Annotated in this window: 98 protein-coding genes, 3 tRNA genes and 1 pseudogene (2 of these 102 running past the window's edge); 51 read left to right on the forward strand and 51 right to left on the reverse strand. The window is 65.3% G+C overall.

Annotated elements, in window-relative coordinates; all coding sequences use genetic code 11:
• From pcaR to pcaC, 9 genes are all read left to right on the forward strand, one after another.
• Positions 1-627: the 3' portion of a pca regulon transcriptional regulator PcaR gene (gene pcaR, locus ACODS9_RS07070; protein WP_367856974.1), read on the forward strand. Its footprint begins 243 nt before the window's first position; only the last 627 of its 870 coding nucleotides appear in the window; its start codon lies beyond the left edge, outside the window; its stop codon occupies positions 625-627.
• Positions 628-1,015: 388 nt separating this feature from the next.
• Positions 1,016-2,362: a 4-hydroxybenzoate transporter PcaK gene (pcaK, locus tag ACODS9_RS07075; RefSeq protein ID WP_046856926.1), complete on the forward strand. Its 1,347-nt coding sequence runs from the start codon at positions 1,016-1,018 to the stop codon at positions 2,360-2,362.
• Positions 2,363-2,544: 182 nt separating this feature from the next.
• Positions 2,545-3,405, forward strand: a complete 861-nt coding sequence (locus ACODS9_RS07080; protein ID WP_489093581.1) for a CoA transferase subunit A — start codon at positions 2,545-2,547, stop codon at positions 3,403-3,405.
• Positions 3,402-4,181 carry a CoA-transferase subunit beta gene (locus ACODS9_RS07085; RefSeq protein WP_489093582.1) on the forward strand — a complete coding sequence of 260 codons (780 nt, stop codon included), beginning with the start codon at positions 3,402-3,404 and terminating at the stop codon, positions 4,179-4,181. Before ACODS9_RS07080 ends, ACODS9_RS07085 begins: the two co-directional genes overlap by 4 nt.
• Positions 4,178-5,383, forward strand: a complete 1,206-nt coding sequence (gene pcaF / locus ACODS9_RS07090; RefSeq protein WP_401105008.1) for a 3-oxoadipyl-CoA thiolase — start codon at positions 4,178-4,180, stop codon at positions 5,381-5,383. The genes ACODS9_RS07085 and pcaF overlap by 4 nt, the downstream gene beginning before the upstream one ends.
• Before the next feature lie 120 nt (positions 5,384-5,503).
• Complete coding sequence (locus ACODS9_RS07095) at positions 5,504-6,793, forward strand: MFS family transporter (RefSeq protein ID WP_023632037.1); 1,290 nt, start codon at positions 5,504-5,506, stop codon at positions 6,791-6,793.
• A gap of 9 nt (positions 6,794-6,802) precedes the next feature.
• Positions 6,803-8,155 (forward strand): 3-carboxy-cis,cis-muconate cycloisomerase, encoded by a 1,353-nt coding sequence (locus tag ACODS9_RS07100; protein ID WP_401104583.1) that lies wholly within the window; start codon positions 6,803-6,805, stop codon positions 8,153-8,155.
• Between the two features lie 12 nt (positions 8,156-8,167).
• Positions 8,168-8,959 carry a 3-oxoadipate enol-lactonase gene (gene pcaD / locus ACODS9_RS07105; RefSeq protein WP_313047651.1) on the forward strand — a complete coding sequence of 264 codons (792 nt, stop codon included), beginning with the start codon at positions 8,168-8,170 and terminating at the stop codon, positions 8,957-8,959.
• Between the two features lie 10 nt (positions 8,960-8,969).
• The gene (gene pcaC, locus ACODS9_RS07110; RefSeq protein WP_046856920.1) at positions 8,970-9,362 is read left to right on the forward strand and encodes a 4-carboxymuconolactone decarboxylase; all 393 of its coding nucleotides are present in this window, start codon (positions 8,970-8,972) and stop codon (positions 9,360-9,362) included.
• Positions 9,363-9,419: 57 nt separating this feature from the next.
• Here pcaC and ACODS9_RS07115 read toward each other — a convergent pair whose 3' ends face one another.
• A complete protein-coding gene (locus ACODS9_RS07115; RefSeq protein WP_489093583.1) occupies positions 9,420-9,944 on the reverse strand; it encodes an Mpo1 family 2-hydroxy fatty acid dioxygenase in 525 nt (174 codons plus the stop codon).
• A gap of 92 nt (positions 9,945-10,036) precedes the next feature.
• On the opposite strand from ACODS9_RS07115, the gene ACODS9_RS07120 reads away from it, so the two are divergent.
• Positions 10,037-10,723 carry a Crp/Fnr family transcriptional regulator gene (locus ACODS9_RS07120; RefSeq protein ID WP_489093584.1) on the forward strand — a complete coding sequence of 229 codons (687 nt, stop codon included), beginning with the start codon at positions 10,037-10,039 and terminating at the stop codon, positions 10,721-10,723.
• Here the strand turns inward: ACODS9_RS07120 and ACODS9_RS07125 are convergent.
• From ACODS9_RS07125 to ttgA, 5 genes are all read right to left on the reverse strand, one after another.
• Positions 10,623-11,606 (reverse strand): LysR family transcriptional regulator, encoded by a 984-nt coding sequence (locus ACODS9_RS07125; protein ID WP_489093585.1) that lies wholly within the window; start codon positions 11,604-11,606, stop codon positions 10,623-10,625. The genes ACODS9_RS07120 and ACODS9_RS07125 overlap by 101 nt on opposite strands.
• 191 nt (positions 11,607-11,797) lie before the next feature.
• On the reverse strand, positions 11,798-13,051 hold the full coding sequence (locus ACODS9_RS07130; RefSeq protein WP_401104575.1) for an OprD family porin: 1,254 nt from the start codon (positions 13,049-13,051) through the stop codon (positions 11,798-11,800).
• A gap of 228 nt (positions 13,052-13,279) precedes the next feature.
• On the reverse strand, positions 13,280-14,725 hold the full coding sequence (locus ACODS9_RS07135; protein WP_489093586.1) for an AdeC/AdeK/OprM family multidrug efflux complex outer membrane factor: 1,446 nt from the start codon (positions 14,723-14,725) through the stop codon (positions 13,280-13,282).
• Positions 14,722-17,874, reverse strand: coding sequence for a multidrug efflux RND transporter permease subunit TtgB (ttgB, locus tag ACODS9_RS07140; RefSeq protein ID WP_046856914.1), 3,153 nt, complete (start codon positions 17,872-17,874; stop codon positions 14,722-14,724). Before ttgB ends, ACODS9_RS07135 begins: the two co-directional genes overlap by 4 nt.
• A 3-nt stretch (positions 17,875-17,877) precedes the next feature.
• On the reverse strand, positions 17,878-19,032 hold the full coding sequence (ttgA, locus tag ACODS9_RS07145; protein ID WP_046856913.1) for a toluene efflux RND transporter periplasmic adaptor subunit TtgA: 1,155 nt from the start codon (positions 19,030-19,032) through the stop codon (positions 17,878-17,880).
• Between the two features lie 258 nt (positions 19,033-19,290).
• Here ttgA and ttgR point away from each other — a divergent pair, with 258 nt between their 5' ends.
• Entirely contained in the window at positions 19,291-19,923 is a 633-nt protein-coding gene (ttgR, locus tag ACODS9_RS07150; RefSeq protein WP_023630222.1) for an efflux transport transcriptional regulator TtgR, read from the forward strand.
• A 150-nt stretch (positions 19,924-20,073) separates the two neighbouring features.
• Here the strand turns inward: ttgR and ACODS9_RS07155 are convergent, their stop codons facing one another.
• Complete coding sequence (locus ACODS9_RS07155) at positions 20,074-21,525, reverse strand: MDR family MFS transporter (RefSeq protein ID WP_489093587.1); 1,452 nt, start codon at positions 21,523-21,525, stop codon at positions 20,074-20,076.
• 403 nt (positions 21,526-21,928) lie between these two features.
• Between ACODS9_RS07155 and ACODS9_RS07160 the strand changes: the two genes are divergently transcribed.
• The gene (locus ACODS9_RS07160) at positions 21,929-22,798 is read left to right on the forward strand and encodes an isocitrate lyase/PEP mutase family protein (protein WP_023630223.1); all 870 of its coding nucleotides are present in this window, start codon (positions 21,929-21,931) and stop codon (positions 22,796-22,798) included.
• Between the two features lie 6 nt (positions 22,799-22,804).
• On the opposite strand, the gene ACODS9_RS07165 is transcribed toward ACODS9_RS07160, so the two are convergent.
• Positions 22,805-22,978 carry a hypothetical protein gene (locus ACODS9_RS07165; protein WP_023630224.1) on the reverse strand — a complete coding sequence of 58 codons (174 nt, stop codon included), beginning with the start codon at positions 22,976-22,978 and terminating at the stop codon, positions 22,805-22,807.
• 76 nt (positions 22,979-23,054) lie between these two features.
• Positions 23,055-23,963: a LysR family transcriptional regulator gene (locus ACODS9_RS07170; RefSeq protein WP_046856912.1), complete on the reverse strand. Its 909-nt coding sequence runs from the start codon at positions 23,961-23,963 to the stop codon at positions 23,055-23,057.
• 103 nt (positions 23,964-24,066) lie between these two features.
• Between ACODS9_RS07170 and ACODS9_RS07175 the strand changes: the two genes are divergently transcribed.
• Together ACODS9_RS07175 and ACODS9_RS07180 are read left to right on the forward strand one after the other, a co-directional pair.
• Positions 24,067-24,942 carry an MBL fold metallo-hydrolase gene (locus tag ACODS9_RS07175; RefSeq protein ID WP_401104564.1) on the forward strand — a complete coding sequence of 292 codons (876 nt, stop codon included), beginning with the start codon at positions 24,067-24,069 and terminating at the stop codon, positions 24,940-24,942.
• Between the two features lie 28 nt (positions 24,943-24,970).
• Entirely contained in the window at positions 24,971-25,585 is a 615-nt protein-coding gene (locus ACODS9_RS07180; protein WP_401104561.1) for an NAD(P)-dependent oxidoreductase, read from the forward strand.
• 39 nt (positions 25,586-25,624) lie between these two features.
• On the opposite strand, the gene ACODS9_RS07185 is transcribed toward ACODS9_RS07180, so the two are convergent.
• Positions 25,625-26,491, reverse strand: a complete 867-nt coding sequence (locus ACODS9_RS07185; RefSeq protein ID WP_489093588.1) for a LysR substrate-binding domain-containing protein — start codon at positions 26,489-26,491, stop codon at positions 25,625-25,627.
• A gap of 112 nt (positions 26,492-26,603) precedes the next feature.
• On the opposite strand from ACODS9_RS07185, the gene ACODS9_RS07190 reads away from it, so the two are divergent.
• Complete coding sequence (locus ACODS9_RS07190) at positions 26,604-28,241, forward strand: 5-guanidino-2-oxopentanoate decarboxylase (RefSeq protein ID WP_401105005.1); 1,638 nt, start codon at positions 26,604-26,606, stop codon at positions 28,239-28,241.
• Between the two features lie 47 nt (positions 28,242-28,288).
• On the opposite strand, the gene ACODS9_RS07195 is transcribed toward ACODS9_RS07190, so the two are convergent.
• Positions 28,289-29,209: an AraC family transcriptional regulator gene (locus ACODS9_RS07195; RefSeq protein ID WP_489093589.1), complete on the reverse strand. Its 921-nt coding sequence runs from the start codon at positions 29,207-29,209 to the stop codon at positions 28,289-28,291.
• A gap of 201 nt (positions 29,210-29,410) precedes the next feature.
• Here ACODS9_RS07195 and ACODS9_RS07200 point away from each other — a divergent pair, with 201 nt between their 5' ends.
• A complete protein-coding gene (locus ACODS9_RS07200) occupies positions 29,411-29,704 on the forward strand; it encodes a putative quinol monooxygenase (protein WP_023630181.1) in 294 nt (97 codons plus the stop codon).
• Positions 29,705-29,746: 42 nt separating this feature from the next.
• The gene (locus ACODS9_RS07205; protein WP_046856908.1) at positions 29,747-29,980 is read left to right on the forward strand and encodes a hypothetical protein; all 234 of its coding nucleotides are present in this window, start codon (positions 29,747-29,749) and stop codon (positions 29,978-29,980) included.
• Here the strand turns inward: ACODS9_RS07205 and ACODS9_RS07210 are convergent, their stop codons facing one another.
• From ACODS9_RS07210 to bglX, 7 genes are all read right to left on the reverse strand, one after another.
• Positions 29,981-30,586, reverse strand: coding sequence for a flavin reductase family protein (locus tag ACODS9_RS07210; protein WP_023630179.1), 606 nt, complete (start codon positions 30,584-30,586; stop codon positions 29,981-29,983). It abuts the gene before it with no gap.
• A gap of 117 nt (positions 30,587-30,703) precedes the next feature.
• Positions 30,704-30,991: a hypothetical protein gene (locus ACODS9_RS07215; RefSeq protein WP_489093590.1), complete on the reverse strand. Its 288-nt coding sequence runs from the start codon at positions 30,989-30,991 to the stop codon at positions 30,704-30,706.
• 335 nt (positions 30,992-31,326) lie between these two features.
• The gene (locus tag ACODS9_RS07220; protein WP_489093591.1) at positions 31,327-32,478 is read right to left on the reverse strand and encodes a Fic family protein; all 1,152 of its coding nucleotides are present in this window, start codon (positions 32,476-32,478) and stop codon (positions 31,327-31,329) included.
• 123 nt (positions 32,479-32,601) lie between these two features.
• Positions 32,602-33,921, reverse strand: coding sequence for an MFS transporter (locus tag ACODS9_RS07225; protein WP_367856957.1), 1,320 nt, complete (start codon positions 33,919-33,921; stop codon positions 32,602-32,604).
• Between the two features lie 269 nt (positions 33,922-34,190).
• A complete protein-coding gene (locus tag ACODS9_RS07230; protein WP_367856956.1) occupies positions 34,191-35,525 on the reverse strand; it encodes a sigma-54-dependent transcriptional regulator in 1,335 nt (444 codons plus the stop codon).
• Positions 35,519-37,276, reverse strand: coding sequence for an ATP-binding protein (locus ACODS9_RS07235; RefSeq protein WP_401104547.1), 1,758 nt, complete (start codon positions 37,274-37,276; stop codon positions 35,519-35,521). Before ACODS9_RS07235 ends, ACODS9_RS07230 begins: the two co-directional genes overlap by 7 nt.
• A 111-nt stretch (positions 37,277-37,387) precedes the next feature.
• On the reverse strand, positions 37,388-39,679 hold the full coding sequence (bglX, locus tag ACODS9_RS07240; RefSeq protein ID WP_401104544.1) for a beta-glucosidase BglX: 2,292 nt from the start codon (positions 39,677-39,679) through the stop codon (positions 37,388-37,390).
• A 202-nt stretch (positions 39,680-39,881) separates the two neighbouring features.
• Between bglX and ACODS9_RS07245 the strand changes: the two genes are divergently transcribed.
• From ACODS9_RS07245 to ACODS9_RS07260, 4 genes are all read left to right on the forward strand, one after another.
• A complete protein-coding gene (locus ACODS9_RS07245; protein ID WP_046856900.1) occupies positions 39,882-40,490 on the forward strand; it encodes a TPM domain-containing protein in 609 nt (202 codons plus the stop codon).
• A gap of 98 nt (positions 40,491-40,588) precedes the next feature.
• Positions 40,589-41,809 (forward strand): class I SAM-dependent methyltransferase, encoded by a 1,221-nt coding sequence (locus tag ACODS9_RS07250; protein ID WP_489093592.1) that lies wholly within the window; start codon positions 40,589-40,591, stop codon positions 41,807-41,809.
• Positions 41,810-41,974: 165 nt separating this feature from the next.
• Entirely contained in the window at positions 41,975-42,247 is a 273-nt protein-coding gene (locus tag ACODS9_RS07255; RefSeq protein WP_367856951.1) for a hypothetical protein, read from the forward strand.
• The gene (locus ACODS9_RS07260; protein WP_401104535.1) at positions 42,247-42,741 is read left to right on the forward strand and encodes a helix-turn-helix transcriptional regulator; all 495 of its coding nucleotides are present in this window, start codon (positions 42,247-42,249) and stop codon (positions 42,739-42,741) included. The genes ACODS9_RS07255 and ACODS9_RS07260 overlap by 1 nt, the downstream gene beginning before the upstream one ends.
• Positions 42,742-42,774: 33 nt before the next feature.
• Here ACODS9_RS07260 and ACODS9_RS07265 read toward each other — a convergent pair whose 3' ends face one another.
• The 4 genes from ACODS9_RS07265 to ACODS9_RS07280 all read right to left on the reverse strand — a co-directional run bounded on the left by ACODS9_RS07265 (position 42,775) and on the right by ACODS9_RS07280 (position 48,006).
• Positions 42,775-45,327: a TonB-dependent receptor gene (locus ACODS9_RS07265; RefSeq protein WP_489093593.1), complete on the reverse strand. Its 2,553-nt coding sequence runs from the start codon at positions 45,325-45,327 to the stop codon at positions 42,775-42,777.
• Positions 45,328-45,446: 119 nt separating this feature from the next.
• Positions 45,447-46,394 (reverse strand): FecR family protein, encoded by a 948-nt coding sequence (locus ACODS9_RS07270; RefSeq protein WP_489093594.1) that lies wholly within the window; start codon positions 46,392-46,394, stop codon positions 45,447-45,449.
• On the reverse strand, positions 46,391-46,912 hold the full coding sequence (locus tag ACODS9_RS07275) for an RNA polymerase sigma factor (protein ID WP_046856895.1): 522 nt from the start codon (positions 46,910-46,912) through the stop codon (positions 46,391-46,393). Before ACODS9_RS07275 ends, ACODS9_RS07270 begins: the two co-directional genes overlap by 4 nt.
• Positions 46,913-46,989: 77 nt before the next feature.
• Positions 46,990-48,006 carry a DUF4917 family protein gene (locus ACODS9_RS07280; RefSeq protein WP_489093595.1) on the reverse strand — a complete coding sequence of 339 codons (1,017 nt, stop codon included), beginning with the start codon at positions 48,004-48,006 and terminating at the stop codon, positions 46,990-46,992.
• A gap of 142 nt (positions 48,007-48,148) precedes the next feature.
• On the opposite strand from ACODS9_RS07280, the gene ACODS9_RS07285 reads away from it, so the two are divergent.
• The 5 genes from ACODS9_RS07285 to ACODS9_RS07305 all read left to right on the forward strand — a co-directional run bounded on the left by ACODS9_RS07285 (position 48,149) and on the right by ACODS9_RS07305 (position 54,824).
• Positions 48,149-49,207, forward strand: coding sequence for a glycerophosphodiester phosphodiesterase family protein (locus ACODS9_RS07285; protein WP_489093596.1), 1,059 nt, complete (start codon positions 48,149-48,151; stop codon positions 49,205-49,207).
• 83 nt (positions 49,208-49,290) lie between these two features.
• On the forward strand, positions 49,291-49,824 hold the full coding sequence (locus tag ACODS9_RS07290; protein WP_401104520.1) for an RNA polymerase sigma factor: 534 nt from the start codon (positions 49,291-49,293) through the stop codon (positions 49,822-49,824).
• On the forward strand, positions 49,817-50,779 hold the full coding sequence (locus ACODS9_RS07295) for a FecR family protein (RefSeq protein ID WP_489093597.1): 963 nt from the start codon (positions 49,817-49,819) through the stop codon (positions 50,777-50,779). Before ACODS9_RS07290 ends, ACODS9_RS07295 begins: the two co-directional genes overlap by 8 nt.
• A gap of 78 nt (positions 50,780-50,857) precedes the next feature.
• Entirely contained in the window at positions 50,858-53,221 is a 2,364-nt protein-coding gene (locus ACODS9_RS07300; RefSeq protein WP_489093598.1) for a TonB-dependent siderophore receptor, read from the forward strand.
• Positions 53,222-53,228: 7 nt separating this feature from the next.
• Positions 53,229-54,824, forward strand: coding sequence for an alpha/beta hydrolase (locus ACODS9_RS07305; protein WP_489093599.1), 1,596 nt, complete (start codon positions 53,229-53,231; stop codon positions 54,822-54,824).
• Positions 54,825-54,863: 39 nt separating this feature from the next.
• Here the strand turns inward: ACODS9_RS07305 and nadS are convergent, their stop codons facing one another.
• The 7 genes from nadS to ACODS9_RS07340 all read right to left on the reverse strand — a co-directional run bounded on the left by nadS (position 54,864) and on the right by ACODS9_RS07340 (position 61,030).
• On the reverse strand, positions 54,864-55,151 hold the full coding sequence (gene nadS, locus ACODS9_RS07310) for a NadS family protein (RefSeq protein WP_489093600.1): 288 nt from the start codon (positions 55,149-55,151) through the stop codon (positions 54,864-54,866).
• Positions 55,152-55,258: 107 nt separating this feature from the next.
• Positions 55,259-56,959 carry a SulP family inorganic anion transporter gene (locus ACODS9_RS07315; protein ID WP_489093601.1) on the reverse strand — a complete coding sequence of 567 codons (1,701 nt, stop codon included), beginning with the start codon at positions 56,957-56,959 and terminating at the stop codon, positions 55,259-55,261.
• A 188-nt stretch (positions 56,960-57,147) separates the two neighbouring features.
• Positions 57,148-57,221 (reverse strand) — tRNA-Gly (locus ACODS9_RS07320).
• A 116-nt stretch (positions 57,222-57,337) separates the two neighbouring features.
• Positions 57,338-58,222, reverse strand: coding sequence for an alpha/beta fold hydrolase (locus ACODS9_RS07325; RefSeq protein WP_489093602.1), 885 nt, complete (start codon positions 58,220-58,222; stop codon positions 57,338-57,340).
• A 378-nt stretch (positions 58,223-58,600) separates the two neighbouring features.
• On the reverse strand, positions 58,601-59,293 hold the full coding sequence (locus tag ACODS9_RS07330; RefSeq protein ID WP_401104505.1) for a pseudouridine synthase: 693 nt from the start codon (positions 59,291-59,293) through the stop codon (positions 58,601-58,603).
• 32 nt (positions 59,294-59,325) lie between these two features.
• A complete protein-coding gene (locus ACODS9_RS07335) occupies positions 59,326-59,547 on the reverse strand; it encodes a cysteine-rich CWC family protein (RefSeq protein ID WP_489093603.1) in 222 nt (73 codons plus the stop codon).
• A complete protein-coding gene (locus tag ACODS9_RS07340; protein WP_489093604.1) occupies positions 59,540-61,030 on the reverse strand; it encodes a sensor domain-containing diguanylate cyclase in 1,491 nt (496 codons plus the stop codon). Before ACODS9_RS07340 ends, ACODS9_RS07335 begins: the two co-directional genes overlap by 8 nt.
• Before the next feature lie 212 nt (positions 61,031-61,242).
• Here ACODS9_RS07340 and ACODS9_RS07345 point away from each other — a divergent pair, with 212 nt between their 5' ends.
• The gene (locus ACODS9_RS07345) at positions 61,243-61,680 is read left to right on the forward strand and encodes a hypothetical protein (protein WP_038705534.1); all 438 of its coding nucleotides are present in this window, start codon (positions 61,243-61,245) and stop codon (positions 61,678-61,680) included.
• 27 nt (positions 61,681-61,707) lie between these two features.
• On the opposite strand, the gene ACODS9_RS07350 is transcribed toward ACODS9_RS07345, so the two are convergent.
• On the reverse strand, positions 61,708-62,814 hold the full coding sequence (locus tag ACODS9_RS07350) for an enoyl-CoA hydratase/isomerase family protein (protein WP_401104496.1): 1,107 nt from the start codon (positions 62,812-62,814) through the stop codon (positions 61,708-61,710).
• Positions 62,815-62,942: 128 nt separating this feature from the next.
• On the opposite strand from ACODS9_RS07350, the gene ung reads away from it, so the two are divergent.
• A complete protein-coding gene (ung, locus tag ACODS9_RS07355; RefSeq protein WP_401104494.1) occupies positions 62,943-63,635 on the forward strand; it encodes a uracil-DNA glycosylase in 693 nt (230 codons plus the stop codon).
• Between the two features lie 34 nt (positions 63,636-63,669).
• Here the strand turns inward: ung and ACODS9_RS07360 are convergent, their stop codons facing one another.
• The 5 genes from ACODS9_RS07360 to ACODS9_RS07380 all read right to left on the reverse strand — a co-directional run bounded on the left by ACODS9_RS07360 (position 63,670) and on the right by ACODS9_RS07380 (position 69,088).
• The gene (locus ACODS9_RS07360; RefSeq protein WP_313047668.1) at positions 63,670-64,695 is read right to left on the reverse strand and encodes an AbrB family transcriptional regulator; all 1,026 of its coding nucleotides are present in this window, start codon (positions 64,693-64,695) and stop codon (positions 63,670-63,672) included.
• Positions 64,688-66,202, reverse strand: coding sequence for a tripartite tricarboxylate transporter permease (locus tag ACODS9_RS07365; RefSeq protein WP_046856877.1), 1,515 nt, complete (start codon positions 66,200-66,202; stop codon positions 64,688-64,690). Before ACODS9_RS07365 ends, ACODS9_RS07360 begins: the two co-directional genes overlap by 8 nt.
• A gap of 3 nt (positions 66,203-66,205) precedes the next feature.
• Entirely contained in the window at positions 66,206-66,664 is a 459-nt protein-coding gene (locus ACODS9_RS07370; protein WP_046856876.1) for a tripartite tricarboxylate transporter TctB family protein, read from the reverse strand.
• A gap of 122 nt (positions 66,665-66,786) precedes the next feature.
• A complete protein-coding gene (locus tag ACODS9_RS07375) occupies positions 66,787-67,767 on the reverse strand; it encodes a Bug family tripartite tricarboxylate transporter substrate binding protein (RefSeq protein WP_046856875.1) in 981 nt (326 codons plus the stop codon).
• A 31-nt stretch (positions 67,768-67,798) separates the two neighbouring features.
• Entirely contained in the window at positions 67,799-69,088 is a 1,290-nt protein-coding gene (locus ACODS9_RS07380) for an OprD family porin (RefSeq protein WP_489093605.1), read from the reverse strand.
• A 200-nt stretch (positions 69,089-69,288) separates the two neighbouring features.
• Here ACODS9_RS07380 and ACODS9_RS07385 point away from each other — a divergent pair, with 200 nt between their 5' ends.
• Complete coding sequence (locus ACODS9_RS07385; protein WP_038705540.1) at positions 69,289-69,960, forward strand: response regulator; 672 nt, start codon at positions 69,289-69,291, stop codon at positions 69,958-69,960.
• Entirely contained in the window at positions 69,953-71,332 is a 1,380-nt protein-coding gene (locus tag ACODS9_RS07390; protein ID WP_046856872.1) for a sensor histidine kinase, read from the forward strand. Before ACODS9_RS07385 ends, ACODS9_RS07390 begins: the two co-directional genes overlap by 8 nt.
• A 43-nt stretch (positions 71,333-71,375) precedes the next feature.
• Here ACODS9_RS07390 and ACODS9_RS07395 read toward each other — a convergent pair whose 3' ends face one another.
• Entirely contained in the window at positions 71,376-72,182 is an 807-nt protein-coding gene (locus ACODS9_RS07395; RefSeq protein ID WP_023632685.1) for an HDOD domain-containing protein, read from the reverse strand.
• A 55-nt stretch (positions 72,183-72,237) separates the two neighbouring features.
• Complete coding sequence (gene ygfZ, locus ACODS9_RS07400) at positions 72,238-73,179, reverse strand: CAF17-like 4Fe-4S cluster assembly/insertion protein YgfZ (RefSeq protein ID WP_489093606.1); 942 nt, start codon at positions 73,177-73,179, stop codon at positions 72,238-72,240.
• A 134-nt stretch (positions 73,180-73,313) separates the two neighbouring features.
• Here ygfZ and ACODS9_RS07405 point away from each other — a divergent pair, with 134 nt between their 5' ends.
• Positions 73,314-73,568, forward strand: coding sequence for an FAD assembly factor SdhE (locus ACODS9_RS07405; protein ID WP_023631750.1), 255 nt, complete (start codon positions 73,314-73,316; stop codon positions 73,566-73,568).
• A complete protein-coding gene (locus ACODS9_RS07410; protein ID WP_489093607.1) occupies positions 73,552-74,004 on the forward strand; it encodes a protein YgfX in 453 nt (150 codons plus the stop codon). The genes ACODS9_RS07405 and ACODS9_RS07410 overlap by 17 nt, the downstream gene beginning before the upstream one ends.
• A gap of 4 nt (positions 74,005-74,008) precedes the next feature.
• Here ACODS9_RS07410 and rdgC read toward each other — a convergent pair whose 3' ends face one another.
• Positions 74,009-74,929 (reverse strand): recombination-associated protein RdgC, encoded by a 921-nt coding sequence (gene rdgC / locus ACODS9_RS07415; RefSeq protein ID WP_023631647.1) that lies wholly within the window; start codon positions 74,927-74,929, stop codon positions 74,009-74,011.
• Positions 74,930-75,145: 216 nt separating this feature from the next.
• Here rdgC and ACODS9_RS07420 point away from each other — a divergent pair.
• The 3 genes from ACODS9_RS07420 (at position 75,146) to ACODS9_RS07430 (ending at position 77,175) form a co-directional block, all read left to right on the forward strand.
• Positions 75,146-75,221, forward strand: a tRNA-Val gene (locus ACODS9_RS07420).
• 13 nt (positions 75,222-75,234) lie between these two features.
• A tRNA-Asp gene (locus ACODS9_RS07425) sits at positions 75,235-75,311 on the forward strand.
• Between the two features lie 157 nt (positions 75,312-75,468).
• Positions 75,469-77,175 (forward strand): molecular chaperone HscC, encoded by a 1,707-nt coding sequence (locus tag ACODS9_RS07430; RefSeq protein WP_489093608.1) that lies wholly within the window; start codon positions 75,469-75,471, stop codon positions 77,173-77,175.
• On the opposite strand, the gene ACODS9_RS07435 is transcribed toward ACODS9_RS07430, so the two are convergent.
• The 6 genes from ACODS9_RS07435 to ACODS9_RS07460 form a co-directional block, all read right to left on the reverse strand.
• On the reverse strand, positions 77,169-79,814 hold the full coding sequence (locus ACODS9_RS07435; protein ID WP_489093609.1) for a molecular chaperone DnaJ: 2,646 nt from the start codon (positions 79,812-79,814) through the stop codon (positions 77,169-77,171). The two genes, ACODS9_RS07430 and ACODS9_RS07435, sit on opposite strands and share 7 nt — an antisense overlap.
• Positions 79,811-80,503, reverse strand: coding sequence for a DUF1266 domain-containing protein (locus ACODS9_RS07440; RefSeq protein WP_038705546.1), 693 nt, complete (start codon positions 80,501-80,503; stop codon positions 79,811-79,813). The genes ACODS9_RS07435 and ACODS9_RS07440 overlap by 4 nt, the downstream gene beginning before the upstream one ends.
• Before the next feature lie 63 nt (positions 80,504-80,566).
• The gene (gene pcaQ / locus ACODS9_RS07445; protein WP_401104469.1) at positions 80,567-81,499 is read right to left on the reverse strand and encodes a pca operon transcription factor PcaQ; all 933 of its coding nucleotides are present in this window, start codon (positions 81,497-81,499) and stop codon (positions 80,567-80,569) included.
• 58 nt (positions 81,500-81,557) lie between these two features.
• Positions 81,558-81,920: a nitrite reductase small subunit NirD gene (nirD, locus tag ACODS9_RS07450; RefSeq protein ID WP_489093610.1), complete on the reverse strand. Its 363-nt coding sequence runs from the start codon at positions 81,918-81,920 to the stop codon at positions 81,558-81,560.
• Complete coding sequence (gene nirB, locus ACODS9_RS07455; RefSeq protein WP_489093611.1) at positions 81,920-84,472, reverse strand: nitrite reductase large subunit NirB; 2,553 nt, start codon at positions 84,470-84,472, stop codon at positions 81,920-81,922. Before nirB ends, nirD begins: the two co-directional genes overlap by 1 nt.
• A gap of 273 nt (positions 84,473-84,745) precedes the next feature.
• Positions 84,746-88,720: a bifunctional nitrate reductase/sulfite reductase flavoprotein subunit alpha gene (locus tag ACODS9_RS07460; RefSeq protein ID WP_489093612.1), complete on the reverse strand. Its 3,975-nt coding sequence runs from the start codon at positions 88,718-88,720 to the stop codon at positions 84,746-84,748.
• A 290-nt stretch (positions 88,721-89,010) separates the two neighbouring features.
• On the opposite strand from ACODS9_RS07460, the gene ACODS9_RS07465 reads away from it, so the two are divergent.
• The 3 genes from ACODS9_RS07465 (at position 89,011) to ACODS9_RS07475 (ending at position 91,209) form a co-directional block, all read left to right on the forward strand.
• Entirely contained in the window at positions 89,011-89,214 is a 204-nt protein-coding gene (locus tag ACODS9_RS07465) for a ParD-like family protein (protein ID WP_046856862.1), read from the forward strand.
• A complete protein-coding gene (map, locus tag ACODS9_RS07470; protein ID WP_489093613.1) occupies positions 89,211-90,023 on the forward strand; it encodes a type I methionyl aminopeptidase in 813 nt (270 codons plus the stop codon). Before ACODS9_RS07465 ends, map begins: the two co-directional genes overlap by 4 nt.
• Before the next feature lie 79 nt (positions 90,024-90,102).
• Entirely contained in the window at positions 90,103-91,209 is a 1,107-nt protein-coding gene (locus tag ACODS9_RS07475; RefSeq protein ID WP_401104460.1) for an NADH:flavin oxidoreductase/NADH oxidase, read from the forward strand.
• Positions 91,210-91,293: 84 nt separating this feature from the next.
• Here the strand turns inward: ACODS9_RS07475 and ACODS9_RS07480 are convergent, their stop codons facing one another.
• From ACODS9_RS07480 to ydcS, 5 genes and pseudogenes are all read right to left on the reverse strand, one after another.
• Positions 91,294-92,718, reverse strand: a complete 1,425-nt coding sequence (locus ACODS9_RS07480; RefSeq protein ID WP_489093614.1) for a gamma-aminobutyraldehyde dehydrogenase — start codon at positions 92,716-92,718, stop codon at positions 91,294-91,296.
• Positions 92,719-92,735: 17 nt separating this feature from the next.
• Positions 92,736-93,542, reverse strand: a complete 807-nt coding sequence (locus ACODS9_RS07485; protein WP_046856858.1) for an ABC transporter permease — start codon at positions 93,540-93,542, stop codon at positions 92,736-92,738.
• The gene (locus tag ACODS9_RS07490; protein ID WP_489093615.1) at positions 93,532-94,473 is read right to left on the reverse strand and encodes an ABC transporter permease; all 942 of its coding nucleotides are present in this window, start codon (positions 94,471-94,473) and stop codon (positions 93,532-93,534) included. Before ACODS9_RS07490 ends, ACODS9_RS07485 begins: the two co-directional genes overlap by 11 nt.
• Positions 94,470-95,501: an ABC transporter ATP-binding protein gene (locus ACODS9_RS07495; protein ID WP_489093616.1), complete on the reverse strand. Its 1,032-nt coding sequence runs from the start codon at positions 95,499-95,501 to the stop codon at positions 94,470-94,472. The genes ACODS9_RS07490 and ACODS9_RS07495 overlap by 4 nt, the downstream gene beginning before the upstream one ends.
• A gap of 26 nt (positions 95,502-95,527) precedes the next feature.
• A pseudogene (ydcS, locus tag ACODS9_RS07500) lies at positions 95,528-96,652 on the reverse strand (putative ABC transporter substrate-binding protein YdcS); the annotation flags it as partial.
• A 241-nt stretch (positions 96,653-96,893) separates the two neighbouring features.
• Here ydcS and ACODS9_RS07505 point away from each other — a divergent pair.
• The 12 genes from ACODS9_RS07505 to ACODS9_RS07560 all read left to right on the forward strand — a co-directional run bounded on the left by ACODS9_RS07505 (position 96,894) and on the right by ACODS9_RS07560 (position 108,659).
• Positions 96,894-97,583 (forward strand): tellurite resistance TerB family protein, encoded by a 690-nt coding sequence (locus ACODS9_RS07505; RefSeq protein ID WP_046857895.1) that lies wholly within the window; start codon positions 96,894-96,896, stop codon positions 97,581-97,583.
• A gap of 128 nt (positions 97,584-97,711) precedes the next feature.
• On the forward strand, positions 97,712-99,334 hold the full coding sequence (locus ACODS9_RS07510) for a methyl-accepting chemotaxis protein (RefSeq protein ID WP_489093617.1): 1,623 nt from the start codon (positions 97,712-97,714) through the stop codon (positions 99,332-99,334).
• 5 nt (positions 99,335-99,339) lie between these two features.
• The gene (locus ACODS9_RS07515; protein WP_489093618.1) at positions 99,340-99,861 is read left to right on the forward strand and encodes a chemotaxis protein CheW; all 522 of its coding nucleotides are present in this window, start codon (positions 99,340-99,342) and stop codon (positions 99,859-99,861) included.
• A complete protein-coding gene (locus tag ACODS9_RS07520) occupies positions 99,858-101,105 on the forward strand; it encodes a CheR family methyltransferase (RefSeq protein WP_489093619.1) in 1,248 nt (415 codons plus the stop codon). Before ACODS9_RS07515 ends, ACODS9_RS07520 begins: the two co-directional genes overlap by 4 nt.
• Positions 101,102-101,767, forward strand: a complete 666-nt coding sequence (locus ACODS9_RS07525; RefSeq protein WP_401104441.1) for a chemotaxis protein CheW — start codon at positions 101,102-101,104, stop codon at positions 101,765-101,767. The genes ACODS9_RS07520 and ACODS9_RS07525 overlap by 4 nt, the downstream gene beginning before the upstream one ends.
• Positions 101,764-104,064 carry a hybrid sensor histidine kinase/response regulator gene (locus tag ACODS9_RS07530; protein WP_489093620.1) on the forward strand — a complete coding sequence of 767 codons (2,301 nt, stop codon included), beginning with the start codon at positions 101,764-101,766 and terminating at the stop codon, positions 104,062-104,064. Before ACODS9_RS07525 ends, ACODS9_RS07530 begins: the two co-directional genes overlap by 4 nt.
• A complete protein-coding gene (locus ACODS9_RS07535) occupies positions 104,061-105,074 on the forward strand; it encodes a chemotaxis response regulator protein-glutamate methylesterase (RefSeq protein WP_038705558.1) in 1,014 nt (337 codons plus the stop codon). Before ACODS9_RS07530 ends, ACODS9_RS07535 begins: the two co-directional genes overlap by 4 nt.
• A 51-nt stretch (positions 105,075-105,125) precedes the next feature.
• Positions 105,126-106,130: a response regulator gene (locus tag ACODS9_RS07540; RefSeq protein ID WP_046856850.1), complete on the forward strand. Its 1,005-nt coding sequence runs from the start codon at positions 105,126-105,128 to the stop codon at positions 106,128-106,130.
• A 284-nt stretch (positions 106,131-106,414) separates the two neighbouring features.
• Positions 106,415-107,137 carry a BamJ family beta-barrel-assembly machinery protein gene (bamJ, locus tag ACODS9_RS07545; protein ID WP_038705560.1) on the forward strand — a complete coding sequence of 241 codons (723 nt, stop codon included), beginning with the start codon at positions 106,415-106,417 and terminating at the stop codon, positions 107,135-107,137.
• Between the two features lie 281 nt (positions 107,138-107,418).
• Positions 107,419-107,859, forward strand: coding sequence for a YkvA family protein (locus tag ACODS9_RS07550; RefSeq protein WP_023632316.1), 441 nt, complete (start codon positions 107,419-107,421; stop codon positions 107,857-107,859).
• Between the two features lie 90 nt (positions 107,860-107,949).
• Positions 107,950-108,294: a helix-turn-helix domain-containing protein gene (locus tag ACODS9_RS07555; RefSeq protein WP_489093621.1), complete on the forward strand. Its 345-nt coding sequence runs from the start codon at positions 107,950-107,952 to the stop codon at positions 108,292-108,294.
• Positions 108,291-108,659, forward strand: a complete 369-nt coding sequence (locus ACODS9_RS07560) for a hypothetical protein (RefSeq protein WP_023629774.1) — start codon at positions 108,291-108,293, stop codon at positions 108,657-108,659. Before ACODS9_RS07555 ends, ACODS9_RS07560 begins: the two co-directional genes overlap by 4 nt.
• A 52-nt stretch (positions 108,660-108,711) precedes the next feature.
• Here the strand turns inward: ACODS9_RS07560 and ACODS9_RS07565 are convergent, their stop codons facing one another.
• A complete protein-coding gene (locus ACODS9_RS07565; protein WP_489093622.1) occupies positions 108,712-110,469 on the reverse strand; it encodes a bifunctional diguanylate cyclase/phosphodiesterase in 1,758 nt (585 codons plus the stop codon).
• Positions 110,470-110,577: 108 nt separating this feature from the next.
• Positions 110,578-112,659 carry a carboxy terminal-processing peptidase gene (locus tag ACODS9_RS07570; protein WP_031314804.1) on the reverse strand — a complete coding sequence of 694 codons (2,082 nt, stop codon included), beginning with the start codon at positions 112,657-112,659 and terminating at the stop codon, positions 110,578-110,580.
• 144 nt (positions 112,660-112,803) lie between these two features.
• On the opposite strand from ACODS9_RS07570, the gene ACODS9_RS07575 reads away from it, so the two are divergent.
• Positions 112,804-113,328: the 5' portion of an NAD(P)H-quinone oxidoreductase gene (locus ACODS9_RS07575; RefSeq protein ID WP_401104429.1), read on the forward strand. Its footprint extends 438 nt past the window's final position; only the first 525 of its 963 coding nucleotides appear in the window; the start codon lies at positions 112,804-112,806; the stop codon falls past the right edge of the window.

Consider the following 113,328-nt stretch of genomic DNA (forward strand, 5'->3'; position numbering starts at 1 on the left):
TGCCTGCATACCCTGATGAAGCTGGGTTACGCGACCACTGACGGGCGTACCTATTCGCTGTTGCCCAAAGTGTTGACCCTTGGTCATGCCTACCTGTCATCCACGCCATTGGCGGTGTCGGCCCAGCCTTACCTGGATCGCATCAGCGACCAGCTCCATGAAGCGGCCAACATGGCCACATTGGAAGGCGATGACATCCTTTATATTGCGCGCTCCGCCACCGTCGAACGGCTGATCTCGGTGGACCTTTCGGTCGGCGGACGGTTGCCGGCCTATTGCACTTCGATGGGCCGCATCCTCCTGGCAGCGCTGGACGATGCCAGCCTGCACGAATACCTGGAGCGTGCCGACCTCAAGGCCCGTACCAGCCGTACCCTGCACGACCCGGCCTCATTGTTCGCGTGTATCCAGCAGGTGCGTGAGCAGGGCTGGTGCGTGGTCGACCAGGAGCTGGAGCAGGGCTTGCGATCGATTGCGGTACCGATCTATGACGCCTCCGGCCAGGTGCTGGCGGCGCTGAATGTCAGCACCCATGTCGGCCGCGTCAGCCGTGGGGAGTTGGAGCAACGGTTCCTGCCGATCCTGCTGGCGGCCAGCAGGGACCTGTGCCATCAGCTGTTTGGCTGAGGCCCGGCGGGGGCGCGCTGCGCCCCATCGCCGGCACTGATCTCAAGCCAAGCGTCATCCCTGTGGGAGCTGGCTTGCCAGCGATGAGGCCCCGTTGAGCATGCCTTCGCCGTTTCCTGTTCGATAAACGCACAGTGTCGCTCTCGACGAATTGCGCCGCCCACGCCCGCTGATTAATGTCTGTCGCACGTGTCGGCTGCGCCGACCGGATAATAACAACAGGCCCGAGGGCATCCCCATGACCACTGTCCCTTCGCTGTCGCGGCTACGCCCGCGCACGGTGCTACTGCACTCCGGCTGAGCCTCGGCCGTCATATCCGCTGTTTCCTGTTCCAGTGCATCCGCCCTGCGCGGTAGCCTGCCTGCGCCCAACTCCCGGATAACAATAATGAACAAACCGCAATCCGCTGTCGGCAACTGCCTCGACGTCCAGTCCTTCATCAACGCCCAGCCGCTGTCCCGTTATCAGTGGCGGGTGGTGATCCTGTGCTTCCTGATCGTCTTTCTCGATGGCCTGGACACCGCCGCCATGGGCTTCATCGCCCCGGCGCTGTCCCAGGAGTGGGGCATCGACCGGGCCAGTCTCGGCCCGGTGATGAGCGCCGCGCTGATCGGCATGGTGTTCGGCGCCCTCGGCTCCGGCCCGCTGGCTGACCGCTTCGGACGCAAGGGCGTGCTGGTGGGCGCGGTACTGGTGTTCGGTGGCTTCAGCCTGGCCTCGGCCTACGCGAGCAATGTCGACCAATTGCTGGTGTTGCGCTTTCTGACCGGCCTGGGCCTGGGGGCTGGCATGCCCAACGCCACCACCTTGTTGTCGGAATACACCCCGGAGCGCCTCAAGTCGTTGCTGGTGACCAGCATGTTCTGTGGTTTCAACCTGGGCATGGCCGGCGGTGGCTTCATCTCGGCCAAGCTGATTCCGGCCTACGGCTGGCACAGCCTGCTGGTGATCGGTGGCGTGCTGCCGCTGCTGCTGGCAGTGGTGCTGTTGGCCTGGTTGCCGGAGTCGGCGCGCTTTCTGGTGGTGCGCAATCGCGGCGCCGACAAGGTGCGCAAGACCCTGGCGCCGATCAATCCTGAACAGGTGGCCCAGGCATCGAGCTTCAGCGTGCCGGAACAGAAGGCGGTGGCGGCGCGCAACGTGTTTGCGGTGATCTTCTCGGGTACCTATGGCCTGGGCACCGTATTGTTGTGGCTGACCTATTTCATGGGCCTGGTGATCGTCTACCTGCTGACCAGCTGGCTGCCGACACTGATGCGCGACAGCGGCGCAAGCATGGAGCAGGCCGCCTTCATCGGCGCATTGTTCCAGTTTGGCGGAGTGCTGAGCGCGGTGGCAGTGGGTTGGGCAATGGACCGCTTCAACCCGCACAAGGTGATTGGCATCTTCTACTTGCTGGCAGGTGTGTTCGCCTACGCCGTTGGACAGAGCCTGGGCAACATCACCTTGCTGGCGACCCTGGTGCTGGTTGCCGGCATGTGCGTGAACGGCGCGCAATCGGCCATGCCCTCGCTGGCGGCGCGCTTCTATCCGACCCAAGGCCGTGCCACAGGCGTTTCCTGGATGCTCGGGATCGGTCGCTTCGGCGCGATTCTCGGCGCCTGGAGCGGGGCTACGCTGCTGGGGTTGGGGTGGAATTTCGAGCAGGTGCTGACGGCACTGCTGGTGCCAGCGGCATTGGCCGCGGTGGCTGTAGTGGTGAAAGGGTTGGTCAGCCACGCGGATGCGACCTGAGGTCTGGGTGGCTCGCTCCTGCAGGAGCGTATATTTAGCAGGGTAACAAATGGTTCGATAATCGCACAAAAGTGCGATTATCGGATTGAGATAACCCCCTCAGTCTCCTTAATCTGGGCCCATCGCAGCGATGCATCGGTCCGCTGCTCACTGACCCGACTCGACCTGACCAGGAGTCTCCAATGGCAGCAACCCTCTCGCTTCACGAGGCCGTGAAGCAGTTCATCCAGGATGGCGACAGTGTCGCCCTCGAAGGTTTCACCCACCTGATCCCGACCGCCGCCGGCCACGAGATCATCCGCCAGGGCAAGCGCGACCTGACCCTGGTGCGCATGACCCCGGACCTGATCTACGACCAACTGATTGGCGCCGGCTGCGCGCGCAAATTGATCTTCTCCTGGGGTGGCAACCCCGGTGTCGGTTCGCTGCACCGCCTGCGCGACGCGGTGGAGAAACAGTGGCCCCACGCCATCGAGATCGAGGAGCACAGCCACGCCGACCTGGCCAACGCCTATGTCGCCGGCGCCTCCGGCCTGCCGTTCGCGGTGCTGCGCGCCTACGCCGGCTCCGACCTGCCGAAGGTCAACCCGCTGATCAAGTCCGTCACTTGCCCGTTCACCGGCGAAGTGCTCGCCGCCGTGCCGTCGGTGCGCCCGGACGTCACCGTGATCCATGCGCAGAAGGCCGACCGCAAGGGCAACGTGCTGCTGTGGGGCATCCTCGGCGTGCAGAAGGAAGCGGCGCTGGCAGCCAAGCGCTGCATTGTTACCGTCGAGGAGATCGTCGATGACCTGCAGGCACCGATGAATGCCTGTGTGCTGCCGACCTGGGCCCTCAGCGCGGTGTGCCTGGTGCCCGGCGGCGCCCACCCGTCCTACGCCCATGGCTACTACGAGCGCGACAACCGTTTCTACCAGGCCTGGGACCCGATTGCCCGCAACCGTGAGTCGTTCACTGCCTGGATCGACACCTATATCCGTGGCACCGATGACTTCACCGAATTCCAGGCCAGGCTGGCCAGCACCGCGGAGGCCGCGCAATGAGCTACTCCACTTCCGAAATGATGACCGTCGCCGCCGCCCGTCGCCTGCGCAACGGCGCTGTCTGCTTCGTTGGTATCGGCCTGCCGTCCAAGGCCGCCAACCTGGCGCGCCTGACCTCGTCGCCTGACGTGGTGCTGATCTACGAGTCCGGCCCGATCGGTGCCAAACCCAGCGTGCTGCCGCTGTCCATCGGGGACGGCGAGCTGGCCGAGACCGCCGACACCGTGGTGCCGACCGGCGAGATCTTCCGCTACTGGCTGCAAGGCGGGCGCATCGACGTCGGCTTTCTCGGCGCCGCCCAGGTTGACCGCTTCGGCAACATCAACACCACCGTGGTCGGTGACTACCACGCACCGAAGACCCGTCTGCCGGGGGCAGGCGGCGCGCCGGAGATCGCCGGCTCCGCCAAGCAGGTGCTGATCATCCTCAAGCAGTCGCCGCGTGCCTTCGTCGACAAGCTCGACTTCATCACCTCGGTCGGCCATGGCGAAGGCGGCGATTCGCGCCAGCGCCTGGGCCTGCCGGGTGAGGGGCCGGTCGGCATCATTACCGACCTGTGCATCATGGAGCCGGAGGCAGGTACCCACGAGTTCGTGGTCACCTCGATCCACCCAGGCGTGACCCGTGAGCAGATCATCAAAGCCACTGGCTGGGCGATCCGCTTTGCCGAGAACGTACAGCAAACCGCGGCACCAAGCGAGGTAGAGCTGTCCGCTTTGCGCGACCTCGAGGCGCGTACCGCCGCCGCCCATGGCCAGACGGCAGGAGAAGCCTGATGCGTGACGTCTTCATCTGCGACGCTGTTCGTACCCCTATTGGCCGTTTCGGCGGGGCCCTGGCCGGCGTGCGCGCCGATGACCTGGCGGCAGTGCCGCTCAAGGCATTGATCGAGCGTAACCCGGGTGTGCAATGGGACCGGCTCGACGAAGTGTTCTTCGGCTGCGCCAACCAGGCTGGCGAGGACAACCGTAACGTGGCGCGCATGGCGCTGTTGCTGGCCGGCTTGCCACACAGCATCCCAGGCGTGACCCTCAACCGCCTGTGCGCCTCGGGCATGGATGCCGTCGGCAGCGCCTTCCGGGCCATCGCCAGCGGCGAGATGGAGCTGGCGATTGCCGGTGGCGTCGAGTCGATGTCCCGCGCACCGTTCGTGATGGGCAAGGCCGAGAGCGGCTACTCGCGCAACATGAAGCTCGAGGACACCACCATCGGCTGGCGTTTCGTCAATCCGTTGATGAATGCCCAGTTCGGTGTGGACTCGATGCCCGAGACCGCCGACAACGTCGCCGATGATTATCAGGTATCGCGTGCCGACCAGGATGCCTTCGCCCTGCGCAGCCAGCAGAAGGCTGCCGCCGCGCAGGCCGCCGGCTTTTTCGCCGAGGAAATCGTGCCGGTGTGTATCCAGCACCGCAAGGGTGAGACGGTGGTCGAGCACGACGAACATCTGCGCCCGCAGACCACGCTGGAGGCGCTGGCCAAGCTCAAGCCGGTCAACGGCCCGGCGAAGACCGTTACCGCTGGCAACGCCTCGGGTGTCAACGACGGTGCCGCCGCGCTGATTCTGGCGTCGGCCGAGGCGGTGAAAACGCACGGTCTGACCCCACGTGCCCGGGTACTGGGCATGGCCAGCGCCGGTGTGGCGCCACGGGTGATGGGCATCGGCCCGGTACCCGCGGTGCGCAAGCTGACCGAGCGCCTTGGCATTGCCGTGGCCGACTTCGATGTCATCGAACTCAATGAAGCCTTTGCCAGCCAGGGCCTGGCGGTGTTGCGCGAGCTGGGTGTGGCAGACGACGCACCGCAGGTGAACCCCAACGGTGGCGCCATCGCCCTGGGGCATCCGCTGGGCATGAGCGGGGCACGTCTGGTGCTGACGGCGTTGCATCAGCTGGAGAAGAGCGGCGGGCGCAAGGGGTTGGCGACCATGTGTGTGGGCGTTGGGCAGGGCTTGGCGTTGGCTATTGAAAGGATCTGATCCTTTGGAACCCATCGCTCCCGCGATGAGGCCGGTAGCCATGACACACGGGCAAGGCGGAACGAGTGTGTAACCAGGTATGTCTAGAATTACCTGTGACCCTCCAGGAGCAAACGCACCATGACCTCAACCTATTACACCGGCGAAGAGCGCAGTAAACGCATCTTCGCCATCGTCGGCGCCTCGTCGGGCAACCTGGTGGAATGGTTCGACTTTTATGTCTACGCCTTCTGCGCCATCTACTTTGCCCCGGCCTTCTTCCCCTCCGACGACCCCACGGTGCAGTTGCTCAACACCGCCGGCGTGTTCGCCGCGGGCTTCCTGATGCGCCCTATCGGCGGCTGGATCTTCGGCCGCCTGGCCGACCGTCACGGGCGCAAGAACTCGCTGATGATCTCGGTGCTGATGATGTGTGGCGGCTCGCTGATCATCGCCTGCCTGCCCACCTACGCCAGCATCGGCACCTGGGCGCCGGCGCTGCTGTTGCTGGCGCGGTTGATCCAGGGGCTGTCGGTGGGTGGTGAGTACGGCACCACCGCCACCTACATGAGCGAAGTGGCGCTGCGTGGCCAACGCGGTTTCTTTGCCTCGTTCCAGTACGTCACCCTGATCGGCGGCCAGTTGCTGGCGGTGCTGGTGGTGGTGATCCTGCAGCAACTGCTCACCGAGGACGAACTGCGCGCCTATGGCTGGCGCATCCCGTTCGTGGTCGGTGCCATTGCCGCGTTGATCTCGCTGATGCTGCGCCGTTCGCTGAAGGAGACCAGCAGCGCCGAGACCCGCCAGGACAAGGATGCCGGCAGTATCAGCGGGCTGTTCCGCAACCACGCCGCCGCATTCATCACCGTGCTGGGCTATACCGCCGGTGGTTCGCTGATCTTCTATACCTTCACCACCTACATGCAGAAGTACCTGGTCAACACCGCCGGCATGAACGCCAAGAGCGCCAGTTTCGTCATGACCGGCGCGCTGTTCCTGTTCATGATCCTGCAGCCGCTGTTCGGCATGCTCTCCGACCGCATCGGTCGGCGTAATTCGATGCTGCTGTTCGGCGCCCTGGGGACGCTCTTCACCGTCCCCTTGCTGATGGCGCTGAAGACCGTGACCAGCCCGTTCATGGCCTTCGTGCTGGTGACCCTGGCCTTGTGCATCGTCAGCTTCTACACCTCCATCAGCGGTCTGGTGAAGGCCGAGATGTTCCCGCCACAGGTTCGCGCATTGGGCGTGGGGCTGGCCTACGCCGTGGCCAACGCGGTGTTCGGCGGCTCGGCCGAATACGTGGCACTGGGCTTGAAAACCTTGGGGATGGAGAACACCTTCTACTGGTACGTGACCGCCATGATGGCGGTGGCTTTCCTGTTCAGCCTGCGCCTGCCGAAGCAGGCGGCGTACCTGCACCACGATCACTAAGGACGTTGCATGAGCAACCAACTGTTCGACGCCTACTTCACCGCCCCGGCCATGCGCGAGGTTTTCTCCGACCGGGGCCGGCTGCAGGGCATGCTCGACTTCGAGGCGGCCCTGGCCCGCGCCGAAGCGGCCGCCGGGCTGGTGCCGCACACGGCGGTGACTGCCATCGAGGCGGCCTGCAAGGCCGAGCGCTACGATGCCCGGGCGCTGGCCGACGCCATCGCGGTGGCCGGCAATTCGGCGATCCCGCTGGTCAAGGCCCTGGGCAAGGTGGTTGCCAGTGGCGTACCCGAGGCCGAGCGCTACGTGCACCTGGGCGCCACCAGCCAGGATGCGATGGACAGCGGCCTGGTGCTGCAACTGCGCGAGGCCCTGGGATTGCTCGAAAACGATCTCGGCAAGCTGGCCGATACTCTGGCGCATCAGGCATTGCAGCATGCCGACACGCCGCTGGTGGGGCGGACCTGGCTGCAGCATGCCACGCCGGTGACGCTGGGCATGAAGCTGGCCGGTGTGCTTGGCGCCCTGACTCGCCATCGGCAACGCCTCAAGGAACTGCGCCCGCGCCTGCTGGTGCTGCAGTTCGGTGGCGCTTCCGGCAGCCTGGCGGCGCTGGGCAGCAAAGCGCTGCCGGTGGCCGAGGCCCTGGCCGCGCAACTGAAGCTGGCCTTGCCTGAACAGCCATGGCACACCCAGCGTGACCGCCTGGTGGAGTTCGCTTCGGTGCTGGGCCTGGTCGCTGGTAGCCTGGGCAAGTTCGGTCGTGACGTCAGCCTGCTGATGCAGACCGAGGCGGGTGAGCTGTTCGAACCCGCCGCACCGGGCAAGGGCGGTTCCTCGACAATGCCGCACAAGCGCAATCCGGTCGGGGCGGCGGTGCTGATCGGCGCCGCTACCCGTGTGCCCGGGCTGCTCTCGACCTTGTTCAGCGCGATGCCCCAGGAGCACGAACGCAGCCTCGGTCTGTGGCATGCCGAGTGGGAAACCCTGCCGGAGATCTGCTGCCTGGTCTCCGGTGCCTTGCGCCAGGCCCAGCTAATCGCCGAAGGCATGGAGGTGGACGCCGAACGCATGCGCCGCAACCTCGACCTCACCCAGGGCCTGGTGCTGGCCGAGGCGGTCAGTATCGTCCTCGCCCAACGCCTGGGCCGCGACCGTGCCCATCACCTGCTGGAGCAGTGCTGCCAGCGCGCCGTGGCCGAAGGGCGCCATCTGCGTGCAGTGCTCGGTGATGAGCCGCAGGTCAACGCCGAGTTGTCCGGCGAAGAGCTCGACCGCCTGCTCGACCCCACCCATTACCTGGGCCAGGCCCGCGTCTGGGTGGCGCGCGCCGTGGCCGAACATCAACGTTTCACTGCCTGATAGGAGACCGCTGTGGCGCATTTGCAACTGGCCGATGGCGTACTGAACTACCAACTCGATGGTCCGGCCGATGCGCAGGTGCTGGTGCTGTCCAACTCCCTGGGCACCGACCTGGGCATGTGGGATGAGCAGATTCCCGCCTGGAGCGAACACTTTCGCGTGCTGCGCTACGACACCCGTGGCCATGGCGGCTCGCTGGTCACTCAAGGCCCCTACAGCATCGAACAGCTGGGGGGCGACGTGCTGGCCCTGCTCGATGCGCTGGACATCGAGCATGCGCACTTCGTCGGCCTGTCCATGGGCGGTCTGATCGGCCAGTGGCTGGGCATCAACGCCGGCCACCGCCTGCACAGCCTGACCCTGTGCAACACCGCGGCAAAGATCGCCAACGACGAGGTCTGGAACTCTCGCATCGACACGGTGCTCAAGGGGGGGCAGCAAGCCATGGCGGACCTGCGCGACGGCTCCATCGCCCGTTGGTTCACCCCGGCCTTCGCCCAGGCGCAGCCGGCCGAGGCCCAGCGCATCTGCCAGATGCTCGCGCACACCAGCCCAGAAGGCTATGCGGCCAACTGCGCGGCGGTACGTGATGCCGATTACCGTGAACAGCTGGGGCGCATCCAGGTGCCGACGCTGGTGGTGGCGGGCACAGCGGACGTGGTCACCACGCCTGAGCATGGCCGCTTCATGCACAGCCGCATCGTCAACGCGACCTATGCCGAGTTCCCGGCGGCGCACCTGTCCAACGTCGAGATCGGCGCGGCCTTCACCGCCCGTGTGCTCGATTTCCTGCTGGCCCGCTGAGGAACCTGCCATGGATGAGAAACAACGTTACGAAGCCGGCATGCAGGTGCGTCGCGCGGTGCTCGGCGATGCCCACGTGGACCGCAGCCTGGAAAAGCTCAATGATTTCAACGGCGAGTTCCAGGAGATGATCACCCGGCACGCCTGGGGCGATATCTGGACCCGCCCCGGCCTGCCCCGGCACACCCGCAGCCTGATCACCATCGCCATGCTGATCGGCATGAACCGCAACGACGAACTCAAGCTGCACCTGCGCGCGGCCGCCAACAATGGTGTGACGCGGGAGGAAATCAAGGAAGTGATCATGCAGAGCGCGATCTACTGCGGGATCCCGGCGGCCAATGCCACGTTCCACCTGGCCGAGTCGGTGTGGGATGAACTTGGGGTGGAGTCCAGGCAGTAACGCATCGGGGGCAAGTCGCATAGGCGCACCGCCGATGCGACTTGCCCCGCGACTACTTCAGATGACTGCTTTCTTCTGGCGAACGGCGACAGGCCCGGCATTGGCCTCCACGGCCTTTTTCAGCTCGCCGCACAGCCCAGCCATGAACGCCAGCTCCGCCACCACGAACAGCGGCCCGACGATCAGCCCGCTGAGGTCATCGACGAATGCCGGCTTGCGCCCTTCGTAGGCATGTCCGACGAACTGGATGATCCAGCCCACCACGAACGCACCCAGCCCGGCACTCAACCACAGCCCGGTACTCTGCACGGCCAGCGCCTGGCCGGCCCACAGGCACAAGCCCAGCAGCAGGCCCATCACCAGGCCGAAACGCAGGTCCAGGCGCAGGTAGAACCACACCGACCAGATCGCCAGCAGCAGTGCCGGCGACAGCCAGAGGCCCGCCACGTCCCAGCCCGGGCGTGACAGCAGCACGGCCACGGCCAGCACGATCAGCGGAATGCCGATGAAGTGGGTGGCGATGTTGCGTGGGTCGCGGTGGTAGGCCGCGTATTGACTCAGGTGCTCGATGAGTTTTTTCATTGTTGTTCCTCCATCAGGGGTGAGCACAGCTTGCCCCTGTTCATTCATTGTCGTCTGTCGCCTGGCCGACAGAGTTCGCTTTGCGAGGTGCCATGCACGATCCGCGTACTCAACTGCTGCATGGCCAATGGTTCCGGCAGTTGCCCGTTACCGTTCAGGATAGTCTGCTGGCCCTGGGCCGTCCGCGTGAGCTGGCAGCAGGGCAGCGTCTGTTCCAGCGCGGCGATGCGCCGTGTGGCCTGTATGCGGTACTCGAAGGGGCGATGCGGGTCGGGGCGGTCAGCAGCGCAGGCAAGGAGGCGTTGCTGACGCTGGTCGAGTCACCCCACTGGTTCGGCGAGATCAGCCTGTTCGATGGCCAGCCGCGCACCCATGACGCCTATGCCGAGGGGCCGACACGCCTACTGTGGATTCCCCAGGCGCCGTTGCTGGAGTGGTTGGCCTGCCAGCCAGAGCACTGGCGCGACCTGGCCCTGCTGATGAGCCACAAGTTGCGCTGGGTGTTCGTCGCCCTCGAGCAGCAGAGCCTGCTGGCCGCCGCGCCGCGGGTGGCACAACGGTTGGTGCAGATGGCCGAGGGCTACGGTGAGCGCGATATAGCCCAATGGCGGTTGCAGGTGTCCCAGGAACAGCTGGCCTTGATGCTGTCGCTGTCGCGCCAGACCATCAACCAGATCCTCAGGAGCCTCGAACAGGCCGGCGTGGTGCGCCTGGGCTATGGCGAGGTGGAGATTGTCGATGCGCCACGTCTGCGGGCGATGGGGCAGCATCCAGGCTGACCAGGGTGTCGATCATTGCCCGCGCCGCCGGTGACAGGCGCTGGCCGCTGCGACTGATCACTCCACAGCGCACGCTGAGTACTTCCAGACCTGGCGGCAGGTTGCGCCAGTGCAGACGCACCAGATGGCCGGCGGCCAGGTCCTCGGCCACCGCTTCTTCGCTGGCCGTGCCGATGGCGTCGCTGGCCAGCACCACGCTGCGCAGCACCGCCAGGTGCTCGGTCTGCAGGTGCGGGGTGAAGTCGGTGCGTCCGCTGAGATTGGCCAGGCGTTTGCGCACGCCGGGGGCCAGCAGGGCGCTGGCCAGCGGGTAGGCGAACAGGTCGTTGGTCGACAGGCTGTCCTTGGCCAGCAATGGGTGCCCGGGGCGGCAGAAGAACAGGCCTGGGCGTGGGGACAGTGCCTCGGTATGGAAGTTGGGATCGGCCTCGAAGGGCCGCACGTCATCGACGAAAAACTCGATCTGCTCGCGACGCAGGGCCTGGCCCAGGCGCTCGGCATTGTCCACCAGCAGGTCGGTGCGGATACCGGGATGAGTGCTGATGAAATGTTGCAGGGCCTGGGGCACCAGGCGCACGGCCAGGGCCGGGCCGCTGCCGAAGTGCAGCTCTCCGGCATCGAGCTTGGTCATCTGCAGGACGTCGTTGTTCAGTTGCGCGGCGCCCTGGACCAGGCGACGGGCATGTTGCAACACCACTTGGCCCTCGGGGGTGGGGGGCAATGCCTTGCTGGCGCGATCGACCAGGGAGCAGCCAAAGGTATGTTCGAGGTTCTGGATTGCGCGGCTGAAGGCGGGTTGGGTGATGCCCATGGCGTCGGCGGCGCGGACGAAACTGCGGTATTCGGTGAGGGCGATGAAATAGCGCAGTTGGCGGAGGTCCATGCTCGGGCTCTGGTGCGGGGATCGGAGCTTGGTTTTAGCGGCTTGTTACATATAACGTCAAAGAATGTTATTTGATTTGAATATGTTTTTTAGTTATTTACCTTGCGACATGTCCAATTGCGGGCAACCCACTCACTCGCCGCTCCTGCATTGTGCGGACGGCTTGGGAGTGGGCTTGCCCCGCGATGGCCTCAAAGGAGATTGAACGGGTAGCTGACAATCAAGCGGTTCTCATCGAACGCGTTGCTGCTGAAATCCCTGCGCATGGTCGAATTACGCCACTTCACCGACAGGTCCTTGAATGTCCCGGCTTGCACCACATAGGCCAACTCGGTCTCCCGGGCCCATTCCTTGCCATCGTCCACCCCTCCGGCATGCACGTTGTCGCCTTTGATGTAGCGGTTCATCAAGGTCAGGCCGGGGATGCCGACGGTGACGAAATTGAAGTCGTGACGCAGTTGCCAGGAGCGCTCCTTGGCGTTGTCGAAGCTGGCGTTGTAACTGTCGTTGGCCAGCGTGCCGCCACTGGTGCCGTTGACCCGCATCCAGGCGTCGTCGCCACTGACCTTCTGCAGGCCGATATAGAAGGTGTGGCCCTGGTAGCGCGCCGAGAGCATGGCCGAGGCGGTGCGGTTGTCCAGGTCGCCGGCGCGGGCGCTGCCATCCTCCTTGCCGAGGAAGTAGCCCAGGTTGGCGCCCAAGGTCCAGTCGCCCAACGGCTGGCTGTGCACCAGGTTCAGATACTGCTGGCGATAGATGTCTTTTAGTCGGGCATCCCACAGGCCGAGCATCGTGCGTTTGTCGTTGAAGCTGTATTCGCCGCCGGCGAAGTTGAAGCGGTCGGAGGTGATACCGGTGCGCCCCTGCATGAACATGTCTTCCATGCTCGCATCGTTGCGCGGGCTGTTGCCGCGGAACTGGCCGGCGTACAGGGTCAGGCCGTCGATCTCCTTCGAGGTGAGCTGGCCGCCGCGGAACGTCTGCGGCAGCGAGCGGCCATCGTCCGAACGCAGGATCGGCAGCACCGGCATCCATTCGCCGACTTTGAGTTCGGTCTGCGACAGGCGCGTCTTGAACGCTACCCCCAGTCGGCCGAAATCGTCCGCCGGGCGGCCGTCGTCATGTACCGGCAGCAGGTGGGTGCCGGCTGTGCCCTTGCCTCCATCGAGCTTGACCGAGTACAGCCCCAGCACATCGATGCCGAAACCGACGGTGCCCTGGGTGAAGCCGGAGCGGGCATCGAGAATGAAGCTCTGGGTCCATTCCTCGGCCTTGCCCTGGGGGTTGGCCGGGTCGACGAAGTTGCGGTTGATGTAGAAGTTGCGCAGGTTGAGGCTGGCCTTGGCGTCTTCCAGGAAGCCACCTTCGGCGGCCACGCCGGGCAGGGCGCAGGACAGGGCCAACAGGCCGGGCAGCAGCTGGCGTGCGGGTTGCAAAGTGCTCATCTGTCGTGGATCTCTTGTTTTTATTGGGCGAGCCGGGTCGCTGCGGGTGCGGCCGCAGGGATGGGCATCTTTAGAGAGAACTTGTGCAACGTTGCGGGGGCGATGGTGCGGGGGAGGGTGGGGGCTAGGCAATTCGTTGCAAGCGGAACGGGGCGGTTATCGAACGCAATGTGACTGCGCAACAAAAAGCCCACCGCAAGGGTGGGCTTGATGCTGTCAGCGGGCCAGTCAGCCTTTCGGTGTCTGGATCGAAGCCTGCTGCTGGGTCTGCTCGTACCAGCCGCCGCCGAGGGCCTTGTACAGGTTGACCTCGCTGACCAACTGCGACAGGCGATCACCGATCAGCGACTGCTGGGCGCTGAACAGGTTGCGCTGGGCATCGAGGAAGGTCAGGTTGCTGTCGATACCGATGCGGTAGCGGCGCTCGGCCAGGCGGTAGTAGTCCTGGTTGGCCGCGACCAGGTCGCGTTGCGCCTGCAGCTGCTCTTCGAACGTCTTGCGTGCGGCCAGGCCATCGGCGACTTCCTGGAAGGCAGTCTGGATGGTCTTTTCGTACTTGGCGACGTTGATGTCCTTCTGGATCTTCGAGTAGTCCAGGCTGGCGCGCAGGCTGCCGGCGTTGAAAATCGGCAGGTTGATCTGCGGCTGGAACAGCCAGGTGCCCGAACCGCCCTTGAACAGCCCGCCCATGTCCGGGCTCAGGGTACCGGCGTTGGCGGTCAGGCTGATGCTCGGGAAGAACGCGGCCCGCGCCGCGCCGATGTTGGCGTTGGCGGCCTTGAGCAGGTGCTCGGCCTCCTGGATGTCGGGGCGGCGCTGCAGGATGTCGGACGGCAGGCCGGCCGGCACTTCGGCCAGCTGGTCGGCATTGAGCTCCAGCGGCTTGGGCAGGTTGGCCGGCACGCCGGTACCTACCAGCACTGTGAGGTTGTTCAGGTCCTGGGCGACCAGGCGCTGGTACTGCGACAGCTTGACGCGAGCGCCTTCGACGGCAGTGCGCGCCTGGCTCAGGTCCAGGGCCGAGGCCACGCCCACCTCATTGCTGCGGCGGGTCAGGTTGTAGCTCTCTTCGTACGTCTTGAGCGTTTCTTCGGTCAGCTTCAGCAGCGCCTGGTCGGCCTGCCAGGTGTAGTAGGCGTTGGCCACGCTGGCCACCAGGCTGATCTGCGTGGAGCGGCGCGCCTGTTCGCTGGACAGGTAGGTTTCCAGGGCCTGCTGGGTCAGGCTGCGCACCCGGCCGAACAGGTCCAGCTCATAGGCGCTGACACCCAGGGTGGCCGAGTACTGGCTGCTGATGGTGGATTCGCCGGTCTGCGACATGTTCGCCGGCATCCGCTGGCGGCTGCCGCTGCCATTGGCGGAAACCGCCGGCAGCAGGTCGGCGCGCTGGATGCGGTACTGCGCGCGGTAGGCGTCGATGTTCAACGCCGCGACCCGCAGGTCGCGGTTGTTTTCCAGCGACGTCTGGATCAGTTGCTGCAGCGCCGGGTCGTGGAAGAACTGGCGCCAGCCCTGTTCGGCCGCGGCGACGTCGGCCGATTGGGTCGGCGAGTACGCAGGGCCTTGCGGCCACTGCGCGGCCACCGGCGCCTCTGGCGTCTGGTAGTCGGGGATCAGCGAGCAACCGCCGAGGATGAAGGCGGTTACCGCCAGGGACAACAAAGACTTGGTCATTGCCCAGCCTCATAACGTGGAGTTTCAGGGGTGGCGTGTTCTTTCGGCTCTTTGCTGCCGAACAGCGACGACACTGCGACGAAGAATAGCGGTACCCAGAAGATGGCCAGCACGGTGGCGCTGATCATGCCGCCGATCACACCGGTGCCGATGGCGTGCTGGCTGCCGGCGCCAGCGCCGCTGGCGATGGTCAACGGTACCACGCCGAGGATGAACGCCAGCGAGGTCATGATGATCGGGCGCAGACGCATGCGGCAGGCCTCGATGGCTGCGTCGTACAGGCTTTTGCCCTGTTCGTGCAGCTCCTTGGCGAACTCGACGATCAGGATGGCGTTCTTCGCCGCCAGGCCGATGGTGGTCAGCAGGCCGACCAGGAAGTACACGTCGTTGGACAAGCCGCGCAGGCTGGTGGCGAGCAGGGCACCGATGATACCCAGTGGCACTACCAGCACGACCGCGATCGGGATCGACCAGCTTTCGTACAGCGCCGCCAGGCAGAGGAACACGAACAGCACCGAGAGGGCGAACAGCGCCGGCATCTGCGAGCCGGAGAGTTTTTCCTCGTAGGACATGCCGGTCCAGGAGTAGCCGATGCCGGTTGGCAGTTCGCCGGCGATACGCTCGACTTCGGCCATGGCCTCACCGGTACTGTAGCCCGGGGCCGGGGTACCGAGGATCTCGACCGCTTCCACGCCGTTGTAGCGCGACAGTTTCGGCGAGCCATAGCTCCACTCGCCCTTGGCGAAGGAGGAGAACGGCACCATCTCGCCCTTGCCGTTGCGCACGTACCACTTCTGCAGGTCTTCCGGGCTCATCCGGGCGTTTGGCGCACCCTGGATGTAGACCTTCTTGACCCGGCCACGGTCGATGAAGTCGTTGACGTAGCTACCGCCGAGGGCGATCGACAGGGTGTTGTTGATATCGGCGATGGTCACGCCCAGGGCACTGGCGCGTTCGTCGTCGATGGTCAGCTGGTACTGCGGCTCGTCGTTCAGGCCGTTCGGACGCACGGCGCTGAGGATCTTGCTCTGCGCGGCCTTGGCCAGGAACTGGTTGCGCGCTTCCATCAGCTTCTCGTGGCCGACCCCGGCGCGGTCCTGGAGGAACACGTCGAAGCCGGTGGCGTTACCCAGTTCGAGTACCGCCGGCGGGGCGAAGGCGAACACCATCGCGTCGCGGAAGCTGAAGAAGTGCATCTGCGCGCGCTGGGCGAGGGCGAACACACTGTTCTCCTTCGAGCGCTCGCCCCAAGGCTTGAGCATGATGAATGCCATGCCCGAGCTCTGGCCGCGGCCGGCGAAGTTGAAGCCGTTGACGGTGAACACGGACGCCACTGTGTCGGCTTCCTTGTCGAGCAGGTACTCACGCATCTGGTCGACCACCACCTGGGTGCGCTCGGCACTGGAGCCGGCCGGGGTCTGTACCTGGGCGAACAGCACGCCCTGGTCTTCTTCCGGCAGGAATGCGGTCGGGATGCGTGCGAACAGCCAGATCATGCCGACCACGATCAGGGCGTAGGCCAGCAGGAACGGGATCTTGTTGCGCAGGATGGTGCCAACGCTACGCTCATAGCCGACGACGCTGCGGTCGAAGTTGCGGTTGAACCAGCCGAAGAAGCCGCGCTTGGCCACATGGTGCTCGCCCTTCTTCAGCGGCTTGAGCATGGTGGCGCACAAGGCCGGGGTGAAGATCAGCGCCACCAGCACCGAAAGGCCCATGGCCGAGACGATGGTGATGGAGAACTGGCGATAGATCACACCGGTGGAGCCGCCGAAGAAGGCCATCGGCAGCAGTACCGCCGACAGTACCAGGGCGATACCCACGAGGGCTCCCTGGATCTGCTCCATGGAGCGCTTGGTTGCCTCCTTGGGCGGCAACCCTTCCTCGGACATCACCCGCTCGACGTTCTCCACCACGACGATGGCATCGTCCACCAGCAGGCCGATGGCCAGGACCATGGCGAACATGGTCAGGGTGTTGATGCTGAAGCCGGCGGCGGCGAGGATGCCGAAGGTACCCAGCAATACCACCGGCACGGTCATGGTGGTGATGATGGTGGCGCGGAAGTTCTGCAGGAACAGGTACATCACCAGGAACACCAGGACCACGGCTTCGATCAGGGTGTGGATCACCCCGCTGATCGATTCGGTGACCACCGGGGTGGTGTCATACGGGAATACGGCCTTCACCCCCGGCGGGAAGAACGGCTCCAGGTCGCTGATAGTCGTGCGCAGCGCCTTGGCGGTATCCAGGGCGTTGGCGCCGGTGGCCAGCTTGACCGCCAGGCCCGAGGCCGGCTTGCCGTTGTACTGGGCGCTGATGGCGTAGTTTTCGCCGCCCAGGCCAACCTGGGCCACGTCGCCCAGGCGTACCTGGGAGCCGTCGGCATTGACCTTGAGCAGGATCTTCTCGAACTGCTCGGCGGTCTGCAGACGGGTCTTGCCGATGATGGTGGCGTTGAGCTGGGTACCTGGCAGTGCTGGCAGGCCGCCGAGCTGGCCGGAGGATACCTGCACGTTCTGCGCGGCGACCGCGGTGCGCACGTCGACCGGGGTCAGCTGGAACTTGTTCAGCTTGGCCGGATCCAGCCAGATACGCATGGCGTACTGCGCACCGAACACCTGGAAGTCGCCCACGCCTGCGGTCCGCGAGATCGGGTCCTGCATGTTGGAGACGATGTAGTTGGCCAGGTCGTCCTTGGTCATGGTGCCGTCTTCGGACACCAGGCCGATCACCAGCAGGAAGTTCTTCACTGCCTTGGTGACGCGGATACCTTGCTGCTGCACTTCCTGCGGCAACAGCGGGGTGGCCAGGTTCAGCTTGTTCTGTACCTGAACCTGCGCGGTGTCCGAGTTGGTGCCCTGCTCGAAGGTGGCAGTGATGGTCATGCTGCCGTCGGAGTTACTTTCCGACGACACATAACGCAGGTTGTCGATACCGTTGAGCTGCTGCTCGATCACCTGTACCACGGTGTCCTGCACCGTCTGCGCCGAGGCGCCCGGGTAGGTCACGGAGATGGCGATGGCCGGTGGGGCGATGCTCGGGTACTGGTTGATCGGCAGCTTCAGGATCGACAGGGCGCCGACCAGCATGATCACCAGGGCGATCACCCAGGCGAAGATCGGGCGATCGATAAAGAACTTCGACATGGTTTACTCCGCTTTGGCGTCAGCTTTGGCCGTGTTGGCCTGAGCAGGGCCGGCCGGCTTCTTGACGTTGGTGGCTTCGCTGACCTTGACCTCGACGCCGGGTCGCACGAACTGCAGCCCTTCGGTGATCAGGCGGTCGCCCGGGTTCAGGCCTTCCTCGATCAGCCAGTCGCTGCCCAGGGTACGGCTGGCCTTGAGCTGGCGCAGTTCGACCTTGTTTTCCTGGTTGACCACCAGCGCGGTCGGTGCACCCTTGAGGTCACGGGTCACGCCTTGTTGCGGGGCCAGGATGGCGTTGGCGTTGACCCCGGCCTTGAGCCGCGCATGCACGAACATGCCGGGCAGCAGGGTGTGGTCGGGGTTGGGGAAGATCGCGCGCAGGGTGACGGAGCCGGTGGTTTCGTCGACCGCGACTTCGGAGAACTCCAGGCGGCCCTGTTGCTTGAACAGGCTGCCGTCTTCCAGCACCAGCTGAACCTGGGCGGCATTGTCGCCGGCCTTCTGCAGTTGGCCACTTTCCAGGTCACGGCGCAGCTTGAGCAGCTCGGCGGTGGACTGGGTGACGTCGACGTAGATCGGGTCGAGCTGCTGGATGGTGGCCATGGCGTTGGTCTGGCCGTTGTTCACCAGGGCGCCTTCGGTGACCGAGGAGCGGCCGACGCGGCCACTGATCGGGGCCAGCACCTTGGTGTAGCGCAGGTCGATCTGGGCGCTCTTGAGCGACGCCTCGGCCTGCAATCGTTTGGCATTGGCGTCATCGTATTCCTGCTTGGAGACGGCCTGCTCGTCGATCAGTTGCTTGTAACGCTCGGCCAGCGAGCGGGTAGCCTGCAGGTTGGCCTGGGCGTTGGCCAGGTTCGCCTCGTAGACGGCTGGGTCGATCTGGTAGAGCTGTTGCCCTTCCTTGACGTCGCTGCCTTCCTTGAACAGGCGCTTGAGAATGATGCCGTTCACCTGTGGGCGGACCTCGGCCACACGGTAGGCGCTGGTGCGCCCCGGCAGTTCCGAGGTCAGGGTGAAGGCTTGCGGTTGTACGGTCACGACGCCGACCTGAGGAGCCTGCGGCGCAGGCGCTGCTTCCTCTTTCTTACAGCCACTGAGCAGGGTTGCCAGGGCCACGGCGGAAACCAGGGCGGTTACGGCTGGCTTGAATTGCATGAGGATCCTCGGGTCGCAGGAGCAGGGGAGCTCAAGAATATAGTGGAAGTGCTTTGTCAGAAAAACGCTATCCGGTGGATAAATAGCTTGCTAAGGAATATACTTACATTCATGGTTGTTTGTAAATAGTGCCGGTGCGTCGTGAGTGACCACCGCTGATCGCCCAAATCCACCCGGGAGCGGCCCTGAAAGAGTCTGCCCCGGCCTGATTCCCGCTCGCCAGATCGAGCGCGCGGGGCCTGATGAGGTTGTACTGCCATGGTCCGTCGAACCAAAGAAGAAGCCCAGGAAACCCGTGCCCAGATCATCGAGGCGGCGGAGAAGGCCTTCTACAAGCGCGGGGTAGCGCGTACCACCCTGGCCGACATCGCTGAGCTCGCCGGCGTCACTCGCGGGGCGATCTACTGGCACTTCAGTAACAAGGCCGAGTTGGTGCAGGCGCTGCTCGACAGCCTGCACGAGACCCATGACCACCTGGCCCGCGCCAGTGAAAGCGAGGATGAGCTCGACCCGCTCGGCTGCATGCGCAAGCTGTTGCTGCAAGTGTTCAACGAGTTGGTGCTCGATGCCCGAACCCGGCGTATCAATGAAATCCTGCATCACAAGTGCGAGTTCACCGACGACATGTGTGAGATTCGCCAGCAGCGTCAGGGCGCGGTGCTGGACTGCCATCAAAGCATTGCCCTGGCCTTGGGCAATGCAGTACGTCGTGGCCAGTTGCCTGCCGAGCTCGAGATCGACCGGGCTGCGGTGGCCATGTTTGCCTATGTGGATGGCCTGATTGGCCGCTGGCTGCTGCTCCCGGAGAGCTTCGACCTGTTGGGCGATGTCGAGAAATGGGTCGACACCGGGCTGGATATGCTGCGCTTGAGCCCTGGCTTGCGCAAATGACACTTTGTTAACGATTGTGAGGAAGTGTTATCCCTTTTCGGTTAACGCAGGATTAATAGCGCGGGAGCGGGCTTGCCCGGCGATGACAACCTTCAGGCCGTGATGTCGCCTGGGCGGACGCATCGAGGGGCAAGCCCGCTCCCACGACTTTCAGTGCCCGCGCAACTGTCTGTCCGGCAAGGCCAGCGCCGCCAACAGGCCGATCAGCGAAGCCCCGGCACTGACCAGCAACAGGTCGCGGAAGGTTTCCAGCAAACGCGCCTGGGTGTGCGGATCCGTCTCGCCCGCCTTGAGGCTGCCCAGCAGCGGGTTGCCCAGCACTTCGAAGCCACCCTGGTGCAACCACGCCAGCAACAGGCTGGACATGCACGCCACCCCCATTGCCCCACCCAGCGAGCGGAACAGGTTGGTGGTGCTGGTCGCCACGCCGATGTCCTGGCTGTCCACCGCGCTTTGCGTGCCCACCAGCGAGGTGGGAAATTGCAGGCCGCAGGCAATGCCTGTCAGCAGCATGAACAGCGCGCTCTGTAACCAGGCTTGCGGCGGCGTCAGCGCCATGGCTGCGATGGCCATTGGCATCAACAGCGCGCCTGTGAGGATCTGTGGCTTGAAGCGCCCGGTGCGGCTGGTCATGCGCCCACCGGTGAAGGCGCCGATGGGCAACCCCATGGCCAGTGGCAGCAGGTGCAGCGCCGCGCTGTCGGCGCCGGCGCCGGTGATGCCCTGATAGCGCAGGGGCATCAGCATGGTCAGCGAAATGGACTGGAAACTGGCGAAGAAGATCACGCACCAGCACAGCACCGCGACCCGGTTGCCGAACAGGCCCAGAGGCAACAATGGCTCGCGGCAGCGCCGCTCGTGGGCTACGAACGCCGCCAGCCCCAGCAGCGCGCAGGCCAGCAACGCCAGGACTTCGGACGACTGCCAGGCATGTCCCTGGCCGACCAGGGTGATGCCCAGCAGCAGGCTGCCCAGGCCGAGGATCATCAGCACCGCGCCGAGGTAGTCGACCTGGGCCTGGCGATGCTTGACCGGCAACCCGTCCAGCGCCCGGTGGATCACCCACAGCGCGGTCAGCCCCAGCGGCAGGTTGATCCAGAACACCCAGCGCCAGGACAGGTACTCGGTCAGCCAGCCGCCCAGCACTGGCCCGGCGACACTGGCCAGTGCGTACATGCTGCTGAAGTAGCCCTGGTAGCGGCCGCGTTCACGAGGCGGCACGAAGTCGCCGATGATTGCCTGGCTGACCGATACCATGCCGCCTGCGCCGATACCCTGAAGCACTCGGGCCAGCACCAGCTGCGGCATGTCCTGGGCCAGGCCGCAGGCCACCGAGGCCAGGGTGAACAGGGCGGTGCCGGTGAGGATCATGCGCCGCCGCCCGTACAGGTCACCGAGCTTGCCGTAGATCGGCACGGCGATGGTCATGGCGACCATGTAGCCGGAGATGACCCAGGCGAGCAGGCCGACATCGTTGAATTGCGCGGAAATCGCCGGCATGGACACGGCGACGATGGTCTGGTCGAGGGCACCAAGGAATATCGCCAGCATCAGGGCGGTGAGGACGCTGCGCAGAACGGTGGGGGGCAGGGCGGCGGTCACGGTGGGTACCTTGTGGTCAGAGCTGGCGCGATCGCGAGGCATCGTGGGAGCGGGCGTGCCCCGCGATGGACTCATTCATGGTGAGGCATTGTACGCTGAGTTACATAGCTACCTATGTACTCCGTGCATCCCCTATGCAAGATCGGCATTGGCGCATTCATCCAGTGCTGCATGGCCGCGTGATATCGTGGCTTGGCCGCAGAGGCTGAAATCCGGGGGCTGCACCAGCTTGGTGCAAGTATTTTCCAGAGGATTTCGCGTTGCTGTATGTCCACACCTTCTATTCCTCTGCCTGCATGTCGAGCATGACCGCCCTGATGGCGACGGTTGGAACAGTCAGGTAGACCCGATACAGGGGTCGGTTGTCAGCCGTTCACAATTTCTCATTACAAGCGGAGTGATCATGCCCAAGGCTTCCCACCACGATCTGCGTTTTGCCTTCCGCGAACTGCTTGCTTCAGGTTCGTGCTATCACACCGCGTCGGTCTTCGACCCGATGTCAGCCCGTATTGCCGCCGACCTTGGTTTTGAAGTCGGCATTCTCGGCGGTTCGGTCGCCTCGCTGCAGGTCCTGGCCGCGCCGGATTTCGCCCTGATCACCCTGAGCGAGTTCGTCGAGCAGGCTACCCGCATCGGCCGTGTCGCCCAGTTGCCGGTGCTTGCCGACGCCGACCATGGCTACGGCAATGCGCTCAACGTGATGCGCACGGTGATCGAACTGGAACGCGCCGGCGTTGCCGCGCTGACCATCGAGGATACCCTGCTGCCGGCCCAGTTCGGTCGCAAGTCCACCGACCTGATCTCGGTGGAGGAGGGCGTGGGCAAGATCCGCGCGGCGCTGGAGGCGCGGGTCGATTCGGCCCTGGCGATCATTGCCCGCACCAATGCCGGCGTGCTGACCACCGAGGAAATCATCGTGCGCACCCAGAGCTACCAGAAGGCCGGCGCCGATGGCATCTGCATGGTGGGGGTCAAGGACTTCGAGCAGCTCGAGCAGATCGCCGAGCACCTGAGCGTGCCGTTGATGCTGGTGACCTACGCCAACCCCAACCTGCGCGACGACGAGCGCCTGGCGCGCCTGGGCGTGCGTATCGTGGTCGACGGCCATGCCGCCTACTTCGCCGCGATCAAGGCCACCTACGATTGCCTGCGCCAGCAGCGTGGCCTGCAGCACAAGTCGGACAGCCTCGGTGCCACCGAGCTTTCGCACACCTACACCCAGCCCGAGGACTATATCCGCTGGGCGAAAGAGTACATGAGCGTCGAGGAGTGACCCGAGCTACCTGACGGCGCTCAGCGTGGCGCTGTGGGGAACGCAATGCTCATGTACGCAACTGTTGGCCGTGTTGGGCTGGCTGCGCAGCAGCTCCACCCGCCAGCAGGCCGAGCCGTAGAGCCCGGCCACTGCGACCAGGGCGAAGACGAGGGCGCAACGCCTGGATTTGATACTCATGGTGCGGACCTCCTGTTGATGCAACAGGTGATACCTTCAAGCATAGGCCCAATGCGCGTAACTGCACCGTCTTGACTCAACTCAATCCTTTGTCCCACTCCGGTTCGTCGCCAAACCGCTGCGCGAGAAAGTCGAGCATGCTGCGCAACGTCGCCGGCATGTGCTTGCGCGAGGTGTACACCGCATTCAGGGTCAGTTCCCGTGGCTTGGCTTGCGGCAGCAATCGCACCAGCTCGCCACTGCGCAGCGCGGCGGCCGCCTGGTAGGTGGGCAGCATGGCGATGCCGGCATTGGCCAGGGCGGCTTTCTGCAGGGTCATGGCCTCGTTGGCGCTGATGTTGCCCTGCACCGGCACGGCGACGTTCTGCCCGTCCACCTCGAAGTGCCACAGGCTGTGACCGAAGTAGGCGTGGGTCAGGCAGTTGTGCTGGCTCAACGCTTCGACCCGGTCCGGCGTACCGTGCTCGCGCAGGTAGGCGGGGCTGGCGCAGACCACCGAGCGGCACACGCTCAGGCGCCGGGCAATGAGGTTGGGGTCGACATCGTTGCTGGTGCGGATCGCCAGGTCGATGCGCTCGTCCACCAGGTTGACGGTGCGGTCGAGCATCTGCAGCTCAACCTTCACCCCGGGGTAACGTTTGACGTAGGCCGCCAGCGCCTCCACCAGTTGGGCCTGGCCGAACGAGGTGCTAACGCTGATGCGCAGTTCGCCACGGGGCGCGTCGTCCGGCTGGCGCACGGCGCTTTGCAGGTCGCCGGCCAGCTCCAGCATCTGCCGACAGCGTGGCAGGGTCTCGAGGCCTGCGGCCGTCAGGCTGAGCTTGCGGGTGGTGCGTTGCATCAGGCGTGCCCCGACCCAGTCCTCCAGCTCCGCCAGGTAGCGGGAAACCACGGGCCTGGAGAGTTCCAGGTGGTCCGCGGCGGCCGACTGGCTGCCCAGGTCGACGACGGTGACGAATACGCGCATGGCGTTGAGCCGATCCATGATCTGTCCGATTTCAGAAACAAACTATGTCGAAGCATCGCATTTTTTGTATTGGATCGGGCAACTAAGCTTGCACCCATCGTCCCACTCACAGGATCTTGCAATGTCTCTCTTCACGCCCCTTCGCGGCCTGCTGCTGGCCTGCCTTACCTTCGGCGGCCAGGCCATGGCTGCCGAACCGCTCAAACTGGACGCCTACAACCCCGGTCACGCGGCGATCTTTCCGGTCAGCTCGGTGATCGTCAGTGGTGCCCACGACGCCATCCTGGTCGACGCCCAGTTCGGCAAGGCCCAGGCCGAGCAGGTGGTCGAGCGCTTGCGTGCCAGCGGCAAGCAGCTGACCACCATCTACGTCAGCCATGGCGACCCGGACTACTACTTCGGCCTGGACACCATCACCCACGCGTTCCCCAAGGCCCGCGTAGTCGCCTCGGCCGCCACGGTCGAGCACATCCGCAAGACCATGGACGCCAAGCTGGCCTACTGGGGTCCGCAGATGGGCGCGGACAAGCCGGCACGCCTGGTGGTGCCCCAGGTACTGCAGGGTGATCGCCTGGAACTGGAAGGCCAGGCACTGCAGGTCGTCGGCCTGGACGGTCCGCAGCCGGACCGCAGCTTCGTGTGGATTCCCTCGATCAAGGCAGTGGTCGGTGGCGTGGTGGTTTCCGAAGGCATCCATGTGTGGATGGCCGACACCCAGACCGCGCAATCCCACGCCGACTGGCTGAAGACCCTGGCGAAGATCGAACAGCTCGCCCCGCGCACGGTGATCCCGGGGCACTACCTGGGCGACAGCAGCCGTTCGCTGGACGCGGTGCGCTTCACCGCCGGCTACATTCGTGACTTCGATACCGAGGCCGCCAAGGCTGCCAATGCCGCCGCGCTGATCGCGGCGATGAAGCAGCGCTACCCGAACCTGGGTGACGAGAGCTCCCTTGAATTGGGTGCCAAGGTCGCCAAGGGCGAGATGAAGTGGTAATCCCTTTCAACCTGTTGGAGTGTTTCCCATGAGCAAGATCGCAATCATCGGCGCCACCGGGCGCGCCGGCAGCCAGTTGCTGGAAGAGGCCCTGCGTCGGGGTCACAGTGTGGTGGCCATCGCCCGCAATCCGAGTGCGCTGCAAGGCCGTGACGGCGTGACGGTCAAGGCGCTGGATGCCATGGACAGTGCCGCCCTGCAGGCGGCCGTGACAGGCTGTGATGCGGTGCTGAGCGCGGCGCATTTCTCGACCATCGAGCCTGAAGCGATCATCGAGCCGGTCAAGCGTGCCGGGGTCAAGCGCCTGCTGGTGGTGGGCGGGGCCGGTAGCCTGCTGCTACCGTCCGGGCACCGGGTGATCGACAGCCCGGATTTCCCGGAAGCCTACAAGGCCGAGGCCAATGCCGGTGTGCGCTTCCTCGATACGCTGCGCCAGGAGCCGACCCTGGACTGGACCTTCCTGTCGCCGTCGGCGGAGTTCGTCGAAGGTCAGCGCAGCGGGCACTACACCCTGGGCAAGGATCACCTGCTGATCGGTGCCGATGGCAAAAGCTGGATCACCTTTGCCGACTATGCCATCGCCATGCTCGACGAACTGGAAAAGCCGGCGCATTCACGGGCACGGTTCACGGTCGGCTACTGAGTCGTCTGCACCACGGGGCAAGTCGGGTCGCGATTGATGTCATGTGCGGGCACGCGTCTGCAGCCACTCCATCAGCTCGACCAACCCCGTGGGCATGCTCTTCGACGGGCTGACCAGGTAATACCCCTTCCCGGTCGTCACCTTCAGCTCGAACGGCATGCACAAACGCCCGGCGCGCAGGTCATCACCAATCAGCGAAAAGTCGCCGATGGCGATCCCGGTCCCCTGGGAGGCCATGGCCATCGCCATGTCCAGTGTCTCGAAGTGCTGCTTCGGCCCCTGGGGTTCGACGCCGGCATTGGCTGCCTGCAACCACAACCGCCAGTCGTGCTCGTCCCGAGAGGGGTGTAGCAGCATCTGCCGCGCCAGGTCCTGCAACTGCAAGGGGACGCTAGATAGCGATGGTGCGCAGACCGGTGTCAGTTGCTCATCGAACAGCTTGCGTACCTGCAGCCCATGGTTTGGCACCGCGCCATACACGACGGCAGCATCGAAGCCCTCGCGGCGAAAATCCACGCCATGCTGCACCGTGGTGGTCAATTCCACCGGCACGTCCGGGCGCAGTGCCTGCCACTCTAGCAAGCGTGGCAGCAGCCAACGCATCACACAGGTCGGCGCCTTGAGTTGCAGCGTCGTGCTGCGTCCGCCGACTTCGCGCACGCCTTGCTCGATCACTGCGAAGACCTGCTGCACCCGAGGCAGCCAGTCCTGTCCTTCGCGGGTCAGGGCCAGGCCACGGGCCTGGCGCTGGAACAGCGCATAGCCCAGATGTTCCTCGAGCCCGGCGATCTGTCGGCTGACCGCGCCCTGGGTGATATGCAACTGTTGCGCGGCACGGGTGAAGTTGCAGTGCTGCGCGGTCACCAGGAAGGTGTGCAGGGCGGGGAGGGGCGGCAGGCGTTTCATTGTGACAAGCCATGATGTGAGGTCATGGCTAGTATGTGTTTTTTTGCATTGTGGCGGTAGTCGGCCCTTGGTTCCATGAGCACATGTCTCAACAAGAATCGGGTACTCGATGATGGCAACCTGTGGTGAAGTGCTGGTCAAACTCCTCGAAGGCTATGGTGTCGATCATGTCTTCGGCATTCCCGGCGTGCATACCGTGGAACTCTACCGCGGCCTGGCTGCCTCCTCGATCCGCCACATCACCCCGCGCCACGAGCAGGGCGCCGGGTTCATGGCCGATGGCTACTCGCGTACCCGGGGCAAGCCTGGGGTGTGCTTCATCATCACCGGCCCGGGCATGACCAACATCACCACCGCCATGGGCCAGGCCTACGCCGACTCGATCCCGATGCTGGTGATTTCCAGCGTGCAGTCGCGCAGCCAGCTGGGTGGCGGGCGCGGCAAGTTGCACGAACTGCCCAACCAGGCCGGGCTGGTGGCGGGGGTGGCGGCGTTTTCGCATACCTTGATGAGTGCCGATGACTTGCCAGAGGTATTGGCCCGTGCCTTTGCCGTGTTCGACGGTGGCCGCCCGCGCCCGGTGCATATCGAGATCCCGCTGGATGTGCTGGTGGAGCCCGCCGATCACCTGCTGCCGGGCCGCCCGGTGCGCACCGCGCGCGCGGGTGCGGCGCCGCAGACCGTGCAGCAGATGGCCATGCGCCTGGCCAAGGCGCGCCGACCGTTGATCCTCGCCGGCGGTGGTGCCCTGGAAGCCGGCGCGGGGTTGGCCAGGTTGGCCGAGCACCTGCAGGCGCCGGTGGCGCTGACCATCAATGCAAAGGGGCTGCTGCCGGCCAACCATCCGCTGCAGATCGGCTCGACCCAGACTTTGCCGGCCACCCGTGCGTTGGTCGCCGAGGCCGATGTGGTGCTGGCCATCGGTACCGAACTGGCCGAGACCGACTATGACGTGACGTTCAAGGGCGGTTTCGAAATCCCTGGCAGCCTGCTGCGGATCGATATCGACCCGGACCAGACTGTGCGCAACTACCTGCCCGAGCTGGCCCTGGTGGCCGATGCCGCACAGGCGACCGAGGCCCTGCTGGTGGCCCTGCACATGCAGGCGCAACCACCGCGTGATGATCACTGGGGCGCTGCTCGGGCCGCCCGGCTGCGCCAGGACAATGCCGCCACCTGGGACCAGCCGACCTTGAGCCAGACCCGTTTGCTGAACAGCATCCTGGAAACCCTGCCGGACGCTGTGCTGGTGGGCGATTCGACCCAGCCGGTCTACACCGGCAACCTGACCCTGGACATGACCCGACCACGCCGCTGGTTCAATGCCTCGACCGGCTACGGCACGCTGGGCTATGCGTTGCCGGCGGCCATGGGGGCCTGGCTCGGCAGTGCCGAAGCGCGCGCCGCACGTGCGCCCACGGTATGCCTGATCGGTGATGGCGGGCTGCAGTTCACCCTGCCCGAGCTGGCCAGCGCCGTCGAGGCGCAGGTGCCGCTGATCGTGCTGCTGTGGAACAACCAGGGGTACGAGGAAATCAAGAAATACATGGTCAATCGGGCGATCGAGCCGGTCGGTGTGGACATCCACACCCCGGACTTCATCGGCGTGGCACGGGCGCTGGGGGCCGATGCCGAGTCGGTGGCTGACGTGGCGCAGTTGCAGGCGGCGCTGGGCCGAGCGGTGGAGCGCCCGGGGCCGACGTTGATCCAGGTGGATCAGGGGCAATGGCAGTTGGCTGTGCAAGGCTGACTGCGCCACGAGGACTGTGCCCTCGATTCGCCAAAAACACCATGGGTTCAGCTGGCGCTGGCGCGCAACCTTGCCACGTCACGGATCGGCGGCGCGCCGTACAGCCGGCTGTATTCGCGGCTGAACTGGGATGGGCTCTCGTAGCCCACCCGGTAGCCGGCCACGGCAGCCTCCAAACCCTCGTTGAACATCAGGCGTCGGGCCTCCTGCAGGCGCAGTTGCTTCTGGTACTGCAAGGGGCTCATCGACGTCACCGACTTGAAGCGGTGATGCAAGGTGGAGACGCTGAGGTTCACTTCCCGGGCGAGGTCTTCGATACGCAATGGCTTGTGGTAATGGTTGTTGAGCCAGGTAATCGCCTGGCAGACCCGATGGGTCTGGCTGTTGGCCAGGGCGATTTCGTACAGCCGGTAACCCTGTGGGCCGCGCAACAGGCGGTAGAAGATTTCCCGGCGGATCATCGGCGCGAGGATGGCAATGTCGCGTGGCGAGTCCAGCAGTTTGATCAGGCGGATCAACGCATCCAGAAGCTGCGGATCGCTTTTCTCCACGTACAGGCCCAGACCTGATGGCCGGTTGGGCACCACCATCGGGCTACTTTCGGCGATCAGCTGGCTCAGTTGCGCCGGGTCGATGTCCAGGCGCAAGCCCAATGCGGGATGCTCGGGGCTGGCCTTGAGCAGGGCGCCGCTGATCGGCAAGGTGACCGACACCACCATGTAGTGCAGTGGATCATAGGCGTAATGTTCGTCGCCGAGGATCAGGGTCTTGCTGCCTTGGGCAAGAATGCATAACGCCGGCTGGGCCAGCGCGGGCATGCCGCGGATTTCCTCTTGGTAGCATGTGAGGTAAAGGTCTTCGATGGCCGACGCCGGGCCATGGGGCTGGCCGGCGTGGCGCTGGATCAGCGCGGCCAGTTCCTGGCGCTGCAGCTCAAGGGTCGAGTCGGGTGGCGGGAGCGTGGTCATGGCATGGTTCCTCTACTGACCGGGCCAGCATAGGTATGGGCAATGTCGGGCGCTAGTCGAATGCTGTCGTTCGATTGCCTGATCCTGTCGCGCGGCAGGATCAGGCAATCGCTCGGCAGTAATGGCCTAACGTCGCGCGAGGGCGGGGCCCTAATCTTGGCAGCCTGTTTTCCCGTCCGTAGCGCTTCAAGGAGATCGTTCATGACCCAGCCTCAACCGGTCACTCACCTGGCTTTCATCCGCGCCAGCAACGGTCGTTCGGCGGAACTCGGCATGCGCCTGCGCGACCTGCTGGAGCCGTCGCTGCGGGCGCCCGGCTGCCTGAGCTTCAGTGTGCAGCGTTCGCAGGTCGATGCCGATCTGTGGCTGCTCAGCGGCAGCTGGAGCGACCAGCAGGCGATGAGCGGCTATTTCGCCTCGCCCACCCTGGAGGTGTTTGGCGAGCTGGTCCAGGCGCAGGTGGTCAGCAGCCTGGACCTGCATACCTTCGCCTGATGTGTAGAATGCCGCCCCTACATCATTCAGGCGGAGTGCAGCATGGCACGTAGAGAATTCCCCCACTTCGAAGCGGTCTCGGCGATGGTCCCGGTGCAAGGCGGCGGCTACCACGCGGCGATCGCCGTGAAGGCCCTGGGCATGGGCGGTGCGCCGCGCTTTCACAAAGTGCTCGATGGGCAGGTGTTCCAGTCGGCGATCGCGGCCGACGCGGCCGCTTGTGCTGAACTCGAACGCCTGCAGGGCGTGGACGAGGAAGGCGAACTGGTCTTCTGATCAGACCTGTGGACGGGCCATCTTGAACAGCTCGCCCAGCGCAAAGTAGTCGGCCGGGCCGCCGCCACGCAGGATCGGCTCGGCGGCGGCGGTGTCGTAGATACCGTCCTTGAGCAGGTGCTCGGCAATGTGCACCGCCACTACCTCTCCCAGGATCAGCCAGCTGGGCACAAGTTCCTGGTCGGCGCGTTTGAGCTGGACGATCTGGCTGACCTTGCATTCGAAGCTCACCGGGCTCTCGCCCACGCGCGGCACCTTGACCACGTTGGACATGGCCGGGGTCAGGCCACTGAGCGCGAACTCGTCGATATCTGCCGCCACCGCGGCACAGCTCTGGTTCATCTGCTCGGCCAGCGGCCGCGTAGCCAGGTTCCAGACGAACTCGCCGGTCTGCTCGATGTTGTTCAGGCTGTCTTTGCGCCCGACGCTGCAGAAACCGATGATCGGTGGGATGTAGTTGAAAGCGTTGAAGAAGCTGTAGGGCGCCAGGTTCAGGCGGCCTTCGCGATCGTGGCTGGAGATCCAGCCGATGGGCCGTGGGCCGACGATGGCGTTGAACGGGTCGTGGGGCAGGCCGTGGCCTTTGGCGGGTTCGTAGTAGTACATCTGCGCAAGGCCGTGAGGCCCTTCCTGGTGGGGGACGAGGCGCCTAGTGTGCCAAGGCTTGGCTCAACTGCAAATGATCAAGCCCGGCCAAAGCCGGGCTGGTAGCGCGCATCGGGGTCAGCTGATGCGGTGGCCGTTGGTGCGGTCGAAACCATCCTCTGCGAAGCGCTGGCCGCCAGTACGGTCGAAGCCGTCTTCAGCGAAGCGCTGGCCGCCGGTGCGGTCGAAGCCGTCTTCAGCGAAACGCTGGCCGCCAGTACGATCAAAGCCATCTTCTGCGCAGTTGGCCGACTGGCTCTGTGCAGCTGCAAAGGTGTGGGCGTTGGTGCGATCGAAACCGTCTTCAGCAAAGGCGCCAGTAGCCAGTACCGACAGGGCGAGGGAAAGGATCAGTTTGTTTTTCATGGTCGTTGCTCCGATGAGTGCCAGGGGTTGTTGTTTCTATGGGTTAAATGCTACGCCTATTAATTTGATTAAAAAGCGCAAAAAATGATGAATAAAAATCTATTAATTAGATTTGTTGTGGCGTGGATACCCTTCTACGCAGTCTCCTGGCGCCCTGCTCGCCGATCAGCCCTACAACTCAAGAATGAAAAGCGCAGACCGACGACAGGGCCATACCAGCATGTGCCCAGACAATTAATGGGAAATTAAGACGTAGCGGCAACGGCTCCCGGGGAGGCATGTACAGACCGCAAGGCGGCTTGCAGCTGTTCCAGGGGCGTCTTTTCGTACAAGCGTCAGGTCGCTTGGGTATTCACCGTATAGCGGGTACTTCGCCCACCACCGGGCAGACGCATCAGGCAATTTTTTTCCAGCAAGTCGGCCAGGTGCCGGGTGGCCGTGGCCTTGGAGACCTTGGCCACGGCCTGATATTGGCTGGCGCTGATGCCGTCCGCGAAGCCGCGAGGCCCACCATCGAGCAGTCGATTGAGCACCTTGACCTGTTCGGGCAACAAACCATCGCCCCGATGGATCAGCCAGAAGCGTGACTTGGCCAGCACCCGGTCAATGCGCACCAGCGCTTGCTGGAGGCTGCGCAGCAAGGTGGCAAGGAACCAGGCCAGCCAGTGGGTGATGTCCAGGTCGCCGCGCTGGCTGCTTTCAAGGGCTGCGTAGTAGCCGGAGCGATCTTCCAGGATGCTGCTGGACATGGCGTAGAAACGCACCGCTCGCTGCTCGCCCTGGGCCAATGCCAGGTCTGTGATGGCGCGGGTCAGGCGGCCATTGCCGTCGGCGAAGGGGTGCAGGGTGACGAACCAGAAATGGGCCAGGCCGGCACGCAGCAGGGGATCGAGTTGCCGATCATGGCGGCTGCTCTCGAACCAGTCGAGAAACTGCTGCACCTGCTGCTCGAGGCCAGTACGTGGCGGTGCTTCGAAATGCACCCTGGGTTTGTCGATACGCCCCGATATCACCTGCATGGGTGCACTGTCGCGCCATTGGCCAATGGGCATGGCCGGTGCGAGCGAGTCGCTATTTTCCGGGAACAGCCAGCGGTGCCAGAGAAACAGGCGCGGTTGATCCAGCGGGCGAACATAGCCCATGGTCGCGTCCACCATCAGCTCGGCCAGGCCCTCGCTGCGCGTCGTGGTTGTCCCCGGCTCGGCAATGCCAAGCCGTCGGGCCAGGGAAGAGCGAACGGACTCCACATTGAGTTGTTCACCCTCGATGGCCGAGGACGTGACGATGTTCTGCAGCAGGGTATCGAGCGTGTCCAGGTTGGCATTGGCCTCGGTCACCGCTCCCGCTCTGCCCAGCAGGCAGCCCTGCGCCTGGACACAGTCTCTGAGCAAGGGTGCGAGTTGCGACTCGTCCCAGCGAAAGCCGGGCCAGTCGGCCTGCTGCCACACCCAGAAGGCGTCCGCAGCGGTGTGCTCTTTTGGCTTCATGAGCCGAATAATAGCGCTATTCAGCTCATTATGTGAGCCGAATAGTACTGTTATTCGGCTCGCGCTTATTAAAAAGGGGCGCTCCGTTATCCGCAGCGCCCCTTTTTTCATCGCGAGCAGGGATCAGTCAGTGGTGATCCGCGAATGTTGCTTGGTGTCCTTCATGGTCGCGTACACCAGCAGCGAGCAGGCGATGCAGCCGGTGACGTACCAGTAGAAGCCGGTTTCCATGCCGTTGCTCTTGAACCACAGGGCCACGTATTCGGCGGTGCCGCCGAAGATCGACACGGTCAGCGCGTACGGCAGGCCGACGCCCAGGGCACGGATCTCGGTGGGGAACAGCTCGGCCTTGACCACGGCGTTGATCGAGGTGTAGCCACTGACGATGATCAATGCGGCCATGATCAGGAAGAACGCGCCCCACCAGGTCTGGATGGTGTGCAGGGTGCTGAGGATCGGCACGGTGAACAGGGTGCCGAGCACACCGAAGGCGATCAGGATCGGGCGTCGGCCGATCTTGTCGGACAGGCCGCCGATCACCGGCTGCAGGCACATGAACAGGAACAGCGTGGCCGCCGAGATGGTGGTCGAGTCGCTGATGCTCATGCCCACGGTGTTGACCAGGTACTTCTGCATGTAGGTGGTGTAGGTGTAGAAGGCCAGGGTACCGCCCATGGTCAGGCCGACCACGGTCATCAGTTCCTTGGGATGACGCATCAGGGTGCGCATCAGGTTCTCTTTGGACTTTTCCTTCTTGGTGAAAGAGGCGGTCTCTTCCATGCCGCGGCGCAGGTACAGGGCGACCACCGCGCACAGCGCGCCGATCACGAACGGCACACGCCAGCCCCAGGCGTACAGCTCCTCGGTGGTCAGCGTGTTCTGCAGGACGATCAACACCGCCAGGGCGATGAGCTGGCCGGAGATCAGGGTGACGTACTGGAAACTGGAGAAGAAGCCACGGCGCTCCTTGCTGGCCATCTCGCTCAGGTAGGTGGCCGAGGTGCCGTATTCACCACCTACCGAGAGGCCCTGCATCAGGCGGGCGATGACCAGCAGGACCGGTGCTGCGACGCCGATGGTCTCGTAACCTGGCGTCAGCGCGATGACCAGCGAGCCTGCGCACATCAGCAGCACCGAGGCCATCAGCGCCGCCTTGCGGCCCTTGCGGTCGGCGTACAGGCCCATCAGCCAGCCACCGATCGGGCGCATGAGGAAGCCCACGGCAAAGATTGCGGCGGTGTTGAGCAGTTGGGCGGTGGTGTCGCCGGCGGGGAAGAAAGCCTTGGCGAAGTACAGCGAGAATGCGGCGTAGACGTACCAGTCGTACCATTCGACCATGTTGCCGATGGAACCACTGAAGATCGATTTGAGGCGGCTGGCGGTGGACTTTTCCGCGGCGGGCGCAACGGCCGCCCCGGTGGGCAGAGTGCTGGCGTTATCCATCAGGGATACCTTCTCGTTGTTTTTGTGGAGCGCGCTCGGGGCGCAGCTTGAGAAGGGTTTTGCAGGAGGTGTGCCAAATGAGTGCTTCGCGGTCCATTTGGGGGCGTCTTGCGCCCTGTCGCTGGCAAGCCAGCTCCCACCGGATCTGGCTTGCATGGTGCTTTGTGGGAGCAGGCCTGCCAGCGATGGGCTGCCAGGCAGCCCCGGCGATTCAGCATGCAGTGAGCGAACTTCCGCTCATTTGCCTGAATCGATAAGCGGAAATCCGCCTACTCGTTGTCGAGAAAGTCCTCACGCACCAGGCCATGCCGCTGCATCTTTTCGTTCAGCGTACGCCGTGGCAGTTGCAGCGCCTCCATCACACCCTTGATCTCGCCCTTGTGCTGGCGCAGCGCCGCACGCAGACATTGGGCTTCGAACGCTTCCATCTGTTCGCCCAGCGACTGCCCGCCTGGCAGGCTCTCAAGGTTCGGCGAGTCCAGCCCCAAGGCATGACGTTCGGCAGCATTGGCCAGCTCACGCACATTGCCCGGCCATTCGTGGGCCAGCAGCTGCGCCAATCGTCCTCCAGTGACCGCTGGGGCATGGCGGCCCAGGCGTTCGGCGGCAGTGCGAGCGAAGTGTTCGAACAGCAGCGGGATGTCTTCACGGCGCTCGCGCAGCGGTGCCAGGCGCAGCTCGGCAACGTTGAGGCGGTACGCCAGGTCCTCGCGGAAGCGCCCTGCACGGGCCTCTTCGAGCAGGTCCGGTTTGGTCGCGGCGATGATGCGCAGGTCGACGGCGATGCTCTGGTTGGCCCCCAGGCGTTCGAGCTTCTGCTCCTGGATCACCCGCAGCAGCTTGGCTTGCTGGGCCAGGGGCATGCTCTCGATCTCGTCGAGGAATACCGTACCGCCATTGGCGTACTCCAGCTTGCCGATGCGCTTGCCCTGGGCGCCAGTGAAGGCGCCGCTCTCATGGCCGAACAGCTCGGCCTCGAACAGTGTTTCTGGAATGGCCGCGCAGTTGAGCGCGACGAAGGGTTTGTCGGCGCGCGGACCGAAGTCGTGCAGGCAGCGCGCCACGCGCTCCTTGCCACTGCCGGTTTCACCCCGGATCAGCACGTTGACCGGAAGGCTGGCCAGCTCGAGTACCTGGCGACGCAACTGCTGCAGCCCCTGGGACATGCCCAGCAAGGTGTTCTCCAGCTGTGCCTTGAGGTCGGCCTGCTCATGCAGGCGGCGGTTTTCCAGGACCAGCTGGCGTTTTTCCAGGGCCCGGCGCAGGCTGCCCATCAGGTGCTGCGGGGTGAAGGGTTTTTCCAGGAAATCGTAGGCACCGTTGCGCATCGCCTCCACCGCCATGGGTACATCGCCATGGCCGGTGAGCAGGATCACCGGTAGATCAGGGTCGGCCTGCTGCAACCGGTCGAGCAACTGCAGGCCGGACATGCCAGGCATGCGCACGTCACTGAGGATCACGCCGGGAAAGTGCGCGGGAAGTTGCGCCAGGCACTCCTCGGCACGCTCGAACAGTTGCACGTTGAAGCCCGACAGACTCAGCCATTGTTCCACCGCCGCGCGGATGCTGGCTTCGTCATCGACGACGATCACTGAATTCAACATACCGTCTCCAGGTCGCGGGGCAGGGTGAGGCTGAAGCGCGCGCCCCCCGGCAGGTTCTCGACCTGCAGGTGGCCGCCGGCATCGATGACGATGCCGTAGGAAATGGCCAGGCCCAGGCCTAGCCCCTCGCCGACCGGCTTGGTGGTGAAGAACGGGTCGAAGACCCGGCAAAGGTCGGTGTCGAGGATGCCGCCACCGGAGTCGAGTACGCTCAGGCGCCACTGTGCATCATCCGCCTCGATACGGATCTCCAGGCGTTTGTAGCGCTTGTCGGCCATGGCGTCGAGGGCGTTGCGCAGCAGGTTGATCAGTACCTGCTCCAGGCGGATCGCATCGCCACGGACCCAGGCCGGGCGGGCGAGGTACAGCGCCACCTCGACGCTTTCGGCGCGGATACGGGTGTCCAGCAGGTGCAGTGCCTGGTCGACCACGGTGGCCAGGTCCAGGCGTTCGCGCAGGCCTCCGGGGCTGTTGCGGGCGAAGGTCTTCAGGTGGCCGGTGAGCGCGGCCATGCGGCTGAGCATCTGCTCGAGCGGTTCCAGGGCCTGGCGGGCTTCGTCATGACGGCCATGATCAAGCAGCAGGCGCAAGGTTTCCAGTTGCATGCGCTGGGTGGTCAGCGGCTGGTTGATCTCGTGGGCCAGCGCGGCCGACATCTGCCCCAGCGCCGCCAGCTTGGCAGATTGCACCAGGCCTTCCTGGGCCGTGCGTAGCTCGCGGGTACGTTCCTCGACCTGGCGCTTGAGCTCTTCGCGGCTGCGCTGACGCAGCCGGGCCAGGCGCAGGCGCTGGCTGACGAACAGCGCGGCGAACACCAGGCTCAGCCAGATTGCCGCTGCGGCGAGGGCGGCGTTGCGCCCATCCTCGGCGACCTGCGGCTTGCGCAGCAGGTGCAGGGTCCAGCCTTCGGCCTCCAGGGGCAGGCGCTCCCACAGGTACTCGGCAGTGCCATCCGGGCCTTGCACGCGGGTCAGGTGGCTGGTGTCGGTGAAGCGGGTCAGGGCCTGGTGCTGCAGGGGCACCAGCGGCTGCTTGTCGTACTGGCGCGTCTCGGCCAGCTCGGCGCGGTCGGCACCGGACAGCGGTTGCAGCTCGCGGTAACGCCAGCCGTCCTGGTTGGCGATGAAGGTGATGCCGCGGGCATCGCTGACCAGCAGGATGTCACTGCCCTGGCGCCACTCGCGTTCGAGCTCCGGGAACTCCAGCTTGACCACCATGGCGCCGAGGAAGCGGCCATGTTCATCGTTCACCGCGCTCGCCAGGAAGTAGCCTGGCACGCCGCTGGTCACGCCGACGGCGTAGAAGCGGCCACTGCCCTGGCTGCGGGTCTGTTTGAAATAGGGGCGAAAGCCGTAGTTGGAACCCACATAGGTGGTCGGCAGGCGCCAGTTGCTGGCGGCGATGGCCAGGCCAGTGCGGTCCAGCAGCTCCAAGGTGGAGGAGTTGGCGGCGCCATTGATGCGTTCGAGCTTGCGGTTCAGGGCGTCCTGCACCTGTTCGGTCACCGGGCCGTGCAGGGCGGCGATCAGCTCCGGGTCCAGCGCCAGTACCGCAGGCAATGCACGGTAGCGCTCGATCAGGGTATGCAGGGCGTTGGCATACAGGCCCAGTTGCTGGCTGGCCCGGCGGGCGTCGGTTGCCATTGCCTCGCGCTTGGCCTGGTGCATGGCCCAGCCAGCGCTGAGGGTGGTGCCGACCAGGATCAGCAGGATGATCAAACCCAGGCGCAGGGCGCGGAAGGATGAGGGCATGGGGCGGATCCGGGGTTGCGGTTGTCTGTGCCGACCTCATCGCGGAGCAAGCCCGCTTCCACAGCGTGATGCGTGGGAACGGGCTGGCCCAGCGATGGGGGCGGGTCTGGCTTACAGCAGCTCGAAGCTCTGCTGCTGCACCGCCTCGGAATCGAGGCCGACCTGCACGTTGAACTGGCCAGCTTCGGCAACGTGCTGCAGTTGGCCATTGTAGAACTTCAGGTCCTGCTCGCTGATGTCGAAGGTCAAGGTTCGCGACTCGCCGGCCTTGAGCATCAGCTTCTGGAAGTTCTTCAGCTCCTTCACCGGGCGGCTCATTGATGCGCTCTGGTCCTGGATATACAGCTGCACCACGGTCTCGCCGTCACGCTTGCCGATATTCTTCACGACGACCTTGGCCTTGAGGGTCGCGCCACGCTTCAGCTCTGTCTGCGACAAGGTCAGGTCCGACAGCTCGAAGTTGGTGTAGCTCAGGCCGTAGCCGAACGGATACAGCGGGCCGTTGGGCTCCTCGAAGTATTGCGAGGTGTAGTTGCCCGGCTTGCCTGGGGTGAACGGCCGGCCGATGCGCATATGGTTGTAGTACATCGGGATCTGCCCGACCGAGCGCGGGAAGGTGATGGCCAGGCGCCCGGACGGGTTGTAGTCGCCGAACAGCACGTCGGCGATGGCGTTGCCGCCCTCGGTGCCGCTGAACCAGGTTTCGAGGATGGCGTCGGCCTGCTCGCGCTCCCAGGCGATCGACAGCGGACGGCCGTTCATCAGCACCAGCACCAGGGGCTTGCCGGTGGCTTTCAGCGCCTTGATCAGGTCGCGTTGCACCGCCGGGATTTCCAGTGTGGTGCGGCTCGAGGATTCGTGGGACATGCCACGGGATTCGCCGACCACGGCCACGACCACGTCCGACTGCCTGGCGGCCTTGACCGCTTCGTCGATCAGCACCGCGGCCGGGCGCGGATCGTCGACGATTTCCGGGGCGTCGAAGTTGAGGAAGTTCAGGTAGTCGAACATCGCCTTGTCGCCGGTGACGTTCGAGCCTTTGGCGTACACCAGCTTGGCCTTGCCTTCCACGGCGCGGCGCAGGCCTTCGCGCACGGTGACCGAGTGCTGCGGTTTGCCGTCGGCGGCCCAGCTGCCCATCATGTCGATCGGCGCATCGGCCAGTGGGCCGACCAGGGCGATGGTGCCGGTCTTTTTCAGGGGCAGGGTCTGCTCGCGGTTTTCCAGCAGCACCAGGCCGCGACGTGCCACATCACGCGCGGCTTCGCGGTGCAGGCGGTTCTCGGCGTAGTAGTCCTTCAGGTCGGTTTCAGGCTTGGGAATGCGCACGTAGGGGTCTTTGAACAGACCCATGTCGTACTTGGCTCCCAGCACTTCACGCACCGCCTGGTCCAGTTCGGCCTGGCTGACTTCGCCGGACTTCAACAAACCGGGCAGTTCTTCGCCGTAGAGGGTGTCGTTCATGCTCATGTCGATGCCGGCCTTGATCGCCAGCTTGGCGGCTTCGCGGCCGTCACGGGCCACGCCATGGCGGATCAGTTCCTGGATGGCGCCGTGGTCGCTGATGGTCACGCCCTTGAAGCCCCATTCCTTGCGCAGCAGGTCGTTCATCAGCCAGGTGTTGGAGGTGGCCGGCACGCCGTTGATCGAGTTCAGCGCCACCATCACCCCGCCGGCACCGGCGTCGAGCGCGGCGCGGTAGGGCGGAAGGTAATCGTTGTACATCTTCGGCAGGCTCATATCGACCGTGTTGTAGTCGCGCCCGCCTTCCACCGCACCGTACAGGGCGAAATGTTTGACGATGGCCATGATGCTGTCGGCATTGGCCGGGCTCGAACCCTGGAACGACTTGACCATCACCTGGCCGATCTTCGATGTCAGGTAGGTGTCCTCGCCGAAGCCTTCGCTGGTGCGCCCCCAGCGCGGGTCACGGGCAATGTCGACCATCGGTGCGAAGGTCATGTCCAGCGAGTCGGCGGCGGCCTCGATGGCCGAGGTGCGGCCGACCTTGGCGATGGCGTCCATGTCCCACGACGAGGCCAGGCCCAGGCCGATCGGGAAGATGGTGCGCTCGCCGTGGATGGTGTCGTAGGCGAAGAACATCGGGATCTTCAGGCGGCTGCGCATGGCCGCGTCCTGCATCGGACGGTTCTCGGGGGCGGTGCGCGAGTTGAAGGTGCCGCCGATGCGTCCGGCGGCGATTTCCTCGCGGATCTTCGCGTGCGGCATTTCGGGACCGATGCTGATCAGGCGTAGCTGGCCGATCTTCTCGGCCTCGGTCATCTGGCTGATCAGATGGTCGACGAACGCCTGCTTGTCCTGCAGGGGCGGGGCGATAGGGGCGGCAAGGGCCGCCTGACTGGCAAGGCCCATGGCCAGGCCCAGCAAAGACAGTTTCATCATCAATTCCGTTGTCGAGTGATAGCGGTGGGCCGAGACGTTTCGTACGCCTGTTGTTGTCGTGTCCGCTGGCCGTTTTGTGGATCATTCATCCATGATCCGACGCAGTCGCGGATTATGCCTTATATGAAGCACTTGTTGAGATACACTCTCGCCCACCCGATTGCCGGGATAACAACGATAAGAACGCTCGAGAGACGATGGCATGACCGAATACGAACAGCGCCAGATCGCCGAGGCGATAGCCCGCGCCGAGCGGCGCACCGATGCGGAGCTTGTGACCGTGCTGGCCCGCCGCGCCGATGACTTCCCCTATCTGCCATTGCTCTGGGCCGCCCTGCTGGCGTTGCTGGTACCTGGCGTGTTGCACCTGTGGTTGGGTGGTATCGGCGTCAATGGCCTGTTGCTGGCGCAGATGCTGACCTTCATCAGCCTGTGCCTGGTGTTGCGCCACCCGCGCCTGGCCGCCTGGGTGGTGCCGTCGATGTTGCGCCGTCGGCGCGCTTCGGGCCTGGCCCGCCAGCAGTTTCTCGAACTCAACCTGCAGCGTACCGCCGGGGCCACGGGCGTGCTGATCTTCGTCAGCGAAGCCGAACGCCATGTCGAGATCCTGGTCGATGAGGGCATCGCCCGGCACCTGCCCGAGCAGGCGCGTGAGGCGATCGTCGCCCGTTTCACCGACCAGGTGCGCCAGGGCCATACCTTGCAGGGCTTCGTCGAATGCATCGAGGCCTGCGGCGAGCTGCTCAGCGAACATGTCCCCCCGACCCATGCGCGCAACGAACTGCCCAACCGCCTGGTGATTCTCGACTGACCGTTGGCGAGCAAGGGTATGTTTCGCCTGGGGCATCATCGACGTAGAATGCCCGGCATTGCGCATCGCGCTCCCCGCATTTCGAGGCACCCGTTCCCATGTCTTCCCCTTCCTCCGCCCCTGGCGCGCCGGACGCGCGCGCCCAGTTCCTGAGCCTGCTCGCCGATGCCCTGGGCGACGGCAGCCTGAGCAAGCTGGTGCTGGCGCGCCATGTCGGCGCCGACCAGACCCTGCAGCGGATCATCGCCAAGCCGGTGCAGATCAAGGGCCAGGTCTGCCTGTCGTTGGTCTACCGCCACCAGACTCGCGATATCACCCGAAACCTGGGGTTGGACGAGGCGCAGACGCTGGTGGCCGAACTGCTGCCCGAGGGTTTTCGCAACGCGCACCTGTTCACCGCTGCCGGCGAGGTGCAACTGGAGTTCAGCAAGAAGGGCAAGCCGATGCTGCGCCGGCACTTGGCCCAGCAGGCGCCCCGCGAGGGGGGCACGGCTGGCCATGATCGGCAGAAGAAGCGTTATCTGGAGCTGTCGCGGCCGTTCCTGCGCGACCTGGGGGTGACCGATGCGCAGGGCGCGCTGATTCCGTCCATGTCGCGCAAATGGAAGCAGATCAACAAGTTCATCGAGGTCTTCGACCATGCCTTGAGCGACGCGCCCGTGGACGCCCAACAGAGCCTGAAGGTTGCCGACTTCGGTTCGGGCAAGGGCTACCTGACCTTTGCCATGCACGACTACCTGCGCAACACCCTCGCCCGTGAGGCGCAGGTCACTGGTGTCGAGCTACGCCCGGACATGGTCGAGTTGTGCAATGTCGCCGCCGCGCGCCTGGAGCATCCGGGCCTGGTGTTCGAATGCGGCGATGTGCGCAGCGTTGTGCCTGAGGCCATCGATGTGATGATCGCCTTGCATGCCTGCGATATCGCCACCGACTACGCCATCCACACCGGCATTCGCTGCAACGCCGCGATCATCATGTGCTCGCCGTGCTGCCACAAGCAGATCCGCCCGCAGTTGCACAGCCCGGGGTTGTTGCAACCGATGCTGCAGTACGGGTTGCACCTGGGCCAGCAGGCCGAGATGCTCACCGACAGCCTGCGCGCCCTTTACCTGGAAGCTTGCGGTTACGAGACCAAGGTGTTCGAGTTCATCTCGCTCGAGCACACCAACAAGAACAAGATGATCCTTGCGGTCAAGCGCCGTCAGCCCCAGGACAATGCGGGTCTGCTGGAGAAAATCGCCGAGCTCAAGGCGTTTTATGGGGTGCGCGAGCATTGCCTGGAGACGTTGCTGCAGGCGGATGGCCTGATCGCTGGGTGATCGACCTACAGCACTTTTACAAATTCGGTTAGGTCGTTTCCTAAGCGACCTGTTGAGCCCGTTGCATCCCTCTTGGCACCTAGTCTGGCTTGTGATCACGCCTGTCGGCGTTGCGTGGTTGTCACTTGACAACCGTGTTCTCATGTCCATACTGGAGCTCAACCGATGGTCCGTCCCCTCCATCCAAACAAGGAAGTCGAACAGTCCCTGACGCACGCCGAGGCGCGGGGCTGGAAAGTCACGGTGCGAGGAGGCCATTGCTGGGGTCGGATCTATTGCCCTAACAATGACCGCGAATGCCGCTGCGGCGAGTTCTGCATCACCAGCGTGTGGAGCACGCCCAGAAACCCGGGCACCTTCGCCCGCCAGTTACGCCGGATCGTGGACAACTGTACGTCGACAAGCGCGATAGCCAATCAGTCAGTGGAGCGAAAGTGATGGAGTACGAGTTCACCCTCAAATACCAATTGACCGACGACATGGACGTCGATGCGCTGATCGAGCGCCTGGGGAAGGCCGGTTGCGATGATGCAGTGGTCGGTAGCGGCCAACCGGGCCGTCTGGCCCTTGCTTTCGTCCGCGAGGGCGGCACGGCGCGAGAGGCACTGCACAGCGCCCTGGCTGATGTGCGGCAAGTGTTGCCGGATGCCCGGCTGATCGAGGCCAGCCCCGACCTGGTCGGCCTGACCGATGTGGCGGAGCTGGTGGGGGTTTCCCGGCAGAACATGCGCAAGCTCATGCTCACCCATCACCGCAGCTTCCCGGCCCCGGTACATGACGGCACGCTCTCGCTCTGGCACCTCGCCCACATCCTGTCGTGGATGCAGGCGCGCGGCACGCATGCCGTTGCCCAGGCAGTCCATGAGCTGGCCATCGTGGCGATGCAGGTGAATGTCGCCAGGGCCCAGGAGCGGGTGGCGAACGGCAGGTGATGCACTCCGTTGCATCATTGCCTGCCAGCGGGCTCAGAAGAACCGGGTCACGCTGATCTTGGCATTGCGTCCCTGGGTAAAGGCATTCTCGCCCGACAGCTCCGGCCGGATGGCCTTGTTGAACAGGTTGTCCACGGTCAGGTTGACCTCGGTGCCCTTGAGGTAGGGTTGCTGCGGTTTCCAGTTGGCGAACAGGCCGTGGATCTGGTACTTCTCGTTGCCGAAGTTGTCGTAGTAACGGTCACCGAGCGCACTCGCGGGGCCCTCGAAGTACTTGTCGCTGGGCAGGTGGTGGGTGGCGCCGACGAACTGCGCGGTCCAGCCGACCCGGGCGTCCCAGGCCGGGATCTTCACGCCAAGGGTGGTGATCCATTTCGGTGCCGGTACATCCTTGGCCCAGACATCCGGCCCCCAGGGGTTGGTGTACGCGCCCTCGTGGCGACCTTCCATCCACGAGTACGACAGTGCGCCGAACAGATAGGTGGAATCGTAGAAGGTTTCGATCTCGAAGCCTTTGTAGACCACCTCGCCGATGTTTCGGTAGTTGCCCATCAGCCCGCCACCGCAGGTATCGGCGATGTTGCCGCCGGTGACCAACTGCTCCTGGCAGCCAACGCCGGTGGCCTTGAAGATTTCATCGGTGACCTTGTTGCGAAACAGCGTGGTGCGCACCTGCGCGCTGTCGCCCTGGGCGAAAACATCGGAGAAGCTGCTGATGCTGCCTGCGCGCAAGCCGGTGATACGTTCGGGGTCGAGGTTGCGGCTGGTGGCGGTGCGGCTGCCGATTCCCTGCACTTCGAACTGCTCGTCCAGAACCGGCGCGCGCCAGGTCTTGCTGTAGTCGGCGTACAGTGCGGTCTGTTCGGTCATCTTCCAGTACAGCGACAGGCGTGGCGACCAGCCGGTGTAGGTCTTGGCGCTGTAGTCGTGGCCGGCTGCCGGGTTGTTGTAGTAGGGCGCCTGGTTGGGCTTGCCTTCGTTGGTGACGTGGTCATAGCGCAACGACGGCGTGATGGTCAGATCGCCCAGGGTGATGGCGTCCTGCAGGTAGTAGCCCTGGCTGTCGACCTGGCCGCTGGGCATGAAGTACGGCTGGTAGTGGCCATAGTTGTAGCGAGGAATCTCGTAGCTCTTGCCGGGCATCCACATCTGGGTGTCGCGGTCATGGCGACGGATCTGCACGCCGGCAGTGAGTGCGTGCTCCAGCGGGCCGGTGAGGAAGGTGCTGATGTTGCGTACGTCGAGCATGCGGTCCTGGTATTCGGTATCCATCTGCCGCCCGCCGGTGGAAGGCTGGGTCACCGCGTTGGCATTGCGCTTGTCGGTCTGTTTGGTGTCAGACTCGGAATATTTGACCTGCAGATCGACCCACGGGTTTTCGATGGGCTGGTACTTGTAGGTGGTCGACCACGTGGTGTCGATAGTCGTGCGGTGGGCCAGGAAGCGCTTGAGGGCGTCGGCATAACCATACTTCTTGATGTCCGCCGCCGAGGGTGGCGACGAGAAGGCCGTGGCGGCGAAGGTGGCCCAACGCTCGCTTTCCGAGCGCGACCAGGAAAACCCCAGGCTGTGCTCGTCGGTGAAATGGATATTGGTCTTGAGCAGCGTGCCTTCCAGGTCCAGAGCACTATTGGGCAGGCGCTGTGGATTGATTGGCCACTGGTTGGTCGGGTCGGGCAAGCGGTCGGCCATCTTCAGGTCGCCGCCATCGCGCTTGGTGAAGTACGCCAGGCCATCGATGCGGCCGTCATCGGTGCGGCCAAACACGGCCGAGCTGTAGACTTGCTGATGGTCGTTGCTGCCGTAGCCGTACTTGAGCATGGCACCGCTGTTGCGGCCCTCCTGCAGCAGGTCGGTGGCATCCTTGGTTTCCATGTGCACGCTGCCGCCCAGGCCGCCGTTACCGGTCTTGACCGAGTGCGGGCCTTTCTCGACCTCGATGTACTTGATCAGCTCGGGTTCGATGAAGATAGTGCCTTGCTGGTAGCGTTCGAAACCGCTCTTGGGCGCGCCGTCGACGGTCATCGGCACGTCCTCGGCATCGCCCATGCCCCAGATGTTGATGGTCTGGCCGCCTGGCTTGGAGGAACCGCCCATGTTCACGCCAGGCAGGGTGGCCAGCACGCTGGGGATGTTGCTGGGCTGGTAGCGGTCGATCTGCTCCTGGTTGAGGGTCGAGCGGCCGACGTTGCTGGCATCGACCTGCTGCCCGTCACCAACGATGCTCACGGCACCGAGTTGCAGGCTGTTGTCGGCAGTCGGGTCGTCCTCGCGCAGGCGTACCACATAGGTGTTGCCCATGCGCACCACGCTGAAGCGGCTGCCCACCAGCAGGCGGCTGATGGCCGCTTCGGCTTCGAAGTCGCCCTTGAGCGCCGGAGCCTGGGCACTGCCGAGCAGGGCCTCGTCGAACAGCAGCTGGACCTTGGCCTGCTGGGCCAGTTGGCTCAGCGAGCGCGCCAGCGGTTGCGCCGGCAGGTCGAACGGTACCGGTGCGGCTTCGGCGGCCAGGCTCATGGCCAGGCACAGGGCCAGCAATGTGGGTCGGACAGGCAGGCAGTGCAATGGACGCAACGCGGACAACATGGTTTCCCCCAAACGGCAAAAGGCCGGAAAAAGCCCGCCATCACGCGGCAGGCGGGGAGGAAGACGCGATGTTGCGACAAAACCTCACCTGCGAATGATAAAAATTCTCAAATTATTTTTTAGCGTCGTTCGATGCGCAGGCGGCCGTCGGCCAGCAAGGTAGTCTTGACCGGCAGCAGGGCGGGCAGGGCATTGAGCAGGGCGTCCGGGTCGTGGACGTCGAGGTTGCCGGACACCTTGTAGCGGCCAAGCGTCGGGTCGGCCAGCACCACCGGCTGCTGGCGATACAGGCCGAGCTCGTCGATCAGGCTGGCCAGTTCGCGGTTGCGAAAGCTCACCTGGCCCTCGCGCCAGTCGGCCACCTGTTGTTCGCCCAGTTCACGGCGGGTCAGGGTGCCGCGTGCCAGGTCGTAGGTGGCGCCTTGGCGGGCACCGAGCAACAACGGCGGTTGTCGTTCACCGGGCGTGTCGAACGCTACCTGGCCGTGGGCGACCGCCACCACCAGTTCGCGGTCGCCCCGGCGCACATCGAAGCCGGTGCCGACCACGCGCACGCGGCCGCTGCCCGCATCGACGAACAGCGGTCGCTCCTTGTCGGGTGCCACCTCGATATACAGCTGGCCATGTTCGAGCTGGATCAGTCGCTGTTCGGCGCTGAAGTCCAGGCGCAGGCGGGTCTGGGCGTTGACATGCAGCTGGCTGCCATCGGGCAGTTGCAGCACCTGCACGGCCTGGCTGGCGCTGATGCGTTGGCTGAAGGCTTCGCTGCCCGCGCCCAGGTTGCCGGCCAGCACCGCGCAGAGCAGGGCCGCCGCCGTTGCCAGGGCCGGGCGCCAGCGTGGCGCGCGGCGTACCGGCAAGGGCACGGGGCGATTGGCTTGCTTGAGTGCAGCCAGGTCATCCCACAGCTGTTCGAACTGGCGATAGGCGCGGGTGTGCTCGGGCGTCTGCATCCACCGGGCGAACGCCTTGCGGTCTTGCCGTGAAGGCTGGTTGCGGTTGCGGCTGAACCAGCTCGCCGCCTGGGCGTCGATCGGGCGCGGGTCGAGCTCGTCGGTGGGGGTCATGGGAACTGCTCCGTGCCGTTGTCACTGTCCAGGCGTTGCTTGCATTGCAGCAGGGCGGCGGCGATGTGCTTTTCGACCATGCTGACGGAAATGTTCATGCGTTCGGCGATCTGGGCCTGGGTCAGGCCTTCGAAACGGTGCAGCATAAGGGCTTCGCGGCGTCGCGGCGAGAGTTCTGCAAGCACTTGGCGCAATTGATTCAGCCGTTGCTGCTGCTGGGCGTGGTCCAGCGGGTCGTTGGCCGGCGCGCTCTGCTGCTCGGGCAGGGTGTCGTCGGCCAGCGCCGCATGGCGCACTTTCTGCCTGCGCCAATGGTCGCTCAGCAGGTTGCGCGCCACCTGGAACAGGAACGCGCGCGGCTGCTCCACCTTGGCCCGATCCCGGTAACCCAGCCATTGGGCGAAGACATCCTGGGTCATGTCCGCGGCGTCACTGGCATTGTCCATGCGCTTGCGCAGGAAATGCAGGATGTCGGCATAGAAACCGTGGGCGACGGGGTCGGGTTTGGGGCGCTGCATGCACGCTTTCCGGGGCTGGCGGAGAGGAAAGGGTGCGGATCTTATCGAGAATTATTTACATTTGCAAAGTGTGCGGCTCAGCGCCGTCGATCCTGTGCGGCTGGAACGGGGATGGCCAGTTCAGCCAAGCCCAGGGGGTGGCTGGAAGCATCGAAAAAGTGCAGCGGAACCTGCGAAAGATCGCCAAAGCGATCAATGAAGTGCTGCTTCTGATTGATGACCGATGCCTCGCTCAGTGGCCGGATCGCAATGGCCAGGTGCCTGGGCCGCGCCTGGCGAATGGCGTCGAGCAGGTGCTGGTCGCTGGCGTCCAGGTGCTGGCCGAACAAGCATAATCCGTCGTGTTCGCGGGCCAGCTGTCCCAGGCTCCAGGACAGGTAGTCGGAGTTGCGGATGGCGCGCAGCTTGTCTTCGCTGCGGCTTTCGTTGACGAACAACGGTACTTCGCCGGGAATGTTCACGGCGAAGCCTTCGAGCAGTTCGGCCTGTTCCGCGCTGCGTCGGCGGGTACTGCCGTCGGGCAACTTGAGCAGGTGCATGCCGCCGTGCAGGTGGAGGATGCGGATACCGTCGGCCTGGCTGCGGCGTACGTCGAAGAAACCCTGTTCGTCGAACAGGTTGGCGAAACCTTGCGTATCTTCGGCCACGGCCCAGGGCAGGATCAGGTCGTAGTTGCTGGTGTAGATGTTGCGGTACTGGCGCAGTGCCTGGTTGATGGCCGTGCGCGTCGAGCCGGGGAAGCGCGGCCAGGGCAGATGCACGGCACGCACCGCGTGGATCAGCGCTTCCTTGATCGAGTAGTAGCGGTTCAGCGGCGCGGTGGAGTTGATCGCCAGCGCGGCGTTGGCCCGCACCGTGGTGTTCAGGGTGCTGAGCAGCGGCTCGAACAGTTCGCTGCCCAAGGCCTTGAACAGTGCCTGGTCGCTTACCCCCAATGCCTTGTGCCGCACCCGCTGGGCTTCCTCGAACAGCGAGAAGTAGCCGAACGGTTTCCACAGCGCGCGGCTGGCACCATTGCCCAGCAGCAGGGCGGTGCTGGGGTGGCGCTGGTTGAGGTCGGCCCAGGTGGGCAAGTGGGCGTCGAGTGCGGGCATGGGCGGTCCATTGGGTGGGGCGGAAAACGCCGGGGACTTTAGCATGTCATGCAGAGTGTGCGAGGCTTGCGCCTTCAAGGACTGCACCGTTGACCTTGCCGGCGTCTTCCAGAGGCCGGCCCCGATCTGCAAAGGACTACCCATGTACAAGACCCTTCTCCTGGCCACCTTGCTGGCGAGTACCGCGGCCCATGCCACCGACGGCAAGGCCCTCGCCAAGGTCCAGGACATCCCGCATCCGGCCGTGATCGCCCACCGTGGCGCCTCGTTCGACGCTCCCGAGTCCACCACTCCCGCCTACCTGCTGGCCCGCGAACTCGGCGCCGACTACCTGGAAATGGACTTGCAACGCACCCGCGATGGCGTGCTGGTGGTGGTCCATGACGACGTGCTGGCACGCACCAGCGACGTCGCCGAACGTTACCCCGAGCGCAAGGCGAGCCCGATCAGTGCCTTCACCCTGGCCGAACTCAAGGCGCTGGACGCCGGCAGCTGGTTCAACAAGGCCTATCCAGAGCGTGCCCGCGAAGCGTTCAAGGGCCAGCGTATCCTGACCCTGGACGAAGTGATCGATATCGCCGAAGGCAACCCCGAGCGTCACCCGGGCCTGTACATCGAGACCAAGGAGCCGGCGCAGTTTCCCGGTATCGAGCAGGACCTGAAAAAGCGTCTCGAGGCCCGTGGCTGGCTCGACAAGCCGGGCAAGGTGATCTTGCAGACCTTCGATCGCAACAGCCTCAAGCTGCTGCACGAGGCCATGCCGCAGGTGCCGAAGATCCTCTTGCTGTGGGTGGCCAAGGGCAGCATCGAGCCGGCCTCGGGGCAGGACTTCGCCGAGTCCGGTGAGCAGGACAAGTCGGCCTTCTACGCCCGTCAGCAACCCAAGGACCGTGCCGAGTTCCAGCGCTGGCTCGACTATGCCAAGGCCGGCGGTGCCATTGGTACCGGCCCTTCGGCAATCCGCACTCACCTCGGCGAGCAGAGCTACTCCGACCTGATCCAGCCGTGGATGAACCAGGCCAGCCACGACAAGGGGCTGCTGGTGCACGTGTACACCCTCGACGAGGCGGTGGACTTCGACAAGGCGATGAAAGCCGGCGTCGACGGCATCTTCACCAACCGTGCCGGCGAGCTGATGCGATTCTATAAACGACCGATGCCACAGAACGAAGGCCAGTTGCTGCGCAAGCTGGGTTACTGATCGGCAACATGATGCTGGCGATGGCCGAATGACATGTGTGAGAATGATAGGAATTCCTATTAGCGGCCCTCGCCACATCCGCAATGACCTCCCTTTCCAGTTGGCAGGCCCGGCCAGCCCTCCAGGCAGCCGTCGACGACCTGCTTGTCCATTACAGTGATCTGCGCCGCTACCTCTGCGGGCGGCTGCGCAACCCTGACGACGCCGCTGATATCGCCCAATCCAGCTTCGCCCAGGCCTACGCCCATGCGCTCAACGCACCGGTAATCAATGCCCGGGCCTTGCTGTTCCAGGCGGCGCGCAACCTGTGCATCGATCAGTACCGGCGGCGCAGCACCGAACTGGCGGCGCTTGAAGACTGGCTGGCACGGGCTGACTGGCTCAGCCCCAGCGTTGAAGAAATCATGATCGCGCGCGAACAGTTGCAGCACCTGATCGCACGCATTGAACGCATGCCCAAACTGCGCCGCGAGGTGTTTGTGCGCGTGCGTCTGCACGGCCACAGTCACCGTGAAGTGTGTGAGGCCCTGGGGCTGTCGGCCAAGTCGGTCGAGTTGCATATCGCCCGGGCGGTCTTCGACCTGTCCGAGCTGCGCCTGGCGAGCCGTCATGACTGAGCCGGCCGCGCCACGCAAGGTGCAGCAGGCGCTGGTCTACCTGGCGGCGCTGCAAGGGGATGATCCCGAACGCGTGCGCAAGACCCATGGCCTGGCGCAGCGCTGGCGCGGTCGCAGCGCCGAGCATGAACGCGCCTGGCTGGAGGCCGAACAGCGCTGGCAACTGGTTCACCGCCTCGCTCCGCAACTGCGTGGCGCCTTGCAACCGCAGGCTTGTGATGTGGGGCGTCGGCGGGTGCTGCGCCAGGGCGGCGCGCTGGCCTTGCTGGTGGCCGCAGGTGGTTGGCTGGGCTGGATGTACAAGCGTACCGCAGCGTTCGGCCAGGACCTGCAGACGGCCCACGCGCAAGCGCCGCAGGCCTTGGCATTGCCCGATGGCAGCCAGTTGCTGGTGGCGGCCGAAAGCAACCTGCGGGTGCGCTTCGATCACGGCCAGCGTCAGGTCCTGCTGCTGCACGGCAATGTCTTCTTCGATGTGGCTCATGAGCTGTGGCGGCCATTCCTGATCAGTACCCGTCTCGGCGTGGTACAGGTGCTGGGCACTGCGTTCACGGTCAGCGACCGTGGTGGCCAGGTCCAGGTGGCTGTAGCCAGGGGGCGGGTGCAGGTACGCGACCTGCAGGGGGGCGAACAGGTGCTGCAGGCTGGCGAGCGCATCTGCCTGGAGGGCGAAGGGCGGTTGGGCAGCTTGCGCGCCGGTGGCCAGTACGGGCCGGACCAGGCGCACTTGCAGCGCGGTTGGTGGTCGTTCACCGACCAGCCGCTGGTCGAGGTGATTGGCGAACTGAACGCCTATGTCGCGCAGGCCGTGAAGGTCGATCCCGGGCTGGTCAACCTGCGATTGACCGGGAGTTTCCCCAGTGACCGGCCTGAGGTATTGCTCGATGCCTTGCCGGGCATCCTGCCGGTCAGCGTGCAGGCGTTGGGTGGGCAACGTCTGATCGTGCCGCGCTGATCCTCTGAAAAACGTTTGAGGGGTAAACCGTCGCTGCCGCGTCATCAGCTGTGAACCCACCTCCTGCAAGGACTGATCATGTCGCTTTTCACCTCCCGCTTCCCCGGCACACTGCGGCGCCTGGCACTGGCCTGCGCCCTGGGTGGCAGCGGCCTGGCCCTGGCCGATAGCCAGCCGCTGAACCTCGACTTGCCGGGCCAGTCGCTGGAGGCTACGGTACATGCCCTGGCCCATGCCTCGGGAGTGGCGATCGCCGCCGACAGCCGTGTATTGGTCGGGCGCAGCACGCCTGCCTTGCAGGGGCGCTACACCGTGCTGCAGGCGCTGCGCCAGCTGCTGGCCGGCAGCGACCTGGTGGCGGTGGAGGAAAACGGCGTGATCATCCTGCGCGGTCCGGCCGACCAAGGTGCCCTGACCTTGGGGGCGACCACGGTCAACGCCTCTGGCTTCAACAGTGACCTGCCGGAAAGCTACAGTGGCGGCCAGGTGGCCCGCGGCGCGCGCATCGGCATGCTGGGCAATCGCGACCTGATGGACACCCCCTTCAGCGTCACCGCCTACACCGCCAAGACTATCGAGAACCAGCAAAGCGGCACGGTCGGCGCAGTACTGCGCAACGACCCGTCGATCCGCTTCAGCACCGGCGAAGGGCATGCCTACGAGAACTTCATGATCCGCGGCTATGCGCTGGACTCCACCGAGCTGGCGCTGGGTGGCCTGTACGGCCTGGCGCCCGATGGCCATGTGCCGACCGAATTCCTCGAGCGCGTCGAAGTGCTCAAGGGGCCGGGCGCGCTGCTCAATGGCATGGCGCCCAACGGTGGCGTGGGCGGGGTGGTCAACCTGGTGCCCAAGCGCGCCGGCGATACGCCGCTGACCCGGCTGACCAGCAGCTACGTATCCGATGGCTATGTCGCCGAGCATGTCGATGTCGGCCGGCGCTTTGCCGAGGGGCGCTTCGGCATCCGCTTCAATGGGGTCTACGGCAGTGGCGACACCGGTGTCGACGAGCAGTCCAAGGACCGCACCTTGGCGGCGTTGGCGCTGGATTACCGAGGGGACGACTTCAAGCTCGAGCTGGATGCCTACGAAAGCCACGAGAAACTGGAGAACGGCAGCCCGATGATGGCCGGTTTCAGCGGCCTCAATCACGTAACCCGCGCACCCAAGCCAGACACCAACATCCTCGAAGGCATCCACGCCCGGCAGATCAGCAAGGCCGTGGTGGTGCGTGGTGAGTACCAGCTCGATGACAGCTGGACCGCCTACGCCAGCGTCGGTGGTGCCCGCACCCGCTACGATGGCTTCCTCAACGGCACCCGGGTGGTGGTGAACAAGGCCGACGGCACGGCCACGGGGGAAACCTACAACCAGGCCGGCTACACCCACAGTCTTTCCACCGAGGCCGGCCTGCGCGGCAACTTCATGACCGGTCCGGTCAGCCACCAACTGGTGCTCAGCACCACCTTGCTGCACCAGGACATCGGCCGTGCGCCGACGGTCACCGGCGCCAAGTACCCCACCAATATCTACCACCCGGGCAAGGCGATCATTGCGGGTGACCACGGCAGCAGCGACAAGACCGGCGACAACACCCTGTCGAGCTTTGCCGTGGCAGATACCCTGGGCTTCATGGACGAGCGTGTGCTGCTCACCCTCGGCGTGCGTTCCCAGCGCGTGCGGCAGAAGATGAGCAACCCTTCGTACGACGAGCGCAAGCTGACCCCCGCCGTGGGTATCGTGCTCAAGCCCTGGGAGGCGCCGGTATCGCTGTATGCCAACTACATCGAGGGCCTGACCCAGGGTGGCATGGTCACCGACCAGAAGGCCGCCAACTACGGCGAGCAGTTCGCGCCCTATGTCGCCAAGCAGATGGAGGCCGGGGTGAAGTGGGACCTGGGCGACTTCACCCACACGCTGGCGTTGTTCCAGATCGACAAGCCCAGCATGATCTACGACAAGCCCAGCAATCGCTACAACGATGACGGCGAGCAGCGCAACCGTGGCGTGGAGTGGACGATGTTCGGCGAAGTCGTCCCCAGCGTGCGCCTGCTCGGTGGCGTGACCTACACCCGCGCGGTGCTAAGCAAGACCGCCAATGGCGCCATGGACGGCAACACCGCCCGCGGCGTGCCGGCCTGGTCGGCCAACCTCGGCGCCGAGTGGGACCTGCCTGGGATCGAGGGCCTGACCCTGACCGCCCTGGGTATCCACAGCAGCTCCCAGTACCTCGATTCCGCCAACCAGCTGAAGATCCCACAGTGGACCCGCTATGACCTGGGCGCGCGCTATGCGACCAAGGTGCTGAGCAAGGACGTGACCCTGCGCGCCAGCCTGGAGAACGTCGAGAACCGCGCCTACTGGGCCGGTGTGTTCAACGATGGTTATGCGACTGTCAGCGAACCGCGCACGCTCAAACTCTCCGCCAGCGTCGACTTCTGAGGTGAACATGCAGCGATTGAAGCGCTTGGGCGGAGCATGCCTGCTGGCCACGCTCTATTCGAACCTGGCCTTGGCGGGCGCGTACGCCGATCTCGAGGTTGGAAAACCGGTTGCCGGCCAGGTCGGCGCAGCGCATCCGCCAGCCTGGCAAGTGGCGCTCAAGGCCGGGGACCTGGTGCGTGGTCGGCTCGACGGTGACGTCAGCCTGCGCCTGCTGGACGCCGAAGGGCGTCCGTTGCGCCTGCTGATCGACGGCCTGGACCAGCCCCGCGAGTTCCTGTTCGTCGCGGCGCAGGACGGTCGCTACGCGGTGCGCGCCGAACCCCTGGCGATCCGTCCGGCGGCGCGTTTCAGCCTGAGCCTGGAGCAGGTCCTGCCTGCTGGCGAGCAACGTCGTACACCGGCGGCGCTGCTCAGTCCGACCCTGCGCGCCCTGCAGCAGCACCTGGCAACGGGTGGCACCAGCGAAGGCTTCTGGCAGGCCCGTGCCGTTGAGGGAACGCCATTGGTCGAGGCCATTGCTGGGCAACCCGGCAAGCGTTTGGTCACCTTCCTCTGGCGCGGGGCACGGGACAACGTGAGGATGTTCGGTGCCCCCACAGGCAACCACGAACCGCTGTCCCGGCTGGGCGCGAGCGATGTCTGGTTCCACAGTTTCGAGGTACCTGCGACGACCCGCCTGAGTTATCAGATGGCACCGGATGTACCGGTGTCCGACGACCGCCGGGTGATCCTGGCCAGTACCCGGCGCGATCCGTTGAACCCGAATACCTTCGCCGACGGCAGTGGCGACGCCTGGTTGTCGCGCTCACGGCTGGAACTTGCGGGTGCGCCGCCCCAGCCGTGGGTGGCCGAGCGTGCCGGGGTGGCCCGTGGCAGCCTGGAGCGCAGGCGCCTGGCCAGCGAGGTACTGGGCAACGAGCGCGACATCTACCTCTACCGCCCGGCAGGTTGGCGCCCGGGCAAGGCCGACCAGGCCTTGCTGGTGCTGTTCGATGCCCATGCCTATACCCGCCAGGTGCCGACGCCGACGATACTCGACAACCTGATTGCCGACGGCCTGATCCCGCCCACCGCAGCGCTGATCATCGCCAACCCCAGCAGCGAAAGCCGTGAGCGGGAGCTGCCGCCCAACCCACTGTTCGCAAGGTTCATGGCCGAGGAACTGATGCCTTGGGCCAGCCACCAGGGGCTTGCGGCACCGGCCTCGCGCACCGTGGTGGCAGGGTCGAGCTATGGCGGTCTGGCGTCGGCCTACCTGGGCCTCAGGCACCCGGAGTTGTTCGGCAATGTGCTGAGCATGTCCGGTTCCTACTGGTGGCCGATGGCCGCTGACGAATCTGGCTGGCTAACCCGCGAGTACGTCAAGGCACCACGCCAGCCGTTGCGGTTCTACTTGCAGTCGGGTCTGTTCGAAGGGCCGAAAATTCTCGACACCAACCGCCACTTGCGCGATGTGTTGCTGGCCAAAGGGTACCGGGTGGAACAGGTGGAGTTTCCGGCTGGGCATGACTATCTGCAGTGGCGGGGGAGCCTGCCCTGTGGGTTGATCAGCTTGCTTGGGCAGGGGACACAGGCTGTTGCGCGGGCTTGTGTGCCGTAATAGCGAGCCCACGTCCAGTTCAAGGGACGTCGTGCGTGATCAGTGGGAAAGTGCTTTCAGAACGTGGTCAGGATCGTTGTGGATGGCCCTCAACAGGGCTTTGGCGGGCCCTGTAGGTTCTCGACGTCCCTGTTCCCAGTTACGCAAGGTGGCCACCTGCACGTCGATCATCTCGGCAAAGCGTAGCTGTGATAGCCCGGTCGCCTTGCGGATGCTCTTTACCTGGAGGGCGTCGATTTCGAACTGACGGGAGGGAGGGCGTTGACCTTGGATGATCTCATCCATTTGTTCAACGCTTTCCATCAGTTTGTCGAACAGGTTGTTCATATGACTACCGCGCTTCTATTTTAGATTTGATGGCGTTCCCGAAGCCTACTGATCATTGCGTGCGTGGATATGTCATTCGCTTCTGTTAGCAATGTAGTCCCCCTCCCTCAATCCGCAGCAACCTCCCGCCGAGCCCTGTTGCGCCATACCCGATACGCCCGAATCCCCGCCCGTACCGAGCCGAACAGCAGTTTCTCCTCCATCTCCCGCGCCATCCCGGAACGCACCAGCATGCGCAGGAAGGTGCCGCGGGCGCGGGCGATGGCGAAGTGGATGCCCTGGGCGGCGAGGGTGTCGCGCACCTCGCGCAGGGCGGCGATGCCGCTGACGTCGATGCTGGTCACAGCTTCCGCATCGAACAGCACCACCTGGGTTTTCTCCACATTCTGCACGGCTTCGAGCAGGCGCATCTTGAAGTAGTCGGCGTTGAAGAACAGGATCGCATCGTCGAAGCGGTAAACCAGCAGGCCTGGCACGGTGCGGGCATCCTTGTGCTGGCGCACGTCCACCTGGCCCTCGATGCCAGGCACCCAGCCAAGCACGGCGTCGGTGGGCTGGTAGATGCTGTAGAGCAGGCGCAGGATGGCCAGGGTCACGGCGAACACGATGCCCGGCAACACGCCCAGGCCGAGTACGCCGACCGTGGTCAGCAGGCACAGCCAGAACTCGAAGCGGCTGAGCTTGCGGATGGTCTTGAGCGACTTCACGTCGATCAAACCCCAGCCGGCCATGAGCAGCACCGCGCCCAGCGCAGCCTGGGGAATCCAGGCCATTGGCGCGGTGAAGAACAGCAGGATCAAGGCGATCACCAGTGCGGCGATGATGCCCACCAGCTGGCTCTTGCCGCCGACCATGTCGTTGACTGCGGTGCGCGAGTCGGCGCCGCTGATGGCGAAGCCCTGGGAAATACCGGCGGCCAGGTTGCTCACGCCCAGGGCGAGGAACTCATGGTTGGCGTTGATCGCGTAGCCGTGGCGGGCGGCGAAGCTGCGGGCGGTGAGCATGGCGCTGCAGAAACTGATGGTGGCGATACCCAGGGCGTCGCGCAGCAGGCTCTTGGTTTCCGCCAGGGAGCTCTGTGGCCAGGCCAGCTCGGGAATGCCCGCCGGCACCGGGCCGAGGATCGCCACGCCGAAACGGTCCAGGCCGAACAGTCCGGCAAGGGCGGTGAATACCACCACGGTCACCAGCGCCGCCGGCAGCCGCGGATAGCGCCGCGGTAGCCAGATCAGCAGGCCCAGGCCGGCCAGGCCAATGGCCAGCGTCAGCCAGTGGATCTCGCCCAGGCGCTGGAAGAAGTTGATCAGGCTGAGGATGAAACCGTCGCCTTCGATCTTGAAACCCACCACCTTCGACAACTGCCCGGCGAGCAGGCTCAGGCCGATGCCATTGAGGTAGCCGATGAGGATCGGCCGCGAGAAGAAGCTGGCGATAAAGCCGGCTCGCGCCACCCCGGCGGCGATCAGCATCACGCCCACCAGCACGGTGACGATCACCGACAGTTCGGCGATGCGTTGCGGATCGCCCATGGCCAGCGGTGCCACGGCGCCGCCGATCATGGCGCAGGTGGCGGCGTCCGGGCCGACCATCAATTGCCGTGAACTGCCGACCAGGGCATAGACCATCATCGGCAGCACGCAGGCATACAAGCCGTACTGTGGCGGCAGGCCGACGATCTGCGCATAGGCGATGGCGATGGGGATCTGGATCGCGGCCACCGACAGGCCGGCCTGCAGGTCAGCATGGAACCACTCGCGGCGGTAGTGCAGCAGGTTGGCCAGGCCCGGTAGCCAGCGGGAGAGAAACATGCGCAGTCCTTTGGAGGTGTTTCACAAAGCGTAGCGGTCAGGCGCCACGAACGACTGGGCATTCAAGCCAATTGGCGCGGCGATGGCTATGGGCCAGATCAACAAAGGCACGTTGGAAACGAAAAAAGGAGCCGAGGCTCCTTTTGACAGCGACGACGTTATTGGAACGTCGTGCGGGGAATGCGAGATGGAGCGGGTAGAGGGAATCGAACCCTCCTCAATAGCTTGGGAAGCTATAGTTTTACCAATAAACTATACCCGCTTCGAAGCCAGACTTTTTACCAGAACCCTCCTCGAATGAGAAGCCCCAAGCTTGTAAAAAAGCCTGTCGGCGGCCCGTAGCCTGCGGGTGGCGAGGGCTACAGGACGCCGATGCGTTCAGATCGCCAGTGCATGCTGCCCCGGTTCCTGTGTGTAGCGTTGGCGGGATCCACGCAAGGCCGGCTTGAGGAAACCGAGCATGGCATCGCGGGTATCCTCGCAGGCGCTTTTGTGTTCCATGTCCAGGAAGTGGCCGGCACCGCGGATCACGCTGAACTGGCTGCGCCCCACATGGCGGCTGAACTGGCGGGCATCCTCGACGGTGGTGTACTCGTCGCGGTCGCCGTTGATGAACAGCACCGGGATGTCGATGTTGCGCGCGGCCTTCAGCGCCCGCTCCAGGTCGTGGTCGAGCACCTGGTTGATGTGGAAGTGCATCTGCGCGTACTCATGGCTGTCCAGGCTGCTGACGTGCCGGTAGTTGAAGCGCTTGAACAACGACGGCAGGTACTTGCCGATGGTGTCGTTGACCAGGTTGCCCACCTGGTAGCGGTCGCAGGCGGCGAGGTACTGGCAACCGCGGTCCAGGTAGTCGCGCATCGGTTCGTTGATTACCGGTGAGAACGAGCTGACGATGGCCTTCTTCACCAGCCGCGGCTGATGCGCCAGGGCCAGCAGGGTGCAGGCGCCGCCCCAGGAGAACGACATCACGTGATCGGCACGGAAGTGCTCGATCAGTTCGAGCAGGATGTGCGCCTCTGTTTCCTTGGTCAGCAACCGTTCATGGCGGTTGTGGGGTTTCGACTTGCCGGCGTACGGCTGGTCGTACAGCACCACGTTGAACTGCGGGTGCAGGTTGCGCACTGTCTGTGCAAAGGACGCCGTGGTGGCCAACGAGCCATTGATCAGGATGATCGTCTTCTCGGCGCCCTGCGCGCGATGGAACTCCGTGTAAACCCGGTACTGCCCTTGGATATCAAGTACAGCGATTTCTGGCCTCATGTCATCGACTCCTGGCGCAAAAAGGGTATTCGCGTCACCTCGTGGCCTGCGTGGTCGCTTGGCGGGCTGGCGCCGAACCGACCGGAATGGCCATCAGGGTGCACGTGCTTTATGACAGGTAGGCATTCGCCTGGAACTGAAAACCGGTGGGCCCTTGTGTCGATCCTTGACGCTGGTGTCGACGGTATTGTTGTGGCGGGCGATTACCGTGCCCCAGAGCATCGAGACCCCGGGTGGCCGGTAAAGGGCGTCTTGGACTACGGTTGTGACTGTATGGTCACATGCAGACCGACGAGTTAGCAGTCAAGCAGCGCGGGCAGGATCGCGCAAGTGCCGTCGGGACAATCTTTCGTGGGAAACCGCCGAATGGTGATCGGCTCAGACCGAGGCGATTTCCGCGTCGGTCAGCGCCCTGAACTCTCCGGGATGCAATATCGGGTCCAGTGTGATCGACCCCATGCTTTCCCGATGCAGCGCCACCACCTTGTTCTGGAAGTGTCCGAACATCCGCTTCACCTGGTGATAGCGGCCCTCGACGATGGTCAGGCGCGCGCTGCGCGGGCCGAGGATATCCAGCTGTGCGGGCAGGGTGGTGAGGTCTTCGAAGGCGAAGTAGAACCCTTCACGGAACTTGTCGACGTAGTGCGCACCAATCTCGTCCTCGGTGTGCACCAGATAGGTCTTGGGCTGCTTGGTCAGTGGCTGGGTCAGGCGCCGCGACCACTGGCCATCGTTGGTCAGGATCATCAGCCCGGTGGTGTTGTAGTCCAGGCGCCCGGCGATGTGCAGCTCATCGCGCAGCGCCCCCGGCAGCAGGTCGAGCACGGTGCGGTGCTGCGGGTCCTGGGTGGCGCTGACGCAACCGCTGGGCTTGTGCAGCATCAGGTAGCGTGCCGGGCGCCCGGCCTGGTGGACCTGCTCGTCCACTTCGACTCGGCTGAATTCACGCACTTCCAGCAGCGGGTCGGCGGTCGCCATGCCGTCCACGCGCACACGCCCTTGCGCCAGCAGCAGGCGCACTTGCTGGCGGTTGTAGCAGGGCAGGTTGCCGAGGAATCGGTCGAGGCGCATGGTGGGTCGTTTGCGGGAAATCGGCGCGCAGTCTAACGGATAGTGCGCGCCTGCGCTGCCTTGAGCTGCGCGTCCACCTGTGCGCAGCGCGGGCACAGGCAGGCCTTGTTGCGCAGTTCGGCGGGCAGGGCTTCGATGACTGCCGAGTCGATGACCACCTCGAAGCACCAGCAGCCTTGCGTGGCGCTGCGCGGATCGGCCAGGCCGCATTGGTTGAGGGCGCCGCAGGCGGGGCAGCGTTGGGGGTCAGGCATGGTCGGTTCCGGGCATCTCGCTGCAGACGCGGTTGCGTCCACCTTGTTTGGCACGATAGAGGGCGTGGTCGGCGCGGGTCAGCAGATTGTGCAGGCTGTCGCCGCGCTGCAGGGCGGACAGGCCGATGCTCGCGGTCAGGCGCAGTGGCTGGTCGGCATAGCTGAAGGTCAGCTGCTCGGTGCGCCGACGGATCTTCTCCGCCACTTCGATGGCCTGGCGGCCTTCGGCTTCACGCAGCAGCACGATGAACTCCTCGCCGCCCCAGCGGCAAAGTATATCGGACTGGCGCAGGCTGCCCTGCAGCACATTGGCGAACTGGCGCAGCACTTCGTCGCCGGCCAGGTGGCCGTGGGTGTCATTGAGGGCCTTGAAATGATCGAGGTCGATCAGCAGGGCGACCAGCGGCGCGCTGTCGCGCTGGGCCTCGACCAGCGCCTGGCCGGCCAGCAGGTCGAAGCTGCGGCGGTTGGGCAGGCCGGTGAGGCTGTCGAGGGTGGCCAGCGCCTCGGCGTTGTCCTGGTGGCGCTTGACCATGGCGTTGAGCAGCGACAGCACGACCAGGGTGATCATCGCGCAGATCGCCAGGTTCAGGTACAGCGACTGGCGGATGCGCTCCAGGGCGCCGGTCTCGCGCTTGTCCACCAGCAGGTACCAGCCCAGCTCCGGCAGCAGGCGCACGTTGAGGAAGTGGCTGTGGCCGTCGTTGTCGGTGTACTCATGGCTGCCGGTGGTGGGGGTCGGCATGCGCGCCAGCAACGCCTGCCACTGGTTGCTGTCGGCCAGTTGCTGGCCGGCGCGCAAGCCGTGGGGGCCACCGTCGGAGCCGGTCAGCAGGACCTTGCCCTGGGCATCGGTGAACAGCACCGAACGCTGGTACCTGCGTTGATAGTCATCGATCAGGCGCACCACCGACTCCACGCTCAGGCCCACCCCGGCGGCGCCGATAAAGCGTTGCTGGTAGTCGAGCACGCGGTGGTTGATGAACACGGTGAGCTTGTCCTGGTTGGCCATGTCCAGGTCGACATTGATCTCGTAGGGCTTGTTCGACTGGCGCAGGCGGAAGTACCAGGCGTCGCGCCAGGCATCGGGACGTACCTGCTTGAGCACGCCCTTGGCCTGGTAGTAGGTGAGGCTGCGGTCGGAAACGAAGAAGCTGGTGCAGGTGACCTGGCTGCCCATCACTTCGCCGAGGTAGCGGGTGACGCGCGTGGTGTCCTGCTCGCCGCCCAGTACCCAGTCCCGCAGGAAGGTGTCCTGGGCCATCATCGATGAGATCAGCACCGGGCGAATCAGGTCTTTCTGGATTTCCGAATAGACCGTGTCGGAGGTCAGCGGCAGTTCGGTGTTGACGATCCCGTCGCGGATCGCCCCGCGCGAGGCGTAGTAGCTCAACAGCGAGGTGGCCAGGAAGCCGCAGGCCAGCAACAGCAGCAGGGCAAGGATCAGCGAGCGTTGCGAGAACAGGGCAGAGGGCGAAGGCATGATCTTCCCGTGAAGTGTGCCGGTGGCCACATTCTAGTGAGATGACCGAAAAATGACTGCATGTTTTTCAGGGTTATACGACCTGTTTCAATTTGTTGCAGAAATGGCACCGAACCCTGGCGCGACTGTCTTATCCAGTGTCGATGAACGCATTGCCGTCGACGCCCGCCAGCGCCGCTGTGCCGGGCACCCCTGCGGTCCAGGAGGCCGCCATGTACCCACGAATCCTGCTCATCGTCCTGCTCGGACTGCTGACATCCGCCTGCGCCCCTTACTATGCGGACAACGGCTACTACCGCCGTGACTACTACACCAGCGATCGCTACGTTTACCCTGGCTACTACCGCCAGGATCGCTACTATGTGGCGCCGCAGCCACGCTATTACTACCAGCCCGCGCCGCGTTACTACCGGCCCGCACCGGTGCCGCAGTACCGCCCTTATCCGGCGCCCGGCGTGCAGCCGCGCTGGCAAGGCAACCCACGCTACGACTATGGCAACCGCCAGCGCTACGACTATGGACGCGATCGCGACCGCCACGACTATCGCAATGATGATCGGCGAGGTGATCGCTGGCATTCGAATGGGCAGGGCAATCGCGACCGTCGACCAGACGGCGGGCGAGGTGGCGAGCGGGGCTGGTCGCGTTGACCGCGTGCAGACAGGCCCCGCGATGCGTTATCCCAGTTCCGCCAGCGGGTGCCGTCCCTCCCAGACCTTGCTGAAATGTGCCTCCACCACCGCCGCTGGCACCTGCGCCACATCCGGCCAGTGCCAGTGCGGGGTGTTGTCCTTGTCCAGCAGGCGGGCGCGCACCCCTTCGCTGAACTCCGGGTGACGGCAGCAGTTCAGGCTCATCGTGTACTCCATCTGGAACACCTGGGCCAGCGAAAGGTCCCGTGCCCGGCGGATCTGTTCCCACACCAGGTGCGCCGTCAGCGGGCAGCCCTCATGCAGGCGCTGACCCGCCGCCGCCAGCAACGGATCGGCATGCCGGGCCAGGCCGGCCAATGCCCGCCAGGCCGCGACGGGGTCGGCCACGTCGAGCACTTCGTCGATCACGGCCCGACGTGCCAGCCATTGCCCTTCGGGCAGCTCCACGCAGGCACGGTGCTGTTCGGCCTTGAGCAGGCTGTTGAGCTGCAGGGCGGTCTGCTCCTGCCAGTTCAACTGCAGCAGCTCTTCGATCAGCGCCTCCTGCTGATGCTCGCCCAGGAAGCGGTCGGCGAGGCCCAGGTCCAGCGCGTCGCGGGCATTGAGGGGCGCGCCGGTCAGCCCCAGGAACAGGCCAAGCTTGCCGGGCAGGCGAGCCAGGAACCAGCTGGCGCCGACGTCGGGATACAGGCCGATGCTGATCTCGGGCATGGCCAGGCGACTGCTGGGGGTGACGATGCGCACCGCGGCGCCTTGCAGCAGGCCCATGCCGCCGCCCAGCACGTGGCCATGGCCCCAGCACAGCAGGGGCTTGGGGTAGGTGTGCAGGTGATGGTCGAGACGGTACTCACTGGCGAAGAAGGTGGCGGCAAGCGGCGGTACGCTACCGGGGTGTTCGCGGCACGCCTGGACCAGCGCCCGCACGTCGCCGCCGGCACAGAAGGCCTTCGGCCCGTTGCCGCGCAGCAGCACGCAGACGATCCCGGGGTCGCTGGCCCAGGCGCGCAGCCGTTCGTCGAGCACTTCGATCATGGGCAACGTCAGGGCATTGAGCGCCTTGGGCGCGTCAAGGGTGGCGATGCCGATACGGGCGCCGTCGGCGCCGGTCAATACCTCGCATTGAATGGACATGGGCTACCTCGCGCAAATCATCCCCTCAGTATGGCCTGCCGCGCCGAAGCTGCCGGTCGTCGGTCGGATCGATTGACAAGCCGGCCAGGCTTTCCTAGTGTCGCGGCACTTTGCTTTTGGATGCCCCCATGACCGACGATGATCGCATCAAACTCGAGCCCAGCTGGAAAGCCGCGCTGCGTGCCGAGTTCGACCAGCCCTACATGCATCAGCTACGCGAGTTCCTGCGCGGCGAATACGCCGCCGGCAAGGAGATCTACCCGCCCGGGCCGCTGATCTTCAACGCCCTGAACTCCACGCCGCTGGAGCAGGTCAAGGTGGTCATCCTCGGCCAGGACCCGTACCACGGCCCGGGCCAGGCCCATGGCCTGTGTTTCTCGGTGCAGCCTGGCATCGCCACGCCGCCGTCGCTGGTCAATATCTACAAGGAGCTGCAGCGCGACCTCAACCTGCCGATCCCCAGCCACGGCTACCTGCAGAGCTGGGCGGAGCAGGGCGTGTTGCTGCTCAACACCACCATGACCGTGGAGCGGGCCAATGCGGCTTCCCATGCGAAGAAAGGCTGGGAATTCTTCACCGACCGGATCATCCAGGTGGTCAGCGAGCAGTGCCCGAACGTGGTGTTCCTGCTGTGGGGCGCGCATGCGCAGAGCAAGCAGAAGCTGATCGATGCCAGCAAGCACCTGGTGCTCAAGTCGGTGCACCCGTCGCCGTTGTCGGCCTACCGTGGGTTCTTTGGTTGCGGCCATTTCAGCCGCACCAACAGCTTCCTCGAGCAGCGCGGCATGGCGCCGATAGATTGGGCGTTGCCGCCGTTGTGACCTGAAAAGAGGGCCGCGAAGCGGCCCATCTTGCTCAGTGCCTGGCCCACTGCCGGAACAACGGCTCGGCCAGGAACAGCACGAACAGCAAGCGCATCACCTGCAGCGCCGTCACCAGCGGCACCGACAGTTGCAAGGTCTCGGCCGTCAGGCTCATCTCGGCGATGCCCCCGGGCATCATGCCCAGGGTCAGCGAGCGCAGGTCCAGGTGCGTCAGCAGGCTCAGCGCCCAGGCCGCGCCGGCGGCGATCAGCATGCACAACGCCGTGGCCAGCAGGGTGCGCCCCAGGAACGATGGCGCCCGGCGAAAGAACGCCCGGTTGAAGTGGCAGGCCAGGCCACTGCCGATCAACCACTGGCCGATCTGGCTGGCGCCGTTGGGCAGGCCGATCTGCAGGTTACCCGCCAGGCTTATGCCGGCAGCCACCAGCAACGGCCCGAACAGCCAGGGGTTGGGTTGGCGCAGGCGTTGCCACAGCAGTGCCATGAGCACCCCAAGCGGCGCGATCAACGCCAGCCAGCCCCAGCTCACGCTGCCCGCATGGTTCAGCGGTACGCCATCGCCCAGCAGCAGCTTGAACAGCGCCGGTACGCACAGCACCACGGCCAGCACCCGCAGGCTCTGCGCCGCGGCCACCTGGCTGAGCACCGCGCCATTGCGCGCGCCGAGGTTGACCATCTCGCCCGAGCCGCCCGGCATGCTGGCGAAGAACGCCGTCGCCCGGTCTTCACCGGTGCGCCGCAGCAGCCACACGCTGATCACACTGGAGAGGGTGGTGAACAACGCGCCGAAGAAGATCAGCGCGAAGTGGCTGGCCACCTGTTCGATCACCGCCGGGGTGAAGTGCAGGCCGATGCCGATGCCGATGATCCACTGCCCGCACTTGCGGCCATTGGGGATTTCACTGAGCTGCCAGGGGGTCAGGCAGCGCACCAGGATGATCGCCAGCAACGAGCCGACCATCCAGGGCAAGGGCCAGCCGACCTTGCTGGCGGCAAAGCCGCCCGCAAGGCCGACCAGCCCGGTGGCCCAGAACAGTGGCAACGACCGGTCAGGCATCGGCCATGGCCCGGCGCTGCAGGGCACGTTTGCGCCAGATGCGCAGCAGCGGCAGGCTCAGCATGCAGACCACCAGCACCCACACGCCCATGCTGATCGGGCTCGACCAGAGGATGCCCAGCTCGCCATTGGAGATCGACAGCGCGCGGCGCAGGTTCTGCTCCATCAGCCCGCCGAGGATGAAGCCCAGCAGGATCGGCGACAGCGGGAAGTCCAGCTTGCGCAGGATGTAGCCCATGATGCCGATGCCGACCATCAGGAACAGGTCGAAGGTGGTGGCATGCACTGCGTACACGCCGATCGCGGTGATGATCGCGATCACCGGTACCAGTGCCCAGTTCGGCACGGCAAGGATGCGGGTGAAGATGCGGATCATCGGGATGTTCAGGATCACCAGCATGATGTTGGCGATGAACAGCGAGGCGATCAGGCCCCAGACGATGTCTGGTTGCTGTTCGAACAACAGCGGGCCGGGGGTGATGTTGTACAGCGTCAGGGCGCCGATCATCACCGCGGTGGTGCCCGAGCCTGGCACGCCCAGGGTCAGCATCGGCACCAGGGCGCCGCAGCAGGAGGCGCCGATGGCGGTTTCCGGGGCAGCCAGGCCGCGGGCGTCACCCTTGCCGAACTTGCCTTTTTCGCCGGCGATGCGCTTCTCGGTCATGTAGGCCACGGCACTGGCCAGGGTCGCGCCAGCGCCCGGCAGCACGCCCATGAAGAAGCCAAGCAGGCCGCAGCGGATGTTGACGGCGAACACCGACGCCGCTTCCTTGAGGTTGAACAGCATGCGCCCGGTGGCCTTGACCGCCACATGGCCATGGTGGGTCTTCTCCAGCAGCAGCAGGATCTCGCTGATCGAGAACAGCCCCAGCACCAGCACCACGAACTGGATGCCGTCGGCCAGGTGCACGCTGTCACCGGTGAAGCGGTACACGCCGCTGTTGGCGTCGATGCCCACCGCCGAGAGGAACAGGCCGATCAGCGCGGCAATGAACGTCTTCAGTGGTTTGTCGCCGGCCATGCCACCGAGGGCGACGATGGCGAACACCATCAGCACGAAGTATTCCGCCGGACCGAAGGCGATTGCCCATTTCGCCAGTAGCGGGGCGAACAGCACCATGCCGCAGGTGGCGATGAAGGCACCGATGAACGAGCTCCAGGCCGACAGCGACAGGGCCACGCCGGCCAGGCCCTGGCGGGCCATGGGGTAGCCGTCGAGGGTGGTCATCACGGTGGAGGCTTCGCCCGGGATGTTCAGCAGGATCGAACTGATCCGCCCGCCGTACTCGCAGCCCAGGTACACGGCGGCCAGCAGGATCAGCGCCGACTCCGGCGGCAGGCCGAGGGCGAAGGCGATAGGGATCAGCAGGGCGACGCCGTTGATCGGGCCCAGGCCCGGCAGCAGGCCGACCACGGTGCCGATCAGGGTGCCGGTCAGGGCGGTGACCAGGTTGTACGGGCTCAGGGCGACGCCGAAGCCCTGGCCCAGGTAGCTCAAGGTATCCATGTGTCAGTTCTCCAGTACGTCGAGCAGGCCGAGGGGCAGGGGGACGTCCATCACCCGGTCGAACAGCCAGTAGAGGAAGATGCTCATGCCCACCACTACGATGGCGCTGTGCAGCCAGCGGCCACCGTACAGGCGGGCCATGGGCAGGCCGACCAGGATGGCGCTGAGGATGAAGCCCAGCGCCTCGAAGGTGGCGGCGAAGACGATCAGCAGGCCGACGCAGGCGGCGATCTTGATCAGGGTCTCGCGGTCCAGTTCCGGTTCGTCGTCCTTACGCACGATCGGCGTGGGGCGAATGGCCAGGTACAGCAGGCCCAGGCTCATCAGGCCGAGCATCAGCAGCGGGTAGGCGCGTGGGCCCACCGGTTCGTAGGAGAAGGCGGCCTGGTAGGGCCAGGCCATCACGGCCAGCACGGCGCACAGCGCCAGCAGGACGAGGGCGAAGAGGCGTTGCAGGATCATGGAAGAATCCTCGGTCGAGATAACGACGCGATCGTCGTAGGAGCGGCTTCAGCCGCGATCAGCCGCGCAGCGGGTGCCAAACATCATCGCGGATGAATCCGCTCCTACAGGGACCGGATGGCTTACTGGATCAACCCGAACTCACGGGCCAATGCCTTGTAGTCCGCCACTTGCTTCTTCACATAGCCGTCCAGCTCTTCGCCGGTCATGGCGAACGGGAACAGTTCGCGCTGGTCACGCAGCTTGGCGAATTCCTCCGAGGCCAGCAGCTTGTCGAACGAGGCCTTCCACCAGGCGTAGTCCTCGTCGCTGACCTTCGGCCCGAGGTAGAACCCGCGCACCACCGGCCAGACGATGTCGTAGCCCTGCTCCTTGGCGGTGGGGATGTCTTTCATCTCCGGCTCGTCCAGGCGGTTCTCGGAGAACACCGCGAGGATGCGCATGTTGCCGCTCTGGATGTGCGGCATGGAGTCGGAAATATCGGTGGAACCCACCTGGATGTGCCCGCCGAGCAGCGCGGTGGCGATCTCGCCGCCGCCTTCCAGGGCCACATAGCGCAGGTCGCGGGGGTTGATGCCGGCGGCCTTGGCGATCAGCGCGGTCTGCATCCAGTCCTGGCTGCCGACGGTGCCACCGGAGCCGATCACCACCTTGCTCGGGTCCTTCTTCAGGGCCGCGACCAGGTCATCGAGGGTCTTGTAGGGCGAGTCGCTTTTCACCGCGATGGCGCCATAGCTGGTGCCGACCGCCGCCAGCCATTTCACTGCGTTCTCGTCGAAGCGGCCGAACTTGCCCTGGGCCAGGTTCAGCAGCGAACCGCTGGACCAGGCCACCAGGGTGCCGGCATCGCCTGGCCGCTGGGCAACCACGGCGTTGTAGGCTACCGCGCCGACACCGCCGGGCATGTAGGTCACGCGCATGGGCTTGCTGAGGATCTTCTCGTTGACCAGGGCGCTCTGCACCAGCTTGCAGGTCAGGTCGAAACCGCCGCCGGGCGAGGCCGGGGCGATGCATTCGGGGCGTTTGGGTTCGGCGGCCAGGGCGTTGCCAGCCAGCAGCAGGCAGCCGGTGGCCAGGACGAGGCGGCGCAGTGAAAAAGTCATCGTCTATCTCCGTGAGCGTTGTTGTTATGGGTTACCACAGAGCCACGCTGTAGCTCACCAGCAGCCGCACCTCGTCCGCGTCGCGGGCGAAGTTGGAGCGGAAGGTGGCGTTGCGCAGGCGCACGGCGACGTTTTTCAACGGGCCGCTTTGTACCACGTACTTCAGTTCGGTGTTGCGTTCCCACTCCTTGCCCTCGCCGCCGGCGGCGCGGTTGACGTTGTCGCCGCTGATGTAGCGGGTCATGAAGGTCAGGCCGGGGATGCCGAGGGCGGCGAAGTTGTAGTCGTAGCGTGCCTGCCAGGAGCGCTCGTCGGCGCCTGCGAAGTCGTTGATCTGGACGAAGTTGACCAGGTAGGGGTCGGCGCCATCGACATAAGGGAATGCGCTGTCGCCGGAGAGCTGCTGCCAGGCGCCGCTGACCTTGTGCCCGCCCAGGGTGTAGCTGAGCATGCCGTTGAAGGTGGTGTTGTCGATCTTGCCAGCCTTGGCCGCGCCGGCATCGTCGCTGATCGCCAGGCGCAGGTCGGCGCCCAGGGTGCCCGGGCCCCACGGCTGAGTAGCGAGCATGCCGATGAAGTGCTGGCGGTAGATGTCGTCGAGCTGGGCGAAGTGGTAGCTGCCGGTGATGCGGTCGGTGAACTGGTAGTCCAGGCCGCCGGTGTCGAAATGGTCGGCGCTGAAAGTGCCGCCGAAGCGACTGTTCTTGTTGTTGAGGGCCAGGTCTTCCCAGTTGGTGTCGTTGCGGTCCTTGGCTTTTTCCAGGCGGGCGCCGGTGAAGGTCAGGCCTTTGATCTCCTTCGAGGTGACCAGGCCGCCTTCGAAGGTCTGCGGCAGGATGCGCCCGTCGTTGGGCTGCAGCGTGGGCAGCTCGGGGATCAGCGTGCCGACCTTCAGTTCGGTCTGCGAGACCTTGATCTTGCCGGTCAGGCCGAGCTTGGAGTATTCGTCGGCAGCCTTGCCGTTGTCGTGGGTCGGCAGCAGGCCGGTGTCGGTGCGGTCCTTGCTGGAGTCGAGCTTGACCCCGAGCATGCCCAGCGCGTCCAGGCCGAAGCCCACGGTGCCTTCGGTATAGCCGGACTCGAAGTTGAGCATGAAACCCTGGGCCCATTCGTCGCGCGTGGATTGCTGCGCGCTGGTGCCGTCGCGGAAGTCGCGGTTGAAGTACATGTTGCGGGTTTCGAAGGTGGCCGTGCTGTCTTCGAAGAAGGCGGCCTGGCTCATGGGCGCGACACCGGCAAGGGCGAAGGCGCTGGCGAGGGCGGAGGGGCGGGCGGCGAGGGAACGGATAGGCGCGTACGCCTGCGGCTGCGTGGACAGCATCGTCGGTGACTCCATTTATTGTTCTTATGTGTTTGCACCTTGCTGGTGCTTTTTGCGGCGCGCGGGGCAGCCGTGGTGCGATGCTAGGTAACCAACCTTTCGCTAACCTTTCAGCGTGAAAGGTTTGTTGCGAGGGCTTCACAGCACTCGCCACGGCGGTACACTCCGCGCAAAAAGCCCAGCCGAACAGGGAGAATCCGATGCGTGTGCTGCTGGTCGAAGACCATCTGCAACTGGCCGAAAGCGTGGCCCAGGCCCTCAAGAGCCAGGGCCTGACCGTGGACGTGCTGCATGACGGCGTGGCCGCCGACCTGGCCCTGGCCAGCGAGGACTATGCCGTGGCGGTGCTGGATGTCGGCCTGCCGCGCATGGACGGCTTCGAAGTGCTGGCGCGCCTGCGCGGGCGCGGCAAGACCTTGCCGGTGCTGATGCTCACAGCCCGCAGCGATGTGAAGGACCGGGTGCACGGACTGAACCTCGGCGCCGACGACTACCTGGCCAAACCCTTCGAGCTGACCGAGCTAGAAGCAAGGGTCAAGGCCTTGCTGCGGCGCAGCGTGCTCGGCGGCGAGCGCCAGCAGCGTTGCGGCCCGCTGGTCTATGACCTGGATACCCGGCGCTTCGGCCTGGACGGCGAGCCGCTGACCTTGACCCAGCGCGAACAGAGCGTGCTCGAGGCCCTGATCGCCCGCCCCGGCCGGGTGATGAGCAAGGAGCAGCTGGCGGCCCAGGTGTTCGGCCTCGACGAGGAGGCCAGCCCCGACGCCATCGAGATCTACATTCACCGCCTGCGCAAGAAGCTCGACGGTCACCCGGTGGCCATCGTCACCTTCCGTGGCCTGGGCTACCTGCTCGAGCACCGCGATGCGTGACAACGTCAGCCTGCGCGGACGCTTGCTGGGCAACCTGGCGCTGCTGCTGGTGGTGCTGATGCTGGCCAGCGGCCTGAGCGCTTACTGGAATGGCCGCGAAGCCGCCGACACCGCCTATGACCGGACCTTGCTGGCGTCGGCGCGGACCATCGCTGCCGGCCTGTCGCAGCGCGACGGCACCCTCAGCGCCGATGTGCCCTACGTGGCCCTGGACACCTTCGCCTATGACAGCGCCGGGCGTATCTACTATCAGGTGCTGGACATCCAGCAAAAGCTCATCTCCGGCTACGAGCACCTGCCGCCGCCACCGCCGGGCACGCCGCGCACCGACGACTACCCGGCGCTGGCGCGTTTCTACAATGCCACCTACCTGGGCCAGGATGTGCGTGTGGTCAGCCTGCTCAAGGCGGTGAGCGAACCGAACATGAACGGCATGGCCGAGATCCGTGTGGCCGAGACCGAGGAGGCGCGGGTGCGCATGGCCCGCGGGCTGATGGCCGACACCCTGCTGCGCCTGGGAATGCTGGCCTTCGGCGCGCTGGTGATGGTGTGGTTCGCGGTGAGCGCCGCGCTGCGCCCCCTGGAGCGCTTGCGCACGGCGGTGGAAGAGCGCCAGCCGGACGACCTGCGCGCCTTGCCAGTGGTGCAGGTACAGCGTGAACTGGGGCCGCTGGTGCGTGCCCTCAACCATTTTACCGAGCGGCTGCGTGGCCAGTTCGAGCGCCAGGCGCAGTTCATCGCTGATGCCGCCCACGAGCTGCGCACGCCGTTGGCGGCGCTCAAGGCGCGGGTCGAGCTGGGCCTGCGTTCACGGGAGCCAGAAGAATGGCGCAAGACCCTGGAGGCGGCAGCCCTGGGCACGGACCGGCTCACCCACCTGGCCAACCAGCTGTTGTCGTTGGCGCGGGTGGAGAACGGCGCCCGGGCCATCGCCGAAGGCGGTGCCCAGCGCCTGGACCTGAGCCAGCTGGCCCGCGAGCTGGGCATGGCCATGGCGCCGCTGGCCCATGCCCGCGGCGTTGCCCTGGCGCTGGAGGCCGAGGCGCCGGTATGGCTCAAGGGCGAACCAACCTTGCTCAACGAGCTGCTCAGCAACCTGGTGGACAATGCCCTGGCCCACACCCCACCCGGCGGTGATGTGGTGCTGCGGGTACTGGCGCCGGCCGTGCTCGAAGTCGAGGACGACGGGCCGGGGATCCCGCAGGACGAGCGTGAGCGGGTGTTCGAGCGCTTCTACCGGCGCAGCGCCCAGGGCAGCGGGTTGGGGCTGGCCATCGTCGGCGAGATCTGCCGGGCGCACCTGGCGCAGATCAGCCTGCATGACGGCGAGCGCGGCGGGTTGAAGGTGCGGGTGAGTTTTATCGCGGATTGATGTCGGCAATCGCGGGGCTTGCCCCGCGATCAGCCCTGTCGATTCAGCGCAACATGCTCCGCGCGTCCAGCAGTTCGGCGATATCCAGCTCGGTGCCATAGGGCAGCCCCAGGTGCCGGTAGGCGGGCAGGGCGGCCAGTGGCCGGCTGCGCTCGCGCTGGCTGATGCAGCGGGCGATCTGGACGATGTCGATGTAGTCGATCTGGTCGGTGCGCCGGTCCAGGTCCTGCACCTGGCTGGGCAGGTTGACCAGCTGCTCGGGGAACTCCCAGGCACTGAGGATCTTGTCGCCCAACACTGGCTGGATCTGCTCGATCACGAAATGCAGGCAGATCGGGTCGGACAGCAGTTCGTTGTGCTCTTCGGCATAGATCAGCACCGGCAACGCGCCGATCTGGTGCACCAGGCCGCCGAGGGTAGCCTGGTCGGGCTTGAGTTGGGTGTAGCGTCGGCACAGTTCATAGCTGATGCCCGCCACATCCAGGCTGTTGGCCCAGATATCGCGCAATTTGTGTTCGACCGCCGGGGCCCGGGCATGGAAGATCTGCTCGATCACCAGGCCGATGGCCAGGTTGCAGCTGTAGTTGATGCCCAGGCGGGTAATCGCGGTGTGCAGGTCAGTGACTTCGACGGCGGCGCGCAGCAACGGGCTGTTGACCACCTTGATCAGTCGTGCCGACAGCGCGGCGTCGCGGCCGATCACCTTGCTCAAGGCGGACACGCTGATCTCGCTGTCTTCGGCGGCTTCGCGAATGCTCAGGGCAACTTCCGGAAGCGTCGGCAGGACCAGGTCGTCCCGGTCGATGGCGGCGAGCAATTGCGCTTGGACCTTCTCGGCCAGCTTGTTCATGGACTTCTCTACGGCAAAGGTGGTGCAGCCCCGGCGTGAAGCCGGGGCGGGCTGGTCAGCGCTGGATTTCCCGGTCGCGGTCCAGTTCGTAAGGCAGGTCGAGCAGCGTCAGGCGCGGGCCTTCGAGGCTGCCCAGGTGCAGGTTGTCGTCCGCCACCGCATCGGCGCTGAGCACGGCCAGCAGTTCGACGGCGTTGCCGCTGCTGGCAGCGATCACCACCTCGCCGACCGACGAACCGTGGGTTGGCGAGAAGATCTCGGCGCCCGGCTCGGGTACCGCTGTCTCGGCCAGCGCCAGGCGATACTGACGGCGTTTGAGCTTGCCCAGGTACTGCATGCGGGCGACGATCTCCTGGCCGGTGTAGCAGCCCTTCTTGAAGCTCACGCCATCGACGGCCTGCAGGTTGATCATCTGCGGGATGAACAGCTCGCGGGTCGGGCCCATGACCTGGCCGATGCCGGCGCGCACCTGGCCGAGCAGCCAGTCGTTGAGCGTGCCCTCCGGCAGCGCGGCGACGAGCGTCTGGCGCACGGCGCTGGCCCGCTCGGCAGGCGCCCACAGCTCGACCCGGCCAGCCGAGGCGCGGATGGCGATCAGGCCATCATGACGCGCGGTCGCGCCGGCCTCGTCCGCCACGCTCAGGCTCAGCGCCTGCAGGGCCGCGTCGCCGTCCTGCAAGCCGAAGCGCGCCCAGGCGGCGCTGTCGTCGCTCAGCGTGGCCTTGGAGAACACCGCGTACTTCTTCAGGTCGGCCAGTTGCGCCTCGAGCAGCTCGCTGGCCATGGCCAGCAGGTAGCCGTTGCCCTCGGGCAGGATACGGAAGCTCGACTGCATGCGGCCCTTGACCATGCAGCGGGCACCAAGGCTCGCATGGGCTTCGCTGAGGTAGCTGATGTTGCAGGTCAGTTGACCCTGCAGGAACTTGCCGGCGTCGGAGCCGCGGACGGCGAGGATGCCCTCATGGGAGAGGGAACAGAAGAAAGCGGAATCGGCCATGGGTCATCGCGGTAGCTAAAAGACTGGCGGCCATCATAGAACGCCGGTAACAAAATAGGTAGGTGAGTAGACCAACGCCTTGTGCCGCTTCATTCGCTGCGCGGTATACTGCGCGACCATTCGAGGAGGGCCCCATGGTCGAACAAACTGAACTCAATCGGCTTTTCTGGCACAGCCGTCGCGGCATGCTGGAACTGGACGTGCTGCTGGTACCGTTCACCCAGGAAGTCTACCCGAGCCTGAGCGAAGCGGACCGCGAGCTGTACCGTCGCCTGCTGACCTGCGAGGACCAGGACATGTTCGGCTGGTTCATGGAGCGTACCGAGTCCGAAGATCCGGAGCTGCAGCGCATGGTCCGCATCATCCTGGATCGTGTCCAGCCCAAGTGATTGTTTCGAGTGCCGTTGGCAGGGCTCACGCCTGTTGCTGGCGGCCTACCTCGCCTGCCTGGCGCTGGCGCTCATCGTCGGCGTTGTGGTCGCGTTGCCCGGTTGGCTGAAGGGCCTGCTGGTCATTGTCTGCCTTGCCCACGCCTGCTGGGCCATTCCCCGCCGAATCCTGCTGTCCCACCCTGGCGCCGTCACCGGCCTGCGTCGTGAGCCGCGTGGCTGGCATATATACAGTCGTGCCCAGGGGTGGCAACCGGCACGCCTGTGCCGTGACAGCGTTGCCTTGCCCGCGGTGGTAGTGCTGCGCTTCGTGCGCAAGGGGCAATGGTTCAGCCAGAGCCAGTGCATCCCCAAGGACGCCCTGGCGCAGGAGCAGCATAGAAGGCTGCGGGTGCGGCTGAAGTTCAGCCGGCGCCGCTGGGCCGCGCCGGCCTGAAGGGTCAGACCCCCTGCGGGATCTCTTCGCCGCCGAGTGCTTCGAACAGCACCGGCAGGAACTCGGTGAAGGTCATCATCATCAGCAGGAAGCTGGCGTCGAACTGTTGCTGGGCCTCGTCACCACCATCCTGCTCGGCCTGCTCTTGCAGCAGCTCCTCGAACTTCAGGCGCTTGATCACCATCTTGTCGTCGAGCACGAACGACAGTTTGTCCTGCCAGGCCAGGGCCAGCTGGGTGACCACCTTGCCGGTGCTCAGGTGCAGCTGGATTTCCTCGCCGGTCAGGTCCTGACGCTTGCAGCGCACGATGCCGCCGTCTTCGGCGGTGTCACGCAGTTCGCACTCGTCGAGGACGTAGAAGCCTTCGGCGGCCTGTTGCGACTTGACCCAGTCGGTCATGGTCGCGCTTGGCGCGATCTTCACGGTGGCCGGGCGCACCGGCAGCGAACCGATCACTTCACGCAGGGTCGACAGCAGGTCCTCGGCGCGCTTGGCGCTGGCCGAGTTGACCAGGATCATGCCCAGGCGCGGGGCGATGGCAGCGAAGATCATCGAACGACGAATGAAAGCGCGCGGCAGGAAGGCCTGGATGATCTCGTCCTTGATCTGGTCGCGTTCCTTCTTGTAGACCTTGCGCATCTGCTCGGCCTCGATCTCCTCGACCTTCTCCTTGACCGCGTCGTTGACCACGCTGCTGGGCAGGATGCGCTCTTCTTTACGTGCGGCGATCAGCATGAATTCGCCACTGACGTGAACCAGGGGGGCATCCTCGCCCTTGCCGAACGGTGCGACGAAACCGTAGGTGGTCAGTTCCTGGCTGGCGCAGGGGCGGGCCGGCTTGCTGGCCAGGGCGGCCTCCAGGGCCTCGGCCTCGAACGGTACTTCCTGGGTCAGGCGATAGGACAGCAGGTTCTTGAACCACATGAGGGGGAATCTCTCCTTAATACATAAGGCGGGCATTATTCTCCGAGCGACGGTTCCAGGCCAACCCTGTCAGAGGGCCAGCAGTCCTATATAGAGGAAGAAAATAGCGGCGCGGCTAGGTCTTTGAAAGGCCTGGAAATTTTTTTCAAAATTTTTGAAAAAAGTGCTTGCCAGGGTAGGAGGTCCTCCGTAGAATGCGCGCCACACCGAGACGAAGGGTGATTAGCTCAGCCGGGAGAGCATCTGCCTTACAAGCAGAGGGTCGGCGGTTCGATCCCGTCATCACCCACCACTCGATGTATAGCGCGGCGGTAGTTCAGTCGGTTAGAATACCGGCCTGTCACGCCGGGGGTCGCGGGTTCGAGTCCCGTCCGCCGCGCCATATTAAGCTTCCAGGGCCCACTGAACACCCGGAAGCAACAGAGAAAGCGACCTTAGGGTCGCTTTTTTTGTTTCTGGCGTTGCGTCAGAATCCCCCTGTCCGCCGCAAGTGGCCAGCAGGCCTTGCGCCGGTTCCTACCGCAAGCAAGAGACCGACCATGCAGGATGCCAGCCTCTCTCCCGCTCCGCCACACGCCACTCCCTTGCTGGGAATCGACCTGGGTACCACCAACAGCCTGATCGCCGTCTGGCAGGATGGCGAAGCGCGGCTGATCGCCAATGCCCTGGGCGAGGTGCTGACGCCGTCGGTGGTCAGCGTCGATGACGATGGCAGCATCCTCGTCGGCCAGGCCGCCCGGGCGCGCCTGACCACCCACCCGCAACGCAGCGCCGCGGCGTTCAAGCGCTTCATGGGCAGCGACAAGCGTTACGCCCTGGGCGAACACCGCTTCACCCCTGAAGAACTGTCGGCGCTGGTACTGGGTTCGCTCAAGCAGGACGCCGAGGCCTATCTGGGCTGCCCGGTGAGCGAGGCGGTGATCTCGGTGCCGGCCTATTTCAGCGACGAGCAGCGCAAACGCACGGTGTTCGCGGCCGAACTGGCCGGGCTCAAGGTCCAGCGGCTGATCAACGAACCCACCGCCGCCGCCATGGCCTACGGCCTGCATGAGCAGAAATTCGAGCGCACCCTGGTGTTCGACCTGGGTGGTGGCACCTTCGACGTCACGGTGCTGGAGTACGCCCTGCCGTTGATCGAGGTGCATGCCTCTACCGGCGACAACTACCTGGGCGGCGAGGATTTCACCGAGGCGCTGCTGCAGGCCTGCCTGCGTGACTGGAACCTCAAGGCCGAAGACCTGGAGCCCCAGGCTTTGGCCAGCCTGCACGACGCCATCGAGCAGCTCAAGTGCGAAGTGGGCGAGGGCAGTCGCACCTTTGCCTGGAGCATGGATGGCCAGCCCCGCGAGTGGCAGTTGGACGACCAGAAGCTGCAGGCGATCTGGGCACCCTTGCTGGCACGGGTACGCACCCCTATCGAACAGGCCCTGCGCGATGCCCGCTTGAGCCCGCGCGAGCTGGACAGCCTGGTGCTGGTCGGCGGCGCCACGCGCATGCCGCAGGTGCAGCAACTGGTGGCCAAGCTGTTTGGTCGCCTGCCATACCGGCACCTGGATCCGGATACCATCGTCGCCCTAGGCGCCGCCAGCCAGGCAGCGTGCAAGGCCCGCGACGCGGCCATCGACGAACTGATTCTGACCGATGTCTGCCCCTATACCCTCGGCGTGGCCTCGTCCCGGGGCGAAGATGTCACCGGCGCCTTCTCACCGATCATCGAGCGCAATACGATCATCCCCACGTCCAAGGTGCAGCGTTTCTACAGCAGCCACCCGGAACAGAAGTTCGTGCGCATCGCCGTGTACCAGGGCGAGCGGCCCTGGGTGCGGGACAACATCCTGGTGGACAGTTTCGAGATTCCGTTGCAGTCGACCGGCGAGATCCAGTCGCTGGACGTGCGCTTCAGCTACGACATCAACGGCCTGCTGGAAGTGGACGTGACCTTCCTCGAGAGCGGCCAGAAGCACAGCCACAGTATCGACCGCAGCCCCACCGGGCTGGATGCGCAGGCACGCCAGGCCAGTGAGGAGCGCCTGGCGAAATTGAAGATCCACCCGCGGGACACGCTGCCCAACCGCACCTTGCTGGCCCGGCTGGAGCGAGCCTGGATGCAGAGCCTGGGCGACGAGCGCGAGCTGATCGGCAGTTGGCTGGACGCCTTCAATGCCGTGCTGGCCGGGCAGCAGGCCGGCGAGATCAGCCGTGAGCGCCAGGCATTGAGCCAGGCGCTCGACGAGCTGCGTTATTGAGCGTTGAGCCGGCGCAGGGTGGCCTGCAGGCCGCCCTCCAGCGGCTGCCCTTTGCCCGGTACCGGGCCGTAACGGTTTGGCAGCTTGTCGCCGGGCAGGCCCAGCAGCACCAGTGACGAGAACGGCAGCACGCGGGTCAGCACCATCACCAGCAGCAGTGCCGGCACGCCGTGGCCGAGGTCGCGCAGGCGGCGCAGGAAGCCACTGATCGAGAGGATGCTGATCGCCACCAACATCGCCGGGATATGCAGCATCAGGCTGGCGCCCAAGGCGATGATTGCCACGTGCACCGCCAGGCCCGTGCGGTTCAGTCGACTCTTGAGCTTCCAGAACGCCCACACCGGCGCCGGCGGCTCCTTGATCATGTCCAGCAGCAGGCGTTCGCTCCATGACAGCACGGCCATGATCGCGCAGCGCAGGCCGGGGTCCTGCTCCGGATCGTCCTTGATCTTTTGCAGGGCGCGCAGCACCCGGGTCTTGGGTGGGGTGCAAGTGTTCAGCAGGCTGTGCAGCGCATCCAGTACCTCGTCGACCGTGCGGCTGTCGAGGCCTTGCACGCGTATCGCGGCAGCCGGCGGGTGCTTGGCCTGGCCGTCCAGCAGCCCCCGGCGCAGCGCTTCGAACCAGTCGTCTTGCAGGTCCAGCGCCTGCATGCGATCGCGCAACGCGCAGCGCTGTGGTTCGTCCAGCGACGGATCGTGGTGCAGCACTGCGCAGAACAGCAGGTAGCCCAGCGCATAATCGGTACGCAGCCCGCCGTCGTCGTTGTCCAGGCAAGCCAGCAGTTGCGCGGCGTTGGGCAGGCGCGTGCTGTTGAGCGCCTGCTGCAAGGTCAGCAGGCGTGCCGAGATCAGGGCTTGTACCGGGTCGCGGATATCCAGGCTGCCGAGCAGCCCACTGGCGCCTTCGGGGCTGGTCAGCAGTTGACCGAGCAGGGCGTGTGTCGGAGCGAACGGGTGTTCGGTCGGGTAGTGCAACTGCGCGGGCAAGGCCGGGTCGATCAGTGCCAGCCAACGTGAAGGTTGCTCCAGCAGCGCCAGCATGAACAGCTGCTGGCGGTGCCACTGCCACAGTGCCTCGCCCTCGGGCATCGGGGGCAACAGGACCCCGGCTTCGGCCAGGCGGTCCTGCAGTTGCAGGGCGAACGGCGTGGTGAACAGGCGGCGCATGTCGAACTGACGGTTGAGCGTATGCAGGGCATGGGCCGGGTAGACCCGCATGCGCCGCAGCCATTCACGGCAGACCGGGCGAATGGCATCCTCGGTCAAGACCTCGGGCAAGGTAGCCGCCGGATCATCGCTGGCGCAGAGCTGCGCCAGTGCCTGGACCACAGGAGCTTGATCGAGCCAATGCAATCGCTGGCGCGCCTGGCGCTGGAAGCCCTCGAGGATCAGCGCGTCGAGGGCGTCCTCGGCCGGTGGCTGGGCGAGGATCAGGCGCAGCAAACCGGCCTCGCCGCGCTGCAGGGCCCAGGCATGCCAATACAAGCGGTGCAGATTCTGCTCCGGCTGCTCCTGCAGCAGCCAAGCCAGCAGCGGCAGTTCGTCGTCGCCGTCCAGATGCCAGTCGACGAAGGTGCTGGCGATGCCGTCCAGCCCCAGGCGCGAGGCTTCGGACCAGCGCGCCAAGGTCTGCGCTGACTGCCCTGGGCTGCCCCATGCCTGGGCTGGGTCGCCAAGGTCTGCGGGCCAGCCGGCTGGCGTGTGCAGGCGGTCGAAGGCCTGGATCAGCAGGGGCAGGCGCTGGGGCTGATGGCGGGCACAGAGGTCGATCAGCCAGCGCTCGGCCTGTGGATGCTGGTGTTGGCGGTACAGCCGCAACCAGCAGTCCAGGGCTTGTTGCTCGGCCCCCAGGGCATCGGCCTGGCGGGCCAGCAGGTAGAGCAGGTCGGCATCGTCCGGGGTTTGCGCCTGCTGTGCCTGGAGCAGTCCGTGGAAGGTCCGGCTGGCGATGCCGGCTTGGCTGAACTGCACCAACAGGCGCTGTACCAGCGCCGGGTCGTCCGGGATCGCCAGGCAGGTATGCACGCTGGCGAACTGCTCGTACTCGAACAATGGGCGGTGCTGGTAGCAGTATTCGAGGCTGCGGAAATACCACAGGCTCTCCATCTGCGCCGGGGCTGGCCAGTCGCGCATGCATGCGGTATCGAAGGGATCCGGCTGCGCGAGACGGTCGAGGAAGGCTTCCACTTCGTGGGGGTTGTCCAGGCGCAGCAACTGCTCGGCCCAGCCCAGGCGCCGGGCCAGCAGACCCGCGCAGTGATGGGACAGCGGCCCGCAGTCGTGCAGGGTGTGCAGCAGCTGCCAGCCGAGGTCGTCCAGTTCGTCCAGTGGCAGTTCGTCCAGCTCGGCGATGTAGCCCTGCCAGGCTTGTGGGTCGAAGCGCAGGGACGGCTCCTCGAGCAGGCGATGGAAGTGCTGCAGCGCCGGATGGGGAGTGTCCTCGGCGGCCCTTGGCTCGGCCTCGTGGGTTTCCTGCTCGCGGGCCAGGCGCAGCGCTTCCTCGTATGCCGCGCGCAGGGCCTGGAAACCTTTCGGGTCGGTTTCCGGATGGTGCGCGGGCAGGCGGCCGCGGTAGGCCAGGCGGATGGCGTCCAGGTCCTGGGTCGGTTCGATCCCCAGGCGAATCCAGCAACTCATGACCAGCAGTCCTCTTCCAGGGTGGCGGGGCGCGCAGGTTCCGGCAGGTCCATGTCCCAGGGCAGCCCGGCCAGCAGCTCATGGGCGCCGAGGCGCAGGTTAAGCAGGATGCAGCGGTTCCAGTGTTCGCTGCCCTGGCGCTCGAGATCGGCGGCCAGGGTCTCGTCGCTGCTGTCGCTGACATTCCACAGCGCCTTGCCGAACAGGTAGCCGGCCAGGTAGCAATCCCAGCGGTTGTAGTAGTGGCGGGCGCGCAGCGCCAGGCGGTAGTGCAGGTAAAGGCTTTCGTCGCGATCGATCAGGCCTTTCTTGACCCCGGCGCGCAGCAGGAAGCTCATGCGCCCCAGGTCCCAGGCGCGGGTGCCGCCCGGGCCGCAGTCGGGGAAGGTGCGGGCGGCGTATTCGTGGCGGATGCGTTCGCGTGGGGGCAGGGTGTCGAGCAGTGCCTGCCACTGGCTGGGCAGGCAGCGCTGGTACTGCCAGTAGGCTTCGCTCATTTCGGTGGCGTGGCCGTTGTCGGCCATGTTCAGCATGTCCAGCAACTGGGCGCGATCGCTGATCCCCCACCAGCGCTCCAGATCGGTCTGGTCTTCCCCTTCGAAGTAGTCGGGGGCGGTGTAGCTGGCGCCGTTGAGGGCGGCCATGGGGGCGGAGAGGGCATGCAGCCAGTGCTGCGCGGTTTCGTCCATGAAGGGGGTCCTGGGGGCGCTGGGAACTGGCGTGGATTGTATAGGAATCCGCGGGCCGGGTTGTCAGGGGTATGCGCCGAGCCGGTAAGCTTCGGCCACCTCCCGGAGCACCTCGCACACCCACTGCGCCGGCAGGCTCTGTGCCAGGGCGGCATTGCGGCAGATCCCCACCGAGCCGCCCGGTTCGCGCACGCCCAGGTCGAGTTCGGCCAGTTCGCCCCGCCCGAGGTCGATCAGCACGGCGTCGCGCGGGGCCACCCAGACCGCCTCGCTGCCCAGCACGTAGCGCCTGCTCAAGGCTAACGACAGGGTTTCCAGGCGTTGTGCCGGCAGCGGGATGGCGCATTGCACGAACAGGCTGTCGGCGTGCTGGCGAATGGTCGTGCCGGGTGGTGGCAGCACCAGTGGATAGGTACCGACCTGCCTGTGATCAATGGGCTGAGCCGCCAGCAGTGGATGCCCGGGGCGCACCACCAGGGTCATCGACTCGCTGTACAGGTGCTCGAACGACAGCCCCTGGATCTGCGGGCTGTCGGTCATGCGACCGATCACCAGTTCCAGCTCGCCAAGGTGCAACTGCCCAAGCAGCTGGGCGCTGGCCCCGGTCACCACGCTGATTACCAATGCCTCGTGCTGCTGGTGCAGGCGGCACAGCACCTCGGGCATCAGCAGCCCTTCGACTGTCGACAGCACGCCGATACGCACCTGCGACGGCGCCCGAGCCTCACCGCGCACACTGCCGACCCCGTCACGCAGCGCCTGCACGCTGGGGCCGGCATAGCGCATGAAACGGGTACCGGCCGGGGTCAGGGCGACGCCCTGGTGGCTGCGCTCGAACAGGCGAGCCTCCAGCAGATCCTCCAGCTCCTTGAGGGTCTTGGAGATCGCTGGCTGGCTGATCGCAAGCACGTCGGCGGCCCTGGCCAGGCTGCCCTGCCGGGCAATCTCCAGGAAGCACAGCAGATGGCGGAACTTGATGCGGGTATCGAGGTTCATGCCCGGCAGTGTATCCGCGCAGGCCAGACCTGCAACGTCTGGTTGCTCCGTGCGAGCATCAGCTACGGGCAAGTTCGACTTCGGCGCCGCGCAGGCGCGCCGTCCACACCCGCAAGACCTGTGTCGGGTCCTCCAGGCAGCGCCCGTCGTGCAGGCAAAAATGCTGCTTGTACAGCGGCGCCGCGACTACCAGTTCGCCCTGCAGGCTGGCCAGCAGCCCGCGTCCGATGATATTGGCGCCGGAGCGCGGATCGCGGTTTTCCAGCGCGTAGACCTGTCGATCCCGCCCCGGCAGGTAGAACAGCGCGACCTGCTCGCCTTTATGCCACACCACCACCCCGGAGTCGGCGACCAGGTCACTGGCCTGGCACACCGCCTGCCAGCGGGTTTCACTTGCTACAGCCGTGTTGGACAGGTTCATCACATTGTCTCCTCATGGGTGGGAATCAGCTGCAGGGGCGCCGCCGGCCGGCGTTGGCCGCGCTCGCGCACGAAGTGCACATCCGGATCGGCGCGTTGGTCATTGACGAAGGTGCGGAAGCGCTTGAGCTTTTCCGGATCGCCCAAGGCGTTGGCCCATTCGCATTCGTAGCGGTCGACCACCTGCTGCATCTGCGTCTCGAGTTCGCGGGCCAGGCCCAGGCTGTCGTTGATCACCACCTGCTTGAGGTAGTCGAGCCCGCCTTCGAGGCCCTCGCGCCACACCGAGGTGCGCTGCAGTTTGTCGGCGGTGCGGATGTAGAACATCAGCACGCGGTCGATCAGGCGCACCAGGGTCTCGTCGTCCAGGTCGGTGGCGAACAGTTCGGCGTGGCGCGGGCGCATGCCACCGTTGCCGCACACGTACAGGTTCCAGCCCTTGTCGGTGGCGATCACGCCGATGTCCTTGCTTTGCGCCTCGGCGCATTCGCGAGTGCAGCCAGACACCGCGAACTTGAGCTTGTGCGGCGCGCGCAGGCCCTTGTAGCGGTCCTCCAGGCGCAAGGCCATGGCCACGCTGTCCTGCACGCCATAGCGGCACCAGGTGCTGCCGACGCAGGACTTCACCGTGCGCGTCGACTTGCCGTAGGCGTGCCCGGTCTCGAAGCCGGCGGCGATCAGCTCGCCCCAGATCAGCGGCAGCTCGTGCAACTGGGCACCGAACAGGTCGATGCGCTGGCCGCCGGTGATCTTGGTATAGAGGTCGTACTTCTTTGCCACCTGGCCGATCACGATGAGTTTTTCCGGGGTGATCTCGCCGCCGGGAATGCGCGGCACCACCGAGTAGGTGCCGTTCTTCTGCATGTTAGCCATGAAGGTGTCGTTGGTGTCCTGCAGCGGCACCAGCGCCGGGTCCATGATCGGCTGGTTCCAGCACGAGGCGAGGATGTTGCCCACCGCCGGCTTGCAGATGGCGCACCCCACGTGGCCTTTGCCATGGCGTTCGAGCAGCTCGCTGAAGGTGCGGATGCCCTCCACCCGCACCAGCCCGTAAAGCTCCTGGCGGGTGTAGGCGAAGTGTTCGCACAGGCTCTTGTCGACGGTCACGCCGCGGGCAGTCAGTTCGTGCTCGAACACTTGCTTGAGCAGCGCCGCGCAACCGCCGCAACCGCTGGCCGCCCTGGTGCAGGACTTGACGGCGGCGAGGTCGCTGCAGCCACTGTCGATGGCGGCGCACACCGCGCCCTTGCTGACGTTGTGGCACGAGCAGATGGTTGCGCTGTCGGGCAAGGCATCGGCGCCCAGCGCCGGTGCGCCGCTGCCCTGGGGCAGAATCAGCGCGGCCGGGTCGGCCGGTAGCTTGATGCCGTTCTGGGCGTATTGCAGCAGGGTGTCGTAGTAGCTGTTGTCACCCACCAATACCGCGCCAAGCACACGCTTGCCGCTGGCATCGACCACCAGGCGCCGGTATGAAGCGGTGGCTTCGTCGATGAAGCGGTAGCTGCGCGCGCCCGGCGTGACGCCCTGGGCATCGCCGATGGAGCCGACGTCCACCCCCAGCAGCTTGAGCTTGGTCGACATGTCGGCGCCGCTGAATTCGCCCGCCGACTCGCCCATCACCAGGGCAGCCAGGTTACGCGCCATGGCGTAGCCCGGGGCGACCAGGCCGAACACACTGCCGTTCCACGAAGCGCATTCGCCAATGGCGAAGATGCGTGGGTCGCTGGAGCGGCACTGACTGTCGATCACCACGCCGCCGCGAGGGGCGATCTCCAGGCCGCAGGCGCGGCCCAGGGCATCCTGCGGGCGAATGCCGGCGGAGAACACGATCAGGTCGGTTTCCAGGTGTTCGCCGCCATCGAAGTTCATGCGGTAGCGGTAGTGTTCGCCAGCGCTGATCGACTGGGTGGCGCGGGCCAGGTGCACGCCCACGCCCAACGCCTCGATGCGCGCCTTGAGCGCCGCGCCGCCCTCGCCATCCAGCTGGACCGGCATCAGGCGCGGCGCGAACTCCACCACATGCGCTTGTAGGCCTAGCGACTTGAGGGCGTTGGCGGCTTCGAGGCCGAGCAGGCCGCCGCCGACCACCACCCCACGACGAGCGCTCCCGGCGGCGGCGCGGATCGCATCGAGGTCTTCGAGGGTGCGATAGACCAGGCGCGCATTGCCGCTGGACCCTTCGATGGGCGGCACGAACGGGTAGGAGCCGGTGGCCAGGATCAACTGGTCATAGCCGAGGCGGCCTTCGGCGGTGATCACTTCCTGGCGTTCGCGATCGATGTCCAGTACCGCCTCGCCCAGGTGCAGGTGCACGCCATTGCTCGCATAGTAGTCGCGGTCGCACAGGGCCAGGGTTTCGGCGCAACTGCCAGTGAAGTATTCCGAGAGGTGCACCCGGTCGTAGGCGCGCTGACGCTCCTCGGCGAATACGTGCAGTTCGAAGCGCGCCAAGGCGCCGCGCTCGATCAGTTGCTCGACGCAGTGATGGCCGACCATGCCATTGCCGACGATGACCAGTCGCGCTCGTTGTGCTTCGTTCGCTGTTGCCTGCATAGCCGATCCTCGATCACGGAAAAACGAAAAAGGCGCCTGGAGCCGAAGCTCCAGGCGCCTTTGCCTGTACTCATCAGTGTGAGGCCCCTGTCGACCGCCGTTGGTCGTTGGGGCTGTTGTGCATCGGTTGAAGCAGGGAATGTGCCAGGCTTCCGGTCATCGCGGGGCAAGCCCGCTCCCACGAGGGTTGCAGCGTGCCACGAGACCTTTGGGTATGAGTTGGCCAGGTGATGCGGTCGCACAAACAGGGTGCAGCCTCACCACCGTGGTGCATCAATACACATCTCGCCGGTAGCGCTTGTCCCGCGCCAACCCCTCGACGTACGCCGCTGCCATGGTCTTGTCCAGGCCACCATGTTCCGCCACGAGCTGGCGCAAGGCCGCGTCCACGTCCCGGGCCATAAACCGGGCATCGCCACAGACATACACATGCGCGCCGTCCTGCAACCAGCGCCACAGCTCGGCGCCGTGCTCCAGCAGGCGGTGCTGCACATAGACCTTTTGCGGCTGGTCACGCGAGAACGCGGTGCTCAGACGCACATGCCCGCTGGCCTCCCAGGCCTGCAGTTGTTCGCGGTAATAGAAGTCGCAGGCGGCATGCTGTTCGCCGAAGAACAGCCAGTTGCGCCCCTTGGCCGCACGTATCTCGCGCTCTTCAAGGAAGGCGCGGAAGGGGGCGATACCGGTACCAGGGCCGATCATGACGATGGGCACACCGTCGTCCTCGGGCAGGCGGAAGTGTTTCGATGGCTGGGCAAATATCCCGACCTCCAGCGCCGTTGCCCGGTCCGCGAGGAAGCTCGAACAGACGCCCTTGCGCTCGCCATGGCGCACGATGGACACGGTCAGGTGCACCTGGCCGGGATGAGCCCGGGGGCTGGAGCTGATCGAGTACAGGCGCGGCTGCAAGGGTTTGAGCAGCGACAACCAGTTGCCCAGCGGCAAGGCCTGGGGGTGTTCGCGCAGCACGTCGGCCAGCTGGTGGCCCCACAGCCATTCCTTGAGTTCGTCCTTGCATTCTGGCAGCAGCAGGCGTTGCAGGTCGGGAGCGTGCTGGCTGAAGGTTTCGAGCTGCTGGCGGCTGACCTGGGTGATGTCCAGGTGCCGCTCCAGCGCGGTTCGCAGGGGCATTGGTGCATGGCCCTTGAGTTCGATCTCGGTTTGGCCTTCCAGCTGCATCAGCGTGAGCAGTTCGTCGACCAGATCCGGGCAATTGCGCGGCCATACGCCCAGGGCATCGCCAGGTTGATAGCGCAGGTCGCTACCGGACAGGTCGAAAACCAGTTGGCGAGTCTCCTTGGTTGAACCGGGCCCGCTGAGCAGGCTGTTCTCCCGCAAGGTGGCAGGCCAGGGCTGATGTTTGCCGTGGGCGGCGACCGGCGCGGCAGGGGCTACCGGGCCACCGCCAAGCTCGGACAACAGGGCATCGAGCCAGGCGCCGAAGGCCGCTTCGCAATCCGGCTCGCAGTCGACCCGGTCCAGCAGGCGCCGGGCGCCCAGGTCGGCCAGGCGTTGGTCGAGCTTGCGGCCGAAGCCGCAGAACTGGTCGTAGCTTGAATCGCCCAGGGCCAGCACGGCGTAAGGGAGGGTGGCGCAACTGGCGCCTTCGTCGTCCTGCAGCGCCCGCCAGAACGCGGTGCCGCTGTCCGGCGCATCGCCGTCGCCGAAGGTGCTGGCGATCAGCAGCAGGCTGGCGGCGCCTCGCAGTTGGGATGGGCGCACCGCCTCCATGCAACTGAGCGCGACCACCAGCCCCGCGTCGCGCAGGCGTTGGGCGCAGCGTTCGGCGAGTTGCTCGCCATTGCCGGTCTGTGAGGCCCACAGCACATGGTGACGAGGGCTTTCCAGCGCTGCTTGCGGCGCCGGCGCGGGCCGGGCGAACAGGCCGGCCAGCAGGCCGTCGACGAACAGGCGTCGTTCCGGCGCCAGGGGCGCACCGGGCGGCAGGCAAGGCACGTTCTCGGTGCTGGCCTGGCTCAGGCCGAGCAGGAAACCTTGCAGGTAATGGCGCTCTTCCTCGGCCAGGACCGGAGCCGGCAAAGCCTCCAGGCCGAGCAGGCGGGACAGGGTGGCGGTGGGCATGGCGATGGGCTCCGGGGGAAGCGTCAGTTCGAGGGCTTCGATGCGCTCGCCGGCGACCCGCTCCAGGGCCACGGCACAATGCTTGAAGGCCGGCTGCAGCGAGGTCGGGTCCACCGCGTCGCAGGTCACCGCGTTGATTGCCAGTTGCTCGCCGTACAGATCGTTCCAGTGAAACGGGGCGAAACAGTTGCCTGGCAGCACCCGCTCGCTGAGCCGCGCCGGCAGCACGGCCTGGCCACGGCGCGAGCGGATCGCCACCTGGTCCTTGGGCGCGATACCCAGGCGCTGGGCATCGTCGGGATGGATCTCGACGAAGGGGCCGGGCTCCAGCTTGTTCAGGCTGGGTACCTGGCCGGTCTTGGTCAGCGTGTGCCACTGGTGCTGGACGCGGCCGGTGTTGAGCACAAAAGGGAAGGCATCGTCGGGCAGCTCCGCCGGCGGCAGCCAGGGGCGGGCGAAGAATCGGGCCTTGCCGGTGGGCGTCGGAAACACCGGCGTCTGTGGGGCGTCTGGCGCGATATAGCGCAGCGGGCTGCGAGTGTCCTTGCGCCCCGGCGCGCTTGGCCACTGCCGCGGGCCCTGGCGCAGGTCGGTATAGTTGATGCCGCGCAGGTCGTAACCGGTGTCGGGGTTGTGGAAGCGGCGGATCTCATCGAACACAGCTTCGGCGTCGGGGTAGTCGAAGGCGTGCGCATAACCCAGGGCACAGGCGATGCGCGCGATCAGGCGCCAATCCTCGAGGCTTTCGCCGGGCGCCTCGACGGCGCGGGGCATCAAGGTCAGGTTGCGCTCGCTGTTGATCATCACCCCCTCGCCCTCGGCCCACAGTGCCGCCGGCAGCAGGATGTCGGCGTAGCGGTTGGTCTCGGTGTCGAGGAAGGCGTCCTGGCTGATCACCAGTTGTGCCTGGCGCAGGCCGTCGATCACCTGCTGGCGGTTGGCGACGCTGGCCACCGGGTTGCTGCAGATGATCCAGCAGGCTTTCACCTCGCCAAGCTTGAGTTGCTCGAACAGTGCCACGGTGCCTTCGCCCCCTTCACTGCGCAGGGTGCCGGGGGGCAGTTGCCATTGCGCTTCGACGAAGGCGCGGTCGGCCGCCACCTGCGCCGAACGCTGGCCCGGCAGGCCCGGCCCCATGTAACCCATCTCGCGGCCGCCCATGGCATTGGGTTGGCCGGTCAGCGAGAACGGCCCGCTGCCGGGGCGGCAGATGGCGCCGGTGGCCAGGTGCAGGTTGCACAGGGCATTGCTGTGCCAGGTACCGTGGATGCTCTGGTTCAGGCCCATGGTCCAGCAGCTCATCCATTCGCCCGCCTCGCCGATCAGGCGGGCGGCTTCGCGGATATCGGCCTCGGCCAGCCCGGTGATGGCCGCGACGCGTGCGGGGGTGTAGTCCTCGAGAAACGCCGGCAGTGCCTCCCAGCCTTCGGTGTGGCGGGCGATGAAATCCGCGTCGGTATGGCCATTGGCGTGCAGCAGGTGCAGCAGGCCATTGAGCAGGGCCAGGTCGGTACCCGGGCGCAGTTGCAGGAACAGGTCGGCCTTGTCGGCAGTGGCGCTGCGCCGAGGGTCGACGACGATCAGCCTGGCGCCGGCCTTGAGCCGGTCGAGCAAGCGCAGGAACAGGATCGGGTGGCAGTCGGCCATGTTCGCGCCGATCACCAGGAACACCTCGGCGCGCTCGAAATCCTGGTAGCTGCCGGGTGGGCCGTCGGCGCCCAGCGATTGCTTGTAGCCGCTGCCGGCACTGGCCATGCACAGGCGTGAGTTGGACTCGATATGGCGGGTGCGGATGAAACCCTTGGCCAGCTTGTTGGCCAGGTACTGGGCCTCCAGCGACATCTGCCCGGAGACATAGAGGGCCACGGCGTCGGCGCCATGGGTATCGATGATCGTGCGCAGGCGCCTGGCCGTCTCGGCGATGGCGGTGTCCAGCGGGCGACGGGCTGGTTGCTGGCTGCGCTGGTCACGAACGAACGCATGAGCCATGCGTCCGGCCTCCAGCGGCACATGGGCGGTCAACCCCTTGGTGCACAGGCGCCCGAAGTTGCTGGGGTGTTGTTTGTCACCGCTGACCTTGACGATATTGCCTTCGCTCACGTGCATGACGATGCCGCATCCGACCCCGCAATACGGGCAAACACTGCGCACTTCACTGCCGCTCATCACCATCTCCTGCTGACGAAACGACAAAGGCGCCGGCTGCCCGGCCTGCAAGTGGCAAGCGGGGCAACACGGCGCCTTCGTCGTGGAGGGAGGACCATCGGCGTTGATGGTCTCGATGCCTTGCCGGCAGCAAATCCCGGGCCATATCACGGCGGGGCGCGCCGCTGCGCTGTGAGTGGGCTCGCCCGGAGAGGGGCGCGCACCGATATGGGGAGCGGTGCACCAGTGGATGGCGCCGGCCGACTTATGGATATATGATTCGCATACGTTTCATATATAGGTAACCGCACATGGGCATCGTCAAGATCGCCGACGACCTCCACGAAGACCTGCGCGTGGCCAGCGCCGCGCTGTCGCGCTCGATCAACGCCCAGGCCGAGCACTGGATCCGCATCGGCATGCTGGCCGAGTTGCACCCGCAGGCCACCTACCAGGAACTGCTGCGCCAGTTGCTGCGCCAGGAACAGGCCAATCTCAAGGAGCTGCTGCAATGAGCAAGGTCATCCTCAAGGACCCCACCCAGCTCGAATTGATGCGCCGTGCCGGCCAGTTGCTGGCCCGGGTATTCGCCGACCTCGACGGTTTCATCCGCCCCGGCGTAACTACCATGCAGATCAACGACCGCGCCGAGGCCTTCATCGTCCAGACCCTCAAGGCGCGGCCGGCGAGCAAGGGCCAGTATGGTTTTCCCTTTGCCCTGAACACCTCGGTGGACCATGTGGTCTGCCATGGCATGCCCAAGGCCGACGAGGTGCTGAAGGAGGGTTCGATCGTCAACGTCGACATCACCCTGGAGCAGGGCGGCTATATCGCCGATTCGTCGAAGATGTACAGCATCGGCCAGATCGGCGAAGAGGCCCGGCGGCTGGTGGACACCACCTATGCCGCGCTGTGGAAGGGTATCGAGCAGGTGCGCCCCGGCGCGACCCTCGGTGACATCGGCCACGCCATCCAGGCCCATGCCGAGGCCGCCGGCTACAGCGTGGTGCGCGAATATTGCGGGCACGGCATCGGCACGCAGATGCACGAGGCGCCGGAGGTGCTGCACTACGGCCAGCGTGGCACGGGCATGAAGCTGCAACCAGGGATGGTGTTCACCATCGAGCCGATGATCAACCAGGGAGGGCGCGGGACCCGCGGTTTGCGCGATGGCTGGACGGTGATTACCCGTGACCGGAGCCTGTCGGCGCAATGGGAGCACACCGTGGCGGTGACGCAGAGCGGCGTCGAAGTGCTGACCTTGCGCGAGGAGGAACGCGTGGCGCAGAGCGATGGGCGAACGCCCCTCGGAGCCATGGTCTAGGCTGAAACCTACCGGTACCGGCCCACGCCCCACTACAAATGCCGGCCCGGCAACCATTGGAGTCCCTGGGAGGTGCGCCATGAGCCTGCTGCTCGAACCCTACACCCTGCGTCAGCTGACCCTGCCCAACCGTATCGCCGTTTCCCCCATGTGTCAGTACTCCGCCGTCGACGGGCTGGCCAATGACTGGCACCTGGTGCACCTGGGCAGCCGCGCTGTCGGTGGCGCCGGCCTGGTGATCAGTGAAGCGGTCGCTGTCACCGCCGATGGGCGCATCACTGCAGAAGACCTCGGCCTGTGGCACGACGAGCAGATCCCCGCGCTGCAGCGCATCACCCGCTTCATCACTGCCCAGGGCGCCGTCCCCGGCATCCAGCTGGCCCACGCCGGACGCAAGGCCAGCACCCACAGGCCGTGGCTGGGCAAGCACGGCAGCGTCAAGCTCGAAGACGGCGGCTGGCAGCCGGTAGGGCCCTCCAGGATTGCCTTCGACCCCGAGCATACCGTCCCCCATGAACTGAGCAAGGACGAGATCCAGCAGGTCGTCGGCGCGTTCGTCGCCGCCACCGAGCGGGCCTTGAAGGCCGGCTTCAAGGTGGTCGAGATCCATGCCGCCCACGGCTACCTGCTGCACCAGTTCCTCTCGCCGCTGAGCAACCAGCGCCGCGACGAGTACGGCAGCTGCTTTGAAAACCGTATCCGCCTGACCCTGCAGGTCGTCGAGGCGGTGCGCCAGGCCTGGCCACAGGAACTGCCGCTGTTGGTACGGGTGTCGGCCACTGACTGGGTCGAGGATGGCTGGAACCCGGACGAGACCGTGGAGCTGGCCCGCCGGCTGCGCGCCCTGGGCGTCGACCTGATCGACGTCTCGTCGGGAGGGACCTCGGTCAACGCAGAGATCCCCACCGGCCCCGGCTACCAGACCCGTTTCGCCGAGCGGGTGCGCAAGGAGTCAGAGATCGCCACCGGCACCGTCGGCATGATCACCGAGCCGGCCCAGGCCGAGCATATCCTGCGTACCGGCCAGGCCGATGTGATCTTCCTCGCCCGCGAACTGTTGCGCGACCCTTACTGGCCCTTGCACGCTGACGACGACCTGGGCGGCAACAAGGCGACCTGGCCGGCGCAATACCAACGCGCGACAAGCCGGGCCAACCCGATCCACGAATCGGACTTGCGCGACTGACTCAGCTGCAGGCGGTTTGGCGGATATCGCGGTGCGTTGCAACAAAAGCCGGTGGGTGTTTTGCCCCCACCGGCTGGTTGTGGCTCAGTGCTTGAACATCACATGGCGCACACAGGTGTAGTCCTCCAGCCCGTACATCGACATGTCCTTGCCATAGCCGGAATGTTTTTGCCCGCCGTGCGGCATCTCGCTGACCAGCATGAAATGCGTGTTGACCCAGGTGCAGCCATATTGCAGCCGTGCGGCGAGGCGGTGGGCGCGTCCGCTGTCACGGGTCCACACCGACGAGGCCAGGCCATACTCCGAGTCGTTGGCCCATTCCAGCGCCTGGGCTTCATCGCTGAAGCGGGTGACCGACACCACCGGGCCGAACACCTCGTGGCGGACGATTTCGTCGTCCTGCAGCGCATCGGCCAGCACGGTCGGGGCGAAGAAGAAGCCATCACCGGGCAGTGCCTTGCCACCGGTGACCAGGCGGATGTGCGGCTGGGCGATGGCACGGTTCACCAGGCCGGCGACCTTGTCGCGATGCTGGGCGCTGATCAACGGGCCGAGTTCGGTGTCGGCCGCCTGCTGCGGGCCTGGCTTGATGCTCGCCACCGCCGCGCCCAAGCGTTCGACGAAGCGTTCGTAGATGCCGTCCTGTACGTACAGCCGGCAGGCGGCGGTGCAGTCCTGCCCGGCGTTGTAGAAGCCGAAGGTGCGGATGCCGTCGATGGCCGCGTCGAGGTCGGCATCGTCGAATACCAGCACCGGCGCCTTGCCGCCCAATTCCATGTGCATGCGCTTCACGCTGTCGGCGGTGGCGCCAATGATGTGCGCGCCGGTAGGGATGGAGCCGGTCAGCGACACCATGCGCACCTTGGCATGGGTGACCAATGGGTTGCCGACGGTCTGGCCACGGCCGAAAAGGATATTGAGCACGCCAGCCGGCAGCAGCTCACGAACCAGTTCGCCAAGGCGCAGGGCCGTCAGCGGGGTCAACTCCGACGGCTTGATGACCACGGTGTTGCCGGCAGCCAACGCCGGGGCGATCTTCCAGGCCAGCATCATCAGCGGGTAGTTCCACGGCGCGATGGAGGCGACCACGCCCAGCGGGTCGCGGCGGATCATCGAGGTGTGCCCGGGCAGGTACTCGCCCGCCGCCAGGCCACCCAGGCAGCGTGCCGCCCCAGCGAAGTAGCGGAACACGTCGGCAATGGCCGGGATCTCGTCGCCGAGCGCCGCGGCATAGGGCTTGCCGCAGTTGTCCGACTCCAGCCGGGCCAGTTCCTCGGCGTGGCGTTCGATGACCTCGGCAATCGCCAGCAATGCGCTGGCGCGTTCCTTCGGGGTGGTCTGCGACCAGTGCTGGAAGGCTTGGTCGGCGGCGCGCACGGCGGTGTCGACCTGAGCTTCGGTGGCTTCGTTGATCTGCGCCAGGGCACTGCCCTTGGCTGGGTCGAGCACGGTCCAGGCCGGGCCTTCGCCGTTCACCAGGTGACCGTTGATCAGCATTCGGGTTTGCATGGGGGACTCCTCCAGGGTCATTTGCCTGCGCCGGCGACACTTTCTCCACCGCGGGTAAGGTAATAGGCACCGAGTATCGGCAGCATGGTCACCAGCATCACCAGCATGGCGACCACGTTGGTCACCGGCACGTCACGCGGGCGGCTGAGCTGGTTCAGCAGCCAGATCGGCAGGGTGCGCTGGTTGCCGGCGGTGAATGTGGTGACGATGATTTCGTCGAAGGACAGGGCGAACGCCAGCATGCCGCCGGCCAGCAGCGCCGAGCCCAGGTTGGGCAGGATGATGTAGCGGAACGTCTGCCAGCCATCGGCGCCCAGGTCCATGGACGCCTCGATCAGGCTCGCCGAGGTGCGTCGCAGACGGGCGATGACGTTGTTGTAGACGATCACCACGCAGAAGGTCGCATGCCCGACGACGATGCTGAACAACCCCGGCTCCACACCCAGGCGCTTGAACGCCGAGAGCAAGGCGATGCCGGTGATGATGCCGGGCAGGGCGATGGGCAGGATCAGCATCAGCGAGATGGCGTCCTTGCCGAAGAAGCTGCGCCGGTACAGCGCCGCCGCGGCCAGGGTGCCAAGCACCAGGGCGATCAGGGTGGCCAGGCAGGCCACCTGCAGTGACAGCTTGATCGCCTCGAGCACGTCGGGGCGGGCGAGGGTCACGCCGAACCATTTCAGGGTGAAGCCCCTGGGCGGGAAGCTGAACGCCGCGTCCTCGGTATTGAAGGCGTAGAGCAGGATGATCAGGATCGGGAAGTGCAGGAACAGCAACCCGCCCCATGCCGCCAGGCGCAGCCCGGTCGAGGCTTTTTCAGAGTGCATCGAAGGCCCCCAGGCGTTTGACGATGGACAGGTAAACGGCGATCAGCATGATCGGCACCAGGGTGAAGGCCGCGGCCATGGGCATGTTGCCGATGGCGCCTTGCTGGGCGTAGACCATGCTGCCGATGAAGTAGCCGGGCGGGCCGACCAGTTGCGGCACGATGAAGTCGCCCAGGGTGAGCGAGAAGGTGAAGATCGAGCCGGCGGCGATGCCGGGGATCGACAGCGGCAGTATCACCTGGAGCAAGGTCTGCCCCGGCGTGGCGCCAAGATCCGCCGAGGCATGCAGCAGCGATGGCGGCAGACGCTCCAGCGCGGCCTGGATCGGCAGGATCATGAACGGCAGCCAGATGTACACGAACACCAGGAAACGGCCCAGGTGCGAAGTCGACAGGGTGCTGCCGCCGACCCCCGGGATTTGCAGCACCACCTGCAGCAGGGCCTCCAGGTGCAACTGCTGGATGAACCATTGGGCGACGCCGCCCTTGGCCAGCAGCAGGGTCCAGGCGTAGGTCTTGACGATGTAGCTGGCCCACATCGGCATCATCACGGCGATATAGAAAAATGCCTTGGTGCGCCCGCTGGTGTAGCGCGCCATGTAGTAGGCGATGGGAAATGCCAGCACGGCACTGGCCAGCGACACCGCGAGAGCCATGCACAAGGTGCGCAGGATGATGTCGAAGTTGGCCGGGTTGAACAGCGCCGCGAAATTGCCCAGGGTCAGCTCGGGCGTCACCGCCATGGTGAAGTCGTCGAAGGTATAGAAACCCTGCCATAACAGGTTGAGCAAAGAGCCCAGGTAGATTGCGCCGAACCACAACAGCGGCGGGATCAGCAGCATCAGCAGGTACAGGTTGGGGCGCCGGTACAACAGGTCGCTGATGCGCCGCAGCGCCGAGCTGCCGGCCGCGCGCTTCACGGCAAGGCTCATGGCTGGGTTTCCCGGAGCACCGTCATCGCCTCACGTGGCCAACTGGCTTGTACGCGCTGGCCGGTCTGCCAGGGCTGTGCCTGTGCCTGTGCCTGCCAGCGGTCGTTGGCCTGGCTCACCGCGAGCAGTTGGCCGCTGTCCAGCCTCACCTCCAGGCGCGTGGCGCTGCCTTGATACTGGATGTCGTGCAGCACGCCGCCGACCTGCACCTCGCCGCTGGCGGGCTGGCCGTCCAGGCGGATGTGCTCGGGGCGAATGGAGAACGGGGCTGCGATGCCGCTGAGCTGTTGCGCCAGTTCGCCACGCACCACGTTGGAGGTGCCGACGAACTCGGCGACGAAGGTGGTTGCCGGCTGCATGTACAGGTTGCGGGGTGAGTCGACCTGCTCGATGCGCCCGCGGTTGAACACCGCCACCCGGTCGGACATCGACAGCGCCTCGGTCTGGTCGTGGGTGACGAAGATGAAGGTGATGCCCAGTTGGCGTTGCAGCTTTTTCAGCTCGCCCTGCATCTGCTCGCGCAGCTTGAGGTCCAGGGCCCCAAGGGGCTCGTCGAGCAGCAGCACCCGCGGCCGGTTGACCAGGGCGCGGGCCAGGGCCACGCGCTGGCGCTGACCGCCGGACAATTGCGCCGGCTTGCGTTCGCCATAGCCGTCAAGCGCGACCATGGCCAGGGCCTCGGCGGCGCGGGCATGGCGTTCGGCCTTGGCCACGCCTTTGACTTTCAGGCCATAGGCGACGTTGTCGCGCACGTTCATGTGCGGGAACAGCGCGTAGTCCTGGAACACCGTGTTGACGTCGCGCTGGTACGGCGGCAGGCCAGCCGCCTCGCTGCCGTGAATACGGATCGAGCCGCTGCTGGGTTGCTCGAAGCCGGCGATCAGGCGCAGGCAGGTGGTCTTGCCCGAGCCCGAGGGGCCGAGCATGGAGAAAAACTCGCCGTCCTCGATGTCGATGCTGATCTGGTCGACGGCCTTGACCTCGCCGAAGGTACGGGAAACCTGGGTGAACTGGACTGCTGGGGGCATACCGGGGCTCCACTTGGGTTACTGCTGATCGCGATGTAGTCCTGGGTCCAGCGGCTGTACGGCACGAACTTGCCGCCCTCGGCCTGCGGGGTCTTCCAGAAGGCGATCTTGTCGAAATTGTCGAAGCCGTTGGTCTTGCAGCCCTCGTCCCCCAGCAGCGCGTTGCCGGTGCAGGCCGCCGGCACCGCCGGCAACGAGCCGAACCATGCCGCCACATCGCCTTGCACCTTGGGTTGCAGCGACCAGTCCATCCACTTGTAGGCGCAATTGGGGTGCTTGGCCTCGCTGTGCAGCATGGTGGTGTCGGCCCAGCCGGTGGCGCCTTCCTTCGGTACCACCGAGGCCACCGGCTGCTTGTCGGCCTTCAGGCCGTTGACCATGTAGCCCCAGGAGCTGGTGGCCACCACGCCTTCGTTCTTCACGTCGCTCATCTGTACGGTCGCGTCGTGCCAGTAGCGGTGGATCAACGGCTGTTGCTGGCGCAGGAGGTCGAGCACCGCCTTGTACTGCGCCTCGTTCAGTTCATAAGGGTTCTGGATCCCCAGTTCGGGCTTGGCGGCCTTGAGGTAGAGCGCCGCGTCGGCGATGTAGATAGGCCCATCGTACGCCTGCACGCGGCCCTTGTTAGGCTTGCCGTCCGGCAGGTCCTGCGGCTCGAACACCACGCTCCAGCTGCTCGGCGGCTGCTTGAACACGTCGGTGTTGTACAGCAGCACGTTCGGCCCCCACTGGTAGGGTGTGCCGTAGACCTGGTCCTTGACCACGTACCAGGCGCCGTTGCGCAGGCGCGGGTCGAGGTTTTTCCAGTTGGGGATCAACGCGGTGTTGATCGGCTGCACGCGCTTGCCGGCGATCAGCCGCAGCGAGGCATCACCCGAGGCGGTCACCAGGTCGTAGCCACCCTTGGTCATCAGGCTGACCATTTCGTCGGAGGTGGCGGCGGTCTTGACGCTGACCTTGCAGCCGGTCTCCTTCTCGAAGCCGCTGACCCAGTCATAGGCCTTGTCGCTTTCACCGCGCTCGATGTAGCCGGGCCAGGCGACGATATCCAGCTGGCCTTCACCGGCACCGAGCTGCTGGGGCAGCCCGGCGGCCTGGGCGCCGGCAGTGGCCAGCAGGGCACCGAGCAAAAGGGTCTTGTGCACTGACATGGTGTTCCCTCTTTTTTGGAAGTTGTGGTCGGGGGCAGACGTCAAGCAAAGCAGTGGAGCGCATGTGCGCGGCGCAGGGCAGCCATGCGGCGGACTGCCTGGAAGTTTCAGCGACTGAATCGAGTCTAGATCGCTTTTATCGATCGTTGATGCAACATCTGGAAGCATTTGCATGGGTGGCGAAACCCGTGCGCCGTCCTACTCTGGTGGCCTCTTTTTCGTACCCGTGGAGGCACGTCAGATGAACACCCGTGGTCTGCTCGATCAACTGCTCAAGTCCGGCCAGGAACTGCTCGGCAACCAGGCTGGCAAAGGCGCGGGGCCCAAGCCCGGGGGCAGTGGCGGCCTCGGCAGCCTGCTCTCCGGTGCCGGTGGCGGCGCGCTGGCGGCCGGCGCCATGGGCTTGCTGCTGGGCAACAAGAAGGCCCGCAAGTACGGTGGCAAGGCACTCACCTACGGCGGCCTGGCCGCGCTCGGGGTGCTGGCCTACAAGGCCTATGGCAACTGGCAGGCCCGCCAGGGCGCCGGCGATCAGCAGCCACAGACGCTGGATCGCCTGCCCCCGGCCCAGGTTGAGCAGCACAGCCAGGCCGTGTTGCGGGCGCTGGTGGCGGCAGCCAAATCCGACGGCCATATCGATGACCGTGAGCGGGCCCTGATCGAAGGCGAGTTCACTCGTCTGGACAGCGATCGTGAGTTGCAGCACTGGCTGCACGCCGAACTGAACAAGCCGCTGGATCCGGCCGAAGTGGCCCGCGCCGCGCAGACGCCGGAAATGGCTGCGGAGATGTACCTGGCCAGCGTGATGATGGTCGACCAGGAGAACTTCATGGAGCGCGCCTACCTCGACGAACTGGCGCGCCAGCTGCGCCTGGACCCTGCCTTGCGCCTGGAGTTGGAGAACCAGGTCAGGCTTGCCGCGGATCAATGAGCCTGCAATTGGCCATATCAATGGGCACGGAGGCCTGAATACAGCAGCATTCAGCCGCAAATACGTAGGAAGCCTGGGCTATACTTCGGCGATTTTTCCCGCTCGTATCGAATTCCTGAGGGCTGAATGTGAAGAACTGGACCTTGCGCCAACGGATCCTGGCAAGTTTCGCCGTGATCATCGCCATCATGCTGCTGATGATCGTGGCCGCCTACTCGCGGCTGGTGGCGATCGAGTCCAGCGAGGAGGCGGTAGGGTCCGACAGCATTCCCGGCCTCTACTACAGCTCGATGATCCGCAGCGCCTGGGTCGACAGCTACGTGACCAGCCAGCAACTGGTCGGCCTGTCAAACCACCGCGAGTTCACCACCGCCGATGCCGAACTGTTCAAGAGCTTCGACGACCGCCTCAAGCAGCATATGGCCAGTTACCAGGGCACCATCCGTGATCCGGCCGACCAGGCCGCGTTCGACGATTTCACCCGCCAGGAAGAGGCCTACGTCAAGCTCGTCGACCAGGTCCTGGAAACCTATCGCCAGAAGAACTACGCCGAAGCCCAGCGCTTGATCGCCGAGGTGCTGACGCCGGCCTGGCGTGAGGGGCGCCTGCACCTGAACGAAGTGATCGAGCGCAACCGGGAATCCGCCGACAATGCCACCAACGAAATCGTCGGCGCCGTGGCCACTGCCAAAGGCAGCATGATCGTCTCGCTGATGCTGGCAATCGTCGCCGCCGGCGTTTGCGGCCTGCTGCTGATGCGCGCGATCACCGCCCCCATGCAGCGCATCGTGCACGCCCTCGACGGCCTGCGTTCGGGCGATCTGAGCATGCGCCTGAGCCTGGACCGCAAGGATGAGTTCGGCGCGATCGAGGGCGGCTTCAACGAAATGGCCGAGTCCCTGGCCAACCTGGTGTCGCAGGCCCAGCGTTCGTCGGTGCAGGTGACCACCTCGGTCACCGAGATCGCCGCCACCTCCAAGCAGCAGCAGGCCACCGCCACCGAGACGGCCGCCACCACCACCGAGATCGGCGCCACCTCGCGGGAAATCGCCGCGACCTCGCGTGACCTGGTGCGCACCATGACCGAAGTCACCTCGTCGGCCGACCAGGCCTCAAGCCTTGCCGGTGCCGGCCAGCAGGGCCTGGCGCGCATGGAGGAGACCATGCACCAGGTGATGGGCGCCGCCGACCTGGTCAACGCCAAGCTGGCGATCCTCAACGAGAAGGCCAGCAACATCACGCAGATGGTGGTGACCATCGTCAAGGTCGCCGACCAGACCAACCTGCTGTCGCTCAACGCCGCCATCGAGGCGGAGAAGGCCGGTGAGTACGGTCGCGGTTTCGCCGTGGTCGCCACCGAAGTACGCCGCCTGGCCGACCAGACCGCCGTGGCCACCTATGACATCGAACAGATGGTGCGCGAGATCCAGTCGGCGGTGTCGGCCGGGGTGATGGGCATGGACAAGTTCTCCGAGGAGGTGCGCCGCGGCATGTTCGAGGTGCAGCAGGTGGGCGAGCAGCTCAGCCAGATCATCCATCAGGTGCAGGCGCTGGCGCCGCGGGTGCTGATGGTCAACGAGGGCATGCAGGCCCAGGCCACCGGTGCCGAGCAGATCAACCAGGCACTGGCCCAGCTCAGCGATGCCAGTACCCAGACCGTGGAATCGCTGCGCCAGGCCAGCTTCGCCATCGACGAACTGAGCCAGGTAGCCGCCGGGCTGCGTGGCGGTGTTTCGCGGTTCAAAGTCTGACGACGATGAACGAACCGTCCCCTCGCGAGGATCGCGAATCAGCCGGCAAGGGCGTGCTGTACCTGCAATTTCGCATCGCTGACCAGCGCTTCGCCCTGGATGTGCGCGAAGTGATCGAGGTGCTGCCGTGCCGTACCCTCAAGCCCATCGCCCAGGCGCCGGGCTGGGTGGCCGGCGTGCTCGCCCACCGTGGTGTGCTGGTACCGGTGATCGACCTGTCGGCGCTGAGCTTCGGTGTGCCAGCACAGTCGCGCAGCAGTACGCGGATGGTACTGGTGCACTACCGCGCCGACTCGCGCCGCCCTGACCTGCAACTGGGGCTTGTCCTGGAGCAGGCCACCGACACGCTGCGCTGTGCGCCCGAGGAATTCCAGCCATACGGCCTGGACAATGCCGACGCGCGCTACCTCGGGCCGGTGCGCCAGGACACCCGCGGTCTGTTGCAGCGCATCCAGGTGAACGACCTGTTGTCGGACGCGGTGCGTGAGCTGCTGTACCCCGTCGAGCCCGGGCAGGAGCCAGCATGAGCGAGCAACGTTTCTTCCGTTTCCTGCAGGAACGTATCGGACTGGACGTGGAGTCGGTCGGCACAGCGATGGTCGAGCGCGCGCTGCGCCAGCGCTGTACGCTCGTGCAGGCGGCGGATCTCGACGACTACTGGCTGCGTTTGCAGCAGTCCAGCGATGAGCAGCAGGCCCTGATCGAGGCGGTCATCGTTCCGGAGACCTGGTTCTTCCGTTACCCCGAATCCTTCACCGCGCTGGCGGGGCTGGCGCACAAGCGTGCGGCAGAACTTGCCGGCGCACGGCCCCTGCGCATCCTCAGCCTGCCGTGCTCGACGGGCGAGGAACCCTACTCGATCGCCATGGCCTTGCTCGACGGTGGCCTGAGCCCGGGCGCTTTCCGCGTCGATGGCATTGATATCAGCCCCAGTTCGGTGGCCAAGGGCGAGCAGGCGCTGTACGGCCGCAACTCCTTCCGCGGCAGCGAGCTGGCCTTTCGCGAGCGGCACTTCAGCCCAAGCGGCGATACCCATCGCCTGGATGAGCGGGTGCGCCAGCAAGTCAGCCTGCAGGCGGGCAATGTGCTCGATCCGGCGCTCAAGGCGCGTGAAGGGCTATACGATTTCGTGTTCTGCCGCAACTTGCTGATCTACTTCGATGTTCCGACCCAGCAGCGGGTGTTCGAGGTGCTCAAGCGCCTGATCCACGCCCAGGGCGTGCTGTTCATTGGCCCCGCCGAGGGCAGCCTGCTGGCGCGCCTGGGCATGCGCCCGCTGGGGATTGCCCAGTCATTCGCCTACGTGCGCCAGGATGATGCCCCACCGCCTGTTGCCAAGCCGTTGCTGGTTGCGCGCCAGCCGGTCGCTGCGCCGCTGCCGCCACGTGTCGTGGCACTGCCGCCCCGCGTCTTGAGGTCGAGCGCCGTGCCAGCGGCGCCGGTACCGGCACAAGACGAAGCGCAGTTGCTGGCCCTCATTGCCCGGCAGGCCAATGCCGGGGAAAACCAGCAGGCCAGGGCGGACTGCGAACGCTATCTGCGCCAGTTCGCCCCCAAGGCGCAGGTCTATTACTGGCTGGGGTTGCTCAGTGACACCGAAGGCGATGCCGCGCAGGCCATCACCCATTATCGCAAGGCGCTCTACCTCGAGCCGCAGCACCCTGAGGCACTGATGCACCTGGCCATGCTGCTGGCCGCGCAGGGGGACGAGGCTGGTGCCCGGCGCCTGCAGGAGCGTGCCGCTCGGGCCGGCCGGGAGTCTGAAAGATGAGCGGCGGATACCATATGCAACTGATCGCCAATGACGACCAGCCTATCGACGATTGCTGGAACCGCATCGGCGTGCATGGCGACAAGCAGTGCCCGTTGCTGGAGCGGCATGTGCACTGCCGCAATTGCGAGGTGTATGCCGACGCGGCCACGCGCCTGCTGGATCGCTATGCGCTGGTCCAGGACGAACAGGTCGAAACGGCCATCGTGGAGGAATGCGCGGTCGGCCGCTCGATGCTGCTGTTCCGCCTCGGCGAGGAGTGGCTGGCCCTGGCCACCGCCTGCCTGGCCGAGATCGCCCCGGCGCAGCCGGTGCACTCGTTGCCGCACCAGCGCTCGCGGGTGCTGCAGGGCGTCGCCAATGTGCGCGGTGCGCTGGTGCCTTGCCTGTCGCTCGCCGACCTGCTGGGCGTGCCGACGCAGCCGGGCGTGGAGCGCACCGGGCGGAGCATGCCGCGCATGCTGATCCTGGCGGCCGAGGGCGGGCCGGTGGTGGTGCCGGTGGACGAGATCGACGGCATCCATCGTCTCGACCTTGCGGGCCAGGACCACGGCCGCGATGCGGCACACTTCACCGCCGCCGTGTTGCAGTGGCGAGGGCGCAGCGTGCGAGTGCTGGATGAACAACACCTGATGTCAGCCGTGAAGCGGAGCCTGTCATGACCCCGGAGCAAATGCGCGATGCGTCGCTGCTCGAGCTGTTCAGCCTGGAGGCCGAGGCCCAGACCCAGGTGCTCAGCGCCGGCTTGATGGCGCTGGAGCGCAACCCTGCGCAACCCGATCAACTCGAAGCCTGCATGCGTGCGGCGCACTCGCTCAAGGGGGCGGCGCGGATTGTCGGTATCGATGCCGGGGTCAGCGTCGCCCACGTCATGGAAGACTGCCTGGTGGCCGCCCAGGAAGGTCGCCTGCTGCTGCGCCCGGAGCATATCGACGCCTTGTTGCAGGGCACTGACCTGTTGATGCGCATCGCGACCCCTGGAGATCAGGGTGGCGACGCCGCCGTGGCGGTGTTCCTGGCACAGATGACAGCACTGCTCGACCCTTCGGCGCCCGTGCCGGTGATCGCCCAGGCTGGCGTTCCAGGCGCGCCGCCCGCTGCCTTGCCGGCGCGGCCGGAACCCGAGCCAACGCTCCAGGCCCCGTCGGAGCCTGAACCCGAAGCCGAGCCCGTGCCAGCCCGCAAGGCCGGCAAGCGCGGTGGCGAGGGGGGAGAGCGGGTATTGCGGGTGACCGCCGACCGTCTGAACAGCCTGCTGGACCTGTCGAGCAAGTCGCTGGTCGAGACCCAGCGGCTGAAACCCTACCTGGCCACCCTGCAGCGCCTGAAGCGCATGCATGGCCAGGGCATGCGCGGCCTGGATGGCCTGAAGGCCCAGCTGGAAGAGAGCGGGCAGGGGCCGGAGGTGCTGGAAGCGCTGGCCCAGACCCAGCAGTTGCTGGCTGAAACCCAGCAGATCCTGTTGCAGCAGGCGGCCGATCTCGACGAGTTCGGTTGGCAGGCCAGCCAGCGCGCGCAACTGCTGTACGACACGGCGCTGGCCTGCCGCATGCGTCCGTTCGCCGATGTGCTCACCGGCCAGAGCCGGATGGTCCGCGACCTCGGGCGCTCGCTGGACAAGCCGGTGCGCCTGTTGATCGAGGGCGAGAAGACCCAGGTCGACCGTGACGTGCTGGAAAAGCTCGAGGCACCGCTGACACACCTGCTGCGTAACGCGGTCGATCATGGCATCGAACTGCCCGAGCAGCGCCTGCTGGCCGGCAAACCGAGCGAGGGCACCGTGCGCCTGCGTGCCTCGCACCAGGCCGGGCTGCTGATCCTGGAACTGTCCGACGACGGTGCCGGCATCGATCTGCAGCGCTTGCGCGAGAGTATCGTCGAGCGCGCATTGTCGCCGGCCGAGACGGTGGCGCAGATGAGCGAGGCCGAGCTGCTGACCTTCCTGTTCCTGCCGGGGTTCAGCCTGCGCGACACGGTCACCGAAGTGTCTGGGCGCGGTGTCGGCCTGGATGCGGTGCAGCACATGGTCCGGGAGCTGCGCGGCTCCATCGAGTTGACCCAGGTGGCCGGCCAGGGATGTTGCTTCCATGTGGAAGTGCCGTTGACCTTGTCGGTGGTTCGCAGCCTGGTCGTCGAGGTGGGCGGCGAGGCCTACGCCTTCCCGCTGGCGCATATCGAGCGCACCGTCGACGTGGCGGCCGAGGCCATCGTGCAGATCGAAGGGCGGCAGCACTTCTGGCACGAAGGGCGACACATCGGCCTGGTGGCTGCCAGCCAGCTTCTCAACCGGCCGGCGGCACAGGGCGATGAACAAAGCCTGCGGGTGGTGGTGATCCGCGAGCGCGAGCAGCTCTATGGGGTGGCCGTCGAGCGGCTGATCGGTGAGCGGGTGCTGGTGGTGATGCCGCTGGACCCGCGCCTGGGCAAAGTCCAGGACATCTCCGCCGGGGCCTTGCTCGACGACGGTTCGGTGGTGCTGATCGTCGATGTCGAGGACTTGCTGCGCTCGGTGGACAAGCTGCTCAGCACCGGCCGCCTGGAGCGTATCGAGCGCGGTGGGCGCGGCGCAAAGGGTGTAGTGCGCAAGCGCATCCTGGTGGTCGACGACTCGCTCACCGTGCGCGAGCTGCAACGCAAGCTGCTGGGCCACCGCGGCTACGAAGTGGCGGTGGCCGTGGATGGCATGGACGGCTGGAACGCGCTGCGCAGCGATGATTTCGACCTGTTGATCACCGACATCGACATGCCGCGCATGGACGGGATCGAGCTGGTCACCCTGGTGCGGCGCGACAACCGCCTGCAATCGCTGCCGGTGATGGTGGTGTCCTACAAGGATCGCGAAGAAGACCGGCGTCGTGGACTGGATGCCGGTGCCGACTATTATTTGGCCAAGGCCAGCTTCCATGACGATGCGTTGCTGGATGCGGTCGTGGAGTTGATCGGAGGTGCCCAGGGATGAGAATCGCCATTGTCAACGACATGCCCATGGCCGTCGAGGCCCTGCGCCGGGCGTTGGCATTCGAGCCCGCGCACCAGGTGATCTGGGTCGCCGGCAACGGCGCCGAGGCCGTGCGCCTGTGCGCCGAGCAGACGCCGGACCTGATCCTCATGGACCTGATCATGCCGGTCATGGACGGCGTGGAGGCGACCCGGCGCATCATGGCCGAAACCCCCTGCGCCATCGTCATCGTCACCGTGGATCGCAAGCAGAACGTGCACCGGGTGTTCGAGGCCATGGGCCATGGCGCCCTGGATGTGGTCGACACCCCGGCATTGGGCGCGGGCGATGCACGCGAGGCGGCCGCGCCACTGCTGCGCAAGATCCTCAACATCGGCTGGCTGATCGGCCAGCAGCGGCCCAGCGCGCCTCGAGCGGTTAGCGTGCCGCTGCGCGAGGCCTCGCAGCGCCGCGCACTGGTCGCCATCGGCTCGTCCGCGGGCGGGCCGGCCGCCCTGGAAGTACTACTCAAGGGGCTGCCGCGCAGTTTTCCGGCGGCCATCGTGCTGGTCCAGCATGTCGACCAGGTATTCGCCGCCGGCATGGCCGAGTGGCTCAGCAGCGCCTCTGGCCTGCCGGTGCGCCTGGCCCGCGAGGGTGAGCCGCCACAGCCGGGGCAGGTGCTGCTGGCCGGCACCAACCACCATATCCGCCTCCTTAAGAATGGCGAGCTGGCCTACACTGCCGAGCCCGTCAACGAAATCTACCGGCCCTCGATCGATGTGTTCTTCGAGAGCGTGGCGCGTTGCTGGTCCGGCGATGCGGTGGGCGTGCTGCTCACCGGCATGGGGCGCGACGGCGCCCAAGGCCTGAAACTGATGCGCCAGCAGGGCTTCCTGACCATCGCCCAGGACCAGCAGAGCAGCGCGGTATACGGCATGCCCAAGGCCGCCGCGGCGATCGACGCGGCGGTGGAAATACGTCCGCTGGAGCGAATCGCCGGACGACTGATGGAAATCTTTCCGAAATGACGATATGTATTGAGTCGCGCCGCGTGGCCGGCAGTGGACGGGTGATTACGCATGAATGATCTACCGATCGAAGGTTTCACGACCATCAACGAAAGTGCGGCGATGGTCCTGCTGGTCGACGATCAGGCCATGATCGGCGAAGCGGTGCGTCGTGGCCTCGCCCACGAAGAGAACATCGACTTCCACTTCTGCGCCGATCCGCACCAGGCGGTGGCCCAGGCCATGCGCATCAAGCCCACGGTGATCCTCCAGGACCTGATCATGCCGGGCCTCGATGGCCTGACCCTGGTGCGCGAATACCGCAACAACCCGGCCACCCAGGACATTCCGATCATCGTCCTGTCGACCAAGGAGGATCCGCTGGTCAAGAGCGCGGCCTTCGCCGCCGGGGCCAACGACTACCTGGTCAAGTTGCCCGACACCATCGAGCTGGTGGCGCGTATCCGCTACCACTCGCGCTCCTACCTCACCCTGTTGCAGCGCGACGAGGCCTACCGCGCGTTGCGCGTGAGCCAGCAGCAGTTGCTCGACACCAACCTGATGCTGCAACGGCTGATGAACTCGGACGGCCTGACCGGGTTGTCCAACCGCCGTCACTTCGACGAATACCTGGAGCTGGAATGGCGCCGGGCGATTCGCGAGCAGCAGCAGTTGTCGCTGCTGATGATCGATGTCGACTATTTCAAGGCGTTCAACGACAGTTTCGGCCACCTGGCCGGCGACGAGGCCCTGCGCCAGGTGGCCGAGGCCATCCGTGGCTGCTGCTCGCGCCCCACCGACCTGCCGGCGCGTTATGGCGGCGAGGAGTTCGCCCTGGTGCTGCCCAACACCTCGCCCGGCGGCGCGCGCCTGGTGGCCGAGAAACTGCGCCAGACCATCATGGGCCTGAAGATCGCCCATACCGTGCCCGAGGCGGCGTCGCACCTGACCGTGAGCATCGGCCTGGCGACCCTGACCCCGAGTGTCGGCAGCCATTGCCGACAGCTGATCTCGGCGGCGGACAAGGGGCTGTACCTGGCCAAGAACAGCGGGCGCAATCAGGTCGGGATCGCCTGAATCAGTTCCTGAAAGGGCAGCGGTGTTTTCTGTGGGAGCCGGCTTGCCGGCGATAGGCCGCGACAGCAATTGCAAGACTGGAGCCTCACCTGCAAAAGCGTGCTACGACTCATGAAACAGCATTAATACTGGCCAAAGGCTGCCTGTGCGACCATGAACAACCTTTCACCCAGGAACTTCCAGCCCCCAACCCGCTCTTATGCCGGTAGCCATTGGTCGCGGCCGCCTGCTAAGCTCGCGGCTTTACCCTGATTGCCCTCATGGCGCATGAACAAGGAAATTACATGAAACAGCATCGTTTGGCGGCCGCGGTTGCCCTGGTAGGCCTGGTCCTCGCCGGTTGCGACGCCCAGACCAGCAGCGTCGAGCTGAAGACCCCAGCACAGAAGGCCTCCTACGGTATCGGCCTGAACATGGGCAAGAGCCTGGCCCAGGAAGGCATGGACGACCTCGACTCGAAAGCCGTCGCCCAAGGCATCGAGGACGCTGTTGGCAAGAAGGAACAGCGCATCAAGGACGAAGAGCTGGTCGAAGCCTTCACCGCCTTGCAGAAGCGCGCCGAAGAACGCCTGACCAAGGCCAGCGAGGAAGCAGCCGCCGCCGGCAAGAAGTTCCTCGAGGAAAACGGCAAGAAACCTGGCGTGATCACCACCGCCTCGGGCCTGCAGTATGAAGTGGTGAAGAAGGCCGATGGCCCGCAACCCAAGCCGACCGACGTCGTCACCGTCCACTACGAGGGCAAGCTGACCGACGGCAAGGTATTCGACAGCTCCGTCGAGCGCGGCAGCCCGATCGACCTGCCGGTCAGCGGCGTGATCCCGGGTTGGGTCGAAGGCCTGCAACTGATGCATGTCGGCGAGAAGTACAAGCTGTACATCCCGGCCGAACTGGCCTACGGCGCCCAGAGCCCGAGCCCGCTGATTCCGGCCAACTCGGTCCTGGTGTTCGACCTGGAACTGCTGGCCATCAAAGACCCGGCCAAGGCTGGCGAAGCACCGGCCAAGTAATAGCCGTCGTGTTGCATGAAGACGCCCCGTTTCGACGGGGCGTCGTCGTTTTCAGCAGCGCTTGACGCGAACCGTCGGCGTCATTCACTGTCGCAAGCAGTGCCCGGCCTGAATACAGGTACCTTTGTCGCAAAACGTTTGCGCGGTTGAAACGGTTGTGTAAAAAACGCCCGATTCGTACCCGGCCCTTGCCCGGTGGGCACCACGCGGCGTCAATGCCGCCCTGTTCACAAGGTTATCCACAATAAATGTGGATAACCTCCGGCTCCCCTGGAGGCCCCATGAGCGCACCCTGGAATTTCGCCCGCTTCCTGCCCCTTGCCGAACGCTTGCTCAGCCGTGGCCGGCTGCCGGCATTGCTGTTCGCAGTGGCCCGCAAAGGGCCGAAGCTGGGCCAGCTGCGCGAGGACCTGCGCCTGATGCAGGCGCTTTGCCTGGCCTGGTGGCGTGGCGAGTACCGCGCTGTTAGCCCCAAGGCACTGGTGACCATCGTCGCCGGGCTGCTCTACTTCGTCAGCCCACTGGATGCCATCCCCGACTGGCTGCTGGGTGTCGGCCTGCTCGATGACATCGCCGTGCTGGGCTGGGTGCTCAAGACCGTGGCTGATGAGCTGGGCCGCTTCAAGGCCTGGCGCGACAGCCAGGCGCCGGAGCGGCTGCGCGTGGTCGAACGGCTGCCGGATACCGCCGAAGCGCTGCGCCTGGAAAGGCCTGGCAGCTGATTCCGCACAGACCCCCGAGGTTGGTAATATAATTGGCATAAGGGTTATGCCTACGGATTACATGCCGTAATCCAACGTCAAGGGGGTTGTATGGGTATTCAGGTCATCAGCCGGGACGGTCAGCCCGAGTACGCAGTGGTTCCCTGGGAGCAGTATCAGGCGTTGCTCGCGGCCGCAGGCCAGGCACCGGCCAGCGCCCTCGTCACCGACAGCAATGTTGCCAGTACTCAACCAAGCGCCAGCCTGTCCTCACTGGATGAGCTGGCGTCCTTGCGTCAGGCCAAGGGGCTGGCGCCGGAGCAGCTGGCCCGCAGTGTCGGCATCAGCCCGGCATACCTGGCCATGATCGAGTCTGGCGAGCGCCGCCCCGACGCGGCCATTCTGCGCAGCCTGGCGTGGCACCTGGGCGTGGCCGGCTGGAGCGAGCCGTCATGAGCCAGGTCAGGATCAGCCGTCAGCAATGGCAGGGCCTGCTGAGTGAGCTCGACCTGGCCCGCCGGCAACGCCATCTGCTGACCTACCGGGCACTGCTCGAGCGTTTGCAATTGCCCAGCCCGGCCATGCAGACCTTGACCGCGGCCCTTGAGTACCTGGCTGTGCTCGACGCCCGCGCCGAGCAGCCGCTGCGCAGTTCGCTGGTGATCAGCCAAGGCGCCAGCCGCCTGCCACGCACCGGGTTTTTCGAGTGTGTCGAGCGCCTGGGACGGTTTTCCGGGCCGGTGGACGGTATGGAGGCGGCGTCCTGGCATGCCTCGGAAGTGGTGCGGGTGTTCGAGTACCGTTACCCGGAAGAGGCCTGAAACCGGGGGAGGGCTACCTGACGCGGTAGCGGTTGCTGGAGCCTGCCAGGGTTTACTCCAGTACCGTCGTATCGATCAGGCTCAGGCTCGCCCCGCCGGTTTCCTTGGCCTTTCTTTTCGCCTGTGAGGCGAGCTCGGCCAACTGGCCGGCATCCAGCCCTGCGCAGCTTCCAGGCGCGAGCCACACCACCCCGATCGACAGCGAAAGCAGTTCGAAGGTTTCCCGTTGACCCTGACGGTTATGGGCAATAAAACAGCCAGCCTCCAGGTGTTCACCGCGATAGAAGCGTCGACATTGCCGGACGAAGGCCTCCAGCAGCAGTTCAAGGCGCGCTCGCCAGTCTGCCGATCCCAGTACCAGCATGAAATCATCCCCACCGATATGGCCGACGAAATCCCTGCTTGGGTCGACGCAGTCGCTCAGGCACTGCGCCAGGCACAACAGCACTTCGTCGCCACGGGCATAGCCATAGATATCGTTGAAGGGTTTGAAGTTGTCGATGTCCACGTAGCATACGGCGGCCTCGCGCCGTTGCAGCAGCAGGCGCGCCAGGCACTGCTGGATGGGTACGTTGCCGGGCAGCAGGGTGAGTGGGTTGGCGTGCCTGGCCTGCTGGATCTTCTGTTCGGTGATCAGCTTGAGTACGTCGATCACTCGCCCCAGGCCCAGGTAACGCCCACTCTGGGTGATGATGAAATCTTCCTCGATACGCTGGCGGGCGCGGCTGGTAAGCAGCCGGCTGACCTGCTGCAGCGACTGGCTGCGCTCGACGGCGAGAAAGTCCTGGCTCATCAACCGGCTGATTGGCTTGCGGGCGAACAGGTCGGTACCAAAAGGCTTGAGCAGGGCGTCGGCAAGTGAATGGCGGTGGACGATGCCACAGGGTTTGCCACGCTCATCCAGCACCGCGAGCGAATTGAGGTTGGCCTGGCGGTGGAACGCCTCGAGCACCTGCTGGATGGGGGTATCGCGCGTGACCGAGGGTTGCAGGATGAGCAGGGCGCTGAGATCGCTGCTGTCCTCGTCCAGCGCCACGGCGGTATCCGGCGCCGGGGGCAGCAGGCCGAGGCTGTCGCCTGGGGGAAACTCCTGGGGGCGCCCCAGCAGGTAGCCCTGGACCAGATCCACGCCCATGTCGCCCAGTATGGCCAGTTCCTCGGCCAGTTCGATGCCTTCGGCGATCACCTGGGCGCGCGAAGCGCGTGCGATCTGCAGGATCGAACCGACGAACTCACGCTTGAGTGGGTCCAGGTGGATACCATCGATGAAATGGCGGTCGATCTTCACATAGTCGGGGCGCAGTTCCGACCACAGGCGCAGGCTCGAGTAACCGGCACCCAAGTCATCCAGGGCGATGGAAAAACCCATGTCGCGGTAGTGGTGCAGGGCGTTGTACAGCAGCTGGAAGTCTTCGGTGGGCGTCTGCTCGGTCAGTTCGATGACCACCCGGCTGGGGGGCAGGCCGACCTGTTCGAGCATCTGCAGGGTGCGCCCGGAAGGGTAGTTGGGTTCCACCAGGGACTCGGGCGAGACGTTGAGAAACAGCTGGCCCGCAAGGTTCAGCTCGCTGAAGCGTCGGCAGGCGGTTTCCCGGCACAGCACCTCCAGTTCACCCAGGCGACCGGCCTGGCGGGCGATGGCGAACAGGTTCAGGGGCGAGTGCAAAGGGCTGTTGGAGGGGCCGCGGCTCAGGGCCTCATAGCCAAGGATGCGCCGTTCGGAGAGGCAGACGATGGGTTGGAACAGACAGTGGATGCTGCGTTGAGCCAGGATGGCACTCAATGCGCTGAGCTGTTCGGTGACGGTCATGGACTGCTTCCTGAATTGAAAAGGGCCGGACGCTTGCACGTTCGGCCCTTCCATTTCACGACAGTCCAGTGACTGTTTGATGACAGCTCACATTATTTTGCCATCACTTCAGTGCTTGGCAACCGAGGTGCTGAGGCTCAGGTAGTCGAGCAGGATGCGACCGGTCTCGGACAGGTAGGCATCGTCCTCGGGCTTGGTGTCGTCCGGCTCGGCAGGCAGGGCGTCCTCGTCCTCTTTCTTGAGTTCCTTGAGCGGCTCTTCGCCCTTGGCCTTGCGCCGGATGTTCTCCAGCGCCAGTTGCTTGGCCTCGATCTCGTCGTGACGGGCGCGGCGTTGCTGCTCGTTGAGGCTGACGGTCTTCTCGTTCATCAGCTTCTGGGTCAGTGCCAGGCGGTCGCGGATGTAGACGAACTCGGCATCCTTGTCGCTGCGCGCTTCATGCTGCGCCTTGAGCTGGGTCAGGAACGGCTTGAACGGATCGGAGGCAGGCTTGACCACTGGACGGATGGTGTCCCACGGCATGGCTTCAGGCAGCGCGCTTTCGCCGATTTCCTTGGTGTCGATGATCGACGGGTAGGCGATGTCCGGCAGCACGCCCTGATGCTGGGTGCTCTGCCCGGAGACCCGGTAGAACTTGGCCAGCGTCAGCTTGAGTTCGCCATGGTTGAGCGGCTGGATGGTCTGCACGGTGCCTTTGCCGAAGGTCTGGCCACCGATGATCAGCGCACGGTGGTAGTCCTGCATGGCGCCGGCGAAAATCTCCGAGGCGGACGCCGACAGGCGGTTGACCAGCAGTGCCAGCGGGCCTTTGTAGAAGGCGCCGGGGTTCTCGTCCTCGAGCACGTCGACGCGTCCGTCGCTGTTGCGCACCAGCACGGTCGGGCCCTTCTCGATGAACAGGCTGGTCAGCTCGGTGGCCTCCTGCAGCGAGCCGCCACCGTTGTTGCGCAGGTCGATGACCACGCCGTCGACTTTCTCTTTCTGCAGCTCGGTGAGCAGCTTCTTCACGTCGCGGGTGGTGCTCTTGTAATCCGGATCACCAGCGCGGTAGGCCTTGAAGTCCAGATAGAAGGCCGGGATCTCGATGATGCCGAGCTTGTAGTCGCGGCCATCCTGCTTGAGCTTGAGCACCGACTTCTTCGCCGCCTGCTCCTCGAGCTTGACCGCTTCGCGGGTGATCGAGACGATCTTGCTGGTCTGGTCGTTCGGCGCGTTGCTGGCCGGGATGACCTCCAGGCGCACCACCGAGCCTTTCGGGCCGCGGATCAGCTTGACCACTTCGTCAAGACGCCAGCCGACCACGTCGACCATTTCCTTGTTGCCCTGGGCGACGCCGATGATCTTGTCGGCCGGTGCCACCTGCTTGGTCTTGGCGGCAGGGCCGGCCGGCACCAGGCGTACGATCTTGACCTGGTCGTTGTCGCTCTGCAGCACAGCGCCGATGCCTTCGAGCGACAGGCTCATGTTGATGTCGAAGTTCTCGGCGTTGTCCGGCGACAGGTAGTTGGTATGCGGGTCGTAGGACTGGGCGAAGGTGTTGATGTAGGCCTGGAAGATGTCTTCCGCGCGGGTCTGGTCCAGGCGCGCCAGCTGGTTCTTGTAGCGCTTGGTCAGGGTTTCCTGGATCTGCTTGGGATCCTTGCCGGCGATCTTCTGACGTAGCACTTCGTCCTTGACGCGCTTGCGCCACAGGTCGTCGAGCTCGGCCTGGTTCTTCATCCACGGAGCGTCCTTGCGGTCGACCAGCAGGTCTTCCTTCACCGTGAAGTCGATCTTGTCGGCACCCTTGGCCAGCTCCGCCAGGGCGAAGTCCAGGCGCGATTTCACGCGGTCAAGGTAGCGCTTGTAGATGGTGAAGCCCGGCTCGAGGTTGCCGCTTTTCAGGAAGTCGTCGAACTGGGTCTTCCATTTGTCGAATTCGGCGATATCGGCGGCAGTGAAGTAGCTGCGCGAAGGGTCGAGCAGCTTGATGTAGCTGTCATAGATGATGACCGAACGGGCGTCGTCCAGCGGCGGCTTGCTGTAGTGGTGGCGCTTGAGCAGCTCGACAATGTTGAGGCTGGCGACCACTTCGTCGCGGTCCGGCTGCAGGCTGTCCCACTTGTTGGCGGCGGCCGCATTGCCACCGAGCGTGAGGCTGCCCAGGCCGATCATGAGGGCGAGGGCGGTGCTGGGGAGGAAATGCTTCATGCTGATTCGACGTGGAGGCAATTGATCACGCATAGTAGGCCGTCTTATCCGTTCGCCGGTTCCATCGGAGCCGGACGCATACTGCAAAAAGCCTGGGACTTGGCGTGCCCAGGCTCGGTCATATGATTCAACTATGGAGGCACTGTGAAGGCATTGCAAGGCGTTGACGGACATGTGGCGTGGGTCGAGGCCGAGCGCCCGGCCTGCGATGCCGGGCAGGTACGTATCCGTGTGGCCGCCGCGGGCCTGAACCGCGCCGACCTGCTGCAGCGTGCGGGGCTGTACCCGCCGCCTCCTGGTGCCAGCCCTTATATGGGCCTGGAATGCGCCGGTGTCGTCGAGGAAGTCGGGGCTGGTGCCGATTGGCGTGTGGGTGACCGGGTCTGTGCATTGCTCGCCGGTGGCGGCATGGCCGAGGAGGTGGTGGTCGACGCCCGTCATGTGCTGCCGGTGCCCGAAGGGCTGAGCCTGCACGAGGCCGCTGCGATCCCCGAGGTGTATGCCACGGCCTGGCTGAACATCTTCCAGCTGGGGGCATTGAAGGCTGGCGAGAAGGTACTGGTGCATGCCGGAGCCAGTGGCGTGGGCTCGGCGGCCATCCAGCTGTGCAAGGCATTCGGCAACCCGGTGTGGGTCAGCGTCGGCTCGCCGGAGCGCCTGGCCTACTGT

The sequence above is a fragment of the Pseudomonas sp. FG36 genome, assembly GCF_057809275.1.

Coding starts and splice junctions, on each gene's coding strand:
- pcaK (WP_046856926.1), top strand. CDS start 1,016: ATGAACAAACCGCAATCCGCTGTCGGCAACTGCCTCGACGTCCAGTCC.
- ACODS9_RS07080 (WP_489093581.1), top strand. CDS start 2,545: ATGGCAGCAACCCTCTCGCTTCACGAGGCCGTGAAGCAGTTCATCCAG.
- ACODS9_RS07085 (WP_489093582.1), top strand. CDS start 3,402: ATGAGCTACTCCACTTCCGAAATGATGACCGTCGCCGCCGCCCGTCGC.
- ACODS9_RS07095 (WP_023632037.1), top strand. CDS start 5,504: ATGACCTCAACCTATTACACCGGCGAAGAGCGCAGTAAACGCATCTTC.
- ACODS9_RS07100 (WP_401104583.1), top strand. CDS start 6,803: ATGAGCAACCAACTGTTCGACGCCTACTTCACCGCCCCGGCCATGCGC.
- pcaC (WP_046856920.1), top strand. CDS start 8,970: ATGGATGAGAAACAACGTTACGAAGCCGGCATGCAGGTGCGTCGCGCG.
- ACODS9_RS07115 (WP_489093583.1), bottom strand. CDS start 9,944: ATGAAAAAACTCATCGAGCACCTGAGTCAATACGCGGCCTACCACCGC.
- ACODS9_RS07120 (WP_489093584.1), top strand. CDS start 10,037: ATGCACGATCCGCGTACTCAACTGCTGCATGGCCAATGGTTCCGGCAG.
- ACODS9_RS07125 (WP_489093585.1), bottom strand. CDS start 11,606: ATGGACCTCCGCCAACTGCGCTATTTCATCGCCCTCACCGAATACCGC.
- ACODS9_RS07130 (WP_401104575.1), bottom strand. CDS start 13,051: ATGAGCACTTTGCAACCCGCACGCCAGCTGCTGCCCGGCCTGTTGGCC.
- ACODS9_RS07135 (WP_489093586.1), bottom strand. CDS start 14,725: ATGACCAAGTCTTTGTTGTCCCTGGCGGTAACCGCCTTCATCCTCGGC.
- ttgB (WP_046856914.1), bottom strand. CDS start 17,874: ATGTCGAAGTTCTTTATCGATCGCCCGATCTTCGCCTGGGTGATCGCC.
- ttgA (WP_046856913.1), bottom strand. CDS start 19,032: ATGCAATTCAAGCCAGCCGTAACCGCCCTGGTTTCCGCCGTGGCCCTG.
- ttgR (WP_023630222.1), top strand. CDS start 19,291: ATGGTCCGTCGAACCAAAGAAGAAGCCCAGGAAACCCGTGCCCAGATC.
- ACODS9_RS07160 (WP_023630223.1), top strand. CDS start 21,929: ATGCCCAAGGCTTCCCACCACGATCTGCGTTTTGCCTTCCGCGAACTG.
- ACODS9_RS07165 (WP_023630224.1), bottom strand. CDS start 22,978: ATGAGTATCAAATCCAGGCGTTGCGCCCTCGTCTTCGCCCTGGTCGCA.
- ACODS9_RS07170 (WP_046856912.1), bottom strand. CDS start 23,963: ATGGATCGGCTCAACGCCATGCGCGTATTCGTCACCGTCGTCGACCTG.
- ACODS9_RS07175 (WP_401104564.1), top strand. CDS start 24,067: ATGTCTCTCTTCACGCCCCTTCGCGGCCTGCTGCTGGCCTGCCTTACC.
- ACODS9_RS07180 (WP_401104561.1), top strand. CDS start 24,971: ATGAGCAAGATCGCAATCATCGGCGCCACCGGGCGCGCCGGCAGCCAG.
- ACODS9_RS07185 (WP_489093588.1), bottom strand. CDS start 26,491: ATGAAACGCCTGCCGCCCCTCCCCGCCCTGCACACCTTCCTGGTGACC.
- ACODS9_RS07190 (WP_401105005.1), top strand. CDS start 26,604: ATGGCAACCTGTGGTGAAGTGCTGGTCAAACTCCTCGAAGGCTATGGT.
- ACODS9_RS07195 (WP_489093589.1), bottom strand. CDS start 29,209: ATGACCACGCTCCCGCCACCCGACTCGACCCTTGAGCTGCAGCGCCAG.
- ACODS9_RS07200 (WP_023630181.1), top strand. CDS start 29,411: ATGACCCAGCCTCAACCGGTCACTCACCTGGCTTTCATCCGCGCCAGC.
- ACODS9_RS07205 (WP_046856908.1), top strand. CDS start 29,747: ATGGCACGTAGAGAATTCCCCCACTTCGAAGCGGTCTCGGCGATGGTC.
- ACODS9_RS07210 (WP_023630179.1), bottom strand. CDS start 30,586: ATGTACTACTACGAACCCGCCAAAGGCCACGGCCTGCCCCACGACCCG.
- ACODS9_RS07215 (WP_489093590.1), bottom strand. CDS start 30,991: ATGAAAAACAAACTGATCCTTTCCCTCGCCCTGTCGGTACTGGCTACT.
- ACODS9_RS07220 (WP_489093591.1), bottom strand. CDS start 32,478: ATGAAGCCAAAAGAGCACACCGCTGCGGACGCCTTCTGGGTGTGGCAG.
- ACODS9_RS07225 (WP_367856957.1), bottom strand. CDS start 33,921: ATGGATAACGCCAGCACTCTGCCCACCGGGGCGGCCGTTGCGCCCGCC.
- ACODS9_RS07230 (WP_367856956.1), bottom strand. CDS start 35,525: ATGTTGAATTCAGTGATCGTCGTCGATGACGAAGCCAGCATCCGCGCG.
- ACODS9_RS07235 (WP_401104547.1), bottom strand. CDS start 37,276: ATGCCCTCATCCTTCCGCGCCCTGCGCCTGGGTTTGATCATCCTGCTG.
- bglX (WP_401104544.1), bottom strand. CDS start 39,679: ATGATGAAACTGTCTTTGCTGGGCCTGGCCATGGGCCTTGCCAGTCAG.
- ACODS9_RS07245 (WP_046856900.1), top strand. CDS start 39,882: ATGACCGAATACGAACAGCGCCAGATCGCCGAGGCGATAGCCCGCGCC.
- ACODS9_RS07250 (WP_489093592.1), top strand. CDS start 40,589: ATGTCTTCCCCTTCCTCCGCCCCTGGCGCGCCGGACGCGCGCGCCCAG.
- ACODS9_RS07255 (WP_367856951.1), top strand. CDS start 41,975: ATGGTCCGTCCCCTCCATCCAAACAAGGAAGTCGAACAGTCCCTGACG.
- ACODS9_RS07260 (WP_401104535.1), top strand. CDS start 42,247: ATGGAGTACGAGTTCACCCTCAAATACCAATTGACCGACGACATGGAC.
- ACODS9_RS07265 (WP_489093593.1), bottom strand. CDS start 45,327: ATGTTGTCCGCGTTGCGTCCATTGCACTGCCTGCCTGTCCGACCCACA.
- ACODS9_RS07270 (WP_489093594.1), bottom strand. CDS start 46,394: ATGACCCCCACCGACGAGCTCGACCCGCGCCCGATCGACGCCCAGGCG.
- ACODS9_RS07275 (WP_046856895.1), bottom strand. CDS start 46,912: ATGCAGCGCCCCAAACCCGACCCCGTCGCCCACGGTTTCTATGCCGAC.
- ACODS9_RS07280 (WP_489093595.1), bottom strand. CDS start 48,006: ATGCCCGCACTCGACGCCCACTTGCCCACCTGGGCCGACCTCAACCAG.
- ACODS9_RS07285 (WP_489093596.1), top strand. CDS start 48,149: ATGTACAAGACCCTTCTCCTGGCCACCTTGCTGGCGAGTACCGCGGCC.
- ACODS9_RS07290 (WP_401104520.1), top strand. CDS start 49,291: ATGACCTCCCTTTCCAGTTGGCAGGCCCGGCCAGCCCTCCAGGCAGCC.
- ACODS9_RS07295 (WP_489093597.1), top strand. CDS start 49,817: ATGACTGAGCCGGCCGCGCCACGCAAGGTGCAGCAGGCGCTGGTCTAC.
- ACODS9_RS07300 (WP_489093598.1), top strand. CDS start 50,858: ATGTCGCTTTTCACCTCCCGCTTCCCCGGCACACTGCGGCGCCTGGCA.
- ACODS9_RS07305 (WP_489093599.1), top strand. CDS start 53,229: ATGCAGCGATTGAAGCGCTTGGGCGGAGCATGCCTGCTGGCCACGCTC.
- nadS (WP_489093600.1), bottom strand. CDS start 55,151: ATGAACAACCTGTTCGACAAACTGATGGAAAGCGTTGAACAAATGGAT.
- ACODS9_RS07315 (WP_489093601.1), bottom strand. CDS start 56,959: ATGTTTCTCTCCCGCTGGCTACCGGGCCTGGCCAACCTGCTGCACTAC.
- ACODS9_RS07325 (WP_489093602.1), bottom strand. CDS start 58,222: ATGAGGCCAGAAATCGCTGTACTTGATATCCAAGGGCAGTACCGGGTT.
- ACODS9_RS07330 (WP_401104505.1), bottom strand. CDS start 59,293: ATGCGCCTCGACCGATTCCTCGGCAACCTGCCCTGCTACAACCGCCAG.
- ACODS9_RS07335 (WP_489093603.1), bottom strand. CDS start 59,547: ATGCCTGACCCCCAACGCTGCCCCGCCTGCGGCGCCCTCAACCAATGC.
- ACODS9_RS07340 (WP_489093604.1), bottom strand. CDS start 61,030: ATGCCTTCGCCCTCTGCCCTGTTCTCGCAACGCTCGCTGATCCTTGCC.
- ACODS9_RS07345 (WP_038705534.1), top strand. CDS start 61,243: ATGTACCCACGAATCCTGCTCATCGTCCTGCTCGGACTGCTGACATCC.
- ACODS9_RS07350 (WP_401104496.1), bottom strand. CDS start 62,814: ATGTCCATTCAATGCGAGGTATTGACCGGCGCCGACGGCGCCCGTATC.
- ung (WP_401104494.1), top strand. CDS start 62,943: ATGACCGACGATGATCGCATCAAACTCGAGCCCAGCTGGAAAGCCGCG.
- ACODS9_RS07360 (WP_313047668.1), bottom strand. CDS start 64,695: ATGCCTGACCGGTCGTTGCCACTGTTCTGGGCCACCGGGCTGGTCGGC.
- ACODS9_RS07365 (WP_046856877.1), bottom strand. CDS start 66,202: ATGGATACCTTGAGCTACCTGGGCCAGGGCTTCGGCGTCGCCCTGAGC.
- ACODS9_RS07370 (WP_046856876.1), bottom strand. CDS start 66,664: ATGATCCTGCAACGCCTCTTCGCCCTCGTCCTGCTGGCGCTGTGCGCC.
- ACODS9_RS07375 (WP_046856875.1), bottom strand. CDS start 67,767: ATGACTTTTTCACTGCGCCGCCTCGTCCTGGCCACCGGCTGCCTGCTG.
- ACODS9_RS07380 (WP_489093605.1), bottom strand. CDS start 69,088: ATGCTGTCCACGCAGCCGCAGGCGTACGCGCCTATCCGTTCCCTCGCC.
- ACODS9_RS07385 (WP_038705540.1), top strand. CDS start 69,289: ATGCGTGTGCTGCTGGTCGAAGACCATCTGCAACTGGCCGAAAGCGTG.
- ACODS9_RS07390 (WP_046856872.1), top strand. CDS start 69,953: ATGCGTGACAACGTCAGCCTGCGCGGACGCTTGCTGGGCAACCTGGCG.
- ACODS9_RS07395 (WP_023632685.1), bottom strand. CDS start 72,182: ATGAACAAGCTGGCCGAGAAGGTCCAAGCGCAATTGCTCGCCGCCATC.
- ygfZ (WP_489093606.1), bottom strand. CDS start 73,179: ATGGCCGATTCCGCTTTCTTCTGTTCCCTCTCCCATGAGGGCATCCTC.
- ACODS9_RS07405 (WP_023631750.1), top strand. CDS start 73,314: ATGGTCGAACAAACTGAACTCAATCGGCTTTTCTGGCACAGCCGTCGC.
- rdgC (WP_023631647.1), bottom strand. CDS start 74,929: ATGTGGTTCAAGAACCTGCTGTCCTATCGCCTGACCCAGGAAGTACCG.
- ACODS9_RS07430 (WP_489093608.1), top strand. CDS start 75,469: ATGCAGGATGCCAGCCTCTCTCCCGCTCCGCCACACGCCACTCCCTTG.
- ACODS9_RS07435 (WP_489093609.1), bottom strand. CDS start 79,814: ATGAGTTGCTGGATTCGCCTGGGGATCGAACCGACCCAGGACCTGGAC.
- ACODS9_RS07440 (WP_038705546.1), bottom strand. CDS start 80,503: ATGGACGAAACCGCGCAGCACTGGCTGCATGCCCTCTCCGCCCCCATG.
- pcaQ (WP_401104469.1), bottom strand. CDS start 81,499: ATGAACCTCGATACCCGCATCAAGTTCCGCCATCTGCTGTGCTTCCTG.
- nirD (WP_489093610.1), bottom strand. CDS start 81,920: ATGAACCTGTCCAACACGGCTGTAGCAAGTGAAACCCGCTGGCAGGCG.
- nirB (WP_489093611.1), bottom strand. CDS start 84,472: ATGCAGGCAACAGCGAACGAAGCACAACGAGCGCGACTGGTCATCGTC.
- ACODS9_RS07460 (WP_489093612.1), bottom strand. CDS start 88,720: ATGAGCGGCAGTGAAGTGCGCAGTGTTTGCCCGTATTGCGGGGTCGGA.
- ACODS9_RS07465 (WP_046856862.1), top strand. CDS start 89,011: ATGGGCATCGTCAAGATCGCCGACGACCTCCACGAAGACCTGCGCGTG.
- map (WP_489093613.1), top strand. CDS start 89,211: ATGAGCAAGGTCATCCTCAAGGACCCCACCCAGCTCGAATTGATGCGC.
- ACODS9_RS07475 (WP_401104460.1), top strand. CDS start 90,103: ATGAGCCTGCTGCTCGAACCCTACACCCTGCGTCAGCTGACCCTGCCC.
- ACODS9_RS07480 (WP_489093614.1), bottom strand. CDS start 92,718: ATGCAAACCCGAATGCTGATCAACGGTCACCTGGTGAACGGCGAAGGC.
- ACODS9_RS07485 (WP_046856858.1), bottom strand. CDS start 93,542: ATGCACTCTGAAAAAGCCTCGACCGGGCTGCGCCTGGCGGCATGGGGC.
- ACODS9_RS07490 (WP_489093615.1), bottom strand. CDS start 94,473: ATGAGCCTTGCCGTGAAGCGCGCGGCCGGCAGCTCGGCGCTGCGGCGC.
- ACODS9_RS07495 (WP_489093616.1), bottom strand. CDS start 95,501: ATGCCCCCAGCAGTCCAGTTCACCCAGGTTTCCCGTACCTTCGGCGAG.
- ACODS9_RS07505 (WP_046857895.1), top strand. CDS start 96,894: ATGAACACCCGTGGTCTGCTCGATCAACTGCTCAAGTCCGGCCAGGAA.
- ACODS9_RS07515 (WP_489093618.1), top strand. CDS start 99,340: ATGAACGAACCGTCCCCTCGCGAGGATCGCGAATCAGCCGGCAAGGGC.
- ACODS9_RS07520 (WP_489093619.1), top strand. CDS start 99,858: ATGAGCGAGCAACGTTTCTTCCGTTTCCTGCAGGAACGTATCGGACTG.
- ACODS9_RS07525 (WP_401104441.1), top strand. CDS start 101,102: ATGAGCGGCGGATACCATATGCAACTGATCGCCAATGACGACCAGCCT.
- ACODS9_RS07530 (WP_489093620.1), top strand. CDS start 101,764: ATGACCCCGGAGCAAATGCGCGATGCGTCGCTGCTCGAGCTGTTCAGC.
- ACODS9_RS07535 (WP_038705558.1), top strand. CDS start 104,061: ATGAGAATCGCCATTGTCAACGACATGCCCATGGCCGTCGAGGCCCTG.
- ACODS9_RS07540 (WP_046856850.1), top strand. CDS start 105,126: ATGAATGATCTACCGATCGAAGGTTTCACGACCATCAACGAAAGTGCG.
- bamJ (WP_038705560.1), top strand. CDS start 106,415: ATGAAACAGCATCGTTTGGCGGCCGCGGTTGCCCTGGTAGGCCTGGTC.
- ACODS9_RS07550 (WP_023632316.1), top strand. CDS start 107,419: ATGAGCGCACCCTGGAATTTCGCCCGCTTCCTGCCCCTTGCCGAACGC.
- ACODS9_RS07555 (WP_489093621.1), top strand. CDS start 107,950: ATGGGTATTCAGGTCATCAGCCGGGACGGTCAGCCCGAGTACGCAGTG.
- ACODS9_RS07560 (WP_023629774.1), top strand. CDS start 108,291: ATGAGCCAGGTCAGGATCAGCCGTCAGCAATGGCAGGGCCTGCTGAGT.
- ACODS9_RS07565 (WP_489093622.1), bottom strand. CDS start 110,469: ATGACCGTCACCGAACAGCTCAGCGCATTGAGTGCCATCCTGGCTCAA.
- ACODS9_RS07570 (WP_031314804.1), bottom strand. CDS start 112,659: ATGAAGCATTTCCTCCCCAGCACCGCCCTCGCCCTCATGATCGGCCTG.